This is a genomic window from Litoribacter ruber, assembly GCF_018449405.1.
Classification (GTDB): Bacteria; Bacteroidota; Bacteroidia; order Cytophagales; family Cyclobacteriaceae; genus Litoribacter; species Litoribacter ruber.
In genome coordinates this window covers 115344-230686 of sequence record NZ_JAHCMY010000002.1, presented here as the reverse complement: position 1 = coordinate 230686, position 115343 = coordinate 115344, and the positions used below count along the sequence as shown (strand labels likewise).

Annotated in this window: 102 protein-coding genes and 1 tRNA gene (2 of these 103 cut by a window edge); 41 read left to right on the top strand and 62 right to left on the bottom strand. The window is 44.0% G+C overall.

The window, feature by feature from the left end:
- The 3 genes from KI659_RS05735 to KI659_RS05725 all read left to right on the top strand — a co-directional run.
- On the top strand, positions 1-24 hold the 3' end of the coding sequence (locus tag KI659_RS05735; RefSeq protein WP_213944406.1) for a tetratricopeptide repeat protein. Its footprint begins 696 nt before the window's first position; 24 of the gene's 720 nt are visible here — the last part of the coding sequence; the start codon falls outside the window, past its left edge; the stop codon is at positions 22-24.
- 87 nt (positions 25-111) lie between these two features.
- Positions 112-588, top strand: a complete 477-nt coding sequence (ribH, locus tag KI659_RS05730) for a 6,7-dimethyl-8-ribityllumazine synthase (RefSeq protein ID WP_213944405.1) — start codon at positions 112-114, stop codon at positions 586-588.
- A gap of 56 nt (positions 589-644) precedes the next feature.
- Positions 645-1967 carry an aspartate kinase gene (locus KI659_RS05725; RefSeq protein ID WP_213944404.1) on the top strand — a complete coding sequence of 441 codons (1323 nt, stop codon included), beginning with the start codon at positions 645-647 and terminating at the stop codon, positions 1965-1967.
- 37 nt (positions 1968-2004) lie between these two features.
- On the opposite strand, the gene KI659_RS05720 is transcribed toward KI659_RS05725, so the two are convergent.
- On the bottom strand, positions 2005-3132 hold the full coding sequence (locus KI659_RS05720) for an AAA family ATPase (RefSeq protein WP_213944403.1): 1128 nt from the start codon (positions 3130-3132) through the stop codon (positions 2005-2007).
- 192 nt (positions 3133-3324) lie between these two features.
- On the opposite strand from KI659_RS05720, the gene KI659_RS05715 reads away from it, so the two are divergent.
- Together KI659_RS05715 and KI659_RS05710 are read left to right on the top strand one after the other, a co-directional pair.
- Positions 3325-5046 (top strand): M14 family metallopeptidase, encoded by a 1722-nt coding sequence (locus tag KI659_RS05715; protein WP_213944402.1) that lies wholly within the window; start codon positions 3325-3327, stop codon positions 5044-5046.
- Positions 5047-5050: 4 nt separating this feature from the next.
- Positions 5051-5389 (top strand): DUF6787 family protein, encoded by a 339-nt coding sequence (locus tag KI659_RS05710; RefSeq protein ID WP_213944401.1) that lies wholly within the window; start codon positions 5051-5053, stop codon positions 5387-5389.
- On the opposite strand, the gene KI659_RS05705 is transcribed toward KI659_RS05710, so the two are convergent.
- The 6 genes from KI659_RS05705 to KI659_RS05680 form a co-directional block, all read right to left on the bottom strand.
- Positions 5386-7158, bottom strand: coding sequence for a sodium:solute symporter family protein (locus KI659_RS05705; RefSeq protein ID WP_213944400.1), 1773 nt, complete (start codon positions 7156-7158; stop codon positions 5386-5388). The two genes, KI659_RS05710 and KI659_RS05705, sit on opposite strands and share 4 nt — an antisense overlap.
- A 95-nt stretch (positions 7159-7253) precedes the next feature.
- Positions 7254-8078: a TPM domain-containing protein gene (locus KI659_RS05700; RefSeq protein ID WP_213944399.1), complete on the bottom strand. Its 825-nt coding sequence runs from the start codon at positions 8076-8078 to the stop codon at positions 7254-7256.
- Positions 8079-8081: 3 nt separating this feature from the next.
- The gene (locus KI659_RS05695; protein ID WP_213944398.1) at positions 8082-8516 is read right to left on the bottom strand and encodes a TPM domain-containing protein; all 435 of its coding nucleotides are present in this window, start codon (positions 8514-8516) and stop codon (positions 8082-8084) included.
- A gap of 11 nt (positions 8517-8527) precedes the next feature.
- Positions 8528-9118: a LemA family protein gene (locus tag KI659_RS05690; protein ID WP_213944397.1), complete on the bottom strand. Its 591-nt coding sequence runs from the start codon at positions 9116-9118 to the stop codon at positions 8528-8530.
- 64 nt (positions 9119-9182) lie between these two features.
- Positions 9183-12890 carry a PAS domain-containing sensor histidine kinase gene (locus KI659_RS05685; RefSeq protein WP_213944396.1) on the bottom strand — a complete coding sequence of 1236 codons (3708 nt, stop codon included), beginning with the start codon at positions 12888-12890 and terminating at the stop codon, positions 9183-9185.
- 107 nt (positions 12891-12997) lie between these two features.
- Positions 12998-14242: an aspartyl protease family protein gene (locus KI659_RS05680; RefSeq protein ID WP_213944395.1), complete on the bottom strand. Its 1245-nt coding sequence runs from the start codon at positions 14240-14242 to the stop codon at positions 12998-13000.
- 179 nt (positions 14243-14421) lie between these two features.
- Between KI659_RS05680 and KI659_RS05675 the strand changes: the two genes are divergently transcribed.
- Positions 14422-14892, top strand: coding sequence for a Fur family transcriptional regulator (locus KI659_RS05675; protein ID WP_213944394.1), 471 nt, complete (start codon positions 14422-14424; stop codon positions 14890-14892).
- Here KI659_RS05675 and KI659_RS05670 read toward each other — a convergent pair.
- The 4 genes from KI659_RS05670 to KI659_RS05655 form a co-directional block, all read right to left on the bottom strand.
- Entirely contained in the window at positions 14889-15323 is a 435-nt protein-coding gene (locus tag KI659_RS05670; RefSeq protein WP_213944393.1) for an SRPBCC family protein, read from the bottom strand. The two genes, KI659_RS05675 and KI659_RS05670, sit on opposite strands and share 4 nt — an antisense overlap.
- A 107-nt stretch (positions 15324-15430) precedes the next feature.
- Positions 15431-16369, bottom strand: a complete 939-nt coding sequence (gene hflC / locus KI659_RS05665) for a protease modulator HflC (protein WP_213944392.1) — start codon at positions 16367-16369, stop codon at positions 15431-15433.
- Between the two features lies 1 nt (position 16370).
- Complete coding sequence (gene hflK, locus KI659_RS05660) at positions 16371-17336, bottom strand: FtsH protease activity modulator HflK (RefSeq protein ID WP_213944391.1); 966 nt, start codon at positions 17334-17336, stop codon at positions 16371-16373.
- Between the two features lie 57 nt (positions 17337-17393).
- The gene (locus KI659_RS05655) at positions 17394-18008 is read right to left on the bottom strand and encodes a cytochrome C oxidase subunit III (RefSeq protein WP_213944390.1); all 615 of its coding nucleotides are present in this window, start codon (positions 18006-18008) and stop codon (positions 17394-17396) included.
- A gap of 115 nt (positions 18009-18123) precedes the next feature.
- On the opposite strand from KI659_RS05655, the gene mfd reads away from it, so the two are divergent.
- The 5 genes from mfd (at position 18124) to KI659_RS05630 (ending at position 29836) form a co-directional block, all read left to right on the top strand.
- Positions 18124-21471: a transcription-repair coupling factor gene (gene mfd / locus KI659_RS05650; protein ID WP_213944389.1), complete on the top strand. Its 3348-nt coding sequence runs from the start codon at positions 18124-18126 to the stop codon at positions 21469-21471.
- 179 nt (positions 21472-21650) lie between these two features.
- Complete coding sequence (gene gldJ / locus KI659_RS05645) at positions 21651-22865, top strand: gliding motility lipoprotein GldJ (protein WP_213944388.1); 1215 nt, start codon at positions 21651-21653, stop codon at positions 22863-22865.
- Between the two features lie 148 nt (positions 22866-23013).
- A complete protein-coding gene (locus KI659_RS05640; RefSeq protein WP_213944387.1) occupies positions 23014-25446 on the top strand; it encodes an alpha/beta hydrolase family protein in 2433 nt (810 codons plus the stop codon).
- A gap of 123 nt (positions 25447-25569) precedes the next feature.
- Positions 25570-28371 carry a YCF48-related protein gene (locus KI659_RS05635; RefSeq protein ID WP_213944386.1) on the top strand — a complete coding sequence of 934 codons (2802 nt, stop codon included), beginning with the start codon at positions 25570-25572 and terminating at the stop codon, positions 28369-28371.
- 214 nt (positions 28372-28585) lie between these two features.
- Positions 28586-29836, top strand: a complete 1251-nt coding sequence (locus tag KI659_RS05630) for a cystathionine gamma-synthase family protein (protein WP_213944385.1) — start codon at positions 28586-28588, stop codon at positions 29834-29836.
- A gap of 42 nt (positions 29837-29878) precedes the next feature.
- Here KI659_RS05630 and KI659_RS05625 read toward each other — a convergent pair whose 3' ends face one another.
- On the bottom strand, positions 29879-30409 hold the full coding sequence (locus KI659_RS05625) for a GNAT family N-acetyltransferase (RefSeq protein WP_213944384.1): 531 nt from the start codon (positions 30407-30409) through the stop codon (positions 29879-29881).
- An 83-nt stretch (positions 30410-30492) separates the two neighbouring features.
- On the bottom strand, positions 30493-31569 hold the full coding sequence (gene prfA / locus KI659_RS05620) for a peptide chain release factor 1 (RefSeq protein ID WP_213944383.1): 1077 nt from the start codon (positions 31567-31569) through the stop codon (positions 30493-30495).
- A gap of 131 nt (positions 31570-31700) precedes the next feature.
- Here prfA and KI659_RS05615 point away from each other — a divergent pair, with 131 nt between their 5' ends.
- Positions 31701-32357: a Tll0287-like domain-containing protein gene (locus tag KI659_RS05615; RefSeq protein WP_213944382.1), complete on the top strand. Its 657-nt coding sequence runs from the start codon at positions 31701-31703 to the stop codon at positions 32355-32357.
- Positions 32358-32367: 10 nt separating this feature from the next.
- The gene (locus tag KI659_RS05610) at positions 32368-32577 is read left to right on the top strand and encodes a PspC domain-containing protein (RefSeq protein ID WP_213944381.1); all 210 of its coding nucleotides are present in this window, start codon (positions 32368-32370) and stop codon (positions 32575-32577) included.
- Here KI659_RS05610 and KI659_RS05605 read toward each other — a convergent pair.
- Together KI659_RS05605 and KI659_RS05600 are read right to left on the bottom strand one after the other, a co-directional pair.
- Complete coding sequence (locus KI659_RS05605) at positions 32574-33485, bottom strand: AEC family transporter (protein ID WP_213944380.1); 912 nt, start codon at positions 33483-33485, stop codon at positions 32574-32576. The two genes, KI659_RS05610 and KI659_RS05605, sit on opposite strands and share 4 nt — an antisense overlap.
- The gene (locus KI659_RS05600; RefSeq protein WP_213944379.1) at positions 33469-34980 is read right to left on the bottom strand and encodes an FAD/NAD(P)-binding protein; all 1512 of its coding nucleotides are present in this window, start codon (positions 34978-34980) and stop codon (positions 33469-33471) included. Before KI659_RS05600 ends, KI659_RS05605 begins: the two co-directional genes overlap by 17 nt.
- A gap of 160 nt (positions 34981-35140) precedes the next feature.
- Here KI659_RS05600 and KI659_RS05595 point away from each other — a divergent pair, with 160 nt between their 5' ends.
- From KI659_RS05595 to KI659_RS05575, 5 genes are all read left to right on the top strand, one after another.
- Positions 35141-37669 (top strand): M14 family metallopeptidase, encoded by a 2529-nt coding sequence (locus tag KI659_RS05595; protein WP_213944378.1) that lies wholly within the window; start codon positions 35141-35143, stop codon positions 37667-37669.
- A gap of 164 nt (positions 37670-37833) precedes the next feature.
- Positions 37834-37908 (top strand) — tRNA-Val (locus tag KI659_RS05590).
- A 79-nt stretch (positions 37909-37987) separates the two neighbouring features.
- Positions 37988-38515, top strand: a complete 528-nt coding sequence (locus tag KI659_RS05585; RefSeq protein ID WP_213944377.1) for a hypothetical protein — start codon at positions 37988-37990, stop codon at positions 38513-38515.
- A 154-nt stretch (positions 38516-38669) separates the two neighbouring features.
- Positions 38670-39815 (top strand): ATP-binding protein, encoded by a 1146-nt coding sequence (locus tag KI659_RS05580; RefSeq protein ID WP_213944376.1) that lies wholly within the window; start codon positions 38670-38672, stop codon positions 39813-39815.
- Positions 39812-40393: a DNA-3-methyladenine glycosylase I gene (locus KI659_RS05575; protein ID WP_213944375.1), complete on the top strand. Its 582-nt coding sequence runs from the start codon at positions 39812-39814 to the stop codon at positions 40391-40393. Before KI659_RS05580 ends, KI659_RS05575 begins: the two co-directional genes overlap by 4 nt.
- Before the next feature lie 20 nt (positions 40394-40413).
- Here the strand turns inward: KI659_RS05575 and KI659_RS05570 are convergent, their stop codons facing one another.
- Positions 40414-42075 carry an amidase gene (locus KI659_RS05570; RefSeq protein WP_213944374.1) on the bottom strand — a complete coding sequence of 554 codons (1662 nt, stop codon included), beginning with the start codon at positions 42073-42075 and terminating at the stop codon, positions 40414-40416.
- A gap of 157 nt (positions 42076-42232) precedes the next feature.
- Here KI659_RS05570 and KI659_RS05565 point away from each other — a divergent pair, with 157 nt between their 5' ends.
- Positions 42233-42670 carry a hypothetical protein gene (locus KI659_RS05565; RefSeq protein WP_213944373.1) on the top strand — a complete coding sequence of 146 codons (438 nt, stop codon included), beginning with the start codon at positions 42233-42235 and terminating at the stop codon, positions 42668-42670.
- Positions 42671-43002: 332 nt separating this feature from the next.
- Here the strand turns inward: KI659_RS05565 and KI659_RS05560 are convergent, their stop codons facing one another.
- The 3 genes from KI659_RS05560 to KI659_RS05550 form a co-directional block, all read right to left on the bottom strand.
- The gene (locus tag KI659_RS05560; RefSeq protein WP_213944372.1) at positions 43003-43428 is read right to left on the bottom strand and encodes a hypothetical protein; all 426 of its coding nucleotides are present in this window, start codon (positions 43426-43428) and stop codon (positions 43003-43005) included.
- A gap of 1384 nt (positions 43429-44812) precedes the next feature.
- Entirely contained in the window at positions 44813-45124 is a 312-nt protein-coding gene (locus tag KI659_RS05555; RefSeq protein WP_213944371.1) for a hypothetical protein, read from the bottom strand.
- A gap of 24 nt (positions 45125-45148) precedes the next feature.
- Positions 45149-45463 (bottom strand): hypothetical protein, encoded by a 315-nt coding sequence (locus KI659_RS05550; RefSeq protein ID WP_213944370.1) that lies wholly within the window; start codon positions 45461-45463, stop codon positions 45149-45151.
- 275 nt (positions 45464-45738) lie between these two features.
- On the opposite strand from KI659_RS05550, the gene polA reads away from it, so the two are divergent.
- The 4 genes from polA to KI659_RS05530 all read left to right on the top strand — a co-directional run bounded on the left by polA (position 45739) and on the right by KI659_RS05530 (position 51198).
- Positions 45739-48543 carry a DNA polymerase I gene (polA, locus tag KI659_RS05545; protein WP_213944369.1) on the top strand — a complete coding sequence of 935 codons (2805 nt, stop codon included), beginning with the start codon at positions 45739-45741 and terminating at the stop codon, positions 48541-48543.
- A 425-nt stretch (positions 48544-48968) separates the two neighbouring features.
- The gene (radA, locus tag KI659_RS05540) at positions 48969-50342 is read left to right on the top strand and encodes a DNA repair protein RadA (RefSeq protein WP_213944368.1); all 1374 of its coding nucleotides are present in this window, start codon (positions 48969-48971) and stop codon (positions 50340-50342) included.
- 195 nt (positions 50343-50537) lie between these two features.
- Positions 50538-50768, top strand: coding sequence for a hypothetical protein (locus KI659_RS05535; RefSeq protein WP_143959345.1), 231 nt, complete (start codon positions 50538-50540; stop codon positions 50766-50768).
- Between the two features lie 7 nt (positions 50769-50775).
- Positions 50776-51198: a secondary thiamine-phosphate synthase enzyme YjbQ gene (locus KI659_RS05530; RefSeq protein WP_213944367.1), complete on the top strand. Its 423-nt coding sequence runs from the start codon at positions 50776-50778 to the stop codon at positions 51196-51198.
- Positions 51199-51311: 113 nt separating this feature from the next.
- On the opposite strand, the gene KI659_RS05525 is transcribed toward KI659_RS05530, so the two are convergent.
- The 7 genes from KI659_RS05525 to KI659_RS05495 form a co-directional block, all read right to left on the bottom strand.
- Complete coding sequence (locus KI659_RS05525; protein ID WP_213944366.1) at positions 51312-51893, bottom strand: hypothetical protein; 582 nt, start codon at positions 51891-51893, stop codon at positions 51312-51314.
- 71 nt (positions 51894-51964) lie between these two features.
- Positions 51965-52312 carry a hypothetical protein gene (locus KI659_RS05520; protein WP_213944365.1) on the bottom strand — a complete coding sequence of 116 codons (348 nt, stop codon included), beginning with the start codon at positions 52310-52312 and terminating at the stop codon, positions 51965-51967.
- A gap of 66 nt (positions 52313-52378) precedes the next feature.
- On the bottom strand, positions 52379-53416 hold the full coding sequence (locus tag KI659_RS05515) for a DUF4249 family protein (RefSeq protein ID WP_213944364.1): 1038 nt from the start codon (positions 53414-53416) through the stop codon (positions 52379-52381).
- Between the two features lie 40 nt (positions 53417-53456).
- Positions 53457-54965: a RagB/SusD family nutrient uptake outer membrane protein gene (locus tag KI659_RS05510; protein ID WP_213944363.1), complete on the bottom strand. Its 1509-nt coding sequence runs from the start codon at positions 54963-54965 to the stop codon at positions 53457-53459.
- A 19-nt stretch (positions 54966-54984) separates the two neighbouring features.
- The gene (locus tag KI659_RS05505) at positions 54985-58077 is read right to left on the bottom strand and encodes a SusC/RagA family TonB-linked outer membrane protein (protein WP_213944362.1); all 3093 of its coding nucleotides are present in this window, start codon (positions 58075-58077) and stop codon (positions 54985-54987) included.
- Positions 58078-59107: 1030 nt separating this feature from the next.
- Positions 59108-60622 (bottom strand): RagB/SusD family nutrient uptake outer membrane protein, encoded by a 1515-nt coding sequence (locus tag KI659_RS05500; RefSeq protein WP_213944361.1) that lies wholly within the window; start codon positions 60620-60622, stop codon positions 59108-59110.
- 26 nt (positions 60623-60648) lie between these two features.
- Entirely contained in the window at positions 60649-63741 is a 3093-nt protein-coding gene (locus KI659_RS05495) for a SusC/RagA family TonB-linked outer membrane protein (protein ID WP_213944360.1), read from the bottom strand.
- Positions 63742-64186: 445 nt separating this feature from the next.
- On the opposite strand from KI659_RS05495, the gene KI659_RS05490 reads away from it, so the two are divergent.
- Both KI659_RS05490 and KI659_RS05485 read left to right on the top strand, forming a co-directional pair.
- Positions 64187-64684: a hypothetical protein gene (locus KI659_RS05490; RefSeq protein WP_213944359.1), complete on the top strand. Its 498-nt coding sequence runs from the start codon at positions 64187-64189 to the stop codon at positions 64682-64684.
- A gap of 165 nt (positions 64685-64849) precedes the next feature.
- A complete protein-coding gene (locus KI659_RS05485; protein WP_213944358.1) occupies positions 64850-65335 on the top strand; it encodes a membrane lipoprotein lipid attachment site-containing protein in 486 nt (161 codons plus the stop codon).
- A 125-nt stretch (positions 65336-65460) separates the two neighbouring features.
- Here the strand turns inward: KI659_RS05485 and KI659_RS05480 are convergent, their stop codons facing one another.
- The 3 genes from KI659_RS05480 to KI659_RS05470 form a co-directional block, all read right to left on the bottom strand.
- Complete coding sequence (locus KI659_RS05480) at positions 65461-66039, bottom strand: 2'-5' RNA ligase family protein (protein ID WP_213944357.1); 579 nt, start codon at positions 66037-66039, stop codon at positions 65461-65463.
- 3 nt (positions 66040-66042) lie between these two features.
- Positions 66043-66951, bottom strand: coding sequence for a universal stress protein (locus tag KI659_RS05475; protein ID WP_213944356.1), 909 nt, complete (start codon positions 66949-66951; stop codon positions 66043-66045).
- Between the two features lie 376 nt (positions 66952-67327).
- Entirely contained in the window at positions 67328-68698 is a 1371-nt protein-coding gene (locus tag KI659_RS05470) for an undecaprenyl-phosphate glucose phosphotransferase (protein ID WP_213944355.1), read from the bottom strand.
- Positions 68699-68995: 297 nt separating this feature from the next.
- Here KI659_RS05470 and KI659_RS05465 point away from each other — a divergent pair, with 297 nt between their 5' ends.
- Positions 68996-69664 (top strand): class I SAM-dependent methyltransferase, encoded by a 669-nt coding sequence (locus KI659_RS05465; protein WP_213944354.1) that lies wholly within the window; start codon positions 68996-68998, stop codon positions 69662-69664.
- A gap of 198 nt (positions 69665-69862) precedes the next feature.
- Here the strand turns inward: KI659_RS05465 and KI659_RS05460 are convergent, their stop codons facing one another.
- The 18 genes from KI659_RS05460 to KI659_RS05375 form a co-directional block, all read right to left on the bottom strand.
- Entirely contained in the window at positions 69863-70579 is a 717-nt protein-coding gene (locus KI659_RS05460) for a putative periplasmic lipoprotein (RefSeq protein ID WP_213944353.1), read from the bottom strand.
- 158 nt (positions 70580-70737) lie between these two features.
- Positions 70738-71190 carry a hypothetical protein gene (locus tag KI659_RS05455; RefSeq protein WP_213944352.1) on the bottom strand — a complete coding sequence of 151 codons (453 nt, stop codon included), beginning with the start codon at positions 71188-71190 and terminating at the stop codon, positions 70738-70740.
- Between the two features lie 141 nt (positions 71191-71331).
- On the bottom strand, positions 71332-71616 hold the full coding sequence (locus KI659_RS05450; RefSeq protein WP_213944351.1) for a hypothetical protein: 285 nt from the start codon (positions 71614-71616) through the stop codon (positions 71332-71334).
- Positions 71617-71682: 66 nt separating this feature from the next.
- On the bottom strand, positions 71683-71841 hold the full coding sequence (locus KI659_RS05445) for a DUF4249 family protein (protein WP_213944350.1): 159 nt from the start codon (positions 71839-71841) through the stop codon (positions 71683-71685).
- 245 nt (positions 71842-72086) lie between these two features.
- Entirely contained in the window at positions 72087-72509 is a 423-nt protein-coding gene (locus KI659_RS05440) for a hypothetical protein (RefSeq protein WP_213944349.1), read from the bottom strand.
- The gene (locus KI659_RS05435; protein WP_213944348.1) at positions 72510-72935 is read right to left on the bottom strand and encodes a lipocalin family protein; all 426 of its coding nucleotides are present in this window, start codon (positions 72933-72935) and stop codon (positions 72510-72512) included. It lies immediately after the preceding gene.
- Positions 72936-73176: 241 nt separating this feature from the next.
- A complete protein-coding gene (locus KI659_RS05430; RefSeq protein ID WP_213944347.1) occupies positions 73177-73518 on the bottom strand; it encodes a type II toxin-antitoxin system HicB family antitoxin in 342 nt (113 codons plus the stop codon).
- Positions 73515-73691 (bottom strand): type II toxin-antitoxin system HicA family toxin, encoded by a 177-nt coding sequence (locus KI659_RS05425; protein WP_213944346.1) that lies wholly within the window; start codon positions 73689-73691, stop codon positions 73515-73517. The genes KI659_RS05430 and KI659_RS05425 overlap by 4 nt, the downstream gene beginning before the upstream one ends.
- 208 nt (positions 73692-73899) lie before the next feature.
- Positions 73900-75078 (bottom strand): DUF1972 domain-containing protein, encoded by a 1179-nt coding sequence (locus KI659_RS05420; protein WP_213944345.1) that lies wholly within the window; start codon positions 75076-75078, stop codon positions 73900-73902.
- Positions 75079-75249: 171 nt separating this feature from the next.
- The gene (locus tag KI659_RS05415) at positions 75250-76170 is read right to left on the bottom strand and encodes a class I SAM-dependent methyltransferase (protein WP_213944344.1); all 921 of its coding nucleotides are present in this window, start codon (positions 76168-76170) and stop codon (positions 75250-75252) included.
- A 9-nt stretch (positions 76171-76179) separates the two neighbouring features.
- Complete coding sequence (locus KI659_RS05410; RefSeq protein WP_213944343.1) at positions 76180-76998, bottom strand: class I SAM-dependent methyltransferase; 819 nt, start codon at positions 76996-76998, stop codon at positions 76180-76182.
- A 27-nt stretch (positions 76999-77025) separates the two neighbouring features.
- Positions 77026-78207 carry a glycosyltransferase family 4 protein gene (locus tag KI659_RS05405; RefSeq protein WP_213944342.1) on the bottom strand — a complete coding sequence of 394 codons (1182 nt, stop codon included), beginning with the start codon at positions 78205-78207 and terminating at the stop codon, positions 77026-77028.
- A complete protein-coding gene (locus KI659_RS05400; RefSeq protein ID WP_213944341.1) occupies positions 78200-79321 on the bottom strand; it encodes a glycosyltransferase family 4 protein in 1122 nt (373 codons plus the stop codon). The genes KI659_RS05405 and KI659_RS05400 overlap by 8 nt, the downstream gene beginning before the upstream one ends.
- Complete coding sequence (locus tag KI659_RS05395) at positions 79318-80709, bottom strand: O-antigen ligase family protein (RefSeq protein ID WP_246535302.1); 1392 nt, start codon at positions 80707-80709, stop codon at positions 79318-79320. Before KI659_RS05395 ends, KI659_RS05400 begins: the two co-directional genes overlap by 4 nt.
- Positions 80706-81623 (bottom strand): glycosyltransferase family 2 protein, encoded by a 918-nt coding sequence (locus KI659_RS05390; RefSeq protein WP_213944340.1) that lies wholly within the window; start codon positions 81621-81623, stop codon positions 80706-80708. Before KI659_RS05390 ends, KI659_RS05395 begins: the two co-directional genes overlap by 4 nt.
- Before the next feature lie 5 nt (positions 81624-81628).
- Entirely contained in the window at positions 81629-82933 is a 1305-nt protein-coding gene (locus KI659_RS05385; RefSeq protein WP_213944339.1) for an oligosaccharide flippase family protein, read from the bottom strand.
- Between the two features lie 7 nt (positions 82934-82940).
- Positions 82941-84020: a GumC domain-containing protein gene (locus tag KI659_RS05380; RefSeq protein ID WP_213944338.1), complete on the bottom strand. Its 1080-nt coding sequence runs from the start codon at positions 84018-84020 to the stop codon at positions 82941-82943.
- Between the two features lie 3 nt (positions 84021-84023).
- Positions 84024-86633, bottom strand: a complete 2610-nt coding sequence (locus KI659_RS05375; RefSeq protein ID WP_317195925.1) for an SLBB domain-containing protein — start codon at positions 86631-86633, stop codon at positions 84024-84026.
- A gap of 35 nt (positions 86634-86668) precedes the next feature.
- Between KI659_RS05375 and KI659_RS05370 the strand changes: the two genes are divergently transcribed.
- Positions 86669-86839 (top strand): hypothetical protein, encoded by a 171-nt coding sequence (locus tag KI659_RS05370; protein WP_213944337.1) that lies wholly within the window; start codon positions 86669-86671, stop codon positions 86837-86839.
- On the opposite strand, the gene KI659_RS05365 is transcribed toward KI659_RS05370, so the two are convergent.
- From KI659_RS05365 to KI659_RS05350, 4 genes are all read right to left on the bottom strand, one after another.
- A complete protein-coding gene (locus KI659_RS05365) occupies positions 86821-87828 on the bottom strand; it encodes a radical SAM/SPASM domain-containing protein (protein WP_213944336.1) in 1008 nt (335 codons plus the stop codon). The genes KI659_RS05370 and KI659_RS05365 overlap by 19 nt on opposite strands.
- Positions 87829-88054: 226 nt before the next feature.
- Positions 88055-88660 (bottom strand): zeta toxin family protein, encoded by a 606-nt coding sequence (locus KI659_RS05360; protein ID WP_213944335.1) that lies wholly within the window; start codon positions 88658-88660, stop codon positions 88055-88057.
- Positions 88653-88820: a hypothetical protein gene (locus KI659_RS05355; RefSeq protein WP_213944334.1), complete on the bottom strand. Its 168-nt coding sequence runs from the start codon at positions 88818-88820 to the stop codon at positions 88653-88655. Before KI659_RS05355 ends, KI659_RS05360 begins: the two co-directional genes overlap by 8 nt.
- Positions 88821-88964: 144 nt before the next feature.
- Positions 88965-89489 carry a fasciclin domain-containing protein gene (locus KI659_RS05350; RefSeq protein ID WP_213944333.1) on the bottom strand — a complete coding sequence of 175 codons (525 nt, stop codon included), beginning with the start codon at positions 89487-89489 and terminating at the stop codon, positions 88965-88967.
- Between the two features lie 209 nt (positions 89490-89698).
- On the opposite strand from KI659_RS05350, the gene gldB reads away from it, so the two are divergent.
- A complete protein-coding gene (gene gldB, locus KI659_RS05345; protein ID WP_213944332.1) occupies positions 89699-90700 on the top strand; it encodes a gliding motility lipoprotein GldB in 1002 nt (333 codons plus the stop codon).
- Here the strand turns inward: gldB and KI659_RS05340 are convergent.
- The 5 genes from KI659_RS05340 to KI659_RS05320 form a co-directional block, all read right to left on the bottom strand.
- Positions 90669-91877 carry a glycosyltransferase family 4 protein gene (locus KI659_RS05340; RefSeq protein ID WP_213944331.1) on the bottom strand — a complete coding sequence of 403 codons (1209 nt, stop codon included), beginning with the start codon at positions 91875-91877 and terminating at the stop codon, positions 90669-90671. The two genes, gldB and KI659_RS05340, sit on opposite strands and share 32 nt — an antisense overlap.
- A complete protein-coding gene (asnB, locus tag KI659_RS05335) occupies positions 91874-93676 on the bottom strand; it encodes an asparagine synthase (glutamine-hydrolyzing) (RefSeq protein ID WP_213944330.1) in 1803 nt (600 codons plus the stop codon). Before asnB ends, KI659_RS05340 begins: the two co-directional genes overlap by 4 nt.
- Positions 93677-94363 carry an endonuclease III gene (nth, locus tag KI659_RS05330; protein ID WP_213944329.1) on the bottom strand — a complete coding sequence of 229 codons (687 nt, stop codon included), beginning with the start codon at positions 94361-94363 and terminating at the stop codon, positions 93677-93679.
- A gap of 339 nt (positions 94364-94702) precedes the next feature.
- Entirely contained in the window at positions 94703-94930 is a 228-nt protein-coding gene (locus KI659_RS05325) for an anti-sigma factor (RefSeq protein ID WP_213944328.1), read from the bottom strand.
- The gene (locus KI659_RS05320) at positions 94905-95507 is read right to left on the bottom strand and encodes an RNA polymerase sigma factor (protein ID WP_143959313.1); all 603 of its coding nucleotides are present in this window, start codon (positions 95505-95507) and stop codon (positions 94905-94907) included. The genes KI659_RS05325 and KI659_RS05320 overlap by 26 nt, the downstream gene beginning before the upstream one ends.
- Positions 95508-95983: 476 nt before the next feature.
- On the opposite strand from KI659_RS05320, the gene uvrA reads away from it, so the two are divergent.
- Positions 95984-98806: an excinuclease ABC subunit UvrA gene (uvrA, locus tag KI659_RS05315; protein WP_213944327.1), complete on the top strand. Its 2823-nt coding sequence runs from the start codon at positions 95984-95986 to the stop codon at positions 98804-98806.
- Between the two features lie 17 nt (positions 98807-98823).
- Positions 98824-99870, top strand: coding sequence for a WD40/YVTN/BNR-like repeat-containing protein (locus KI659_RS05310; protein ID WP_213944326.1), 1047 nt, complete (start codon positions 98824-98826; stop codon positions 99868-99870).
- 85 nt (positions 99871-99955) lie between these two features.
- Here the strand turns inward: KI659_RS05310 and KI659_RS05305 are convergent, their stop codons facing one another.
- On the bottom strand, positions 99956-100441 hold the full coding sequence (locus tag KI659_RS05305) for a YcxB family protein (protein ID WP_213944325.1): 486 nt from the start codon (positions 100439-100441) through the stop codon (positions 99956-99958).
- A gap of 162 nt (positions 100442-100603) precedes the next feature.
- Between KI659_RS05305 and KI659_RS05300 the strand changes: the two genes are divergently transcribed.
- Positions 100604-100828, top strand: a complete 225-nt coding sequence (locus KI659_RS05300; RefSeq protein WP_213944324.1) for a hypothetical protein — start codon at positions 100604-100606, stop codon at positions 100826-100828.
- 82 nt (positions 100829-100910) lie between these two features.
- On the opposite strand, the gene KI659_RS05295 is transcribed toward KI659_RS05300, so the two are convergent.
- Together KI659_RS05295 and KI659_RS05290 are read right to left on the bottom strand one after the other, a co-directional pair.
- Positions 100911-101339 (bottom strand): Fur family transcriptional regulator, encoded by a 429-nt coding sequence (locus KI659_RS05295; protein WP_213944323.1) that lies wholly within the window; start codon positions 101337-101339, stop codon positions 100911-100913.
- 203 nt (positions 101340-101542) lie between these two features.
- On the bottom strand, positions 101543-104059 hold the full coding sequence (locus KI659_RS05290; RefSeq protein WP_213944648.1) for a zinc-dependent metalloprotease: 2517 nt from the start codon (positions 104057-104059) through the stop codon (positions 101543-101545).
- Positions 104060-104180: 121 nt separating this feature from the next.
- Here KI659_RS05290 and KI659_RS05285 point away from each other — a divergent pair, with 121 nt between their 5' ends.
- A complete protein-coding gene (locus tag KI659_RS05285) occupies positions 104181-105299 on the top strand; it encodes an NAD(P)/FAD-dependent oxidoreductase (protein ID WP_213944322.1) in 1119 nt (372 codons plus the stop codon).
- A gap of 4 nt (positions 105300-105303) precedes the next feature.
- Here KI659_RS05285 and KI659_RS05280 read toward each other — a convergent pair whose 3' ends face one another.
- Positions 105304-106194, bottom strand: coding sequence for a UbiA family prenyltransferase (locus KI659_RS05280; RefSeq protein WP_213944321.1), 891 nt, complete (start codon positions 106192-106194; stop codon positions 105304-105306).
- A 77-nt stretch (positions 106195-106271) separates the two neighbouring features.
- Here KI659_RS05280 and KI659_RS05275 point away from each other — a divergent pair, with 77 nt between their 5' ends.
- The 3 genes from KI659_RS05275 to KI659_RS05265 all read left to right on the top strand — a co-directional run bounded on the left by KI659_RS05275 (position 106272) and on the right by KI659_RS05265 (position 108999).
- Entirely contained in the window at positions 106272-107351 is a 1080-nt protein-coding gene (locus KI659_RS05275) for a type III polyketide synthase (RefSeq protein WP_213944320.1), read from the top strand.
- Positions 107348-108052, top strand: a complete 705-nt coding sequence (locus tag KI659_RS05270) for a methyltransferase domain-containing protein (protein ID WP_213944319.1) — start codon at positions 107348-107350, stop codon at positions 108050-108052. Before KI659_RS05275 ends, KI659_RS05270 begins: the two co-directional genes overlap by 4 nt.
- A gap of 74 nt (positions 108053-108126) precedes the next feature.
- Entirely contained in the window at positions 108127-108999 is an 873-nt protein-coding gene (locus KI659_RS05265) for a mechanosensitive ion channel family protein (protein ID WP_213944318.1), read from the top strand.
- Between the two features lie 143 nt (positions 109000-109142).
- On the opposite strand, the gene KI659_RS05260 is transcribed toward KI659_RS05265, so the two are convergent.
- Positions 109143-109316 (bottom strand): hypothetical protein, encoded by a 174-nt coding sequence (locus tag KI659_RS05260; protein ID WP_213944317.1) that lies wholly within the window; start codon positions 109314-109316, stop codon positions 109143-109145.
- Positions 109317-109373: 57 nt separating this feature from the next.
- Between KI659_RS05260 and KI659_RS05255 the strand changes: the two genes are divergently transcribed.
- From KI659_RS05255 to purE, 6 genes are all read left to right on the top strand, one after another.
- A complete protein-coding gene (locus KI659_RS05255) occupies positions 109374-111128 on the top strand; it encodes a MutS-related protein (RefSeq protein ID WP_213944316.1) in 1755 nt (584 codons plus the stop codon).
- A gap of 67 nt (positions 111129-111195) precedes the next feature.
- Positions 111196-111348 carry a lmo0937 family membrane protein gene (locus KI659_RS05250; protein ID WP_213944315.1) on the top strand — a complete coding sequence of 51 codons (153 nt, stop codon included), beginning with the start codon at positions 111196-111198 and terminating at the stop codon, positions 111346-111348.
- A 144-nt stretch (positions 111349-111492) separates the two neighbouring features.
- Positions 111493-111645, top strand: coding sequence for a lmo0937 family membrane protein (locus KI659_RS05245; protein ID WP_143959299.1), 153 nt, complete (start codon positions 111493-111495; stop codon positions 111643-111645).
- A 178-nt stretch (positions 111646-111823) separates the two neighbouring features.
- The gene (locus KI659_RS05240; protein ID WP_143959298.1) at positions 111824-111976 is read left to right on the top strand and encodes a lmo0937 family membrane protein; all 153 of its coding nucleotides are present in this window, start codon (positions 111824-111826) and stop codon (positions 111974-111976) included.
- Positions 111977-112277: 301 nt separating this feature from the next.
- Complete coding sequence (locus tag KI659_RS05235; RefSeq protein WP_213944314.1) at positions 112278-113423, top strand: 5-(carboxyamino)imidazole ribonucleotide synthase; 1146 nt, start codon at positions 112278-112280, stop codon at positions 113421-113423.
- Positions 113420-113935: a 5-(carboxyamino)imidazole ribonucleotide mutase gene (gene purE / locus KI659_RS05230; protein ID WP_213944313.1), complete on the top strand. Its 516-nt coding sequence runs from the start codon at positions 113420-113422 to the stop codon at positions 113933-113935. Before KI659_RS05235 ends, purE begins: the two co-directional genes overlap by 4 nt.
- Before the next feature lie 319 nt (positions 113936-114254).
- Here the strand turns inward: purE and KI659_RS05225 are convergent, their stop codons facing one another.
- On the bottom strand, positions 114255-115343 hold the 3' portion of the coding sequence (locus tag KI659_RS05225; protein ID WP_213944312.1) for a ferredoxin reductase family protein. Its footprint extends 222 nt past the window's final position; only the last 1089 of its 1311 coding nucleotides appear in the window; the start codon falls outside the window, past its right edge — the gene reads right to left on this strand; it ends in the stop codon at positions 114255-114257.

Genomic DNA, 115343 nt, shown 5'->3' with positions numbered 1-115343 from the left:
TTAGAAGGCCTTGCCTCTAGGTAATGCTGCTGTGCAGAGCATTTTAGAGAGAGTAAGGCCCATTGGTCTTACTCTTTTTTGTTTTTACTACCCATCAAAACTCACCAACTTATGGCTACCCAACTTAAAAACCTCTGCGAATACTCATCAGGCAACATCCCGGACATCAGTGACAAGAAATTTGCCGTGGTGGTGTCAGAGTGGAATGAGGATGTCACCGAAGCCCTTTATGAAGGAGCTATCAGCACCCTGCTCAAGCATGGGGCAAAGAAGGAAAACATCTTCCGAAAAGACGTACCGGGCTCCTTTGAGCTATCGCTTGGCGCCCAGTGGACGGCCGAAATCGAGGAGATCGATGCGGTGATCTGTCTTGGCTGTGTGATCCAAGGCGAGACTAAGCACTTTGACTTCATCTGTGACGCCGTGGCCCACGGCATCACAAATGTGAGCCTTAAATACAACAAACCGGTCATCTTTGGTGTATTAACACCCAACACGCAGCAGCAGGCATTGGACCGCGCAGGTGGCAAACATGGCAACAAAGGCGACGAAGCTGCCATCACCGCCATCAAAATGCTGGGCTTTTAACCAACTATTTATTTAACCCTATCCCTTCCGTTTTCAAAAACGGAAGTCTTTCAGCTATGAAAATCATGAAATTTGGTGGCACTTCTGTCGGCAAACCCGAAAGAATGCACCAGGTCAAAGACCTCATTATTCAGGATGACTCCCCAAAAATAGTTGTCCTTTCTGCCCTTGCCGGCACCACCAACGCCCTGGTTCAGATCGGGGAGGCTTTGAGCCATGCCGACAAGAAAGGGGCAAAGCTCATAATTGACGAACTGCAAAGCCATTATGAAAGCTTCTACCTTGAGCTATTGGGAACCGATGCCGGAAGGGCCAAAGCGCTCAGCATCATCCAAGAGCATTTCGAGTTTCTGAACATTATCTTAAAAATTAACTTCAACGAGGCCATCAACCGTGACATCCTGGCACAGGGGGAACTGTTGTCCACGAAGTTGTTTTGCACCTTGCTGGATGAATTGTTCATAGATGCCGTTTTCCTGCCTGCCATCGACTTCATGAGTATAGATGAAAACCAGGAGCCGGAACTGCTCAAAATTGAGGAAAGGCTAAAGGCAATTCTGTCCGACTATCCTCACCAGAAGCTGTTTATAACCCAGGGGTTTGTCTGCAAAAACCACCGAAAGGAAATCGACAATCTAAAAAGAGGGGGAAGTGATTACACCGCCTCCCTTATAGGCGCGGCATTAAATGCCGAGGTGATCGAAATCTGGACGGACATTGATGGGATGCATAACAATGACCCCCGGATCGTAGACCAGACCAAACCGATTGCGCAGCTGTCTTTTGATGAAGCGGCTGAATTGGCCTATTTTGGAGCCAAAATTCTACACCCTGCTTCCATTTGGCCTGCCCAGATGTACAATGTGCCGGTAAAGCTGCTCAACACCATGCAACCCGAGGCTTTGGGAACCACCATTACCGCTGAGGAACAAGGGCAAGGGGTGAAAGCCATTGCGGCCAAGGACGGCATTACGGCCATTAAAATCAAATCCAGCCGAATGCTTCTAGCTTACGGATTCTTGAGAAAGGTTTTTGAAATCTTTGAGAAATTCAAAACACCGATTGACATGATTACCACTTCAGAGGTAGCCCTTTCGGTGACAATTGATGACGAAACCCATCTTGCGGAGCTGATTGCAGAATTGGAGCACTTTGGTGTGGTGGAAGTGGATCAGAACCAAAGTATCATTTGCATAGTCGGCAACATGGTCGCAGAAAGCAAAGGAACCTTGAAGGATATCATGGATGCCATGATCGAATACCCCATCCGGATGGTATCCTATGGCGGCAGCCGCCACAATGTGTCTCTGCTGGTAAATACGTCCATCAAAAATGATGCGCTCCGAACCCTCAACAAGAGCCTGTTCACCTTCAATTAAAAGAAAGCCAGCCCTCGGGTTGGCTTTTTAAGTAAAACTAGACTAACCTAGCCATCCATCTGGATAATAGTACCTCGTGGACGATATATCCACCCTCATCTTCTTCGACTACCAGCTCAAGTCTTTCCAGGGCTTTTAGGGCCGTGCCAACGGTACTGGCTGCCCCCAACCCGTATTTCAGCAGAAAATCCTTACTTTGGGGGGAATGGAGAGGCTCTTCCTTGGCTATGGCCTTAAAAAGCCTCCATTGCGTCTTGGTGAGCATTTTAGCCATGCTGCCAAACATCTCCTGGTGTTGGTTCAAAATCTCATCCAGCACCAATATTATATCCCCATCACTGACTTTCACACAGTGTGAAAACAAAAAATTGCAGATGAGCTGAATGGTGTAAGTCTGCCCTCTAGCCCATTGGTAGATTGTTTCGATTTGTTCCAGGGATATTTCTTTAGACCTTGCCTCAAAATGCCCTTGGATAAAAGGCGCATATTTTTCAAATGGTATTGGGTCCAAAGCCAACAATTGGGCGCTATGGTAAAATGGCCGGTTCTTTTCAGCAAACATACTGACCATCATTTTTCTGTGGCTGCCGCTAAATATGAACCTAATGTCTGGAAACTGCTGCACCCATGTCCTAAAAACCGCCTCTGCATGCCCGTTTTCATAGTTTGACACTTGCTGAAACTCATCTATGGCCACAACGACCCTTTTTTTTCTTTCGCTTAAAAACTGGCCTAATGCCGATAAGGAATGTTCGGAAACAGCGGTGGAATTCACCTTGAAATTGATTTCAGGAACCCCCGTAAGTGCGTTAAACCCAACAGTCACGCCCAAAATGGAAAACAGCCTCTGGATGGTAGCTGAAATTCCGGTTTTAGTCTTCCCGTATTTTTCATAAAGGGCTTGTGTAAGTGTATTTATGGCATCCTCTACACTCCTTGTGGCTAAGAAATCTACATATAAACACTCAAAATTACCCGACTCCAATTCATCAAAAAGGCGATAAATCAAGGCAGATTTACCCATTCTCCTCCATGAATAAAGCACAATATTACGGTCATTTTGGAGATGATCAAGCATTGTGGAAAGCTCCCCTTCCCGATCACAGAAGTATTTCTTGCCCCTGTAGGAGAGAAGAGGAAAAGGGTTAAATGGTTTTTTGCTCATTTCAAGCCTATTTTATATGATAATCCACATCTAAGCATCACGTAAAGTACGTCACGCAACTTACGTCACGTACTTTACGTCACGTACTTTACGTCACGCATTTTACGTCACGTAAGTTACGTTATAATCTTAGGTTTTCCAATAGGCGAAGAATGTTGGTTATTTAGTATCTTCATCCAAAATTTGGACAATATGCGTTTTTTATATTTTGCTATTTGCTCGCTAATAACTCATTCCGCAGCAGCACAAACCACACTGTACGAGGCAAGTTCAGGCAATCAAACGGCCCCGTATCCTGAGATTATTGGCTTTTACGAGGCTCTTGCCGAGACACATGAGCACGTAAAATTATTGGAAAAAGGATTAACCGACAGTGGTTTTCCCTTGCATCTGACAATTTACGACCAATCGGGGGCATTTGACTCAGCCACATGGAAATTGGAAGGCAAGAAGATTGTCTTTATAAATAACGGCATCCACCCTGGGGAGCCAGCTGGCATAGACGCCTCTATGATGTTGCTTCGGGATTTGGCCGAGAAAAAGTTTGCCCTCCGTGAGGACATTATTCTGGCCATTATTCCGGTATATAACATAGGGGGGCATCTCAACCGCAACTCCACTACCCGGGTAAACCAAAATGGACCAGAAGAGTACGGCTTTAGGGGAAACGCCAGAAATTATGACCTAAATAGGGATTTCATCAAAGCAGACACACGAAACGCGGCTTCTTTTCATGAGATTTTCCATTTTTTGAGTCCTTTAGTCTTCATCGACACCCATACCAGCAATGGGGCAGATTATCAGCATATCATGACGTTGATTCCTACCCAGCACGATCGCATGGCCGAGCCTTTGGGAAGCTATTTGAAAACCGAAATGATACCTTTCCTCTTTGAAAAAATGGAAGAGCGGGAATATCCATTGGTCCCCTATGTCAACGCCTGGGGTGGGCCACCGGAAAACGGCTGGGTCCAGTTTAAGGATGGCCCCAGGTATAGCAGCGGCTATGCATCGCTATTTCATACCTTGAGCTTTATGCCGGAAGCCCACATGCTGAAAAGTTACAAAGATAGAGTAGAAAGCATGTATGCCCTGCTTCAGGTTTTTCTTGAGAAGGTGGAAAAGGACGGAGACAAAATATTGGCTCTGCAGCGTGAGGCCAAGGAACAAACCCGGCAAAAACCAGATTTCGGCTTTAACCACATCCCAAATAGGGAAGAGTTTGAGTTGATCAAGTTTTTGGGATTTGAGTCTGGGACAAAGAAAAGCTTAATTTCCGGCCAGGACCGTCTATACTACGACCGAAGCAAACCCTTTGAAGCAGAAGTAAAGTACTACAATACTTACGAGCCCAGCTTGACTTTGAGCAAGCCACAGGCCTATATCATTCCCCAAGGTTGGCACAATGTGATCAGGCATCTAGAAAGAAACAAGGTGAGTTTAAAAGAAATAAAAGCCGACACTATGATGAAGGTGCAGGTTTACCACATAGAGGACTTTGAAACCTCCAAAAGGGCTTATGAGGGGCACTTCAATCACAGCAAAGTGAAGGTGTCCAAAGAGGAGGAAACAGTTTTGATAAAAAAAGGAGATATCTTACTTGAAATGAATCAAGAAAGCAATCGTTTTGTTATGGAGGTCCTTGAACCGCAAGCCGAGGACAGTTTCTTTTCTTGGAACTATTTCGACATGATCCTGCAGGCTAAGGAAGGATATTCGGCCTATGTTTTTGAAGACCTGGCCGCAACGTATTTGGACGACAACCCGGAGCTTAAAAATGAGCTGGAGGAGCTCAAGGCCAATGATCCGGAATTTGCCGATAATGGCGCCGCCCAGCTTAGATGGGTATTTGAGAATAGCCCTTGGAAGGAAAAAGCACACAACCGCTATCCTATATATAGAATAGAAAATTAAAGATATGAATAAACAGAAGACATCATCACCCTCTTTCCTTCAAAAACTTCAAGCCAAATGGGGTTTGGAAAGTATGTGGCAAGTGGTTTTGGTATTGTTGGTGTTTGCCGCTACTGGGACTACCATTATGGTGATCAAAAAGCCACTACTAGATTTGATGGGCATAGATATGAGCACCGGGGGCTTTTGGAAAAGCACCCTATATTTCCTGTTTGTGCTTCCCCTTTATCAGATTGTACTTCTATTTTACGGCTTCGTCTTCGGCCAGTTTTCATTCTTTTGGGAAAAGGAAAAAAAACTGGTAAGACTTTTCAGCAGGTCAAGAAAAAAGGTGGATAGTTAATCCACCTTCATTTTTTTCCAGCCCAGCAACATAAACAAGCCACCTGCAACGGCCACCCCAGTGGACACCATCCCTGCGGCTATATTCCCATAAATCCAAAAACCGGTGGCAAACAGGGTACAGTACACCGTAATGCATCCTGCCAGCATCAGGCTGATTTCAAATGGCAACTGCCCTTTTTCCGGTTGGATGTCTGGGTTTCTTTGCAGAAATTTTTTCCAACCATAAGCCGCAGGGTGTACCAATTTATAGAAACCTCTGAGCACCTGATCTTTTTCCGGCTTAGTCAATAGGGTAACCAAGATCCATGAAATACTTGTGATAGTTACACCCCAAAGCAGCTTTTCATGGCTCAACAGCGCTTCAAAGCCCAATTTTTCGTGATAAAGCTCAAAATAGATGGCCACCACGAATGAAACAACCATACCCGTGATCTCCGTGAAAGCATTGATCCTCCACCAAAACCATCTCAAAATAAAGATCAGTCCCGTCCCTGCTCCAATTTGAAGCAAGATCTCAAATGCCTGCAATGCGTTCTGAAGTTCAAGAGCCAAGAAAGCGGCGAATACCATCAAAAGCACGGTACTCAGTCGGCCCACCATCACCTGTTCCTTGTCAGATGCATCAGGTTTGATGAAGCGCACATAAAAATCATTTACCACATAGGAACTCCCCCAGTTGAGGTGGGTAGAAATGGTGGACATGAAGGCGGCGATCAGAGAAGCGAGCACTATGCCCAACAGGCCTACAGGCAAAAAGGTAAGCATGGCGGGATAGGCCAGGTCATCATTCAGCTTGTCATCCGGAAGGTGCGGGAAAGCCACCTTTAAATCACTTATTTCAGGAAATACTATTATCGAAGAAAGGGCGATAATTATCCACGGCCAAGGCCGGAGTGCATAATGGGCGATATTGAAAAACAAGGTGGCTCCAATTGCATTCTTTTCATCTTTGGCAGAAAGCATCCTTTGGGCAATGTAGCCCCCACCTCCCGGCTCAGCACCAGGATACCAAGTGGCCCACCACTGCACCGCAATGGGCACAATCAAAAGCGGGATCAGCGTAGTGGAATCGGAAAAATCCGGAAGCAGGTTAAGCTTATCCGAAACCTGTGGGTTGGAAAACAAGGCATCCAGGGAGCCTATTTCAGGTTGTTGCAAAATATACCAAGCCGCTCCAAATGATCCGGCGATGGATATAAAGAACTGAAAGAAATCTGTCAACAATACTCCCCTCAAACCACCCAAAGAGCTATAAAATACGGTTACAATGGAGGCAATCAACATGGTTTGGATAGGGGTGAGCCCCAGCATCACACCGCCTATCTTGATAGCCGCCAGAGATACGGTAGCCATAATAACAATGTTGAAAAACACTCCCAGGTAAAGCGCCCTGAAAGCCCTCAGAAAAGCAGCAGGCTTCCCGCCATAGCGAATTTCATAAAACTCCAAGTCAGTGGTTATTTTGGACCGTCTCCACAATTTGGCATAAACAAAGACTGTCAACATGCCGGTAAGCAGAAATGCCCACCAAACCCAGTTTCCTGACACCCCGTTTTTTCTTACAATATCGGTTACCAAGTTTGGAGTATCGGCAGAAAAGGTAGTGGCCACCATGGAAACCCCCAAAAGCCACCAGGGCATGTTTCTACCCGAAAGGAAAAACTCTTTGGCGTTTTTACCCGCCTGTCGGGAGGTAATCACGCCTATCAGCATGGACACAACAAAAAATGCGGCTATGATAGCCCAATCGATATTACTAATTAGCATAACAGCAGGTTAAATTAATCGGCTATATTATCATTTAAGCGCCAAACCTCAAAAGTTTACCTGCTTATATTATCAATTATATGACAAGTGGAAAATTACCAACTTCCTCCGGCACCGCCCCCTCCGAAGCTGCCGCCGCCAAAACCACCGAAGCCGCCACCCCCGCCAAAGGAGCCGCCTCCGAATGAGCCCCGACCGGATGAGAAATCCCCGTACTTGCCACGGCTTCTGCCTCCACCGAGCATATTCATCAACATCAAGGTGGTAAAGACATCCACCCCGCCTCCACGGCCACCCATGTGGTTGTTGTTGTCGCTTTTGTTTCTAATCATCGGAAGGATGACAAACAGAAATAGGAAGAACAAAAAGAAAAAGATTGCCCCTCCGGAATTACCTTGGCGCTGGGCACGGTCAGCTTGGTACTCTCCAGCTGCCAGCTTGATGATCATATCGGTGGCTTTGTCCAGTCCCTGATAGTAACCCTCCATTCTGAAATTTGGCACAATTACCTGGTCAACGATTCTGCGTGCCATCACATCGGGAATGGCACCCTCCAGCCCATAACCGGTAGCGATAAACACCTTTCGGTCTTCCATAGCTGCCAGAATCAAAACCCCGTTTTCCTTTTCCTTCGTACCTATGCCCCATCGGTCGCCCAACTGAAATGTATAATCGCTGATATCATAAGGCCCGATGGATTTGATGAGCACGATACTTACCTGGTTGCTGGTGCTGTCAGCATAGGCCACCAGCTTTTGTTCCAATCGATTGCGCTCAGAACTGGATAAAACCTCGGCAAAGTCATTTACCAGCCTGGGGGGAGATGGCACCGGAGGAAAATCACCCTCAGATTGGGCGAAGACATTTCCGAAAACCAAGAATAAGGAAAGCAATAGGAAGTATTTGGGAAATAAAGACATGTTTTATCCGAAAGAGATTTCATCAGGGAGCTCGTTGTCGTCCCCTTTTTGGTCATAAGGAAAATGCACCTGTAGTTGCTGGCCTGTCATTTCTATGCCTATACGCAAACCTTCAGTGTATTCCTTGTTTTTGAATTGGGCTAGCATGGCCTCCTTAATATCCTCCCAGAAATGTGGGGGAACCACCCGGTTGATCCCTGCATCACCAAGGATGGCAAATTTGTGATCCTCTACGGCCAGGTAAAATAGCACTGCGTTTCTGTATTGGGTTTTGTGCATCTTCAGCAATTCAAAAACCTCCGCAGCCCGATCCATCACATCTGCGGAGCAATGGTTCTCCAGATGGACCTGTATCTCACCGGAAGTGGTTCTTTCGGCCTGCTTGATCGCATCTATGATTATCTGTCTGTCCTGGGGGGAAAAGAGTTTTTCAGGCATAGTAAGTGAATTTAAAACTGTACCGTTGGAGCCTGCTCTGCACCTGCAGTGGCCTCAAAGTAGCCTTTGCGGTCAAATCCATACCATCCAGCAAATATGTTGTTGGGGAAAGTTCTCAATTCAGCATTGTAGCTTTGCACCGACTGGTTAAAGTTTCTTCGGGCTACGGCAATCCGGTTTTCAGTTCCCTCCAGTTGGGCCTGTAGGTCACGGAAGTTTTCATTGGCTTTGAGTTCCGGATATCTTTCCACACTTACCAAAAGACGGCTCAGCGCACCGCTCAATTGATCTTGGGCGCCTTGGAATTCGGCAATCTGTTCAGGAGTGAGGTTATCTGCATTCACATTTACAGAAGTGGCTCTGGCTCTAGCGTTGATTACCCCTTCGAGCGTCTCACGCTCAAAGTCAGCATATCCTCTCACCGTATTTACTAAATTGGGGATAAGATCCGCCCGGCGCTGATACTGGGTTTCCACTTCAGCCCATTGCCCGTTGATGGTTTCTTCTTTTTGTACAAACTGGTTGTAAACCCCAACGGCTTTGGTGTACATAAAAAGGCCAACTAAGGCCACCACAATAATCGGAATTAATGCTTTTTTCATATCAATGCTAAATTATACTCAAATTTAGCAATAAACACGGAAGAAAGCCGATAGGGTTGCCTTTTTATGAGTTAATTGAGGGTTCGGTTACGGGGTCTTTGAGCGCCATGCTCTTCAGGAAAACCTTGAAAGTCGTGCCTTTTCCTAGCTCACTTTCCACGGTCAAATCACCGTCAAAAGCCCTGATTTGTTCTCTTACCAAATAAAGCCCCAGGCCCTTCCCATCGACATGGGAATGGAACCTTTGATAAAGTCCGAACAACCTGTCTCCATACCGCTCTAGGTCAAGCCCAATACCATTGTCAGAGAAAGCTATCACATGGAATTCACCCATTTTATATGACTCCACATGCAGAGCAGGCGGACGCTCCGGGTGCTTGTACTTGATGGCATTGGTCAGGAAATTCAAGAAGAAATTTTCCAGATGCGAATAAACATAATTAATGTCAGGCGCTTCCTTGAAATCTGTGGTGATTTTCACCCCAGACTCAACAATTTGCTGATAAAGGCTTCTTTCCACATTGTTGATAACATGCTGGAAGCTGAGATGCTCCACTTTTGGAACCTTCTGCTTCTTAATGGAAACCACCTCGATGAGATCCATGAGGGTGGCGCTGAGCAGTTCGGTGGAGATCTTCAGGTTCTCGATCACCTCTTTATTTTCAGGGTCAGCAGGATCTTCTTCATCGTAAAGATTCAGCAACGCCGAAATGTTGACAATCGGAGCCCTCAGATTATGGGAAACGATATATGCAAACCGTTGCAACTCTTCATTATGGGACTTTAAGTCTTTAATGAGCTTTTCCCTTTCCTTTTCGGATTTCTTGGATTCGGTGATGTTCTGGGTTACCAATAGTATCCGGTCAATTTCGCCGTCCGCATTGGTCAAGGGAACCCCACTTTTCAGATAATATTGGCCGCCATACGTGATTTCATACATCACCGTTTCACCATGGAGCACCGCATCCAAATGAGTTTTTGCCTCCACGGCTACCTCTGCTTCGTATTTGAGAAGATGAAAAGAACCGATCAGCTCCTTAGGGTTCATGCCTAGGTGCTGATATTCCTTTCCTTCGGTATAAATATACCTCAAGTCTTTATCCAGCACATCTACCGTTCCTTTCGGGAAGTTTTCGGCAATGCTTCGGTAAAGTTGCTCTGATTCTATAAGTTTTTTCTCCGCAGAGGTTCTTTCAGTGATGTCGTCAGCAAAAATCACATAATTGCTATCCCGATCATCCCCAAGGGTGACTACAGAAATTTTCAGCTCTCTATGTTCACCTTCCGGTATCGGCAGGTGGAAATAAGAGGAATAATTCTTTGACCTAGACGCCTTTGCGATCAGGCTCTTCAGCCTGATCAACTTATTTTTATCAATCAGCCTGATATCCAACAGTTGATCCTTGTTATCAATGTTGAAAATCTCCAGGGTTTTGGCATTGATCAGATTAATATTGAAATGGTTATCCACAGAGAAAATGGCATAATCGGCGCCATTCAGAATAGCCTGCTGCAGGTGGTTGGTGGTGACAAGCTCTTGCTCATACTTTACGCGCTGCATCTCCACTCCAATACGGTCACCAAGGATTTTGAGGATCTTGGAAATGTTCTCCTCATTCTCCATTGGCTTATCGTCCATAAAAGTCAATATCCCGATCTTGTTATCTTCTGCATCCAGAATCGAAATGGCCCCATAAGACACGATCTTAAGATCAGCCAGCATTTTATCCTTATAATATTCGTCAGCCACTCCATCCCTGATGATGACCGGATGGTGTTCTGCATGGTAAATCGCCGTGGAACAAGGCGTGTGTTCCAGTGGATAGTTGAAATTGGGCAATAATTGCCCAGCCTTGGCCACCGCCAGCGTGCGGATGTCACCTGACTTGGGCAAAAATTCCCCTATCATACAGTATCTGATACCCAGCCTTTGGGTGAGCAATTCGCAGAGCTTATTGAAAAACTCCGTCCCTTTGAGCTGGGCCGAAATGTCCGCTACCTTGTTTAATATATTCTGGATGAATTCCTGCTCAGTCAAATCTTCAATAGTGGCCAAAAGGATCTCACTGTTTTCAATGGATTTGACCGTGATTCTTACATAGTAGCCTATCTTATGGTAATAGGTCAAGTATGGGCCCTCATAAAAGCCTTCCCCGGTACGAAGGGCATCCTGAAACGCTTTATAGGCAGGTTTCCCATCCAAAATTTCACGCAGATCTTTTCCCACTAAAACATCCTCATTATCCAGTTTCAGCTTTTGAAGCAACCTTTTGTTCAGGCCCTGAATCTTCCCACCGGAATCAAACTGTATAATGGCCAATGGACTCTCCTCATATAGGGAGCGGTATTTTAAATAATTAAATTGAGCTTCCGTTTCTTTCTCCTTGGTATAGGTAATGTCAATGAAAAATCCCGCCCAAATGTATTCGTTTTCATACTGCTCTAGTTTGTTGGAAGCTCCATAAATCCACTTAGTCTGTCCGCTTGGAGTAATAATTCTGAAATGCGATTCGAATTTGGTCCCCGCCAAGAAAGATTCCTCATCAATTCTCAAAACTTCCTCCACATCCTCCGGGTGGATGAGTTCGATAAGGCTTTGTACAGAATCTGTGAAAACCGAAGCATCCACTTCAAAAAGCTGCTTGGACCCCTCACTCACAAACATAAACTGTCGGAATCCCCCCACGCCTCTTTTCAACATGTACACCATGCCTGGCACTACTCCGGTGAGCTCTTTGAGCTTGGACTTGTTGTCCAAAAGGTCCATCTCGGCCTGCTTAAGCTCAGAAATATCACGTATGGCTCCAAGGACAAACATTTTGCCCGTGGCAGATTGAAAAAACGGCTTGGCCAAATCATGAACATAAATATACTCCCCAGCCTTGTTTCTCATTCTGTAGACCACATCGAGGGTCTGCTCTAGGTCAAGTTTTTCATCAAAACCTGTTATCAATGAACCACGATCATCGGGATGGATCAAATCAGACCAATCCAAAACTGAAAAATCCTTAAATTCGGCCTGAGTGTACCCTAATACTTTTTCAATAGCACCTGACCATCTGACTACCTTATTCCCGATTTCGTGCTCGTAATATATGGCCCCAGATTGCTGCTTGATCACCTGATCGTAAACCTCCTCATCCACGATATCCAGCTCATTGTCTGCCGAACCATAGCAAATGGAGATCATCCTGTGCCCATTTTGGAGCATTTCGGACTTTATAAACAATTGCTTGCTGAATATTTCAAACTTGGAATTGGCTTCAGATTGAAGGAAGCGCTCTAGATCATTGCTGTTCAAAAAATTGAACCTTTCCAAAAGGAAGTATTGAATCTCGCGGAGGGTGTTCAGCTTTTTCTTCAGCTGATTTTTCTCATAGCATATCACCTCCCCAGTAGGGGTAAGCAACCAGCTGAGGTGGATTTCCTTCGGTGCGGGTTGCTGAAATATCAGGATGTTGCACAGATAAGACTTGTCTTCCTGAGCAATCACGCAGCCTTCCAGCTGCGCAAAAGTAAACATGTATGGATTGAGGACAAATGGGGTGCAGATCTGAACCCCACTTCCTACTGTCGCAAACATTTTGGCAAAGAAGGGCCGGTCCAAAGTAGGCATGAGCCTCTCGAAAAAGGAATCCTGCATCTCTTTCTCCCCCTCATTCAGAAATTTCTTAAGGGCTGTAGAAAGATATAGTAACTCAAAACGCTGATTTGGATGTTTTTTGAGAGTTAAAAGTATATTCTCAATATTTAAGTCGGCTTCTACCACCATTTTATCTAATCAATTACACAAGTAGTTTCCCAAAAATAGCCTATTTATCTTGACTTCAACAATTTATATTGAATATATTATTTTGTGGGAAATAGGCCATTTACTCTTTAAATCTGGCGCTCAAGCCTCAGGTCCTTTACCAAATTGACCTTGGCATCTTTAATGATCCGGTGCACCTCCACCTTGACCCTTCTGCCATCCCGGCTTCTCAACAATTCTGTGACATCGGGCAGGTTCCAAAACTCTACCGGAATGCCATTGACGGCCACTATTTCATCCCCCACCTTGAAGCCGCTCCTCTCCGCTGGGGAGTCGCTTCTGATCTGCTCAATAAAAAAGCGCTTTTCGGCTATCATCGGCATGCGGATCGTAAGCCCACTCATGTCAAACTCAAAAGGTTGCCGGTACGCCCTGCCCCGTTTATAATAAAGCCTTTCCTGCGGATAATCATAGATGATGAGTGCCCGGCTGAGCACATCCGAGCCCAAGCTGCCAAGCCTTCCCGTTTCAATAATGATATCCGAAAATTGCGTTTCATCAGGATAGGAAGTAATTATATCGTTGAACCTCAAGCGACCCACGGTCAGTTTTCTCACCCTCCCAACTTCGCCGGTCAGGTCCCCCCCTAAGCTTGTTCCGAGATCACTTTCCAAAGTCCTTTCCGGTAATACTATTTCCTCGGAGGTTTCTTGGTTCAAAAGCAGCCCATGATTTGCCCCAGTATCTATGAGCAGCTTGGCCTGCAGGGTAGGCCCAGGAGACTGCCTAATAATGCTGGTGACATAGGGCTTGCCATTCTCCAGGGTCATCTTCATTCTTTTGTAACCAAAGGGCTTCCTCCTGAATCTGTTTTCCCTGAAAAAAGTGAGGATATTGTTGTCGTAATCCACCCTTACCGGGTTAAGCTTGAAAAACTCATGCCCGATCACCCCATGAATGGGAATCCCCACCACTCTTTCCAGTTCCACAAAATCCTCATCCAAGACCAATAACGCTTGAACCCTGCCTACCACACCGTCCATTTGGATTTCATTATTGGGACTGATGGAGGCCGAGAGCACGGTTTTGCCATCGGCTCCCATGAGGTTGATCTTTCGGGAATAAAAAAGGTCAAGCTGATCGCCGATGGTTTTGCTGAAAAGCAGGTTGGACTTTACCCCGGTATCAATTAGGAAGTTTAATTTGGGTCCTCCATTGATAGAGGCAGGCAGGATGATCAGGTTGTTGTTGGAAATAAACTGCATTTCCACCCGGTTTTGCTCTTCTTCCATGAAAAACCCCGGCACCTGGCCAAAGCTTTCGAAGGCAAAAAACAATAGAAAAATGATGTATAAGAGTCTGGGTTTGATCATAATGGGTTTAATCCTGCCCATTAATATATAAATATTTTTTGTCTTCCCATTCCTAAAGCCTAATTCCCATGCAAGTTTTAGTCGATTATTTAGAATGATAGCAAATAACAGCATATTAAAACCTCCTGGTTTGAAAAAATTGAAAAATCCTGCATCTTTATTGATTATTACAATTTCTTATGGCAGAAAAGTCGGTTTTAGAAAAGGCAAAGAAGATTTTTGAAAATTTCCTCAGCAGGCAGGGGAGCCGCAAAACACCGGAAAGGTTTTCGGTGATCGATGAGCTATACGCCCTACCGCAGGATGAACACATAGACGTCGAAGGGCTGTTCCTTTTGATGAGAAACAAGGGCTACTCCATCAGTAGAGCCACTATATACAATACCCTCGACCTGCTGGTGGAATGTGGACTGGCGGTTAAGCATCAGTTCAAAGACAAAGTGGCCCTCTACGAGCAGGCCCTTACTTACAAGCACCATGACCACCATGTCTGCAATCAATGCCGGAAGATCCGTGAGTTTTCTGACGAAAGGATCAACCTGATCAAGGAAGCCATGGGAAAAGAATTCCAATCGGCCATTTCCAGCCATTCCCTGGTTCTCTATGGGGACTGCCAGATTCCGGATTGTGAAAACCTAAAGCTCGGCTAACGGAAAAGCCGCCTATAGATAGGCTTACGGTACAAAAACTGCAAATACATGGCTGGATAAAGCAACAGGGTAAGGGGAAAAACCTTACCCTCAAAAGTGATGTTATCCACAATTTCCGTTTTCCCGTTTTTGCTCAAAAGCAGGTGCTGATGTTTCCAGGATTTTAGAAAAAACGGAAGCTTATTGCCCTCATCGATAAAGAAAAAGGTTTCCTTTCCTTCATAAGAGCGGGTAACTTTTCCTTTCCACTGCTGTTTGAAAAACCCAAAGTTCAACTCCATCTCAAACTGGTCCTCCAAATCGATCCCGTCAAAGCGCTTGATGGACACTTTTGGAAACGGGGGGCTTAATTTTTCCAGAAGGCTACTGTTAAACTGGGACTTTACCTTGCCCAAGTCCTGATTTACCAAAGTTTTGATGCTGATTCTCATGGGATATAAAGTCAAAAATTTAATCTTTTGTTTTCCACAAAAAAAGGTCCCCTCAAGCATATTTTTACTTAAGGGGACTAATCAACATTTTATTTTACACAACCTTTTTAAGGCAGCTTGTTCAGATACTTGAAAAACTCGCTATCAGAGGAAATGATCAAGCTTGTCTTATCATCCATGGACTTCTCAAAGCTCTCCATAGTTCGCAAAAACTTGTACAAATCCACCGATTGCCTGTTCTTGTTGTAAGCTGAGGCATAAATCCTGGTAGCCTCAGCATCTGCTCTACCTTTGATCTCCTCCGCCTCTCGGAAGGCCTCCGACTGGATTTGTGCCAAATCACGCTCTTTATTACCTTCGATTTTTCTAGCTTCTCCCTGTCCTTCGGATCTGAATTGGTCTGCGATCCGGTTTCGTTCACTGATCATTCTATCATACACCCTATCTCTCACCTCATCCACATAGTTCATTCTTTTAAACCTGAAGTCCAAGATCCGAACTCCGAGATCGGTGGTACGCTGGTTGGCCTTTTCCAGAATGATCCGCTCGATCTGGGCACGCCCCACGTTGATATCCTCCAAAATCTCTATTTCCTCCATAAAATCCTCCGTCACCTCTGGATCTCTGTTCGTTGATCTCACCAGATCCAATAATTCATGACTAGCAATGGCATTTCTGGTTTCTCCGTCCAAAATATCGTCCAGCCTGGATTGCGCTGATCGCTCATCCCGCAGCCTGATGAAGAACTGCAGGGGGTCGGTGATCTCCCAGCGGGCATAAGTATCCACAAAGATAAACTTCTTGTCTTTGGTGGGTACTTGGTTTTTATCTCCGTCCCACTCCAAGTAGCGCCTGTCAAAAAACTGCACTTTATGGATAAATGGCGTCTTGAAGTGAAGGCCTGGGCTCGTCCTTGGCTGGCCCACGGGCTTACCAAATTGCGTCACGATAGCCTGTTGGGTTTCATCCAAAATATAAATACTGCTCGTCAGTAGAATAATAGCTACCGCGCCCAAAACTATCCAGCCAATATTATTCTTTCTCATATCAATTCTTTTTATCCAGGTTCAAGAGTGGCAATACATTGTTGCCCTTCTCATCAGTAATGACTTTGTTGCCGATTTTGGGAAGGATTTTCTCCATGGTTTCCAGATAAATCCGCTGCTTGGTCACTTCGGGTGCTTGTTGGTAAGCTTCAAAAAGCGAATTGAAACGCTCAGCCTCACCCCTTGCGCGGTTTACCCGGTTCAGGGCAAAGGCCTCTGCCAGTTGGATGGTCTCATCTGCCTCACCTCGGGCCCTGGGGATCACCCGGTTGTATTCAGCCTCCGCTTGGTTGATCAGGGTTTCCCTTTCCTGCTGAGCCTGGTTCACTGCGTTAAATGAGGGTTTTACCGGATCTGGCGGGTTCACATCCTGCAACACCACCTGGTCGATACGGATGCCGTTTTCATATTCGTCACAAAGCTCCTGTAGCAGGACTTCCACACTTGTGGCGATCTGCTGCCTACCCACAGTCAGCACCTCATTTACGGTGTGATCGCCGACGATTTTCCGCATTGCCGCTTCGGACATGTCACGAAGGGTCTTTTCGGCATTTCTCACCCTGAATAAAAATTTGTAAGAATCTATGATCCTGTATTGCACCACCCATTCTACATCGGTGAGGTTGAGGTCGCCGGTGAGCATCATGGATTCATCCCCATAGGCTGTTTTGGAATATTCCGAACGCTGATTGGCCGATTCAGTTCTGAAACCAAATTCCTGCTTCAACTGACGCTGAACAGGGATTTTATGCATGGTTTCTATTCCATAGGGGAAAATGAAATTAAGCCCTGGCTCCACCACCCGGTCAAATTCCCCAAGCCGGACCACCACTCCCTCTTCCTCGGGCCCTACAGTCTTGACGGCCGTGAAGATCCCCACCAGGATTAACAGCCCTAGCACAATTTTGCCGAGATACATCTTTATCCAGTCTGGATTGATGTTGATCTCATACTCTCTTTCTGACATTTTCTAACTTATTGTTTTCGGTGAAGGTAACGATAAATTGCTTAACGCAGGTAAAAGTTAGCTAAATGAGGCAAAAATCAAAAGGAAAAGTACCACCCAAATCACATCCATAAAGTACCAGTAAATCACGAAGAGCCGGATTTTCATTTTTTCAAATGGGTTGATCATAAAAAGCATGCTTTTGAATGCATCTTTGGAAGAAAGCTTCAATTGTGCGTACAGCATGCCCGCAAAAACCAGCGCCCCTAAAAGGTGAATCGCATGAATTCCTGTGAGCAAAAACAAATAACTCTCTGAGGCTACTCCTTTGAACCTCACTCCCATATTTTGCAGCTCTAGCCAACCCAAAAGCTGTAATAGTGTAAAAATCAGCCCCAACAACAGCATGCTCAGCACCATCTCCTTGAGCTTCACAAATTCATCCCGAATATATAGATCCAGCAATTTAGAAGCCGCCACCCCGCTGACAACCATCACCCCGAGACTAGCCAAAAAAGAGATGGGCACCCTAAATGCCTGCAATACGAATTGCTGCTGGAAGGAAAACACAAATGCAATGCTGAGATACAAAAATATCAGCCCGCTGCCGAACATCCCCAAATAAACCAATGTTTGGTACGGATGCATATCTTCCACTTTCTTAAACCATGTAGCCACGCCTATATCATACAATTCATATATAAAACATTTAAAAATAACATAGGTTCTGAAGTGGAAAGATAATCCATTGTAAAAAATGAATTCCTAACTTTGCACCTGCAGAATTAACCCTCAAAAACCATATACCTTGGAAAAACAGGCTTTTCTTTCCCTCTATCAACACGACCCAGTTGTCAAAACAATTGCCGCGGATCTCAAAAAGCATACTGGCGATACTTTTCACCTCAAAGGGGTTTATGGAAGTCTGGACATGGTGCTTGCTTCCACACTCTTTGAGCAGCTATCCAGCCACCAGCTTATCGTGGCCCACGACAAGGAAGAAGCGGCGTATTTGGCCAGTGACCTTTCCTCCCTGATTGACCAAGAAATCTATATTTTCCCCACTTCCTATAAAAAACCTTATCAGCATGATGAAATGGAAAATGCGAATGTGTTGATGAGGGCCGAAATTTTGAACCTCATTTCGGACAAAGACAAGGGAAAACTTTTGATCGTAACCTATCCTGAGGCGCTATTTGAAAAAGTTATCAACAAAAAATCCCTCAAGGAAAACACCTTTACAGCCCAAAAAGGGGAAAAGGTGGATGTGGAGTTTATTTCGGAGCTTTTGACTACCTATGATTTCGAGAAAACCGATTTTGTGTATGAGCCGGGCCAATTTGCCATTAGAGGTGGGATTATTGACATCTTTTCATTTGCCCACGATGAGCCTTATAGACTTGACCTTTTTGGAAGAGAAATAGAAAGCATCCGGACTTTTGATCCGGAAACGCAACTTTCCATTGCCGAAATCGACAAGATTAACATTATTCCCAATGTACAGACCAAATTGCTTCAGGAAGTAAGGCAATCCTTTATAGAATTTCTACCAAAGGACACCATCATTTGGTTTAAAGACTTTCAGCAAAACCTGGACATGCTTGACACGGCCTATCAAAAAACTGTGGACAAGTATGAAAGTCTAACCCAGGACGGCCAACCTAAAAAGCTGCTGAATACACCTGCTGAGCTTTTTGAAAATGCAGCCTCATTCAAAAAGCAGCTTGAGCCATTCAATAAAATAGAATTTGGAAACAAGTTCTATCTGTCGGCCAAAAAAACCTACGAATTTGATGTTTCCCCGCAGCCTTCGTTCAATAAGAATTTTGACCTGCTTGTGGATAACTTGGGCGAAAACGCTGAGAAACGCTATATAAACATCATTTGCTCTGAAAGTGAAAAGCAGATCGAAAGACTGCTCAATATCTTTGAGGAGCTGGACCCAACCTTGAAAGTACAGACCCTTTCCATGAACCTCCGGCAGGGTTTTGTGGATAAGTCTCAAAAAATAGCCTGCTATACCGATCACCAGATCTTTGACCGGTACCACCGTTATAAAACCAAGGCCAAAGCCAGCAAGACAAAAGCCTTGACCCTAAAGGAACTGAAATCACTCAACCCAGGAGACTATGTAGTACACGTCGATTATGGGGTGGGCAGGTTTGCAGGATTGGAAAAGGTGGATGTCAACGGTAATTTCCAGGAGGCGGTAAGGCTGATTTTTCGGGATGACGATCTTCTCTATGTCAACATCCACTCCCTGCATAAAATATCCAAATATTCCGGTCAGGAAGGCACCGCCCCCAGTATGTCCAAACTTGGGAGCCCGGAATGGGAAAACAAAAAAAGCAAGGTCAAGAAAAAGGTCAAGGATATCGCCAAAGACCTCATCTCCCTTTATGCAAAAAGAAGAAACGCCCCTGGGCACCAATACAAGCCGGACAGTGTACTGCAAGTGGAACTGGAAAGTTCTTTCCTATATGATGACACCCCCGACCAGGCCGTGGCTACTACTGATGTGAAGGCCGACATGGAAAAGCAGTATCCGATGGACAGGCTCGTGTGCGGTGACGTGGGTTTTGGGAAAACCGAAATCGCCATCCGGGCCGCTTTCAAGGCGGTAAACGACCGCAAGCAAGTTGCCATACTGGTTCCCACCACGATTTTGGCCATGCAGCATTATCAGACTTTCAAGGAAAGGCTGCAGGACTTCCCAGTAAAGGTGGATTACATCAACCGCTTCAGGACCACCAAAGAAATCAAGGAAATCACCAAACAGGTCACTTCCGGGGAAATCGACATCTTGGTCGGCACGCATAGAATTGTCAACAAAGACATAAAATTCAGGGATCTGGGCCTTTTGGTAATTGATGAGGAGCAAAAATTCGGAGTTAAGGTCAAAGACCAGCTAAAAGAATTGAGGGTGAATGTTGATGTGTTGACATTGACAGCCACGCCGATACCAAGGACATTGCATTTCTCACTTATGGGAGCCAGGGATCTTTCTGTGATTGCCACCCCTCCCCCAAATAGACAGCCGGTAACTACCGAGATCCACACTTTTCAGGAAGAAGTGATTCGGGATGCAGTCGCATATGAAATTAGAAGAGGTGGGCAAGTGTTTTTTGTCCACAATCGGGTGGGAGAAATTGACAGTATAGCCAACCTCATTATGCGCTTGGTACCCGACGCAAAAGTGGTCGGTGCGCACGGGCAGATGGATGGCAAGAAGCTGGAGAAGATTATGGTGGACTTTATCGAGGGTGAATTTGACGTGCTGGTCTCCACCAATATTATTGAATCGGGGCTGGATATCCCGAATGCGAACACCATTATCATCAATAGAGCCCATATGTTTGGGCTCAGCGATCTACATCAAATGCGCGGAAGGGTGGGAAGAAGCAACAAGAAAGCATTCTGTTATCTTTTGACACCTCCAACCTCCGGACTTACCCCGGAAGCCAGAAAAAGGTTGCAAACCCTAGAGGAGTTTTCAGATCTTGGCGATGGCTTCAAGGTGGCCATGCGCGACCTTGACATACGTGGCGCAGGAAATCTGTTGGGTGCCGAACAAAGCGGCTTTATCACAGATCTGGGTTTTGAGATGTACCACAAAATCCTTGATGAGGCAGTTCAGGAATTGAAGGAGAATGAATTTGCTGCTTTATTTGAAGATGATTTGAAAGAAAAAGTGGAAGTTCTGGTTCAGGATTGCGTAATCGAAACCGATATGGAACTGTTAATTCCTGAATCTTATGTATCAAATATCTCAGAAAGGTTGAGTTTGTACTCAAAATTAGATAATATTAAGACTGAAGAGGAGCTGGAGAAATTTAGCGCCAGTCTTCAGGATAGATTTGGCCAAATTCCCGAAGTGGTCAAGTCTTTGCTTGAAACGGTTAGGTTAAGATGGCTGGCTGAAAAGCTGGGCTTTGAGAAATTGGTTTTGAAGAACGGGGTGATGAAATGCTATTTTGTGCCCTCCTCGAGAGAATCTTATTTCAAATCTGATATTTTTGGCAAAGTTTTGGGTTATATACAAACACAGCCTAAATTTTGTAAAATAAAGGAACACAAAAATCGTTTGTTACTTACAATCAGCGGAGTAACTTCAGTCGGCAAAGCCAAGCAATGGCTACAGGACATGAAAAGCTGAAATTTTTAAAATTTTTTCACAAGTAAAATTTTGTCATTTCAGCATATATTTATGTTAAATTTCCAAAGAATAGGAAATATTCAGGTTTTTGGGCGTTTCACAAAAAATTCTTTTAGTTGTAATACGGTTTTATAGATTATATATTAGCACTTTAATAGGCAGCAAAAATTGATTGTCAAATGATATTTGGAAACAGAAACTTAGGATTATTCTTAACTGTGCTGACCCTAGTGGCAGTGACAGCTTTGTCTTCATGCAGCAGGGATGGCAGAAGAACGGCCGGTAAGCCAGGCAAGCAAAGTGCCTCCACGGGCGCCGAGTTCAGTTTTAACGACAGAGATACCACTCAATTTAGAGTAGTACGTGTCAATAAAGAAGTAGTCGGGCCAAGACTTAAGCTTATCCAAGGCGGTCGTGCGGTGATCGGTTCACAGGAGCAAGACGTGATGGCCTTCCGAGACAATGCGGAAAGAACTGTTACCATCGCTTCATTCTACATGGATGAAACCGAGGTAACCAACCTTGACTACAAGGAATTTCTTTTTGACATGGGCAAAAGGGTCAGCCAAGACTCCATCCTTCGCCTAGAGCCAAATGAGAGAGTTTGGGCGGGAGCCATGTCCTACAATGACGTTTATTCCACCTACTATTTCCGTCACCCAGGGTTCAACTACTACCCTGTAGCAGGTGTGAGCTGGGTTCAGGCAAACGCTTACTCGGAGTGGAGAACGATAAGAGTAAACGAATTGATGAGGGAAAGAGAGAAGTTGGATACCACTTTGACTAGAAACCAACTTATCGAAAGAGGCGTGGTACTTCCTCAATATAGACTTCCAAATGAAGCGGAGTGGGAATACGCTGCAAAAGCCATGATCGGTACGCAGTATTTAGATGAAAACCAGGAAAATGGCAGAATCTATCCTTGGGATGGTAGAGGCATGAGAAACCCTTACAATGTCAAAAGAAAAAGAAGACAAGGTGATTTCTTGGCCAACTTTAAAAGAGGTCGAGGTGACTACGCTGGTATCGCAGGTGGTATGACCAACGATGGTGAAATCATCCCGACCAACGTTTATGACTTCCCTCCAAATGATTTCGGTCTTTACAACATGGCTGGAAACATGAACGAATGGGTACAGGATGTTTACCGTCCACTTTCCTTCCAAGATTTTGATGATCTTAACCCTCTGAGAAGAGATGGTATTTATGATGAAGAAGAAACTTACGGTACTTCATTGATCGATGATAACTTCAGAGTTTACAAAGGCGGTTCCTGGAAAGATGTTGCTTACTGGTTATCCCCTGGAACAAGAAGATTTATGCACCAAGATTCAGCAACCAACCACATCGGTTTCCGTTGCGCCATGATCAGAGTAGGTGCCGAAAACAAATAAGAAAAACACAAGTAGCTTCAAGCCGGATCTTTAAGGATCCGGCTTTTTTTTTGACCATTCAGCCCGCATACCCGCCTTAGGATTAATTTTCAGCTTCCCCTTGCCAGTTTTTTATTATCTTAAAACCTTGAATTAAACCTCAGGATATATGCTTATAAAAACTACTTTCATCAGAAAAGTCAGCCTGCTCCTATGTGTGGCCTTGGGAATTACCTCCCAGATCCATGCCCAGGAAACCAGCTACCAAACTCCTCCAATTGAAATTGAGGAATTAGTAAAAGCCCCAATTACCCCAGCGGTAACGTTTAGCAGAAGTGGGGACTTCATGTTGTTACTTGAAAGAGCCGGATATGGCTCAATTGAAGATTTGGCCCAGCCAGAGCTAAGAATCGGCGGCATCCGGATCAACCCTGCCACCAACGGACAGAGCAGGACATCATCTTTCAACAACATCAAGTTTAAAAAGATAAAAGACTCTGAGGCCCAATCCCTCTCAGGGCTTCCGGAAAACCCAAAACTGGGGAACATCACGGTTTCCCAGGATGAAAAGCACCTTGCTTTTACCCATAATACAGGGGAAGGAATTAGTCTTTGGGTAGCAGATCTATCCACCCTGGAGGCAAAGGAATTGGCAAGCAATATCGTAAACCAAGTTTACGGTCGCTCGATCCAATGGCTTCCTGACAACAAAATCCTGGTAAAAGCAGTCAATCCAAACAGAGGCGATGAGCCAAAAGCACCTTTGGCTCCAAAAGGACCGACCATCCAGGAGTCAACTGGAGATGCGGCACCTTCCAGGACATACCAGGATTTGCTCACAAACCCGCATGACGAAGACCTTTTGGCTTATTACATGGATAGCCAGCTGATGATTTTTGATCTTGACGGAGGAAAAACAGAAATCGGCGAAGCTGGAATGATCAAATCCATGAGCCCATCTCCCGATGGCGAATACATTATGGTTGAAACCATCCAAAAGCCATTTTCTTATTTGGTGCCAGCCTCAAGATTCCCATACAAGGTGGATATCTTGGACAGAGACGGAAACAAAGTAAAAACCTTAGCCGAAATTCCATTGGATGAGGTAAGACCCACTGGTTTCGATGCTACAGTTACTGGTCCTCGTTCCATCAATTGGAGAGCCGACAAACCAGCCACACTGTACTGGGCGGAGGCACAGGACGGCGGAGATCCCAGAAAAGACCTTGAGGAAAGAGATATCATCTTCATGCAGGATGCTCCATTCGATGGGGAAAAAACCAAGTTGGGTTCTACTTCCTTTCGTTTTGCAGGCATCAACTGGTCTGATGACAAGTTTGCGATCCTCAATGAAAGATGGTTTGCTTCCAGAAAAGAAAAGCGCTCACTTATCAACCCATCTAAGCCTGGCGAAAAAGGCAAGGTGATCATAGAGCGCTCTTATGATGACATTTACAACGACCCGGGAAGCCCACTTTTTGTGGACAACCAATACGGTAGATCAGTTATCCACAGAAAAGGTGACAAGATCTTCATGACCAGTGAAGGAGGCTCGCCGGAAGGAAGCATGCCTTACTTATCCACATTCAATGTCAAAGACGGCAAAGAAGATATCATATGGAGAAGCGAAGCCCCATATTACGAAAGAGTTACAAAAGTCCTCAACACGGATGGAACAGAGTTTATTACCATCAGAGAAAGTACGGATGAGCAGCCAAACTACTGGGTGAGAAACACCAGAAAGCGAATCGCGCCAATTCAGATCACAGATTTTGAGCATCCATATGAGTCTTTAAAAGGTATAAACAGGGAGCTTGTCAACTATGAAAGAAATGACGGTTTGAATCTTTCAGCTACCATTTACACGCCAGAAGGTTATGATGCAGAAAGAGACGGCCCGCTTCCAGTTTTGATGTGGGCTTATCCACGAGAATACAAATCAGCCGCCACCGCTGCGCAGGTCAGAGGCTCCAAGCATGAATTTACCCGCCTAAACTGGGGCTCGCCTTTGTACTGGGTGACCCAAGGATATGCAGTAATGGACCGCACCGAAATGCCGATTGTAGGCGAGGGTGATGAGGAGCCTAACGATTTCTTTGTAGACCAGCTGGTGGCCAATGCCGAAGCAGCTATTGATTACATTGTGGAAAGAGGTATCGGTGACCGTGATAGAATCGCTGTAGGAGGACACTCTTATGGAGCCTTCATGACAGCTAATTTGCTTTCCCATTCTGATCTATTTGCCGCAGGAATTGCCAGAAGTGGCGCCTACAACAGGACTTTGACACCATTTGGCTTCCAATACGAGCAGAGAACCTACTGGGAAGCTCCGGATGTGTATAACACCATGTCCCCTTTCATGAATGCCCACAAGGTAAAAACCCCGATCCTTTTGATCCACGGAGAGGCGGATAACAACTCAGGAACATTCCCTATCCAAAGTGAGCGCTATTATAATGCCCTTAAGGGACACGGCGCCACTACGCGATTAGTGTTCCTTCCGCATGAGAGCCACGGGTATGCCTCCATGGAATCTATCCTCCACACCCTTCACGAACAACATGAATGGCTGGAAAAATGGGTGAAAAACAAGAATAAATAATAATTTGAAAAGGGGCTTTAACAGCCCCTTTTTTTATGCAAATTATTTTTGGCCAAACCGCTAATTAATAAAGCATTATTTCTAAATTTATTTTTTAATTCATTTTTCCTGTTGTTTTTCTGCATGAAAAAACTTTACCTCCTCCTAGTCTTCTGCTTTTGCATCAACCTGGCCTTTTCCCAAACTTGGAGAAGAGTGTCCCATTGGGGCAATGATTACAACGCCATACACTGGGTGAATGAAGAGGTCGGTTTTATTGCGGGAAAAAATATCATCCTCAAAAGTATTGACGGCGGACTGAGCTGGGTGGAGCAGGAACCGCCTCATAGAACCTCCATGCTTGGGGTCTCCTTTTTCAATTCCAACATTGGGATGATGGTGGGTCTGGAGGGGAAAATCTTCCGTACCACCGATGGTGGGGATAATTGGACATTAAGCGACCTGCCTTCTCAAGAAACTTTTACCAACCTCCATTATTTTTCCGAAAATGAAGTGTTGGTGGCGGGGAAAAATGGAAGAATGTTTCATTCACCCGATGGAGGAAACAGCTGGAATCAAGTCTCAGTGGCCACCAATGCAGACTTGAACTCCCTCCACTTTGTCGATAATTCCCTTGGCTTTTCATCCACCTCAAATGCTGAGATTTTAAAAACCATCGATGGTGGCCAAAATTGGAAGGTCATAAACACAGGCTTTGATTCCAATCTTAAGGACATTTATTTCGTCAATGACACCTTGGGATATACAGCGGGCACTTCTGCGACAATTCTCAAATCTATAGATGGTGGAGAAAATTGGACCTTTATCAACAGTGGAGTCGATACCGATTACACCAAGGTAGCGTTTAGCAGGGTCAACCCAAACATTGGGCTCTTTGCGGGAAATGATGGGTACCTTATGCGCACTACCAATGCAGGCCTCACGCTCGCTGCAGTGAATAGCCGAACTCCTCAAACCATTAACGATCTTAAATTCAGGTTCAATACCAACACAGTATTTGCAGTTTCCAATAGCGGCACCCTGACTTCCTCCACCAACAGCGGAGGCGGCTGGGCAATTCGGCTATCCGGCAATCGCAACGATTACAATGCCACCCACTTCAAGTCTGAAAACCACGGCTACATAATAGGTGAAAATGGGTTGGTTTTATCCACAAACAATGGAGGAACCAGCCTGGCCAACCGCTCAAGGCCCATTTCTGTTTCATTTTTGAGCCTTTACTTTACGACTAATACACTGGGATACATAGGGGGGCAAAATGGGATTATCCTTAAAACCACCAATTCCGGCGGAGGATGGACTGCTCTCAATGCCGGGACCAACAGGGATATTTTTGGTCTTTATTTCTTCAACAATAATGAAGGCTACGCCATTGGAAGCCGGGGTTTTATCAGCAAAACCGAAAATGGAGGCGTAAATTGGACCACCATAGATCCAGGAAACAAGGATATCAAATACAATGACATCAAGTTTTTCAATGACAAAGTAGGTTTGATTATCGGAGAAAACGGTTTTCTTTCCAAAACTGTGAATAACGAAAAGTGGGAGCAAATCAGCTTTCCCGCTATTGAATACCTCACCTCCATAGAAATTCTCGACGAAAATGCCGCCATCATCACAGGGCATAATGGCGGATTGTGGAAAACTTCCGACCAAGGCGACACTTGGTCCAAAATTTCAACCCCATATTCCATCCATTTTAACGATGCCTCCTTCTTGGACGAACAGGTCGGATTTATTGCTGGGGATAAAGGGCATATCATAAAGACTGCCGATGGGGGTCAGAACTGGGAGAAAATCCATACTGGGACCTATCAGAACTTTACGGGAATAAGTTTTGGTGACCTCAGTACAGGTTATGCTGTTGGGGAAGCGGGTACATTCTATAAATACAGCTGTCTGGTACCTGAAAGTCCCGTCGTAATTTTTGGAGAAAACAACATCTGTGTCAGCCAGCAGGCCTATTCAATTCAAGGAACATCCGAACCTGGGGTTACTTATGAATGGCGTGTGGACGGTGGTACCATACTAGAAGGCCAGGGCGGCACCCGAATCGTAGTGAGATGGGATAGCCCAGGCCGCCATGCCGTAATGGTGCGTGGACAAAACAATTGCGGCAACAGTGCCACCAGGGCCATGGAAATAGCCGTTTCAAGTGAGCCAGGCCAGGTCAGTGAGATTATCGGGAATGGCTCAGTATGCATCAATTCATTTGAAACCTATGAAGTGGATTCGCTGATAGGAACGGAATATTACTGGGAGACCAATGGCGGAATCATACGGGAAGGCCAAGGAACTGGAAAAATTACTGTGGAATGGACCAATCTCAATGATTACAACCTAAAAGTATCCCCCGTAAATCCATGCGGAGCGGGTTCCACCGTATCAAAGGCCATTAAAATCAACCGTGAACCGGATATGCCAGGTGAAATAAAAGGTGCCGCCATGACCGGGTTGGGAATGGAAGAGGAATATGAAATAGCCGCCATTGCTGACATGAGCTATCAGTGGCAGGTGGATGGGCCGGGACAAATTCTCTCGGGGCAGGGGACTCCCAAAATAAAAGTAAAATGGTCGGAAGAAGGTGATTTCACCCTTAGCGTAATCCCTACAAACTCCTGCGGAACCGGGGAGGCGAGGGAAAAATCGGTAAATGTGGATTTCATTACCTCCACCGAAAGGACACAGGATCTACACTGGAAAATGTACCCCAACCCATCGAATGGATCAGTTAATCTTGACCTCAATGGAATCTCAGATCCCAGGAAAATCGAAGTGATCAGCTCAACGGGAAAAATTGTTAGAGAAATCTACCTCACCAGTCCGCAGCAGCTGATTGAGCTGCAAAATTTACCGAAGGGCTTATTCACAATTCGTGTAATAGGCAGAACCCAAGATTATATTAAGAAGTTGGTAGTAAATTAACCTAAGGAGGATTCGATATTAAATGTGTTTCGCCTCAAATAAGTAATAGCCTAGCCAAATTTTATTTGGCGTGCTTAAAATAATGTATTTTTTATTTCAATTTAATAAAATTATAGATAAGCATATCTTTATTTTACAGGACATTATTTTATGACACGGGTTGCAAAATATCCCGAAAATCATGTCCTTTGCGTCAAATTAAACCCAAATAACGATGCATAATAGAGATTTCCATCCGGAGAGCTTAATGATGACCCATGGCTACAAGCCAGAACTATCAGAAGGCGCCATCAAGTGTCCTATTTTCCAGACTTCAACCTTTGTATTCAAAAATGCCGAAGAAGGTAAAGCTTTTTTTGAAGTGGCTTATGGAAAAAGGGAAAAGGACCCACACGAAGAGCTTGGCTTGATCTACAGCCGCTTGAACAATCCGGATCTGCAGATTTTGGAGGAAAGACTTTCCCTTTGGGACAAAGCCGACGAATGTTGCGTTTTTGAAAGCGGAATGTCTGCCATTTCTACGGTTATGCTAGAATTTTTGCGTCCCGGGGATGTCATTCTTTATTCCAAACCAGTTTACGGCGGTACCGATCATTTTGTCAACAAAGTATTGCCTGAGTACGGCATAAATGGATTAGGCTTCACCAGCGAGCAGTCCAAAGACGAGGTTCTGGAAATGATTAAATCCAAAGATCTCCGTTCAAAAGTAAAAGTTATCTACATAGAAACCCCCGCCAACCCTACCAATGCCCTTTTCGATATAGAGATGTGCAAGGAGATCGCTGATGAGTTATCCACACCTGATCAAGAGGTAGTGATCGTGGTGGACAACACCTACATGGGTCCTTTGTGGCAACAGCCCTTGAAGCATGGTGCCGACTTGGTGGTGTATTCTGCCACTAAATATATTGGCGGTCATAGTGACCTTATCGCCGGTGCGGTATTGGGTAAAAGTGCCCATATGCAAAGGGTGCGTAGACTGAGAACATTCCTTGGAAACATGGCAGGACCTTGGACAGGCTGGTTGCTGATGAGAAGTTTGGAAACGCTGAAGATCAGAATGACCCAACAGGCAGAAAATGCCAAGCATGTGGCTGACTTCCTACTCAACCATCCAAAAGTGGAAAAGGTATATTATTTAGGTCACCTTACAGAGGGCGACCCTTCTTATAAAACCTACAAAAACCAGCTTTCCTGTGCCGGAGCGATGGTTTCATTTGATGTAAAAGGCGGAGAAAAAGAGGCATTTAAGTTCTTAAACTCCCTCAAGCTTATGAAATTGGCAGTATCACTGGGTAGCACGGAATCCTTGGCGGAGCATCCTGCCACCATGACCCACTCTGATGTGTCGGATGAGGATAGAGACCTTCTGCATATTTCCGATAAACTCGTGAGGCTTTCCATTGGTGTAGAACATTATTCCGACATCATTTGGGATATTGAGCAAGCGTTAGAGCAAATCTAAATACGCTATAAAAAGAAAGGCCTGCAGTTAGCAGGCCTTTTCTTAAATCTTTTCCGTCTCCCTCAATCGCACATACTGAAAAAGGTCTCCCATTTTACCGTTTTTGATAAAGGCATTCTTAAGAATCGCCTCAGCCTGAAATCCCGCTTTTTCCAATACCCGCATAGAGGCTACATTGAAATCGTAGGTTTGGGAAAAAACTCTGTGGACATCGAATTTGCTGAATAAATAGTCCGTGAAAATCTTCACCGCCTCCGAAGCAATCCCTTTTCCCCAAAAAGGCTCCCCAATCCAAAAACCGACCTCCATATTGGGCCTGAGTTCATCCTTTCCCCTTTCAGATCCCACCGACCCCACCAATTGACCATCTAGCTCTATGGCAAAATTCTGAGGAGGGTTGAATTTTTGGTTGTACTCTATCCAGTATCTTGCGTCGTGGATGGTGTATGGCTGAGGATAACTGTCCCTTAGATTTTGTGCAATTTTGGGGTTGTTGGCCAAAGGATATAGTTTATGAAAATGTGTATCTTTCCAAGTGGTCAAGCTGACTCCATTTTCTCCGGTGATTCTCATATAGTAAGTGTAAGGTTGGTTTACAAAGTTCTACAGAAATAACGGCAAGCTGCTTTAATCCTTATTTAATTTGGCAACAAAACTTAATCTTCCATGCCGCCACCCTTCATCTTCTCAGCATTTTCAGCAAAACGGAGAGCTGAGATAAACTCCTCAATATTACCGTCCATGATATCAGGAAGGTTGTAGACCGTTTTATTGATCCTATGATCCGTTACCCGACTTTGGCTGTAATTATATGTCCTGATCTTATCCGAACGGTCACCGCTTCCCACCATAGAGCGTCTTTGCGCCCCTACAGCCTCATTGTGTTTGGCAAGCTCAATTTCATAAATCCTGGACCGAAGTACTTTCAGCGCTTTCTCGAAGTTTTTGATCTGCGACTTCTGATCTTGACAGGTCACTACCAACCCAGTCGGAATATGGGTAAGCCTGACCGCCGAATAGGTGGTGTTTACAGACTGCCCCCCCGGACCGGATGAACAGAAGGTATCTTTTCGCACATCATTCAAGTCGATGTTGACGTCCACTTCTTCCATTTCAGGGAGCACGGCCACCGTAGCGGCGGAAGTGTGCACCCTACCCTGGGTTTCCGTGGCCGGCACACGCTGTACCCGGTGCACACCGGATTCATATTTCAACATACCGTACACGTCAGCCCCTGTCACGGTACTGATTATTTCTTTATAACCACCCGAAGAGCCAAATGTTAAATCCAATACGGTAAGATTCCAACCCTGCTTTTCGCAAAAGCGCTCGTACATCCTAAAAAGATCACCGGCAAAAATAGCCGCCTCATCCCCTCCTGTACCACTTCTAATCTCCAAGATACAGTCTTTGGAGTCGTTGGGATCTTTTGGAATCAGCATCTGCTTGAGGTCTTTTTCCAGCTCGGTCTCACGCTCCCGAAGCTCATCCAGTTCGGCTTTGGCCATTTCCCTGAAGTCCGGGTCCTTTTCCTTGTCCAATATTTCCTTGGAGCTCTTGATGTTGTCCATGACCAGCTTATACTCATCATACACGGCCACCACCTTCTCCAGGTCTTTATATTCTTTGCTCAGCTTGGTATATTTGCTCATATCCGACATGGCGTCCGGCTGAATGATCAACTGGCCCACTTCTTCAAATCGCTCCTTAATCGCTGCTAACTTATCAAGCATGTTTTCTGTAGTTTGAACTTGCAAAATTAAGAAAATAAGTCGTATACCGAAGGCTATCAAAAGAATCTGGAAACCCAATTCTGACCTTTGAAGATTATCTGCTATCTTTATTTGCTCATAGAGACCAAAACATGAACAAGAAAATTCAAATCATACTATTGGCTATAGCCCTGCTCACCGCTTGTGATGACAATAGGCGAATCAATAGAGAAGATTATGAAAGCGGAAGAAGGGACCGTGAGGTAAGGAAAGTCAATGAGGCTGAGGTGACCCAAAAAGCCTTCGAAATGGGAGATGAGATCAGCACGGCAGCCCAGCAAGAATTGATGGCCACGCTCACCAAGGTTATTGAGGAAAGTGGGGTAGCGGGAGCGGTTGAATTTTGTAACCTGGAAGCCTTGCCACTTTTGGAAAGTGTCGGACAGAAATACAATGCCAAGATTAGGAGGGTTTCCAATAGATACAGGAACCCCAATGACAGACCGGACCAAGATGAGGAAATGCTCCTTTCGGCCTACGAGTACAATGTGGATAACGACATAAAAAGTGAGCCCAATATCCAAAAAATCGAGAACGACCAGGTGTTGTTGTATACTAAAGCGATTACCATCCCAAGTCAGCTTTGCCTTAACTGCCATGGCGACCCGGAAAGCGATATAGCCCCGGATGTTTTGGCAAAAATCAACCAACTTTACCCCCAAGATAAAGCCACAGGCCACACAGAAGGGGATCTAAGAGGAATGTGGAGCATCCGCCTGCCCAAAAAAGAGGTTATCAAAAATCTATAATTATTGAAGTATGAGAAAAAGACTCACCAGATCCTTAAATGAGAGAATGCTTGCTGGAGTATGCGGCGGCATTGCCGAATATTTTGGCTGGGACCCCACCGCGGTCCGCATTGGCTACATTCTGATTTCCATTATAAGCGCGGCTTTCCCGGGCATCTTGGTTTATGTCATTCTGTGGATTGTGATGCCAGAGGATGAATTTCCTTGGAGGCAACATTAGAAAAACTGTATAGCTATACAGATCAACACCAGACTGACTGCCATGGAATAAAGAACCAGCAACCCTGATTCTTTCTCTTTACTTCCCAAAAAGGAGGCAAAAACGGTTATGTTAGCTGCAATTGGAAAAAGGGGAATAAGGGCCAGCAATTGCCTTTCCTCCTCATCCAATTTATCCACAAAAGCATACTCTAAAGCCAATATAGCTGCTGTGATGATTATTCCTCCCACAGTTCTCAAAGCCATAAATTTGTTGAGGTATTTCCAGTCAATACCCTTGATTTTTAAGTTGCTGACATTCATTCCGATGATGAGCATACCAGCAGCCGACACAATATAGCTAAAAACATCAGTCACCGGCTCAGCCTCCTCGGGCGGCCCCACATCTAATACTTTCAAAATCACGGCAATAATAAAAGCATAAAGAAACGGAACCTTCAAGGTTTTGATGATCGACTCCTTCGTGCCATTTTTGGATTTGGACACCTGATAGTAGCCAATTAAATCACCATATAGCGCGGTACCCACATAAATGGTAATCAGGCTTGTGACGGCTTGCTCGCCAAAAAGGGCCATCACGGTAGGAATCCCAAAAAACGCTACATTAAAGAATGAGAACGAGCTTTTGACCAGGTATGGATTTTCCTCTGAGGCAAAAGTTTTATTTGCAAGTAAAGCGGGTACATTCATCAGCAAAGCCAGAAAAAAGGACATCACGGGCAATACCATGATGGTATCCTCCTCGGCCTCCAATACATGATTGACGACCAAGACTGGCATCAAGACATAGATTAGCGGGCTTGTAATGTATTTCTTGGGTACCCATTCCTTTTTACTAAGCCAAAAACCAAGAGGTAAAAACAATAAGTAGGGACCAATTCCGCCCAAAAACTCAGCAATTTTCTCCATACCGAGCTTTAAATAAAATATCTTGGCATAGCGCGGCAATGGATCTCACATTATACCAGACCGCATTTACATCCAGCATCATTCCATTAAGCAAATGCCCCGTACCATAGATACCGCAGACTTTGGATTTATTGATTGCCTCCAAAGTGAGCTCATTGACCAATATGCCTCCTGAGGGATAGGGGTGGATAAGTTGCTTTTTCAGGAGGTTTTCAGTCAATGTGCAGTCCATATCTTCCACTTGGGAAGGGCTACCGGTGGCATTGATTAAGTTATCCACAGTCTTTTTGCCTTTTTCTCCAAATTCAACTTCAAATGAATTTTCATGTGGGTTAATATCCCCGATTTCGGCATGGACGGTCAAAACACCTTTGTCCATCAATGCCTTAAGTCTTTTGGCATTGCTCAAAGGCATCCCATGCCGATTGACAGCCCAGTGCGGCCCGAGCCATTTCTTAAAACGGTTTTTTTCTTCCTCAGAAAGCCAGCTCCAAAGTTTCGCCGCGTCATACCTCAAGGAATAAGCTACGTTCAAAATAGCATCTCCACCGTTTTCGGCAAGCTCAATATCTTTGGCCAGATAATCATCGGCTTTTTTGCCCAGCCTATCCTGCTCTTTCCAATCAATGGGTCCTTTTTTGACATTTTCGGCATCCCTCATGAAAAGCCTAAACAGCTCCTTTACCTTTGGTGCCCGAAAATGCTTTCTTTTGATCATATGCACATTTTTAAGTGTCAAGTATGATCTCACAATCTCATTGTTTTCTATTGGCTGCACCCTTGGCAACATTCCCTCGGGACTGAACAGGGAGATTTTTCCCTCATGACCATGATCCATCAGGGCTACCACCGCATCTATGGAGCTCAGGCTTGTCCCCAGGATACCCACATGGGCCTTTTTATCAATCTTCTCCAACATCTTATGCGCTGGCCAAGGTGAATTAATGAAATGTGGATAACGTTGAAAATCCTTGAAATTTGTAGCCTCTGGATTGCCCAGTGCCAATATCACATAATCGCTTTGGATGGGGTTACCCTTTTCCAAAATCACCTTAAACCTTTCCCCGTCCACTTCAATATCATCAGCCCTGTCACAGACCAATTCCACATTCAGGTTGATGGATTTGGCTTTTTTAAGGTGGGAAGCAAACTGCTCGTGAAGGTAATCCCCGTACAAAATCCTGGAGGTGTAAGCATGGTCTATATCCCCGTTTTCCTCCTCCACGCGTCCCCGCGCCCTATAGGCATTGTCATGCAGCCATTCACTGAAGTGCTCCACCTCATCGGCAAAAATCCCCATCAGTTCGGCTTGGGTGTTGAGCAAATGGCTTTTTTCCGTGGTGCCAAAAGCCAGCCCGTAACCGACTTTCTTTGATTTTTCAATTATGGTAATGCTAAGTTGATCCTCTAACTTCTGAGTGCTAATCTGGACAAAAAGTTCAATAAAGGCCGCCACGCCGCAGGCTCCCCCGCCGATGATGCAAATATTCTTCATGCTTGGATGGTTTATGGTAATCATCTTAACCCTTTATTACCTTGCATGTTTATTTTCTCCCATTTTATTGTAGCATTTTATGATTGCTGGTTTGATTGCCTTATGGAAAGCCATTATCTTGTGCTGATTTTCTGGCCAATCCCAGCTTTACCCGTTCCTTATGAAAAAAACTTTACTGTTACTCACATTCTCCATTTTGCAAGCGAGCCTTTTTGCACAGACAAAGTCCCCCGCAGAATTTTTGGGTTATGAATTGGGTGAAAGATTTACCCCTCACCATAAAATTGTCGCCTACTTTGAACATGTGGCAGAACAAAACGAAAATGTGGAAGTGTATCATTATGGAGAAACCTATGAGCTAAGACCACTTATCGTTGCTTTTATCTCTTCGGCTGAAAATATCCGTAACAAAGAGCAGATCAGGGAAGATAATCTCCGCCGGACAGGCATGATGGAAGGGAACCCCGACACCAACATCGCCATCAACTGGCTGAGCTACAACGTGCACGGAAATGAGGCTGTATCTTCAGAGGCCACCATGAAAACCCTGTTTGAACTGGTAAATCCTGAAAATAAAACCACCAAAGCATGGCTGGAAAATACCATGGTAATCATGGATCCCTGCATCAACCCCGACGGGCGCGACCGCTATGCCCAGTGGTACAACCAAAAGATGAACAAACGCCTGCAGCCCGACCAACAATCCATGGAGCACAACGAGCCCTGGCCGGGCGGCCGACCCAACCATTACCTTTTTGACCTCAACCGGGATTGGGCTTGGCAAACACAAAAGGAATCTCAAGCCAGAATTGCCCTTTACAACCAGTGGATGCCGCATGTGCACACCGATTTTCACGAGCAGAACATCGACTCTCCCTACTATTTCCCCCCGGCGGCAGAGCCTCTGCACAAGCAGCTTTCGCCCTTTCAGCATGAATTCCAAAACATGGTGGGAAGAAACATAGCCAAATATTTTGATCAGGAAAACTGGTTTTATTTTACGAAAGAGCGCTTTGACATCCTCTACCCAAGCTATGGAGACAGCTATCCCATGTATAATGGGGCAATCGGAATGACCATAGAGCAGGGCGGTTCAGGCAGAGCCGGAGTAGGGGTTTTGACCGCAGAAGGTGATACGCTAACCCTCAAAGATAGAATAGAGCACCACCACACCACAGGCTTGGCGATTTTGGAGGTCACGTCCGAAAATGTGGATAAAGTACTTTCCTCCTTCCAGGATTATTTCACGGAAAGCAAAACCGCCCCAGCAGGAAAATATAAAAGCTTTGTCATCAAAAATGTGGATAACCCAAGCAATCTGACAAAACTGCTGGATTTACTTGATAAAAACGGGATCCAGTATGGGAAAGGCAGCAGCCGTGGAAGCCTGAGGGGTTACCATTTCCAAAGTGGCGAAAACCGGTCCTTTAATCTTGAGGAAAATGACATCCTGATCAGTGCCGACCAGCCCAAGTCCATTTTGGCACAAATACTCTTTGAACCCAATCCCGTATTGGCCGACAGCATTACTTATGACATCACCAGCTGGGCACTTCCTTACGCCTATGGATTGGATGCATATGCCTTGGAGACCAATTTAAAGGTATCAGGAACTTTCGAAAAGCCAGCTTTTGAGCAGAATTCGTTAGATGGGGAGCCATTGGCGTATATCGCACCTTGGGATAATACTGCCCACGCAGCCTTCCTTGCCGCCCTGCTAAACGAAAAAATCAGGGTGAGAAATACGGGTTATGAATTTGAGATTGGAGAAAATAAATATCCTGCTGGCTCATTGTTGATAACTAGAAGAGGCAATGAAACCAAGAGGGATTTTGATGAGAAGGTACTCGAATTGGCCAACAAGCACGAGGTCAAACTCTCCACCACCCAAACCGGTTTTGTGGATAAGGGTAAGGATTTCGGTTCTCCCCACGTCCACTATATCAAACCTCCAACAGTGGCCCTAGTAGGTGGAAAAGGCACCTCTTCACTTAATTATGGAGAAATATGGCACTTCTTTGAGCAGGAACTTGATTATCCACTCGTTACGTTGGAAAAAGAACAACTAGAAAATGTAGACCTTTCTTCATATACGGTGTTGATACTCCCTGCAGGAAACTACAATACCAAGGAGGAAAAGTTGACCAAAAAACTTCAGGAATGGATGAAGAATGGCGGCAAGTTGATAGCCATGGAAAGCGCCTTAAAGCTTTTTGCTGATCAAGAGGGTTTTGGCTTGAAAAGTTATGCCACTGAGGAAGAGAAGAAAAAATGGGAGGAGAAATCTAAGAAGTGGGAAAAGGAAGCCCAGACCTCTCCATTCCAAGAGGCAGAACGCATGGCCATTTCCGACAACATTACTGGAGCTGTATATGAAGTGAAGATGGACAAAACTCATCCCCTTTCTTACGGTCTAGGTGACACCTATTATACGTTGAAAAACAATAACAATAGATACTCCTATCTTCAGAAAGGGCACAATGTTGGGGTGATTATTGGCACGGAAAGCCATCGTACGGGATTTGTGGGGTATAAAGCCAAGGAAAAAGTTGCCGAATCCCTTGTAATCGGGACTGAAAAAATCGGCAAAGGTCAAATAGTATACTTTGTGGATAATCCAAGTTTCCGTAACTTCTGGCAAAACGGAAAATTGATATTGGCCAACGCTATATTTTCACCAATACAATAAATACCTTCGAACTTCGGTCTCCCGTGTTACCAGCTAATTTTACTTGATACGTTTTGCAAGCCATTCAATTTTTGTGGAACTTCTTTTAAACCCTGACTGCCGTCAGACAGGTTTGTGTCCCCGCCGTGGCGGGTGCCCCATTTGCCACCGTATTCCATCTTCCAGGGTCCTTAGCTCAGTTGGTTTAGAGCGCTGCTTTGACAGAGCAGAGGTCATCGGTTCGAATCCGTTAGGACCCACACTTTTACTTTTTAGGCTAAGGTCTTGAATAGCTGGAATTTTATACTAATTTTATAGTATGTATCTGCAACACATATTATGAAATCTTGCATAAAAATACTCTTCATTATCCTCTTGATGAGTCTGGCCTACGGTAGCCATGCCCAAAAATTCCGAAATAGCATTTATGGTGAAGTCTTAGGCAATGGACTTTTCTATTCCATCAATTATGAACGCAATATATTAGCCACGGAAAAGGTGTTTTTGAGCCCATCAGTTGGCCTTTCCAGTGTGGGTAGAAATGCAACCGGCATACCTGTCATGATCTTGGCCTATTTTGGAGGAGGCAATAGTTCATTAGAGACTGGGTTGGGGTACACGGGCTTTTATAGGGAAGAGGATTTTTTAAATTTTATGGTTCCAGACAAACGAACTTATTTTGAGCATTATTCCACGGCTCGGTTGGGCTACCGCTATGAAAGCCCCAAAGGTTTTTTATTTAAAGTAGCTTTCACGCCACTATATCGATTTAATACAACTTACCCCTTTCACGAAGTATACGCCCCCGACGGCCCAGCACCAAGATTTATACCTTCAGGAGGTATAGGTTTTGGTAAAAGCTTTTGACAAACGCAGGAAATATCCATGAAAATAGAAACTTTGGCTTACGATTTTCATGGATAAAAAATAATTTTACCATGAAAATCGAAAGTTGGACTTACGATTTTCATGGATAATTTTGTATCTTTACCATGAAAATCGAAAGTCAAACAGCTTTGTCATGGTTAAAGATCGTGCTATTTTTCCGCTCCTCGAGGAGTTTTTGAGTATTTTCCCTGCCGTTGGCATTTTAGGACCGAGGCAAGTGGGGAAAACTACGCTCGTCAAAAACCTTAACCTTGATCGAGAAGCTTTTTATATCGACTTGGAAAAAGCGAGCGACAGGCTTAAGCTATCGGATCCGGAATTGTTTTTGAAAACTCACCAGGATAAAACTGTGATCCTCGATGAAATCCAGTTTATGCCCGAACTCTTTGCCGAATTGAGGAGCTTAATTGACGAAAACCGGGTGCCGGCAAGGTTTATCCTGTTGGGGTCTGCCTCCCCCGATCTTATCAGAAACAGTGGAGATTCTCTGGCTGGTAGGATTGGGTACCTTGAGTTGCCGCCATTTACCGTACAGGAAGTGGACCAAATGGATACCTTGTGGCTGAGGGGAGGTTTTCCACTTTCGTTCTTGGCAAGCTCGGAAAGGGTCAGTTTGATTTGGAGAGAAAACTTCATTAAAACTTACATCGAAAGAGACCTGGGGATGCTCGGCTTGAACACTGATCCTCGGCAGGTGGAGAAATTCTGGATGATTTTGGCCCATGCCCAGGGAAGTATATGGAATGGAGACGGGATATCAAGAGCGCTCGGTCTAACGCGGCCGACCGTAAATAGATACTTGGAGTTTCTGGAAGGCTCGTTTATGATTCGGGTACTGCAGCCTTACCACGATAATATTAAAAAGCGTTTAGTAAAAAGCCCAAAGGTTTATATCCGGGATTCCGGTATCTTGCATGCCCTTGCCGGCATCAAAGCCTTGGAGGAATTGCAGACCAAAATGCTGGTCGGGGCTTCATGGGAAGGTTTTGTGATTGAACAAATCATCAACTGCCTCGGTGATGCCTACCAATACTTCTATTACAGAACCCACCAAGGTTCTGAGTGCGATTTGATACTGGTAAAATCCGGGAAAGTAATGGTTGCAGTGGAAATCAAAAACTCCCTGGCTCCCAAAATCACGAAAGGATTCCGAATCAGCATGGAGGATATGCAGGCTGCAGAAGGCGTGGTAATCTACAGGGGAGGGGATGATTTCCCCATCGACCAAAACATCAACGTGATGGGACTGAAAAGCTTTATCCAAAAATATACGCCATGAGCAAAAACAGATGTCCTTGGTGTTTGGGGTTTGAAGAATATATCCGCTACCATGATGAAGAGTGGGGCGTGCCGGTATATGAGGACCGGGTTCACTTTGAGTTTCTGGTCCTCGAATCGGCCCAAGCCGGACTGAGCTGGTCCACCATCCTCAAAAAACGTGAAGGCTACAGGAAAGCCTTTGCGGATTTTGACTATCAAAAAGTGGCGGAATTCTCTGATGAGCATGTGGATAACTTGATAAAAAATCCAGAAATCATCCGAAACAGCCTGAAAATCAAGGCAGCCGTAAACAACGCCAAGCGTTTTATGGAAGTCCAGGATGAGCACGGTTCCTTTTCCAATTACATTTGGGGCTTTGTCGACAACCAAGTTATCCACAATTCCTGGCCATCATTGGCGGAGGTGCCTGCCACTAGCAAGGAGTCCGACGCCTTGGCAAAAGACATGAAAAAGCGGGGATTCAAATTTCTGGGCTCCACCATTCTCTATGCCCACATGCAGGCCACGGGCTTAATCAATGATCATTTGGTGGATTGCTTTAGGTTTGAGCAATTAAAAAAGCCTGGAAGAAAATAATCCTTGCAGGCTTTTTCGATTTAATTTTCAATGAAAAGTGGCGGTCTTTTTTCTTCCCACTCCGTCTTTTCCTGATAAGCCTTCCCCAGCATTATCAGCTTTTCCTCATCAAAAAGATTCGCTAAAAATGTGATGGAAGTAGGGCTTCCGTTTTCCCCGAAACCATTTGGCATACATAAAGCCGGATGCCCAGTTAGGTTAGTTATCAGCAGCTGATTGCCTCCGTAGGTGGGCGTCACAATAACATCATACTCGCTAAAAAGATCATGGATTTCATCGATTAATATGGCCCGTTGCCTACTGGCCTGGATATATTCCACAGCAGGAATAAATCGCGCTGCCCTAAATAGGTTAGGCCAGGCATTCTTGTGTTGGGCCACCAGTAAATCATCTTTACCACTCCTTGTAAGCTCATCAAATGCTGCAGCCCCCTCCGCCATAAGCATTATACTCATCCCTGATGGATCAACGCTTGTCTGCAGTTCAACAGGATGAAGCTCCAAACCCAGCTCTCTCAGATCTTCCAAAACCCGCTTGTCATTTTCATGGGCCTTTTCAAAAAACTTCTCGAAATAACCAATCTTCAGATCCTTGACAGATTTGGCAGCATCATAATTAAATGCAGCTTGAATAGTACTCCGGTCTTTTTCATCCTTTCCATTAATTGCTGCCAATACGATAGCATTATCCTCAGCCGTTCTTCCAATTGGCCCGACTTTGTCCATAGTCCAGGACAAAGCCATGGCGCCATGCCTGCTCACCCTGCCGAAAGTGGGACGAAGGCCTGTAACTCCGTTCCGAGTAGAGGGCGAAACGATTGACCCAAGCGTCTCTGTTCCGATGGCGTAAGGAATCAAGCCCGCACTTACCGCAGATGCTGAGCCAGCTGATGAACCACTCGCACCTTGCTCTAAATTCCACGGGTTTTTGGTAACCCCACCATACCAGACATCACCCATTGCCAAAGCCCCCAAGGTGAATTTTGCAAGAAGCACCCCTCCTGCCTCGTCCAACTTTTCCACTACGGTGGCCGTCTCATCGATTTCCTGATCCTTGAAAGGTGTGGCGCCCCAGGTTGTTTTAGTCCCTTTGACTGCAAACAAATCCTTGATCCCGTAAGGAATCCCGTGTAAGGGACCTCTATAATTTCCCGCTTGAATTTCCCTATCCATCTCCCTTGCCCGCTCCAGAGCCTCGTCTTCCATCAAAGTTATCAACAATTGAAGCGTATCCCCATGTGTTTTAAGCCTTTCCAAAAAGATTGAAGTCAATTTTTCGGAAGTAATATCCCCATTTTTGACCCATGTGGATAAAGTGCTGACCGGAGTAAAAGCTATGTCTATTTCATTGATTTCCAATACACTTTTGCGTCCAAAATTCCAATCTAAGGCTTGCTGGTCAATAGACGGGGAAAAATCCTTGGGCAAGGGGTTGAATGCCATTACAGGTGCCACCTCATTAGGCAGGGTGTATTTTCTTAAGGCCTCATAGCTTTGGAGTTGCCGCTCGAGATTGCCTATCATGCTGTCTTTTTCGGCAGGGCTGAAAGACATCCCTAAAATATGTTCGGCGTGGGAAATGGTCTCAGTGGAAATTTTCTCGTAATTTTTCCCCAGCATAAAACCCAATCCCAAGAAACCAACACCTCCGACACATACCATGGTAATCACTTTATTCTTCATCGTTTAATTTTTAGATTTACACATAATCCACAGCCCAAGGACACAACTTTTCTAGATACTTTGTAATTTGCGCTTTCTCGGAATTACCGGAATAAATATAGTATAAATAACCTAAAAAAGATCCCGCTAATTTTCGGGATCGATACCTTAAACCTTTATGAATCAAGCCCCTTTTCCCCAATATAGCATGACCATGCGTGGTATAGTATTAATTACAGGAATGTATACGGTCGCTTGGGGTGCATTTTTTAAATGGTTTGGAGAGGCACTCACTGGCTGGCTTGCCATGAATCCAGGTCAGGATGTGGGGCTGGGCACCAATTTATATGGAAGTGTGGGCCTGATTGTAGGTACGCTGATCTTCCTTTCCGGCTTCTACCCTATCAACTGGAAATGGCTGACATTAATCGGCATCGCTGGAAAGGCCATCATGGCCATCTGGTTCGCCGTAGTCTTCATGGACACCCTAGGCTGGAACAAACGCACCGGTTTTCACCTATTTTTTAATGAACTGATCTGGATTGTGCCATTGACGTTATCTTTTCTAAAGGCTAGGAGGGTTGAGAGCTATATGAGGAAAAGTGATTTGTACTAGGTACTATGTACTATGTACTAAGTAATTTCACAGCATCAGAGGTTTTTGGGGCATTTTGGACGGAGAAATGTAATAATCCACAGCACTATTTCTCGCCGCCCTCCTTCAGAGCTGCGCTCTTCAGATGGGGCATCAGTGAAACGTGAACATACTTCATTATTCATATTTCATTATTCATAATTCATAATTCATAATTATAAAAGCGTGGCTGAATTATAAACTACCTCGTGCAATTCCCTTGTGCCCTTTGTGGCAAATTTTTTACAGTATAAAAAAATTCCCTGAACCAAAATGGCTCAGGGAATTCCTCTTCATTTCACTAGCAACGCGAATTATCTTCCACCTCTACCGGATCTTACTGTACCGCCACCAGTACTTCTTGTACTCCTGGCTGGCGCTGCAGTCCTGGTTTGGGTTCTAGGAGCGGCTTGTCTAACATTACTGTTAGTCCTGGTATTTACTCTGGCATTACCCTGTCTTTGGTTTTGGGTAGCCTGAACTCTTCTGGCTTCTCTCCTAGCGTTATTTTTTGGGGCAACTTGTCGATTACTCTGACGGTTGTTACGGTTATTAATAATTACAGGTCTTCTATCGACAATCACAGTATTTCTATAAACTCCCGGGTGGCCGTAAAAATACATATCATCATAATATCCATATCCTACTCCACCACCGCCCGCAATTCGGGCTGAACCTGTACATGAGGTCATCAAAACTGCTCCAAATACTGCGACTAATATATATATCAACTTCTTCATGGCTTCCTCCTTTTTAGTTGGTTTGTACCCATAGTAACGAGAATATTAGGCCAGAGATGTCGGATTGTCAAGCTTTTAACACCCTTTAAGACCAATCCTTTCTCGTTAACAGAATTAAACAAATATAATTTTGAATTTTCATTCTAAAACCAATCATTAACATAAAATCATCCAATATTCAAAACCATCAAAATCAGCTTTATTTGCCGATTAAATAACATAAAAGGGAGATAAATTCCACAAATTGGGGAATATCTAGAACCATTTAGATAAAATATAAGATTTTTTTAACTTGTTGGAATTTCAGTATTTCGTATTTTTAAATGGGTACAAAGTACCAGGTACCAAGTATTTCTAGGACAGTGCTTATTTTACACCATTTTGGGGTGGAAATGCATTTCCGTTTTATGGTCCCCGTCTCTGCCCCCCAGCCCCCTAAAGGGGGAATTTTACTCACGTTAGGAATGTATGTTAGTCCCCCCTTTAGAGTGATCTCTACGATACTATGTTGTCGCTTTGTTTCCGCGAAGTGGCCCTTGTGCAACTTCTTTTAAACTTCGTGTACTTTGTGGCCCCTTATTTCTGCGAAGAAGCCGTGGTAGTCCCTTTTTTAACCCGTTGGGATAATTGCATGTGTTATGCAACTTATCCGCAACACAGATGCAACACATTTGGGACGCCTTTTAACCGTCGCAGGTCAGTTGCATGAGCGTAGCGGGTGCGTTGCATGGGCGAAGCAAATATCCCGGAAGGTAAAGAAAATGTATCTATTGGTTATCAAATGATATTCCGCCCCATACTCCATTCCTAATTCCTAATTTCCCATTTGAATTAAGAATTAATAATTAGGAATTATTAATGAACCGCAGCAAACTCATACTCCATTCCTAATTTCCCATTAGAATTAAGAATTAATAATTAGGAATTATTAATGAACCGCAGCAAACTCATACTCCATTCCTAATTTCCCATTAGAATTAAGAATTAATAATTAGGAATTATTAATGAACCGCAGCAAACTCATTCTCCATTCCTAATTCCTCATTTCCAATTTGAATTAAGAATTAATAATTAGGAATTATTAATGAACCGCAGCAAACTCATACTCCATTCCTAATTTCCCATTAGAATTAAGAATTAATAATTAGGTATTATTAATGAACCGCAGCAAACTCATACTCCATTCCTAATTTCCCATTAGAATTAAGAATTAATAATTAGGAATTATTAATGAACCGCAGCAATCTCATTCTCCATTCCTAATTTCTCATTTCTTATTTCTCATTAATATCCCGTGCCCTTTCTGGCCAATTAACCGTGTATAACCAAAAAAACCGCCCAATTCCTTGGGCGGCTTCATTCCTATCATAACTTTCAGAAAATATTAGGCAAATATCAAGATCAAAATCAAGATCAGGATGATCGCACCGACAGAGATATATACCCCTCCGGCAAGTTGCTTAGCTTCTTTGTTAAGCTCTTTTAATTCCTTTTTGACCTCCTTTTTCTCAGCCTTGGACATATCCGAAAAATCCATTGCCTTGATCTCATCCACGCGGTTTTCGATTTCCGTCATCCTTTCTTTCTCCTCAGCAGTCAATTCGAGTTTTTCCTTCTCTTTCTTGTCTGCTGCCATAGCTGGAGCAAAGGCAGTGAACAACATCATCAGCGATAATAAATATGCTATTTTTTTCATAAGTATATTGGTTATAAGTGGTTATTAGGTCAATAGAATCAATAACAATAAGATAATGATAATGGCACCCACAGAAATGTAAACACCGCCAGAAAGCTGCTTGGCCTCTTTGTTCATTTCCTTCAACTCTTTCCTCACATCCTTACGCTCTTCTTTGGACATATCAGCGAAATCCATCGCTTTGATTTCCTCTACTCTGTTTTCAATTTCAACAAGCCTTTCTTTCTCTGCCGCAGTCATTTCCTTCTTCTCTTTATCCTTAGTAGGAGCACCCACAGCAGCTGGCACAAATGCCGTCATCAAAAACAATACTGATAAAAAATATGCTATCTTTTTCATGGTGATTAGGTTTTTTATAATTATAAAATGCAGAAAATACATTGTTTATTTATATTTAGGGATAGTTTCAATAATCAGACCATTTCCATAATCGGCTAAAATATTTTTGATGAAATTCTAAAATTATTTCACAACCCGTTCATTTTCAATAAATCAATCAGGTAAATTTATTTCCCCACTCCCCACCGGCGATAATTATCATATCCCCCTGCAATACAATTCCCCTTTCCTTTTCGTAAATTAGCCCACCTATCACCAATCCGAAAAAAACCAATATGTCTCAAAAAGGCGGTAAGAAATTATTTCTGCTGGATGCCATGGCCCTTATCTATAGAGCCCATTTTGCCTTCAGCAAAAACCCCAGAATCAATTCAAAAGGACTCAATACCGGCATCATGCTTGGATTCACCAACACCTTGCTGGAAGTGATCGAAAAGGAAAAGCCAACTCATATCGCGGTAGCCTTTGACACCAAGGCCCCTACCTTCCGCCATGAGCAGTTTGAGGCATATAAAGCCAATCGGCTCGAGCAGCCGGAGGATATTGAGGTAGGCATCCCTTGGGTGAAGGAAATCGTGCAGGGTTTTAATATCCCTGTGTTGGAGCTGGATGGCTATGAGGCGGATGATATCATCGGCACAATTGCCAAAAAAGCCGAATACAAAAGTTTTGAGGTGTATATGATGACTCCTGACAAGGATTACGGCCAGCTTGTCGAGGACCATATATTTCTATATAAGCCTTCCTTTATGGGCAATTCGGTGGAAATACTGGGCCCCAAAGAGGTGTGCGAAAAATGGGATATCGAAAACCCCGACCAGGTGCGGGATATCTTGGGCCTTATGGGCGACAGTGTGGATAACATCCCGGGAATCCCCGGAATAGGTGCAAAAACAGCCACCAAGCTCCTTAAACTCTACGGAACCCTTGAGGAATTGCTCAATAATACGGACCAACTCAAGGGCAAGCAAAAGGAAAACGTAATCAATTTTGGCAAGCAAGGCCTGCTTTCCAAGGAACTGGCAACCATTAATCAGGAAGTACCCATTGAATTTAATCCGAAAGATTATACTTATGATGGGCCGAATGAGGAAAAGCTAAAAGCTCTCTTTGCGGAACTGGAATTCAGAACACTTAGCAAAAGGGTGTTTGGGGAGGGCCTGAAGAAACCTCAGATCAACGTAAATGAACAATTGGGCCTTTTCACTGGCCAGGATGAGCCCAAAGAAGAGGAAAAAGAAAGTGCACCGGTAACGCCAAAGCTCATCCAAACCCTCGAAACTACCGCACACAGCTACCATTTGATCCAAACGGAAGAAGAAATCAAGGAGCTTCTGCCTTATCTGGAGGCGCAGGAAGAGCTGTGTTTTGACACAGAGACCACCTCACTGAATCCAAATGCTGCGGAACTGGTAGGGATATCTTTTGCCTATGTGAGCCTTGAGGCTTTTTTCATAGCCTTGCCGGCAGATCAGGAGAAAGCGAAGGCCTTATTGGAGCTGCTAAGACCAATATTTGAGAATGAAAAAATCACCAAGATCGGTCAGAACGTCAAATATGACCTTCTTGTGCTTAAAAATTACGGCCTGGAGCTTAGAGGGCCTATCTATGATACCATGTTGGCCCATTACCTCATCGACCCGGAAGGCAGGCATTCCATGGATTGGCTGGCCGAACTGTATTTAAATTATAAGCCTGTTTCGATCACCACACTTATCGGAAAGAAGGGCAAAAACCAGGGGAACATGCGCGATGTGGATGCTAATCTAATCGCGGATTATGCGGCAGAGGATGCGGATATTACTTTGCAGCTAAAGCATGTCCTAGATCCCAAGATCAAGGAAAACCAACTCGAAAAGCTCCTCTATGACGTGGAAGTCCCTTTGATCAAGGTGTTGGCGGCAATGGAATTTGAGGGCATCCGAATAGATACCGAGAGCTTGGCCGAGCTATCCAAAGAACTCGAGCAGGAGAGCAAAACAATTGAGCAAAAGGTGTACGAAATAGCCGGAGAGCAATTCAACCTTTCTTCTCCCAAGCAGCTTGGTGAAATACTGTTCAACAAAATGAACCTTGATCCTAAAGCCAAAAAAACCAAGACGGGCCAGTATGCCACCGGAGAGGAGGTTTTAAGCAAACTTGCCAACGAACACGAAATAGCACAGGCAATCTTGGATTACAGACAGCTGGTGAAGCTTAAGTCCACCTATGTGGATGCCTTGCCTGCTCTAATCAACGAGAAAACCGGCAGAATACATACTTCCTATAACCAGACCGTAACGGCCACAGGACGTCTTTCATCCACGAACCCCAATTTGCAAAACATCCCTATCCGTACGGAAAGGGGGCGTGAAATCCGTAAGGCTTTTGTACCAAGAGATGAAAACTATGTGATTTTGGCGGCTGATTATTCCCAAATTGAATTGAGAATCATGGCTTCCTTTGCCAAGGACGAATCGATGATAGAGGCCTTCAGATTGGGCAGGGATATCCACGCCACCACGGCTGCCAAGATCTTCAAGGTGCCCTTGGAGGAGGTGACTTCAGATATGCGGAGAAAAGCCAAAACAGCCAACTTTGGAATTATCTATGGGATCTCAGCATTTGGCCTGAGCCAGCGCCTCAATATTCCGCGCGGAGAGGCGAGTGATATTATTAAGGCATACTTTGAAGAGTTTCCGGCCGTCAAAAAATACATGGATGCCAGTATTGAAAAAGCCCACAAGCATGAATATGTGGAAACAATCCTGGGCAGAAGGCGCTACTTGAGAGATATCAACAGTAGAAACGCCACCATGAGAAGCTTTGCCGAGAGAAATGCCATCAATGCCCCCATACAGGGAAGCGCCGCGGATATGATCAAAGTGGCCATGGTTCAGGTGCACAACTGGATGCAGGAAAACAACCTCAAATCCAAAATGCTCCTGCAGGTACACGATGAACTTGTATTTGATGCCCATAAAGACGAAGTGGATTTGCTCAAAAAACACATTCCCGAACTCATGGCCAACGCCATCACCATCGAAGTCCCGCTGGTAGTAGAAACTGGGACTGGGAAGGATTGGCTGGAAGCGCATTGATTGATGTACTAGGTACTAGGTACTAAGTACATCGGAGGACCACCGCTTCTATATGCCACTTGAAAGGTTCACCCAGCGAAATCGCTGAAACGAGACCTCTCCACTCCGCAAAAGCTACAGTCGAGGTAACGAAAAAGAGCGTCAAAGCTCTGTGAAACTCAGTGACCAATCTAACTGGCTATTCTATTAAAAATAAAAACTTTGTGCGACTTCGTGACTAACTTTGTGCCCTTTGTGACCATTTATATTTTCGTTTCACATCCCCCCTGCCCCCTTTAAAGGGGGAGTTGATCCCGATGTGACCATTTAAAACATTGTCCGACTTCGTGCCTAACTTTGTGCGACTTCATGACCACTTTAATTCATAAAAAACTTTGTGCGACTTCGTGCCAAACTTTGTGTGACTTTGTGACCATTTATAAATTATGGCTAAAACTAAAACAACCTTTTTCTGTCAAAATTGCGGTGCTCAGTCCCCTAAGTGGGTGGGGAAATGCCCGGCCTGCGGGGAGTGGAACACCTATGTGGAAGAAGTTATCCACAAAGACGACAACCCTCGTGGCAACTGGAAACAGGAACCCACCAAGCTGAAAAGGGCCACTACCCCCAAAAAGCTCCACGAAGTCAATTTTGAGGCACAACCCAGGCTCATCACCGATGACAATGAACTCAATCGGGTACTTGGCGGCGGCATTGTGCCGGGTAGCTTGATACTCATAGGCGGTGAACCGGGAATAGGGAAGTCAACCCTCATGCTCCAAATAGCCCTTACCCTCACCCAACAGAAAATCCTTTACGTTTCCGGTGAGGAAAGTGAATCGCAGATAAAGATGAGAGCCGACAGGATGCCATTCAAGTCAGAAAACTGCTTTGTGCTCTCAGAAACAAACACCCAACAGATTTTCCAGCAAGTGGAAGCGCTAAAACCCGAATTGCTGGTGATTGATTCTATACAGACCTTATACAGTAGTCATGTGGAGTCGGCTGCAGGTTCGGTGAGCCAGGTAAGGGAGTGTACGGGGGAATTGATGAAATTTGCTAAGGAAACAGGCACTCCGGTCTTTCTGGTGGGGCATATCACTAAAGATGGCAGCATTGCGGGGCCAAAGGTGTTGGAGCATATGGTGGATACCGTGCTTCAGTTTGAGGGCGACAGGCACATGTCTTACCGGATTTTGCGCACCTCCAAAAACCGCTTTGGCTCCACCCATGAGCTGGGGATTTATGAAATGCGCGCAGAAGGCCTCAGAGAAATTTCCAACCCCTCAGAGATCCTGATATCCCAACGTGAAGAACAACTCAATGGGGTAGCCATTGGCGCCATGCTGGAGGGAAACAGGCCATTGCTGATAGAAATACAGTCCCTGGTCAGCCCTGCTACCTACGGCACTCCCCAAAGGAGCAGCACGGGTCACGATTCCAAAAGGCTGAACATGTTATTGGCTGTACTGGAAAAACGTGGGGGAATGCGCCTTGGCCAGCAGGATGTCTTCCTCAACGTGGCAGGCGGCCTCAAAGTCGACGACCCGGCCTTAGACCTTGCCGTGTGCGCCTCCCTCATCTCAAGCTATGAGGACAACCCCATTAGCCACGAAATCTGCTTTGCCGGTGAAGTTGGCCTCGGAGGCGAGATCCGCGCGGTAAACCGCATGGAAAGCCGCATTTCAGAAGCCGCCAAACTTGGGTTTAAAAAGATCGTGGTATCAAAATATGCAATCAAGGGGGTGGATTTGAGCAAGTTTGACATCAAGGTAGTGGCAGTGAGTAAACTAGAGGAGATGTATCAGGAGATAGTTTAAGGCTTATCATCCCTGCGGGATTGTTTATGGGTTATGGTTTAAGGTTTATGGTTTAAAGCTTAAGGATTATGGTTCATTAACTTTAAACTTTAAACCTTAAACTATACTTAGTACATAGTACAATTTTCAAAAACATTCCCTCTGAATTACAGGTTATTATCTTATCCATTTATTAACCCAAGTAACACAATAGCCATGGATATAGCCGCAAGAAAACTAACCATAGTACAGAGATTACTCGAAATCGATGATGAAGAAATTATCCACAACCTCGAGGACCTGCTTAACAACCTGCTGAGTCCATTGGATCCGTATAGCCCCAAAGAGATCAAGCGGGTGGCAGAAGAGGTGGAGAGATTATGCAAGAAGGGGGAATGGTTTACCACTCAGGAAATCTTAAACTATCTGACCCTTAAGAACAAGTAACCTACTGATGAAATTTTATCAAGAAACCTTAACCCTACCCTCTTATTCAAGAGGGTTTCATCTTATTACGGAGCAAATTGTTAATAACTTCAAGGAAATCAGGAATATTGAACAGGGAATGCTCCAAATCTTCCTTAAACACACCTCTGCGGGGTTAACCATAAATGAAAATGCGGACCCGGATGTGCGAAAAGATTTCGAAACCTTCATCCGGGACCTCATCCCCGATACTTACCCACACTTTATCCACACCGCAGAAGGGCCGGACGACATGCCCGCCCATATCAAAACCGCCTTCTTCGGCAACACCCTCACCATCCCCATCACCCAGGGCAAACTCAACCTCGGCACTTGGCAGGGAATCTACCTCTGTGAGTTCCGTAACCGGGGAGGTAATAGGAAGCTGGTGATGAGTGCGTATGGTAAATAAATTAAGAATTGAAAATTATGAATTAGGAATGCAATTTACCTCTCATTCCTAATTCTTAATTCCTAATTCCTAATTCCTAATTCTTAATTCCTAATTCTTAATTCTTAATTCATTCACTCATGTCCCCAAGGAGCATCCGGCGTTTCCACCTCAGTAGTCAAATCAAATTTAACAGAGAAATGGCTGTCGCGTTCTACTCTTCTGAGGTTGTAGCTGAAGTTTTCCTCGTCAAGAGTCACCCACCATACATTTGAAGAAGCGTAAGGGATCAGATCCGTGGTTTCCTGATCAGCAGGAAAGAACTGCATCTTACCGTTTCCGGTGCTTGTGCTGGTACCGCCGTACATGGTTACCCTGTCAGGACTGCCATCTTCATGACGGTGATCATGCTTCAATTCGATCGTTCCATCCTCCATTTTGGTGAAAACCCAGGTTCTGGACCTATCATCACCAACAAAGAAAGGAACCTTGATCACATTGTCCCCGCACTCCCTTACGTGCATCACCAGTTTCTTACCCGCAAAGGTATCATTGGTAGCCTCAGAGGCCAATTCCCCTTCATAAGCCTTCCCACAATGGGCCTTCAGGTTCTCCCAAAAGATCTCCGATCCAGGAGTTCTAGGCTCCTGCTGATTATCCTGTGCAAACACCTGCACCGTAGCCATCATCAGAATGGCAAGAATTAATTTTTTCATAAATAAATAAATAAACAAGTAGAGCAACAAAATTTGTTACTCTACTTGTTTTTATAAAACGTTCTCTAAATCTATCTAGAGGGTTGTATTCCAAATGAATATGTACCTTGAAAAATTGAGACACTTCCTCCTAATAAAAAATTCCCACCAGGAAATTCACTATGAATTGTATAACTATTAATTGCACGAGCTTCACCTTCATAATAAGCTATAATGCTCGTCACATTAACAGTTTCGGTAGCTACATTATAGGTTCCTTCTACCCATATCTCAACCTCTCCCGTCTCCCAATCAAAAAATCTTTGATTAAAGGAAGTATTTAAAACTTCAGTTTCAGTAGAATCAATCGATTTTCCTACCTTTGCTTCAGAAATAAATCCTGAAGCCATAATCGCAAAAATAATTAGTAAGTGTTTCATGATATATTAGTTAAAATGATTAATAATAAATTCAATACAACTATAATTTAATTAATATCAAAAATTTTAATGAAAAACTGCCGGCATTTCTAGTGAGGCCTCAGGATAATAATCAGTACAAGATTCACGTACATCTGGAAATTCCTCAAAATAATAGTCTAATAGGGGGTTTTCGCTAAATATTTCATTTCTATCGATTACAAATGAATAACTAGAATGATTAGCAATTATGAAATTTCCTAGAATATCTTCTCCAGATTCTGAAAAACTCTCCCATTCACCATTAATTTTAAAAGGCATTGGGTCAAAAATTGTACCTGACATAGTCTGTTGTTTATATATTTGTGCAAGATAATCACCATCAGTCTCATTCAAACCTATAACATCAAAATGAACGTAGTGTCTTGCAAGACGACCCATAGTAATTTCTGCAACTGAAAATAGATTATTATTAGGAGAATTTTTCAATATATTTAGCTTACCGGTTATATCAGAAACTGGATTATAACATGTACACGTGCAAAACTCGTTGATAGATACGGTAAAAACTTCCTCGATCCCAGAACTTTTAGAGTAAATATAAGGGATATCGGAAAGACTGTTATTAATTTGAAGATCAACCTGCAGAAAAATTTGATCAAAATTTGTGAATTGACCATTCCCGGAAGGTCTAAACAAATTTTTTGTTGTAAAATCTATTTCATATCCTTCTATTATAGGTTTCCCAGCCGCTTTTTTCCATTTCGAACTTATTTCATCTCCATTACTAAGCCTAATATAATATCTATATGTTTCAGAGGAATTGAATTGAAAGTCATCATTCAACAAAAAAGAATGTTTAGCAGAATCATAGGCTAAGTAATAGTTAGAGTTTTCAGTTAACCCTTGCAATGTGACAAAGTCTACTTCAGCAAGATTTGATGAAACATTAAAGTCACCTGACTGAAATGGTACTGAATAAAAAACCTTAACATAACTATAATCCTCACTATTTGAAAGCCAGGCATCTATTACAAGTTTTGGCTCAGATTGAGGGTTTGTCAAAGAAACCTCATCTATACAACCTGTAAGTAAAAAAAATACAATTAAAATATAATATCTCATAAAAAAAAGGCGGTATTACCCGCCTTTTTAAATTTATAAATTAATAACCTGGATTTTGCTGTCCAGCTAATACAGGATTATTTACTACTTCTTGCAATGGAATTGGCCAGATAAACAAGTTGCTGCTATATGGAAGTGAATGGTCCAAAGAAATATCAGCATCAGGTGCATAGAAATCAATTGAAGTAATTGATCTTGAAGGAGCTTTGGCTGGAATTCCATCCATGTCCCCTCTTCCTGATAGTCTGTGGATATCATACCAGTATGCACCCTCAGCTAGAAGCTCTACTCTTTTTTCATTCCAAATGGCCTGCAAAATTCCATCAGACAAATCTCCAGCAGTTAATGATGCTGCTCCCTCTGGAATAGCTCTATCTCTTACAGAGTTTAACAATTCTAAAGCTTGTCCTTCATCACCCAGTCTAGCATGAGCTTCGGCTGCTATAAGAACAATCTCAGCATATCTAATCAATGGTGTTGGATTGCCCCTATTGATGTAATCATCATATTTTGAGGTAAAAATCCCAATATCAGAGCTAGAAGTTAATTCTGTTCTTCTTGCGTCTCCCTCCAACCAGAATGGAGCATTCCAAATCACAGGACTGATTTTAACGAGTCCTCTACCACCTTCAGCCGGATTACCATACATTGCTGGCAATGCACCATTTACCCCCGGATTGGACTCAGCAGTATTATTTAAAGAGAAAATACTTTCAGTATTACCATCCGGTGATCTAAATGGTACTTCAGGTGAAGGAGCCAAAGCATAACCTAACTTTCCATATTCCTCCAATACTCCTGCCCAGTCATCCTGATGTAGTTTAACTTTAGCTTTAAAAGCAATTGCAGCACCTCTTGAAGCTCTAAATGGACCTATATCTCCACCTAATTCTTCAGCTTCATCCAAATCGGCTAATACTCGTGCATAAACACCAGCAACTGTACCTCTATCAATTTGCTCCGCCTCAGATACTAAATCTGTATTATTCACTGCGAAATCTCTATACGGAATACCTAATGAGCTAGGATCATCTGAATAAGGTCTACTGAAGTTTATAACCAAATCCCAATGAGAGAAAGCTCTCAAAAATAGCATTTCAGCTCTATAGCTATCATATGCACCTTGATCGATCACACCATTTGCCAATGCTTCTTGTAAGCCTTCCAAGACAACATTAATCCTATTAATCAATCTGTATGTACCAATCCATTGGCCTTCATTGTTTGCGGTAGTTGGTGACCAGCCATTGATATATGTAACTTCATAAAACAATTGATCATTATACATGTCTCCGCCACGCATATCACCTTGCTGAATTGATGCCGCACCAAATGGGTAACCTCTATCAATAGCACCTAAATACCAACCACGTTGAGCTGCATCATATACGCCAAGGATATTACCCTGTACTTTCCCAGCATCGGAGAATGCCTCCTCCTCAGGAACTAGCGTAACCGGGGACTGATCTGTTACATCACAAGCAGAAAATGCAAGTAATGAAGCACAAAAGGCGGTTATTTTTAAACTATTTTTTATGTTCATTTTCATTGTTTTTCAAAATTATGGGTTAAAAACCTACATTAACACCAAAGGAATATGTTCTGATAATTGGAGCAGAATTCCAATCAATTCCAAACTGCGTTTGAGTTCCAGGGAATGTATTCAATTCTGGATCAATACCTGTATAGCTAGTAAAAATTAGAGGATTCTGTACTTGAGCAAAGAATCTTGCAGTTCTAATGTTTCCATTGAATGCTGTACTCAACCAGTCAGCTGGAACTCTATAGCCCAATACAATATTTTGAACTCTAAGGAAATCACCTTTCTCTACAAATCTACTACTTGCCGCACCAGTCGCCCACATATTGGCATCCTGTCCAGAGTAAAGCTTTGGAACATCCGTAACTTGGCCACTTTCAGTCCATCTATTCATGATTTCCGCATGATTATTTGAGAAACCTTGACCTAATTGCCCTCTACGTGTCTCATTCAGAATATAGTTTCCTCCTGAGAATCTGAAGAATATTTCGGCATCAAAATTACCCATCACAAACTGATTAGACCATCCGCCTGTCCATCTTGGTAAGGTATTTCCCAATAATTGAAGATCTCCACCACCTAGGGCAGAAGCTCCCTGACTTACATCACTTGGATTATTCTCATCGAATTGTCTCCATCCCGTATCACCTTGTTGAAGGTTGAATTGAGCTAAAGATCCATCTCCTTTAACATAAATTGGGTTACCATTGGCAGAATTCACTCCATACCACTCATATCCATATAATTGGCCAATTGGACCACCTACTTCTGTTCTATTATAAGTAGAAGTAATTGGATTAATTAGGTTTGTAACCTCATTATGCAACCAAGTGATGTTGAAATCAGTATTCCAGGAGAAATTATTTCTCTCAATAATTCCAGCCATAACTCTCAATTCTACACCTTGGTTTACCATAGAACCAACATTCTCAAAAATCGCATTACCTGGAACCCCTAATGATGATGCAGTAATTCTTTGTAATACTAGATCCTGAATGTCATTTCTGAAATAATCTGCTGCAATCGTTACATTACCTACAGTCATATCCAAACCAAGATTCAATTTTCTTGAGGTTTCCCACTGAAGATTATTATTTGCTAATTGTGCAAAACCAATACCTGCTCCAAGGCCAGATAATGCTGCAGAATAACCTCCTACATATGGGAAGAATCCGATTTCAGTATTTCCAACTTCAGCATAAGAAGCTCTCAATTTTAAATCAGAAATCAAAGCACTATTGAAGAAGTTTTCATCTGATAATCTCCATCCCACAGAACCACCTACGAAAGTACCTCTTCTGTTATCGATTGGGAGTGCTGAAATACCATCATTTCTTACTGAAGCTGAAAGCAAATATTTTCCTGCATAGCTATAGTTAACTCTACCGAAATAAGAATCAAATCCTTGCTCAAACATATCTCCACCTATCTGCTGAACTCCGGCAGAACCCGATACAATATTACGTTGCTGAAAGAATACATCTGCGATTTGAGTAGCAGTAGCTGAGAAAAAGCTTTGATTAGTATACTGGTATTCTGTACCAACTGTAACATTTAATGAATGATCATCAGCCAAAATGGCCTGATAATTCAACGTATTTTGTTGATTCCATCTATAAACAGGTCTAAAAGCTTGTAACATCAAACCAGCATTTCCTCTACCATCACCATGTCTTGAATCCCATGATAGAAATTCATCAGGTAATGTTAAATCCGCACCAAATTGAGTTCTAAAGGTCAGGTTATCTACAATATCCCACTCACCATATACATTTCCAAGTACCCTAGCAGTTCTACCTCTATATTGATTATTGGCTAAAACAAAAGCAATGTTTGGAATATTATTATCAATAACACCTAGGTTATTTCCACTTCCCAATGCTGCACCATTTGGCGTAGTATTAAATCCATCGTATCCCACGTTTTCAGCATCGAAAATTGGAACGTTTGGAAATGCTCTTGTTGCATTATAAGTAGCTCCAGACAATGAGTTTTGCCCATTGTTCAATGAATGAATCTCTGTCATAGAGAAACTCATGTTAGTACCCATTCTCAATCTATCAGAAATACTATGATCAACATTACCTCTGAATGAATACCTTTTCAAATCATTTGCTCTGATATACCCTTCTTGATCTGTGTAACCCACAGAGAAAAAGTATTTAGTAGCATCTGAACCACCTCTAATAGACAAATTGTGTTGCTGTACAAATCCTTTTCTGAAAATATAATCTTGCCAATCAGTGTTTACTCCTGGTTGTGCCAAATCAGATAAACCAGCATTTCTTCTTTTTTCATTTGCAATTTCTACAAACTGATCTCCATTAAGCAAGTCAAATCTACTTACTTCCTCATTGAAACCAATACTCGAATTGTAATCAACTTGAGCTTGACCAGAAATACCTTTCTTGGTGGTAATCAATATTACACCGTTTGCAGCTCTTGAACCAAAAATGGCGGTAGCAGATCCATCTTTAAGTACTTCAAATGACTCGATATCTGCAGGATTGATTTGAGCTAGAGGGTTACTTGGAAAGTTTGCCGCTCTATCTGCATTAACTACAGGAACTCCATCAATCACAATTAATGGACTTGCATCAGATGTAATTGAGTTTACACCTCTGATTCTGATTACTGGAGCCTGACCTAGTACCCCACCAGGTGTTGTAACATTTACACCTGGAGCTCTACCAGCAAGCTGCTGATCAAAGGAAGGCGTTACCAAGTTTTCAATCGCTCTATTATCGATTGAAGAAACTGAACCTGTCAACTCTCGTCTCTCTTGGGTACCATACCCTACGACTACTACCTCACCCAATGTTTTAACATCCGGCTCTAACAATACATCTACAGTTGATTGATTCCCAACTGCAACTTCTCTAGTTAAAAAGCCTACAAAACTAAAAACTAGTGTGTTTGCATCGGCAGGTACTTCAATGGTATAAGAACCATCTAAGTCAGTGATAGCACCGACAGTAGTACCTTTCACCCTTACATTCACGCCCGGCACACCCTCCGGTTCTTCCGCGGACGTGACAGTACCTGTCACGGTCCTGCTTTGTGCCATTACAGATACCACTGTAATAAAGGCAAGCACAAAGCTGAGTAAAATTTTCTTCATGTGTCTTTGATTAAGGTTTATTAACAATTCATTTGGTACAATGATAAACGCATTTAAACAAAAAACCAAAACAAGATATAATACCCTTAATTTAGCCACCTAATTAAATTCCGATTTAAGGACGTTTAACGGGTTTTTAACAGATATTAAGAGATCTTTAGAGTTAAGAAATACATGAAAAAACATTAAATGGTATTATTATAATTTTTTTTTACCTTATAAAACGACAACAAATTAAAAATATAAGGATTCCTTTACCCTTGTTAATCCTATTAGGTAAATTATTATTACGGAAATAAACCGCTAAAGCTTATATTATTTTATTATTAAGAAACTATCTCCCAGATATCAGGAGATTATTCTAAAAAACTCATCATGCCGACTTCTTAAAAATGGGAAAAAATACCGAGATGGATGGCATTGAAAAAACTTTCTATTAATTCACACTTTTTTTAAAAAATCAGCCTGTGCCGTTAATACTCTCAAAAATGGGAGTTTCCATGGCAATAGATCCTTTTATCAAATACTTCCACTATTAAAGATGATTTCATCCAAATTCCCTGATTTGGCAAATGGAAACTCCACCATATTTCCTTCCCCTCAATTCCCCATTCCCCACACCAAAAACGTTCCCTATCTACCTGTCACCCGACATTTAACTTTTTAATTATTAACAATCTAAAAAATCAAGTACAACTGATTTACAGTACTTTAACAAAAAAACCTGCTAGGTGTCATGCTTAGCAGGTTGATGGTCCACAGCCCACAGACGATAATCCATAGATCATAGGAATTTAGGGTAATATATGGGTACTATGTACTAAGTATTTTTAGGTCTGGGGCTAACCTTTAGCTCTTTTACCCAATCGATAGTTATACCCTGACTGCCGTCAGACGAGTTTTGTTCCCTTAGTGACCCATTTGAATTAATAATTAGGAATTAGGAATTAGGAATTAAATGAGCCGTGGCAGTCCATTTTTCATACCTAATTCCTAATTTCCCATTCCTTCATCCTTCGTACTCCACACTTTAATATCCCGGGTTTTGCTGTCCGGCTAACAGAGGGTTATTTACAATCTCCTGTAACGGAATAGGCCATACAAACAGGTGACTGCTATAAGGTACGCTATGGTCCAAGGTGATACTGGCTCCCGGCTCATACTGTTCAATCGAGCTTATCGACCTTGAGGCAGCCTTGGGAGGTATGCCTGGCAGTTCGCCCATACCGGATAGGCGATGAATATCATACCACCAGAGCCCCTCGGCCAAAAACTCCACACGCTTTTCGTTCCAGATTCCCTGGATAACGCCATCAGGCAAAGCACCCGCATCATAGGAGGGAGTCCCTTCCGGAGTGGAGCGGTCTCTCACAGAGTTTAACAGGGTAAGCGCAGTAGCCTCATCTCCCAGTCGGGCATGGGCTTCAGCGGTATTCAGTACCACTTCAGCATACCGGATCAAAGGGGCAGGATCATCCCTGTTGATATAGCCCGTGTATTTTCCAGTATAATAACCATCCGGACTGCTGGTTGTCAGTTCAGTTCTCCTTAAATCTTCCTCCAGCCAAAATGGCTCATTCCATATCAGCGGGCTGATTTTCACCAATCCTCTTCCGCCCAAGGCCGGGTTACCGTACATGGCAGGCAAGGCCCCATTCACACCCGGGTTGGATTCAGCCGTATTGTTCAATGAAAATATGCTTTCCGGATTGCCGTCAGGGCTATCAAAGGGAGCCATAGGCGTAGCCGCCAATTCAAAATTGGTCAACTTGGCTGCCTCTTCCAGCACGCCGGCCCAATCAAGCTGATGCAATTTTACCCGGGTTTTAAACGCAATGGCAGCAGAACGGGATGCCCTGAAAGGTATTCCAGCTTCAGTGCCTAGCTGCTCCGCTTCATCCAGGTCCTGTAAGATACGGGTATATACCTCTTCCACGGTGCCCCGACCCACATCGGCAGCTTGATCCAGCCTTTCTGTATTACTTATAGGAATATCCCGATAGGGCACTCCCAAATTTCCACTCGGATTGTCCGCATAGGGCCTGGCAAAATCCGTCACCAATTGCCAATGGGAAAAGGCACGCAGAAACAGCATTTCAGCACGGTAGCTGTCATGCTCCTCCTGATCTATCACACCGTTGGCTAAGGCGGTTTGAAGTCCTTCCAACACTACGTTGATCCGGTTGATTAACCTATAAGTGCCTATCCACATGCCTTCTTGATTGGCTGTGGAGGGCGTCCAACCCCCTATATAAGTAATCTCATAGAAAAGTTGGTCATTGTACATATCACCACTTCGCATATCTCCTTGCTGAATGGAAGCAGCTCCAAACGGATATCCTCGATCTGGAGCCCCCAGGTAAAAACCCCTTTGGGCAGCATCATAAACACCGAGGATATTCCCCAGCACTTTTCCCGCATCCGCAAACGCTTCCTCTTCCGGCACCAAGGTTACAGGCGATTGATCCGTCACATCACAGGACCCAAACAGCAATAGGGCGGATATGGCGGCAGTTAATATATTTCTTTGCTTTATGATTTTCATAACATTAAATTTTTTAAGTCCACCAATTAGAATCCCACATTAAGCCCAAATGACCATGTCCTGATAATAGGAGCAGAGTTCCAGTCTACACCAAACTGCAGCTGGCTGCCAGGGAAGGTATTCAACTCAGGATCCACACCGGTATAATTGGTGAAGATGAGTGGGTTTTGCACCTGACCGAAAATCCGCACGCTACGAATGCCGCCGTTAAAGGTCTGGTCCAGCCAGTCAGCAGGAATCCGGTAACCCAACACGATGTTTTGGATCCTAAGGAAGTCTCCTTTTTCCACAAAGCGGCTATTGGCAGCTCCAGCGGCCCAAATGTTGGCATCCTGACCGGTATAGAGCTTGGGCACGTCGGTCACCTGACCGCTTTCAGTCCAACGGCTAAGGATTTCCGCATTGTTGTTGGAGAAGCCCATACCCAATTGACCCCTTCTGGTCTCATTCATAATGTAGTTACCACCCGAGTAGCGGAAAAAAATCTCCGCATCGAAATTGCCTATCACAAATTGATTGGTCCAACCCCCTTGCCATCTGGGGAGGGTATTGCCAAGTATTCGCAAGTCGCCTCCCCCCAGACCAGTCGCCGTTTGGGAGATATCGCCGGGGTTATTTTCATTGTAGGCCCTCCATCCGGTATTATCCTGCTCAAGGTTATATTGAACCAGCGAACCATCACCCTTCACATAGATGGGATTCCCATTGGCCGAGTTCACGCCAAACCACTCATAGCCATACAACTGGGCAATAGGTCCGCCTACTTCCGTCCGGTTAAAGGTAGTAGTGATCGGGCTTATAAGGTTGGTCACCTCATTGTGCAACCAGGTAAAGTTAAAATCGGTGTTCCAGCTGAAATTATCCCGTTCGATAATACCGGCCATCACACGCAATTCCACCCCCTGGTTGACCATGGCGCCTACGTTTTCAAAAATCCTGTTTTGGGGTACACCAAAAGAGGAAGCGGTGATACGCTCCAATACCAGATCCCGGATATCATTTCTGAAGTAGTCGGCAGCCACTGTTACATTTCCTACAGTGAAGTCCAAACCGGCATTCAGTTTACGGGAGGTTTCCCATTGCAGGTTCGGGTTGGCAATCTGGTCAAAGCCGATACCAGGACCCAAACCGGAAAGTGCGGCTGAATAACCACCTACATAGGGGAAGAATCCAATCTCCGTGTTACCCACTTCCGCATAGGAGGCTCTTACCTTAAAGTCAGAAATCAAGGCGCTGTTGAAGAATCCCTCATCGGAAATCCTCCAACCGACGGAACCACCCACAAAGGTACCTCTTCGGTTATCAACCGGTAAGGCAGAAATCCCGTCATTTCTTACCGATGCAGATAGAAGGTAGCGTCCGTCAAAGCTATAGTTTACCCTGGCAAAGTAAGAATCGAAACCCTGTTCATCCATACCACCACCAATTTGCTGCACACCAGCCGAACCGGTCACGATATTGGACTGCTGGAAGAATACGTCGGCAATCTGGGTACCGGTGGCTGAGTAGAAATGCTGGTTGGTATATTGGAACTCCGCACCCACGGTCACATTCAGGTTGTGGCTTTCACCCAAGATGGCCTGATAGTTCAGCGTGTTCTGCTGGTTCCAGCGATATACCGGCCTGTACGCCTGTAACATCAAACCCGCATTACCCCGGCCGTCCCCATGACGGGCATCCCAGGATAGGAATTCATCCGCGAATGTCATATCCCCACCAAACTGGGTCCTGAAGGTCAAGTCTGGGAAAATATCCCATTCACCAAACACATTTCCCAATAGCCTGGCAGTTCGGCCCCTGAACACGTTGTTGGCCAATACAAATCCGATGTTGGGAATGTTGTTGTCAATGTTACCCAAGTTTGGACCCCTACCAAGGGCGGCACCATCAGGTGTGGTGTTGAATCCGTCATAGAAGGTATTGCTTGGATCCTTGATTTCGATATTGGGAAAGGCCCTCGTCACGTTATAAGTGGCCCCGGACAGGGAGTTTTCACCGTTGTTCAAGGATTCGATTTCGGTGAAGGAGAAACTCATGTTGGTACCGATCCTCACCCTATTGGACACATTATGATCCACATTGGCCCTTAAGGAATACCTGGTCAGCTCATTGGCACGGATATAACCCTCTTGGTCGGTGTAGCCCAAAGAGAAGAAATACTTGGTATCGGCCGAACCACCACGGATGGAAAGGTTGTGCTGGGTCACCAAGCCTTTGCGGAAGATATAGTCCTGCCAGTCGGTATTTACTCCAGGCTGGGCAAGGTCACCAAGACCGGCGTTGCTCCTTTTCTCGTTGGCTATGGTCACAAACTGGTCGCCATTGAGCAGGTCAAATCGGTCCACTTCCTCATTCCAGCCCACACTGACATTATAATCAACCTGGGCACGCCCTTCAATACCTTTTTTGGTAGTGATAAGTATTACCCCATTTGCCGCTCTGGAACCAAAAATGGCCGTAGCTGAACCGTCTTTCAACACCTCAAAGGATTCGATATCGGCTGGGTTGATCTGGGCTAGGGGGTTGCTCGGGAAGTTGGCCGCCCTATCCGCATTCACCACCGGCACCCCATCGATTACGATCAGCGGATTGGCGTCGGAAGTAATGGAATTGACACCCCTAATCCTGATCACGGGGGCCTGGCCCAGCACACCGCCCGGGGTGGTTACGTTTACCCCCGGAGCGCGGCCGGCAAGCTGCTGGTCAAAGGAGGGGGTCACCAGGTTTTCAATCGCCCGGTTGTCGATGGATGACACAGATCCGGTGAGTTCGCGTCGTTCTTGGGTACCGTAACCAACCACGACCACCTCACCGAGTGTTTTCACATCCGGTTCGAGCAGCACATCGATGGTAGACTGGTTGCCGATGCCTATTTCTTGGGTTAAGAAACCCACAAAGCTAAATACCAAGGTATTACCGTCTTCTGGCACTTCTATGGAGTACGACCCGTCGATATCGGTGATCGTCCCCACAGTAGTGCCCTTCACCCGCACGTTAACGCCGGGCACCCCTTCAGGTTCTTCGGCGGAGGTCACCGTACCGGAAACCGTCCTGCTTTGCGCCGCCACAGAGCACACTGTAAATACGGCGAGCACAAAGCCTAGTAAACTTTTTTTCATGCAGTTTTATTTATGGTGAAACACAATAATTTGAACCATTAAAATTAACCACATTAACAAATCTTAACAACTTGATTTATACCATTTTATAATGTTAAAATACCAAAAAATTATTTTTTGTACCTAGGTTGAATAGATTTTAATAAAATTGTACATCTCTGGGGTTTAGGGGGTTAGGAGTTTATTGTACCATATTAAAACGTACCCATATCGGCCGTCCCTATGGGACTATGCGACCGCTCCGACTTCCAGATCCCTGGGGTAAACCCCAGGGCCAGTAGATCGGCCGCTCCTAACGGAGCTTTGGAAAGCACTCTATAATTTGGTGAGTTCATTATCCCCAAACTTATCAATTACGGAAACCTTAGGTAATAAAAGATAATATCCCTACTTTTATTGTAGCGGATTTGGGCAATAAACCGTATGGTCTTTACAACTAAATTTTATGATGATGAAATACTCCGTATTTGCAGGTTTGATAGCAGTAATTCTTTTTAGCGCATGCCAGGAAGACAACAGCATCACCACTGAAACATCCGTTGAAGGCCAATGGGAGCTTCAGGGATTTAGAAGCAACTGGATTGATGATATGATTTCTGTGGATGAAATGGATTATTCAGATAGCTACACCTTCAGAGCTGATGGTACTTTCACCAAGTTTAATACAGTATTGGGATCGGAATTATCCGGAACCTTTGAGGAAATCATCCCTGACATTGGCGACAACGTCAATCATGTAAAAAATTTAAGGCTTTCCTTTAACCCTGATGAATTAGAGAATTTGCTTAATGCGGAAGATGTCAGTGGCTGGAATCAAGAACATCAGTTTCATGTGTTTTATGGCAGCAACGAAACTGAAGAGCTTTCCCTCCACCCCGATGGCACCCTTTCAAATGCTGGGTTCGCCTGGAGAGATGGACCGATATATATTTATAAAAAATAACCCTCCTTTCTTTGCGTTTTCCCACCTTTATGGTTAACCTTTTCGCAGGTATTTATATTCTCTAGATCTTGTAAAAAGTGAAAGGTTAAAAGTAAGAAAAGGAAAAAACTTCGCGCCTTAACGCCTTAGTGGCTAACCTAATACTTAGACTAAACTTTACCATAAATGAAAAAACTTCTATTATTGGCCTTTGCCGTATTAATCTTGGCCGCTTGCCAAAACGATGATAACCCAACCGTATTGACTGAGATTGGGGAGTGGAAACTTGAGCAGTTGACTCCTGTGCGTTCCACAGAAGTGATCACAGCAGCCGAACTTGATTTTACCGAAACCTACCATTTCAGGGAAAATGGGACTTTTTCAAAATTCAGCACACGTGCAGAAATGGAACTTTCAGGAACTTATGAAACAGTTCCAGTTGATCCTGATGACAGGTTTGACCCAATGCTGGTCAGACAGCTTATTCTAACTTTTGATAGTGATCAATACGAAGCTATATTGGATCGTGAGGAAGGTTCGAATCGGGCATATGTAGACTTGTATATTTACGGTGTTGACAATTTTGAAGTATTAGGCTTGCGGAATGACAACAGCCTTTCAAACGGTGGCCATCGTTCTCATGGAGACTTTTTGGTATACACCAGGAAGTAACTTTGAAAGGACGAAATTAGGGGTGCGAGGTACGAAGGAAAAAAAAACCTGCCAGTCTAGCAAAAATCACGAGACCTGGCAGGTTTCATAGATAAATAAGAAACGTCTGAGGATTGATTACTACGTCAATCGCTAGAAATACTTGGTACATGGTACTTGGTACCTAGTACAATTTGAACCACCACCTCCCAGTTCCTGTCTCCCTTTTTCAACAGCGCCACTTTATCCACATTTAGGCGCTCAAAAAAACCTGTCTCCTTCAAATACGCCAGGCATTCATCAAATCGTGCATCTTTCACATCTTTGGAAGCTACAGTCATATGGGGATTATAAGCTTTGTCGGCCAGTTCTTCTATGGTCTTCAGTTCCCGCTTGCAAAACTGCCCCAGCTCCTGCTGCAACTTCAATAATTCAGGGGGCTGATTGACGCGGATGTAGAGGACACGCCGCCCAAAACGGCCAATCCCCTTAAGCTCTAGCTCAAAAGCCGGCTGCTCGGCTAAAAATGTGGATAACTTCCCTATCAGTTGTTGCTCCTTTGCCTCATTGTACCGAAATGGCATTTTTAGCGTCACGTGCGCAGGAGATTTTAAGGCATATTTGAAGTTAAACTTATTCCTGACGGCCAATTTCAGCCCTGTAGCTTTCTCCTGGATTTCACCCTCCGGTACAATTGCTATATAGTATTTGGCGTAATCGGGCATGGATCACACTTTAAACAATGCCTCCAAAAAGCCCATGTTTTCCCCTTTTGTCTTGTAGATCAGCATCGGAATCTCATAATTGAGATGCACCAACCTCTCGGCTACACTCCCAATCAGCAATGCCGCGGAATCTGTTCTTCCTCGGCTACCCATCAGAATCATGTCGGTTTCCAGACCTTTGGCAATTTCCAGAATATACTTGGAGGCATGTTTATCCTCCTTGAGCACATATTTACAGTCGTATTCAGGCAACTTGTTTTTTCTGATAAACTCCCCGTATTCCTTTTGGGCATTTTTCAGCATGATCTGGGCAAATTCCTCATAGGATTTGCCGGTTTTATAGTACCCCTTTGGCACCTCGTAAATGTGCAGACAAGTGATTTTGGCCTTAAACTTCTGCGCCAATTCCTCCATCAGGCTAAGAGTAAGGTGGGAATATTCGGAAAAGTCCACCGGCACCAAGAAATTATCTATTTCTTTGACCTTCAGGTTTTCGGTCAAAAACAACACCGAGCAGGGAGCCTTCTGGGCAAGGTTTTTTGATAGCGTACCGCTTCCTTCCAGCACAATTTTGCGCCCCATAATCAGCAGATCGATGTTTTTGATCTTTGACCACCTCAAGATGGTAGCCATGGGATCTCCTTCCTTCACGCTGATATCAATCTCCACCTTTGCGGGGATAAACTTCTGGGCTTTCTCTCGGATGCTCCTCTCTATGGCCTCATCCACGGGCGCCAGCAGGTCTGGATAGGTTTTGGTCACCTCTGTTGGCAAAGCCAAATCTTTTTCCACATGGACAAAATAAATCTTCTCAATGCCCAACAGGTCCACCAATTTGCCTGTCTTCTCTATCAGGATCTGGTCCATCTCCGTAAGGTCAAGACCTACTAGTACTTTTTGGAATTGTTTCATGGGGGGTAGTACAATTAAGCGCTAAAATAAGATTTTTAACGTGTTTGGTATTTTTAAAGGGTACAAAGTACCAGGTACCAAGTACTAAGTATTTCTAGGACAAGTCCTGTTCGGGGCAATGCGGAGGTTGTTCTGCCATTGACCGTTTTTTACTTTCGGGAGCCTTCCAATTCGCTGCGTTCATTGGGGCCGGCAGGTAAGTCAAAGAGCTACTTAAAATAAACTTTGTGCAACTTATTTTTTTACTTGGTGCCCTTGCCTGCCCGCCGTGGCGGGTGACCCATTTGTCTCCGCGAAGAAGGAAACTTTGTGAAACTCCTTTAAAACTCAGTGGAACTCTGTGTCCCTTTTCCCTCTGTCTTCCGTCTCCGGTCTCCTAATACGCATTCTCCCTATTAAACATCAACTCATGCACCGTTTTCACTACGATGGAGAGATCCAGCCAGATAGACCAGTTTTGGATGTAGAAATAGTCCAACCTCACCCTGGACCGGATTTGGTAGGGCATCTCGATTTCCCCACGATAGCCCTTCACCTGCGCCAAGCCGGTAATACCCGGTTTGATCTTGTGACGCGTGTTATACTTCTCAATGCTCTGCTTGAAAGTCTGGTTCATCGGCACCGTGTGCGGTCTAGGCCCCACGATGGACATTTCACCGAAAAGCACGTTGATAAACTGCGGCATTTCATCCAGCGAAGTGCTTCTCAAAAACGCCCCAATGGTGGTCACCCGCGGGTCATCCTTTATCGCCTGCTGCGTATCGGCATAGTCGTTTGGTGTCATGGAGCGAAACTTCAGGCACCTAAATACCCGGTTGTTTTCCCCATTCCTCTCCTGGATAAAAAATATAGGCCCCTTGGATTCCAACTTTATCAACAAACCCACCAAAGGAATCAGCCAGCTCAGAATAAACACGATCACCAGAGAAGAAAAAATAATATCAAAAGCCCTTTTGGCAAAACGGTTGACTACATTGTCCAGTGGAATGTCGTTGACATTAATGACCAAAAAGTCACCGTATTTCGAAAAGGAAAGGTTTTTTTCAAGTTGAAGGCTCTTATCAGGAATAATTTTCACCTTGATGCACTTATCGTCGGCGTAATTGATAATCTGCTTGATTTTATCCGCTTCCAGATTTTCATTGATGTAGATGAGGTCAAGCTCCATCTGTTCGGCCTGATCAAAGAAATCAGATACCTTGCCTTTCGTTTCCATACAGGTAAAGGCATCATCAAAATAACCCAGAAAGTTGATCCCAAAATCCCTGCGGTACGAAAGCATTTGGGCCAATCGGTTGCTGGCCCCACCTTTACCAATGATCACCGCATTTCTGTAATTTCCGCCTTTGATGCGGTATTGCTTCAGGGCAATATGCACAGCCACGCGGTACACACTCAACAAGATAAGCATCATGTGCACATTGATCAAAAGATACAGCCTGCTCAGGTGATAGGTTTGGAACAACACCCACAATACCGAGATGATGGCCACAAACCAGAGCACGGAGCCAAAAAGCTGCTTCAGGGTTTGGCTGTAGTCTGTCGTCCTGCCGAGTTTGTAATCCTTCCTAAACAGGGTCACGCCCAGCCATACCATCAGAAACCCGAGGTAAAATACATCCGAAGAAAGCTCAGTATTAAAAATAGAGCCTAGGATCACTTTCGAAAGCAAAAGTGACAGTACAATTATGAAAGCATCTCCCAGGCTAAAAAGCCATGGGAAATTTTTATAGAAGCGTTTAGCCATAAAAATCCAGACCGACTTGTTCCCGCACAAGCAGGGTAATTCAATGTTGTTCTTTCAAGGTTTTATGAAAACCTAGTTAGATTTCAATGCAAAAATAATCAAATATTGATGACTCACTACCATTATCTTTGATTAATCCGCACAGATTTGTCAACCCATTCCTGCAATTTGACCGCCAATTATTGCGATATTTGGAAATTGATAAGACGGAAGACCGGAGACCGTAGACCGAAAGTATTCCCGTCTTCGGTCTTCCGTCTTCGGTCCTCTGGCCGCAAGGCTCCAAACCAACAAAAAATGCTACCAATAAAATCTCTATTAGCCTCATCAGAAACAGACGGCTCGCTGGGTAAGAAATTCAGGGAGGAGCGGTTTAGGTTCTTTGAGAAGCTGGTGGAAGAAAAATTTCCTGAAAATCAAAAAATCAGGGTTCTAGATGTGGGGGGCACCCAGGCCTATTGGGAGGGAAAAAGCATCCTCAAGAAAAGAAACCTTGAAATTACGGTATTGAACCTGATCGAATTTCCCGTTAACCTGCCCAACTTCAGGGCTCTGGCCGGTGATGCCACCCATATGCCTGAATTTGGCGACAACAGCTTTGATTTGGTTTTTTCCAACTCCGTGATTGAGCACCTCTACTCCTGGGAAAATCAGGTCAAAATGGCCAAGGAAATCAGTAGGGTAGGGAAGAGTTATTTTGTGCAGACGCCAAACCGCAACTTTGTCATCGAGCCCCACTATGCCCTTCCACTTTTTCAGTTTGTGCCAAAAGGCCTGGCCTTCAACATCCTTACCAAAACAAAACTCAGCCGCTTCAATCGCTGGGAGCCCTCCATGGCTCGCCAATACCTCGACGAAATCCGCCTCCTGAGCATCCAGGAAATGAAAACCCTATTCCCTGACGGGGAGGTTTACCTGGAAAAATTCCTTGGGATGAATAAGTCGGTGACGATGTTTAGGTTTTAATGTAGAAGAAAAAATGGGTACTAAGTACGATGTACTAAGTACTAAGTATTCACGGCGAGATTACGATCTATCCACCTCGTGGATAATGGGTAAATTATTGATGGAGCAACTAAAATTAAAATAAATAACGTTAATATTACTTTAAACTACTTTGTACATAGTACTTAGTACCTAGTACAAAGTAGTAAAAGCATCATTTCAATAATCCATATAACTTATAGGCATTCTGACAAAGCCATTGGTAACTTCTCTCTGAATGCTGGTTTTAACACCATTGCCTTCAAAACCAAAAACGGTAGCCTCAAATTTTGCTTCTATATAGGTATTTCCATTTGGAGTAGTGCCCACTTTGAGAATCTCAAAACTTGAATCAGCTTGTGCATCATCATTTACCAGAGTTTCAAAGCCATAGGGGGCGGTAGAATGTGTAGTGAGGATATGGCGATGCTCGTTTTCATCTAGCATAGCCAATTCTAGAGCTACCCCATCTTGGGAATTGTGTCTGTCATAGTCAAAGGAAAAAGGATACATACCCTCTTGAATAAAATCCCTTCTATCTTCCTCATATAGCGTATAATGATTCCCGGTTCTGATTTTTAATTGCTCTTTTAGATACTTTTTACCTAATATAACTTTCAAACTTCCATCACCTGATCTTTCTCTCATAGTTGTTGAAACCATGAAGAACAGTGAATCATACTCCTCAAAGGTGGGTTTGTGAGAAACGTAATAAGCTTGTAGAACCCCTGTTCCATTTCCATTTACGGAATTGCCGGTATATTCCACCCCATCAATGGTATAGGAAAACTCCCACACAAGCTCCTCAGTTGCCTCCTCCTGGATCACTGGTTCTCCATTTTCTTGACAGGAAACCAATAGAAGTACGGCAAAAATCAATGGTAATAATCTTTTCATATTTTTTTCTTTGAACGAAGATAGGTATAAAACTTTTAATTTTCCTAAACTTATAGGTAAAAAATTTCAGAGGTTATCACCACGCTAAAAGAAGGATATCCTACCAAGAATCCATTTAAACCTGCCAAATACATCGTACTTAGTACCTAGTACATTTTTCAATGGTCATATATAATCTGCTGGAAAGGCTTGGGCACTTCCATGGTTCCTTCGGTGTAGTAGGCTACGCAATAATTGCTGATAGGCAATGTTTCCACCCTATATGCCAAATCGCGGTTAGCTGAATAATAATTGGTTCGGTTCACCATTCTGTAATCGTATTTATGATGGGCAGTTGAAAATGTGCCTAGCACTTTATCGGACTCATCCGAAAGATTAACAATGTTGCCTACCAGGTTATAGGGCATCGCATCGAAAATATTGCCCGTATTGACTTGCTGCTCTTCAATTAAAGCCAAGAAGGTGGTTTGGAATGGATTTAGGGCATAAATATCAATCTCTACGAAAAATCTTCCCAGCCTATTCATGGGTAAGGCTACCACGTTAAATCTTCCACTTTCCCCCAAAGCAATGTTTGTAGGATAGGGTTCAATATTGATCTTCGCATCCAAATAAGTAAAAAACAAATAGCAGGTACATCTACATTCTATTGGGGGGAGCTTCAGGATCAAATTGCGTATGTACCTCCTCCATCCCAGATGTTTTCATATAATACCCATACGAATCCTCTGATTTTCTTATCAAATCCACATCTACATTCTAGAAATTTGATTTTGGCCAAAAGCCTCTCCAAAAACAGGGTTGATAAACACCAACTTTTCCTCTCCTTGATAATGGTAATCCTTTATCTCAGGCGCCGGCGCCACTTCCTGCCAGGTGGACTGGTAGTGCGTTCTGTCCTGAAGGATAAAATTCAACCGATACCTTTCATTTTCATCCAATTCAAAATCACCCACCGGCAGATAACTCCCTACAAGGGAATCCAGGGCCAGGGAAAATTCAAACTCGATATTTCGCCCCGCAGTTTCGGTTTCCACATACATCCGCCTGATCTCGGGCCTGTCGGTATAGCGGTTGAAAGAGCCGGACTGAAAAGCGGCAGGCTAGTAGACCTTCACATAGGTCATGTTGGGGTCATTGGACACCCAGCCATCCACGGCTATTTTCCTTTCCTGCTCAGGCACATTGATGCGGATCTCATCAATGCAGGAAACCTGAAACAAAAAAATAACAAAAACACAAACCTTACCGAGCCTATCCATCAACTATTAACCATCCATTTATCTTAAAATTTTTTGAAAGCCGGCGAGCTTCCAAGCCCCTGTAAAAAACCGTATGTCCCTTTCGATGTCAAGTCCTAATTTTACTAGACACTTTAACTCTGCGAAACTCCATTAAAACTCAAAGTAACTCTCCCGATCCACGAAAAGCTCCTCGGGACAAGTTATGTCCCTTATGATCCGGACTTCCTATTTCGGTCTTCCGTCTTCGGTCTTCAGTCCTTTATTCAATTTTCATTTGCTCTCTTAAATGTCCTAGGAGTTTTTGCTACAATTCCATTCTCTAGAATCCCCTTGAGCAACAATTCTTCATTATCCAGCTTCACAATCAAATACCTATAAGTAGCAATCTTTTTATAATCATTGATAACCAAAGTATCCTTATCCAAATGCCATTTCCCTATCTTAGGAACTATTGATCCTTCCTTCATATCTGTAAAATACAGGGTGTCTTTGGTAAACAGGTAATAGGTAGAGTCCATATAAAGATTATAAATATCAAGGCTCTTTAGGTAATCATCAGGATCCAAGTCCCCAGTTCTGGGAGAACTGATCAGCTTTTCATAGGCCGGATAAGAAACTATCTTCCACTCACCCAGAATCAATGTAGGGTCAATGATCAGTAATAAGAGCAAAGTAAAAGCTTTCATTTAATGTTCTTTATTTTTTACAAAAACCATATCATTCTTACTCACATCCCCATTCCTATGAATAAGATTCATAACCAAACTATCAGAGTTCACTTTTTTAATGAAAAATTTATAAGTCTTGATCTTCGAAAGGTCATTGATGTACAGTGTATCTGACTTTACATGCCACCGCCCCATTTTCTCAAATATTTGATTTTCCTTGTAATCCGAAAATATCACCGTGTCCTTGTCAAAATGATAGTAGGTATTATCCAATACCATTTGAAAAGTATTTTCAACCCTAATTCTTTCTTCATCACTGGCTTCAAAGTATCGAGGGGAAGAAATTATGCTAGAAAAGGCTTCAAAAGAGACCAATTGCCACTTCCCCAGTAATTCTGTCTGAAGCAGGCTGATAGGAAGAAGAACAAGAAAAATTGCTTTCATAGAGGAAATGGTTAATACACGCTGAACAATTTAGGGATAAAGTTTTTAACTCCCAAAGAAATAGGTGATTTTATACACTCACCTGGTCTATCACTACCTCTACATAAGCAAGGTGTTGGGCAAGGATAAGGCCCACGTACATCCTTAGCAATACAAGTAAACAAAAAAAGCTCTCAGAGATACGGAGAGCCTTTAAATTTTAGATATAAGATCTTAGGTCTACTAATAAAAAATGAAAAATTTAAACCGATTCTTTACCCACTCGAGATCTAATTGCTTCGGCTACAAAATTATTTAATGAAACCTTGGTTTCCATAGCCAGAAGAGCTGCTTGTTGATGCAAAGCCGGTGATATTCTTACATTAAAACTTCCTTTGAATGGTTTCTCAGGGGATTTTCCTGAGGCTTTGCATTCATTTAAATATGTGTCAATAGCATCTCTGAAATCCTGTTCCAAATGCTTTCCTGTTTCGCCCTCATATGAAATCAGTCCCCTTAGACCTAGTACTTGTCCAAAGAGTAAATTGTCTTCAGGGCTGTATTCTATACTTCCCGTATAACCTTTATAATCCAGATATTTCATAACTCCAAAATTTCTTTCATCTGACGCATTTGGTAATTCTTCATAATTCGGCTAGGATGTGGCTTATGAAGCATTATTGTTACATCATCCCCATTCTCGAATTTAACTCTTGATCCTGAGGTCTTACCCTTCTTAACTTCCTTAAAACCGAAATAACTAAGAAGCCTAACCATTTCATTATAATGAAAATCGGAAGGAATATGTAACTGTAATTAGTTGCATTTTATAAAATGATTTAGAATAATCCAAACCACCTCAATACTAAATTAACTCAAATATCGAAAGCCAAAAAAAGTGCAAAAACTGAAAAAGGCCCCTAGTATTACTAAGAGCCTTTTTCAATTTATAAAATATTATATCCTATGCTTCAATACCTCATGATCATTTTTCCACCTGATCCACTTGGCTTACCTTTCGTGGGACAGTAACCCTTTTTCCTGATAGTCGCTGGAATACCTCCAAATACTTATCCGTCACGATTTCCCAATCATACTTTTCGGTAAGCCCATTGCGGGAGGTTTTTCTCAGCTGCTCCATAGCGGCAGGGGCTGATTCGGAGTTGGCTATGCATTCGGCCACGGCCAGTGTGTTTTTCTTAATAAACCAGCCATGCTCTCCATCCTGCAGCATCTCTCTATTAAACGGTGTATCTAGGGCCAAAATAGCACAACCAAAACCCAGCGCTTTAAGCATCGCAGGATTGGTGCCTCCATATTCATGGCCGTGTATATAGGCATAACTGTTTTGGTACAGGGCAGCCAGATCCTCAGCATCCCTTACGTATCCGGTAAACAGCAGGCGCTTGTCATCAATGCTTTTTAACTTATCCACATAGTCATCCTGAAAGGGAACATCTCCCACAATGACCAGTTTGCGCTTGGAATTTGATTTAACAAAGCCCTCTATCAGCAGATCGGCATTATTATCAGGCACCAACCTGCCCACAATTAGAAAATACCCTTCCGGATATAAATTCCACTTTTCAATTCTATTGGGGTCCGCCATCAGCGAGGGATTTGCTCCATAGGCAATCACTTCCGATTGGGCGTTGAACATTTCCTTGTACACGCGCTGCATCTCATCGGAATCGTTGATTATTTGGTCATAAAGCTTGGTGGCCAGACGGCTGGCAAATTTGAAATACCTGGAGCCCAAGCCCTTCCATTTGGGTCTGAGCCACTCCAGACCGTCCACATTGATAGCAGTGGGTTTTCTAAAAATCCGTGAAATCATCCCAAAGGGGCCATTTCCACTATTCACTACAAAAATCACATCCACATCGGTAAAGCAGGCGTGCACCATGGAGAGAAAAGAATGGGTAAGCTGTGTGAGGCTCTTGGTCTCAATGGCCGGAAGATACTTAAGCTTGATGCCGTTCACCTCTTCAGGTTGTTCATCAAATAAAGCACTATGGCAATATACGGTCACTTCCACCCCACGCTCCTGCAGCCTTTCCCCCAGCTCCTTCACCATGGTATCATAGCCCCCATACACATAAGGATACCCCTTGGCTCCCAATATGGCTACTTTCAACTTTTCTTCTCCTGAAGTATTTGGCATATTTCGTGATTTTCTTCCGTCTTCGGTCTTCGGTCTCCTGTCTTCCACACTACAAAGTAAAGGCCTCAAATTCAATAATTAACCACCTCACCGATTATTTTCTATAATTCAACCTAGAAAAACCCAATTTCAACGAAAAGTGTTCCAGGGGCGAACCTTTCAAAGGTGGGCTTAAAGCTTCCTAAAATAAAAGGCGGCTTGATCCCCTTTCTTGGCTTTATTCAGTTTCATCGCCTCTTTTTCCCAAGCTTTGAGGGTTTCTTTATCAAAATGCTCCAAAGGATCAGCTTGGTAATGGGCTATATTTCTTTTGCACAATTCGCTGGCCCAAAACTGAAAGGATGTGCTGTCGTAAATTACACTTCCCAAGGTGAGCCCGGCTGATTCACCGAGCATTTTCATGCCTTGCTCACTGTGGATAAAAAGATGCCTGGGCGCATCCAATTGGACCCACTCCGCACCGTATCTTTTCCACACCTCTGCATCTGCGACCGGGATTCTGATTATCAACTGCCCCTTGGGTTTTAATATCCTGTGAGCCTGCCGAAGCACCTCCAAAGGACGATCCATGTGCTCAAAGGCATGGTGCATCATCACACAGTCATACTTTTCATCGATCTCAAAAACGGATTTCCTTTCAAGCTTTACACTTTCATTGATTTGGGCTGGGCTTTTCATGAAGGGATCAAACCCCGTCAAATCCCTATAACCCCCACAATAGAGTTCATAAATCAACTGACCAGACCCACATCCTATATCGGCGATTTTATCGTCATAGTTCAGGTTAAGCTTTCTAAACCATGCCCCATAAACCGGCTCCAGTGCTTTAATGGGAAAAAGCTGGTAGGCACTTAACCTAATCTTCTTTAGCACCCTTTTTAGGCTGTTTGACTGATTTAGGCAGACAAATGAATAATATTTATCAGAATAATAGGGAGAAAGGTCTTGCGGGGGATCAATTTGCTGTATGGTCCCACACTGTGAGCACCGGAGATAAGGAAAAGCCTCCAGCGTACCAAACATGTGCTCTTTAACCGTAAATTCCTGGTTACCGGTTTGATTTTGACAAACTTGACAAGTTGCTGTTGACATGAATTTAGATTAATAGGAAGGAACATCCTTTTTCCAGGCATGGCCTTTATTCACGTGCACTATGGCCTCCAATTCCTCGGCAAATACATTTGTGGAGTTCCCAATTTTAGCCAAAAAACTATACAATGGATAACCTTTTATTACTTGCTTGTAATTTTTGTAGTTATAATGGTTTATGGTGACTTTAAAGTCATCAGAAAGACTCGGGAAATAATGCTTGAGTTCCTTGGCCGAATACTCTTTCCAATGGTGGCCATAAGTGATTTGATTCAAGATATCATCCACATTTGTCCCTATTCCTCTCAAAGAGATAATGTTTTTTACACTTCTGACCAGGCTGGGAAGGCTAAGTGAATTGGGAGTAGATATGTATATATCACCGCCTGATTTCACCACTTTATGCAATTTCTTCCAAAAGGAAACCGGATTAAAGGTAATGTGCTCCAGGATTTCCGTGAAAAGAATAAGATCATACTTCTCCTCAGTTGCAGAAAGTGCTTGCAAGGAGGGAAGGTCATTTTCCACAATCTTGTTGATACCAAATTCCTCCCGGCGTTTTTCCACAAAATCCATGGACCAAAACTCGGTCACATCCATACAGTCTACTTCAAAACCAAGTTTTCTCAGAATGATAGAAGTGTGCAAATAGTGGCTACCTATATCAAGAATGACTGTTTTAGCAGAATCGTAATGTTTTTCCACATAATTGGCCATACGCCTAAAACGGTCTTTGTGGAAATAAAAATAATCCACATCCTTGGTCTCACCGGTTGCTAAAACCAACTCCTCCAATTCCTGGATTATATCATCAACAGACTTTTTATTCATAATTATTTTGGGGGAATTACCCATATTTCAACTTTCAGGTTTACGTTGCTGAAGCACCTGACCCAAATACGATTTTATTTCTTGATCAAACCTCTCTAAACCAAATAATGCTTTGGCCCTGTTTTGTGATTTCCGGCCCATTTCCTTTCTAAGCTCCTTGTCCTCAATCAGCCCAAATAAACATTTGGTTCCGGCTTTGGCATCGGAAACTGGAATCAAATAACCATTAATGCCATCCTCTATCATTTCCGCAGCGCCACCCGAGCGTGTTGCCACAACAGGTAGACCGGCTCCCATGGCCTCTAAAATGACCGTGGGGAAGGAATCCGGCATGATGGATGGCAGCACAAAGATATCGCTTATGGCTAGAATATCATCAATATCGGAGCGGAAACCCAAATCGATCACATTTTCCTCCATTTCGTGTTTCCGGATAAACTCTTTCATTTCATCCAAAATAAATTCATATCCTGGATAGGGGTCTCCGGCCATTAGAAAAACCACATCCTGCCTAGTTTTGAGAATCTCTTTGGCCATGTCCAAATAAAAAAATTGCCCTTTGCCAGGATTTACCCTGCCCACCATGGTCACCACAATCTGGGAGGCTTTTATACCCAATCCAGCCTTTAAGTCCCATTCTGGTTTGTGAGTATCACGGATGGGAATCCCATTGTGGATAACTTTCACATTTCCCTGTACTCCTAAACTTTTCCAGTGATCAGAAACAGCTTTTGAAACCGCTAAAACATGATCAGAACTTTTCATCTGCCCAGCTAGGAACTTTACTAAAAAGGATGGAGATGGGATAATTTCATGCACATGCCATACATGTGCAATACCTTTATTTCTTGCAAAAAATGCCCCCACCAACACCGCTAAAGTGTTGGTGTAAATCAAGCTAAAGCGGTTTTCCCTATGAAGTTTGTTCAAAAATCTATAGGCTGCAAAAAGCTTTAGTATGCGGTTGGCCAGGCCTAATGGGTTGAAATATTTTCTTCTTAAAACCCCAAGGTTCTGAATCTTCACCTTGACGCCTCGCTTTTCAAGTTCTACAGACAATTGGCCACGGTAGGGAAGCACCACTACTGGGTCTACGCCAATTTTCATGGCTGATTCTATCACAAACAGTAGAATCAATGATGATCCGTAGAGGTCTGCCGAGCCGTGAAGAAAAAGCACAGTTTTACCTTCAGTTGTTTTTTTAACCATTAGAGATCAATTGGTGGAAGGATTCATAAAAATTCTGGCGGGAGAAAACCTTGGTTCTTATTAAGCCTTTTTGTATCAGGTTTTCTCTTAATTGGGGCTCCAAATGCAGTTTTTCCATCTGTTTGGCAAAGTTATCCACATCTCCGATAGGGGAAACCAAGGCAGCTCCCCCGGCCACTTCGGCCAGCGCCGCCTGGTCTGAAATAAGCACAGGAATCTGATTGTGCATGGCTTCAATGACGGGAATCCCAAAACCTTCATTGGAGGATGGAAAAATATAGGCGAAAGCATTTCTGTAAAGGGACTTCACCTTTTTGTCGGGCAGAAAACCGGGTAGGACAACTTTTTCTTCAAGTCTATATTCCCTGATGGCACCCACCACAGCAGGATAATCATCTAGTGCAACACTTAAGCCCCTTTCACCTACCAAAACCAATTTCTTTTCGCCCGGATACTTTTGGTCAAACTTTGCAAAGGCTTTGATCAAAACAGTTAGATCCTTCCTTTTGTCAAAGCTTCCAATATGGAGAAAATACCCCTGAGCCCACAACTCTAATTCTTCCAAAATGCGGTCATCCGCTTGGTCTGGCAGTAATCTAGGGCACTGGTAAATCACCTCAATGGGGTGCTTGATTGGAGTAGCCTGCTCGATGGATGCTTTCGCATATCGGCTGGTAGTCACCACAGTGGTATTTTCCTTCAAACCCCAATAAATAGCCTTAAGGAAGTATTTACGCCAATGTGCATTGTAATTTTGGGGCATCTGCCAAAAAAAGGCATCATGAACGACCACAATATTTGGCTTTGAATTGAGCGCTGGAGCTACAAAATCAAAGCAGATCAAGTGATCTGCTTTATGGAATTTCAATCTGAGAGGTAGGACTAACTGCTTGTAATAAAAGTAATAAATATGATAAAGCAGCTTTCTCCAATAAGGCACATCGCCTCGGAAAAAGGTTTGAGTTGCTTGTTTCTCTGGATCATGGGAAAAAATATACTCGAGATCATCTTGGGAATGCTCATTTACCGCCTCCACAAACTCCAGCATATAGGTTTTGATCCCCGTCAGTGCTGTATTAAGGTAAAATAAATCTACATAAACCCGCTTTTTCATGAAAGAGCAAGTTTTGGGTAAGCAATTTTCTGATAGGCCATCACACTGTGGCCGACCATCCACCAGCTGGTCCAGGCTACATAGGCATAAACTTCCGCATTTGCCGTGAATAGGGGAAGCAACATCCCGACTTTGACAGCTGCTGCCACAAAACCGATCCGCGCTACCATCACATTTTCGCTTTGCCTGAATACTCGCAGCGACACCCTCACGGCATAATAAAGCATCAAAATATAGAGTATCATTCCCAGCCATCCCAACTGCACGCCATATATGAGGAACTGGTTTTCTCCCCCGACCCGCAGTTCATCCTCCACGGAGCCCACATTCCCGCTCATACCTAATCCTATCCCCAGAGGGTTGGCTACCATGGAGTCAAGGGCCAGCACCCATTCGATCACGTGTCCTACACTGGATGTGCTTTGAAAGGTAAGGGTGTCTACAACGAAATAGTAGAAATCCTCAGAGGCAAAAAACAGCACATACAATACAAAGGCCACTAAGCCGGCAGCCCCTGTTAAAATCAATTTGTAAAGTTTGAAGACCAGGGCGATGAAAAATATCATTACAAAGAAAGCTAGGAACGCTGCCCTCGAAGCTGCAAATAGCAGGCTTGCGAAAGAGGTAAACATCACGATGGTTGGCAGAAGCCAATCTTTTCGGTCGGAAGTAAGGAAAAAGATCAATCCAGCAGAGAAACCCAGCAAAATCGAGCTCGCCAATTCTAGAGGGTCGGAGAAAAAGGAGGCCAAGCGTTTAGTAACCGCGGAAGTTTCAAAGGTCCAGGTCAGGCCAAAATGCCCCGAAGCCTCAATATCCTGTATATCCAGCATGTAGCGGGCATATCCGGTGAGGGATTGCAAATGGGTATCAATGGCCGTTTCAAATACATTGACAAAAAAGGCCGAAATGGCTATGAAGAAAACTATGGTAAAAAACCTTTTGTAATCCTCTTGGGAGAAATTGCTGTTTCGGCCTATGAAATACACAATCCCAGGAATCAGCAAGTTTTTAAAATACAGGGCCCTATTGACAAAAGAGGCCTCGCCGAGGGGCAGGAGCATAAAAAGGAAGGAAAGCCCCACAAATGCCAAAAACAACTTATCCACAATATGCAACCGCCAGGGGTAATCGTTCAGGTTTTTTTGGTAGGCCACAAAGCCAACAAGCCCAAGCAAAACAATCAGTTCCTTTTGAAACTGAAAGAAATTGACCGCTAGGGGTGAACCCGTCACCTGATAGGTCAAACTTAAAATGGTGGTGTAAAAAGGAAGAAACAGCATCAAGAAGAAAATAGCGTATTCGTATTTTCCTTTGAAGATCATCTGCTTCAAGGTAAACTGCATCAAAACAGCCCAGGCAATGATTATGATAAATAATGCAATCAAGGTTTTAAGGGAACGGGGCTATTAGGGTCCAACTTGTAACCGTCGAGCAATCCTCTCCACACCGACTTAAATTTCTCCTTCCGGTTTCTCAACAGGAAATAGCCCATGTAGGCAAACATCTTGGCAGTTTGAAACGGAAAGGCAGTATATCGGCTAAACAAGTCTTGATGCTGCCGCATGAGGAAGATTTGATTTCGCACGTTCAGATAATGGGCTGAAGGGGAGAGGAAGCCCTCCTTTTGCTTGGTTTTGGACTTGGTAGACCCACTGGCTATATGGTAAATTTTGCTTTCAGTCACCACACCTAGATCATATCCGGCTTTCCTAATCCGAAAAGAATAATCCACATCCTCAAAGTAAGCGAAGTAGGAGGGAGTGAGCGGCCCGATTTTCTCCAACACCTCGCCCCGGATCATCAAGGCACAGCCAGTGAGCCATTGGGTATTGAAGACTCCCGATCCAATTGAGGAGGATGAAATGGTAGAGGCTATAGTGGTAATAAAATCCCCTCCAGATTTCCATACTTTTTCCCTCTCGGGATGGTTAAATATTAAAGGCTGAACAGCTCCCAACCTGCTGTCTGCTTCCATGGCCAAAACTAGTTTTTCCAAAAAGTCCGGCTCCAAAAAAGTATCGTTATTCAAAAGAAGCACATAATCATAGCCTTGGGTTTTGGCATATTCCATGGCTACATTATTGCCCCCGGTAAAGCCCAAGTTATCCACATTTTGAAAATAAACAGCCTTAGGATACGCCTTTCGCAGCTTTTCTCCCGACCCATCGGTGGAACCGTTATCAACCAATAAGATATCCACATTGGAATAATACTGCTGTTGCAGCTGCTCGATGCATTGTCTGGAATAATCATAGGTATTCCAATTGACAAGAATAATTACAACTTTCCCCTTTTCCATTTTTACTAAACCGGAAGTAAGGAGTTATAAAATTTGCTGACCATCGCCTTGCTAGTTTTTCTCAACAGAATCAGATTTACCACAAAACTTACCAGCTCGGTACTTAACAAGGCTATGCATAACCCAATGGGACCAAAATGCTGTGTCAATATAATAGACGCAATGATCATGTAGACGCAGACCAGCCAGCTTGATTTAAAAAACAGTGTTTTCTGATCTGTGATAAGTAGGAACAATACATTCACAATATTTAGACAGGCAAAAAGGGGCACAAATGCCAGAAGCTGAAGATAGGAAACGGCTTCAGGCAGGTGGCTTTTGGATAATAAGGTTATGATGTAGGGCGAGGCTAAAGAGAACACGATGGCCAGTATTAACCCGCCCAAAAGTGCAAGCCCATAGATTTTTCGCACAAAAAGCACTACCTCGTCGATTCCCTGCTGCATTAATCTGGATGCGTTGGGATAGATAGCCTGGATCACTAGAGCTGGAAAAATTCTCAACACCATGGTAATTCTTTCGGCCAAGCTGAAATTCCCCAGTATTTCGGCAGTAGCATAAAAGGAAAGAATGATCAATCCGCCATTTACGGCAATATGAGAAGCAAAATTTGAAAGAAAAAGCAAAAGATTGTTTCTCAGGGACTCATATATCTGACGAAAATCCGGCTTGTAAAACCTGATCTGCATCTGAAAGTGGATGTACAGAAGTAAAAGAATGTTTATCGAGAAGGCCGAGATACCCAGCAGAAAATTTACCCATTTGGCTTGGACCGGATTGTGGATAAACAATACGATGCCCATCAAATAAAGGAGCTTGCTGAAGACGTTGGAGATGGAAATCAGCTTCATTTTCTCCATTCCCTGGAAAAACCATAGAGGCAGGGTCGCCTCGGAGAAAAGCAGCATCACCGAAAAGGCCAAAATCACCTGGTACTCCTTGAAGAGCCCAAAACCGAAAATGCTGATCAACAGCACCACGGTGGCAAGGGTGGCTAAGAAAACTTTGCTGAAAATGATGTTGCTGACAGAGTGGGAGAGGGCCAGCTTGTTTTTTTGGTTGATCGCCACTTCCCTAGGGCCGCTGAGGTTATAGCCAAACCCCACCCAAATATTCGCTAAAATAATTACCGAAAGGGCCAGGTTGACCAAACCAAATTGATCCACGCCAATGGAGGTGATCAATAGGGGCATGGAAATGAGGGAAATCAGAACATTGGAGGACTGTATGACAGCCAGAAAAATAAAGTTCTGAAAAGATTTGTGCTTTATCCAATGGATAAAGGGCAATGAGGAAAGCTTTTCTATCATCGGACCTTTACGCTGCCTGCCTTATATTAGCCCTGTAAAGGGTAGAAAGGTAAACATAGAAAATGCCTAGCACCAGCATGATCATACCGCCAAATACTATCCCCTTGGATAACTTGATCCGGTTTTCCTCCAATGGAAACCTAGGAGAATCGATGATCTGGATTAAGGGAGAATTGTTGCGATGATTGACTTTGGCAATCTCCAGGTTTTTGACAATCTCACCATATACCGTGGTAGAAGCCTGCACATCTACTTGGCGCTTTTTGGTTTCCACCATGGCCCGCTGCACGAGCGGGTTCGGATTGGGCACATTATCAGTAGCAGAGGCAAAATCCGTAAGGCTTTTGTCCAAAATCCTTCTCACCGAATCCGCCTGGGACTGCAAAATAGCCAGGTTCTCGGCCGTTTTCTTGGTCTTGGTCTCGTGGTAGAAGTTATTCACATTATCCACCAGCTGCTCATTGAAATACTTCGCAAACACCTGGTCTTTAGAATTGATGGTCACATTGATAATGCTAAGCTTTCTGTCAGGCTTTTGCACCGATAGGTTGTCCCTGCGGATATCCTTCATGATTTCCTTGACCACACTATCCTGTTTAACCGTAAATTGATCTCTTGGAAGGCTGAAGTTCATGGTGGATAAGTCTACTTTTCTTTTCCACTTCTTCTCCAGCTTATTGAAAGCAATATACCTGTCAATAAGCCTCGTGGTACTATCGCCGGCCATGGGGCTAAGCAGGGTTTTGCTGAGCATATTGTCAGAGCGGTACAGCTCCATGATGTTGTCACCGGAAAACAGCCCGTTTCCCCCACCCAGTGAACCCAGGTTGATTCCCACGAGGGAAGCAATGCCAGACATGCCTCCACCCATTCCCGACATATCGGCCTCCTCCAGTACAAAAGAGGTTTCTGCTGTATAAACCGGCTTTTTCAGAAAGGATGCCGCCGCACCCAATAGCATTCCGACCACCAGAAATATGGCCAGTATTTTCCACTTGGAGCGGAAGGTTTTCCCCCATCCGCGCATTCTCAGCACGAGTTCGCGGAAAGTGATTTTATCGTCTTTTATATGTTGGTACTCTGCCATCGCTTATTCTCCTCCTCCAAAGTTGATTTGGCTCAGCAACAAGGCTAATGTTGCCAAACCTGTCGTAACACTGATAATCTCTCCCGGTCGGAAAGGAATTCTTGGCCCTTTGGTGGGCACAATTACCTCGGCGCCCGGTTCCACACTTGGATAGAACCTCAAGCCAAGAAAACTCTTGGTCCTGGCCACCTCTCCATTTGCATACACTACATAAGTGCTTCTTCTCTTGGCCCTGTTGTCAAAGCCGCCCGCCCTGTTGATAAAGTAACTCATGGATCGGTTATCTTCATACTTCACCGTGGTCGGATAGATCACATCTCCCCGCAGGCGAACCGTCTGCAAGCGCTTGGGTATGCTGATGATGTCTCCCTCTTCCAAAATCAGATCATGTCTGGAACCCGGGTTTGCCAATATTTTCTCCAAATCAATGGCAATGGCCTCGGTCTCCCTGATCTTCAGCGGGGCAATTTCTGCCTTACGCTCCGTGATCCCACTCAATACATCTACTTTCGACTTCACCACCAGATCCTCCTCAAGTTCTGTGGTGAATTCCTGGTAATTCTTGATGTCTTCCCCGATACGGGTCAATAATCTTCTCTGGGACTCGGTCAAATCATCGCTTTCGGATGAAATTCTCGCCAATAGGTTTTCGTAATTCTTTTGCTTCCTGACCCTTTCCGACTCCGTTTCGTAAAACTCTGTCCTACGTATCAAGGTTGCCCCTTTGGGATAGGCAAAATCCGTCAGCCCGCCGGCCCTGCGGATCACGTCTGAGATTTTTTCCTCCGCATTCTTCACTGCAAATTCACCTGGAGCCGCTACCTGTCCTTCGATTCTGATCACTTTCTCCAGCACGAAGTTGGGCTTTCTTCTGATGATCACATGATCAAATGGTTGAAGCACTACCGGCGAGGCAGATGGGCTGAGGTCTCTATTGACACTGGTAGCGATGATGTCGGAAATATCTCGTGCATTGTCCTGGGCGGCCCGTCTGGCAATTTCCACCTCTGATAAGGAGGCGGCTTCTTTTACCCCTCCGGCAAATATCAGCAAATCCTCCACGGTCATGTTTTTGGAGAAAGGAAAAATACCCGGATTTCTCACCTCCCCGGTAATCTTCACATAAAATTCTTCTGTAAGGTCATAGATGGAGGCCACCCTCACTATGTCTTCCCGCTGAAGTGTCAAATCATTTTGACCAGCCATTACCTCCGAGAGATTGACCTGCAGCACTTCTGTGGATAAATCTTCATGCGTCCGCAAAACTGTAGCCCTTTCCAAAAAAGCCTCTCCACGCAGACCTTCGGCCCTTTTGATCAAGTCCGAAAGCTTCATGCCATCCGAGATGGCATAATTGCCCTCACGGAATACCGCCCCTTTGATCTGAACCCTGTTGGTGAATCTATCCAGCAGTTGGCCTGCATAATACCTGTCTCCACCTTTGACGGTAAACATTTCGAATTGCTCTCTATAAATGTCGGAAACGGTTTTTTCTTTCGGTGTATTTCTGACCACACTCACCCTATCGGTAAAGGCATCATCCGTAAATCCACCTGCGTAACGCATGACTGATTGAAGATTTTCACCCTCCTTCACTTCAAAAATACCGGGTCTTTTGACCTCTCCAGCTACCTGCACCCGAGCTTCAAAGGGCTCCACCATGATGACATCCTGATCCTGCAGTTGGGAATTAAGGTCTGCCGTTCCCCTCATCAAAAAGTCGTAAATATCAATTCGGGCAATCTCCCTGTTATTTCTTATCAATTTTACGTTTCTCATAGAGCCCCTCTCATTTGGGCCTCCAGCAGCATACAGGGCATTGAAAACCGTACTGAATGCGCTCAAAGTAAAGGTGCCAGGTAATCTCAATTCCCCCACCATATGTACTTTGATGGTGCGCACATCCCCTAGAGATACTTGCACAAAAGTAGTTGGATTGTTGCCTCCCATGCCAGGGTAATAAGTCTGAAGTCTGCCTTTTATCCTACGGGTAGCCTCCTCTATAGATAGGCCGGAAACGCTTACAGGCCCAACATTATCCAGCATAAGGTTACCTTCAGGGGTCACATTGGCTTCGTAGTTTTGCTCTGATTCCCCATAAATATCAATGAAAAGTTTATCCCCAGGGCCTAGAATATAGTTTTTTGGCGTAGCCAAGTTGAGGTTCGGCTCAAAAGTCAGGTTTCTTTCCTGATTGTAAAAAAGATCCATTCCAAAGATGGGTAGGTCGGCTTGGTCCCGCACTACCTGCCCTTGCTGGTTGAGTAGGCCTTGGCTGATCTTTTCAAGGTCCACCTGCTTGCGGGGCTCTCTTCTCGCCGTCCTGGTGGTGGTGCGGGTGGAGCTGTCACCGATCAGGTCCAGTTGCTCCATTCTCAAGCGGAGCTTTTCCACCTCAGCTTTCGGAAGGCCCCTGGATTCTGCCATCTGGAGAAGCTCTTGGTCGGATAATCCGGCCGCTTTTCCTCTTGCTATCAGTTCCCTTACTTCATTATCGGAAAGGTCATCAACCCGCACCGTCGCTATATCAGGCATGGCTTGGGCAAAAGACTCTGGAATTTGAATAATCAGGCTAGCCACTAGAGCCAGCAAAAAGATAAAACGTATTTTCACTTTATGATTTGAACAGATGTTGGACTGAGTAAAATTTGATATTTGATACAGCTTCGCCACCTCAATCCCAACAAGGCATTGAGCAGCGAAATCCCGGCTTTGGGCAGGGTATGCCAAAAATCACCGTAAAGATAATTATTCCATTCTATTGGGAGAGGTTCTTTGGGATTTATTCCACATTTGCAGGCTATTCCGTGCAGTTTTGACAGATGTCGATTTGGCTCCTGTCCCGCAAAAGCTGTTTTCTAAACGAATTATATAGGGGTTTATTCCAAATGGAGGACATTTTTTCGGTCTTTAGACTGCCCATCACATACTTAGCATCCTTATCAAAGCAGCAGGGCACAATATTTCCGTCCCAAGTCATAACCGCCCCCTGCCACATCCGCCAGCATTTGTTTTCCATTTTGTTTTTGAGCTGCCAGGTACCGCCACCTGTGGGTACATATCGGGAATAGTTGAGGTTGTTGACCGGAATCAAGGGAGAACCGTTTTCATAATCGTAGATCTGGGTGGTCTTCAGTTGGAGCTCATCAACCTGGAGCTGTGCCGCAAGTTTTTTGATATCCGGTAGCTGGTGTTCATTCACTCCTGTGACCAAAAACTGAAGGATAACCTGCGGAAAAGCGCTTCCTGCTTTGTTTCGGTATGCGATAAGGTTTTGAATTCCCTCCGTGACTTTGGCGAGTTTTCCCCCTATCCTATAATTCTGATAAATTTCCTGCGAGGTCCCGTCTACGGATACAATGAGTTGCTTCAACCCAGACTCTACGGTGTATTGGATATTTTTGGCCGTAAGGTAATGTGCGTTGGTGGAAGTGGCGGTAAAGATTTTATGGCTGTCGGCATACTTTACCAAATCAAGAAAATTAGGATGCAGGTAGGGTTCCCCTTGAAAGTAAAGGTGTAAATAGGAGAGGTGCCCTTTCATTTGGTAAATGGCCGATTTGAAAAGCTCCTCATCCAACATCCCCGTAGCCCTGGAAAAGCTCCTCAAGCCACTCGGACATTCCGGACAGCGGAGGTTGCAGGAGGTAGTGGGTTCAATGGAAAGGCTGGTGGGCAGACCCATGATTTTGGGTTTGCCTAGTCTCCTGGATAATTGAAACGAACTAACAAGCAACAGGTAATTGTAGACCTTACCCCAAGTGAGGTAGCCCAAAAATGCCCGTCCAATCCAAATTTTGGAATTCATCTGCTAAAGATAGGAAGTTAGGATGAGCAGGAGTAAGATTCAGGGGAAATTTATGGGTACTAAGTACGAAGAACCAGGTACAAATTACACCGCAGTACAAAAGGGTTTTCTTAAGCCCTTTTGACGCTGGCCTGTCTTTTGGCGTTTTCACTCGCGTTCCTGCTTCTAATGCTCTCGGTAAGCGTACAGATTTAGATGGGTATAGATCTAGAAAAAATATACTTGACTACCTAAGGCCTAATTCTTTCAGTTTAGGAATATATTTGATAATGTGATCAGGACAGGTTTCAAACTTAGCAAGCTTACCATTTGCCAGTGAAAGGCAATACTGGGGCTCTTTTTTATATCTTGAGGAATCAAATAGGTGTAAATTATCAAAAAAACTAAGGTTAATATTCAGGTTACTATAACCATCATAAAACCTTTGTTCTATTTCCTTCTCTGGAACAAAATGGCCCCCATTTTCTACTCTTATAGCGACTCTTCTTTTCGCCTCCGCAATTGAATTTAGGAAAAAGTAAACCATATTAATTTCATAACCCTTCTGCTTAAACCTAGCTGGCCAGTATAATGGGGTGGAGTTAAAGTTGGTTTCGTAGCAGAATGGACTTTTATCTGACCAAGCATTCTGTATTTGGCGCTCCAGCTCAGCAAAAGCCTTATTGTGGGCCATGGTATCTTGAAACTCAGTAGGAACTAATGAATTGTATATGCCTAAAAAATGCTGATCGTAATCGAATGGAACAACTCCCTCTGGAGTAAATGCATTAGAATATGATGACTTTCCAGATCCATTACATCCTGCAACAATTAAAAGTTGGGGTTTATCCATTATTGAACTGAGGGGAAGGAGGCGGGCTTTTTGTAGTCAATCCCTTGGCAACTTTTTCTTCGTATATCTGGATTTCTTTTTTAATTCTTGGCATTTCAGCTTTAAGCTTTGATTTATAAATCTGAATCTGTCTATGAATATTTTTTACTTTCGCTTCCATAACCTAAAGATAGTAAAATTTCTTCAAACGTAATACCATTCTAATTGACTATTAATTAGACCTTTAGTCCCAAACCTAGTAAAACCCCAATCTACAACCTTTAGGAAAGAAACTGCTATCTTTGCATAGCACAGGGCTAAGTGCTCAGCGCTCAAAATTCACCCCCACACTATCCACCGGCGGGATCAATATTTGATCGATTCCGTGGATTACCCCATTGCTTGCTTCCACATCCGGGGTCAGTATAGAGGCGGAGTCGTTGATGGTGATATTTGTGCCGCTGGACTGGAATGTCAGCGCTTTGTTTGGGAGTAGGGATTCCATCGCCGCATTGGGGATTTGAGCTGAAAGCAGCTCGCCACTCAATAGGTGGTACAACAACAGGTCCCTTACACCCGGCCGGGCGAGAAACATTTCCATATCCTCCCCATGAGCACTAAGGTAACTGTTAAAGGCATCATTGCTAGGGGCAAAAAGAGTAAACGGCCCATCAGACATCAGGTCATCGGCCAGATCTGCGGCAATCAAGGCCTCCTCTAGCAAGCTGAAATTGGCGTTTTCCTGTAGGATCTGAATAATAGTGCGTTCTTCCAGCACCTCATCTATATCCTGATGACAGGACATCAGGCCTAGTATTGCCAGGCACATTAATAAAGCTATTGATCTCATAGTTGGTTTATTTTATAGTATTATAAATGGAATTCTGAATTCTGAATTAATAATTAGAAATTAAAAAAGAATGAAATTTGTGGCCTTTGTGGCCAATTTAAGCCTCAATGAAAACCCCCATTTCTATCCAAGTGTTTGGACTTTTTAACGCTCTCGCAAAAGGTTGTTTGTGAGAAAACCTTATTTTTGCACGCAAACATTGATTTGCCATGAGATACTTCCGCTTATTAATACCTTTTTTGATGATTTCAATTTTTGCTTCATGCGGGAAAACAGCGGATGAATGCACCCTTTCGGATAAAATTCTGAATGTGCCGCTTGATTTTCAGGTAGAAAGGCTGGAAAAACAGTTTTTCAACATCCAAAACAGGCAAGAGTTATCCACATTTCTGGACCAGCATCCCGACTTCACATATGAATTTCTGCAGGAGGAGGCCTATTCAAATAGGGAAGAGCTGGAAGAAGAATTGATGTTTATCATTGAGGACACCCTCATGCAGGAGCTAAATAGCGAGGTGTTAAAACATTTTGAGGACTTTGACCAAATCGAGCAGGATCTGGAAAATGCCTTTAAATACATAAAGTATTATTACCCCGATTTTCAGGCCCCCAAGGTCTACACATTTGTCAGCGGGTTCAGTGCGGATTTTTACTTAGGCGATGACATCATCGTTATTGGTCTGGATTATTTTCTGCCGGCCGACCACCAGTTTCAGCCAGATGAGCTTCCCCAATACATCAGCAATAGATACCAAAAGGATTACTTGGTTCCTACCTTGATTACCGCGATGTCTGCCAGATACAATAAGACCAATATGCGTGATAACACCTTGCTGGCGGAGATGATTTTTTATGGCAAAAGCTACCATTTCACCAAAGCCATTATGCCCTGCACGCCTGACTCCCTTATCCTGGGTTATTCACAGGACCAGATTGTAGCCAGCTATGCCAATGAAGGGTTGATTTGGAGCCATTTTATTGAAAACGAGTTGTTGTTTGAAACCAACCCTTTCGAAATCCGAAAGTATACAGGTGAAGCCCCTGCTACAGATGAAATCAGCCCGGATGCTCCTGGAAGGATTGGCCGATGGGTGGGCTGGAACATCGTCGATGATTATGTGGATAAGAATAACGTGAGCCTACCTGAATTGATGGAGGAAAGCCGGTCGGAGCACATTTTTAGGCAGTCTGGATATAAACCCCGTCGTTAACCTTCAGCGGGTGCTTGGCGGGATTGATGATATTCAACACTCGTTTTACCGCAATTGTCGAGGAAAAATTATTCTCGGCCAACGCCCTGGCATTTCTTCTGGCATTAGCCATGGCTTGCTTATCCTCAATAAAGCTTTCCAAAAGGCTCCAGGACTTTTCAGGCTCCAAGGCATCAAAAAGCACCCCTAGTTTATGGTTGTGGATAAGTTCCTCCACCCAACCCTCATGGTTGACTATAATCGGCTTACCCATAGCCAGCGCATCGAAAAACTTGTTGGGACTGTTCGTTTTCAACACTGGGTGGTGGGCAAAACTTATAAACATCACATCGCTTCTTTCCATCAAATCCCTTACCGCCTCTTTGTTGCCAAATGGTAAAAAGGTCAGGTTCCTCAATCCCTTTTCTTCGGCCAAGCGGTGAATTCTAGGCAGGTCGGCGCCTGCACCCATGATTTTGAAATGCCAGTTTTTCTGATGATACTGGGCCTGCACGGCCAAGTTTACCAATTCATGAAGCGCATTCACTCGCCCAATAGCCCCCGCATAACTAATTGTCAAAGGCCTAAGAGATTTGATGTTGCTCTGTTCATAGGGTTCAAAAAATTCAGTATCGGCAAAATTGGGTACTAAAAATACTCTGGTATCGGGTGAGCTTTTTTCTATGTGATGCTTTATGCCCGGCGAAAGGGCGACCACTTTCAGCGCATGTCTATAAATCCCCTTTTCCAGCTTGTACAAAAACTTTATCAACAGGGGATTTCTGACCACCCCCATCTGTATGGGTGCCTCCGGCCATAGATCCCTCACTTCAAATATATAAGGAAGTGCATATTTCATTTTGGCCCACACACCGATCAGTCCCGTGGTAAGTGGGGTAGAGGTGATGTACATTAGGTCCGGCCGCGGCAATTTCTTGATAAGTGCTTTGGCTTTCCGCATAAATCGGACAAATGCCCGCACCCTTCTTCCAAAGCCATAATAGTTATAGTAAAACACGGGAAGATAATGAACCCTTATCCCATCGATAATTTTGAGGTCATAATAATCCTTATTGTGGGCCGTAATCATATCCACCTCTATACCATCCTCCACCATGCCCTTGGCTAGGTAATAAGACCGCACAGCACCCCCTTCTTGGGGGGTGACAAAATATTGATGGATGTAAATGACTCTCATAATCCCCGATGCTTAACCCAACTGGCCAATATATATAGATTGAATAATTGTAGAAATCCTGCTTTCACAAAAAGGGCTGGATTTTCAGCTATTTTTCTCATTTCCGTAGGCATAAGACTGCCGTGGGTCCTGTGAAAATCCTCAATGTCTTGAAAAACAGTTGCCTTGAAAACCCCCTCTTCCGACAACCATTCCTTCAGTGGCAAGCCAAAACCATGTTTTTTACGGCCGGCCACCCTTTGAAGACCATATTTTATCAACAATTGTTTTATCCACAATTTCGGTTCCAGTCCCAGGTGAAGCTCCCCGCTCAAGGATCTGCTCAGGTTCAAAATGCCCTTATCAAGGTAGGGGGCCCTGCCTTCAATGCCGTGGGCCATGGTGGCGTTGTCATGAACTTTTAGAATATCATTAACCAAATAATAGCCTCTATCCCATTCTAAAGCATTTTTGTAAGGCTCTTTGTAGTCATTGGGATAGTACTTTCTAAACTGATTTTGGTGTTCAGGTGGAATGCTTTGAAGGGAAGAAAAATTCATGTAGGTAGCCACCGGATCAGAATCAATGGATGCGGCAAACTTTTTCATATACCGTGATCCAAGTCCCAGTTTATTGACAATAGAGGCCAAGTTATAGTAAAGACCTGGTTGCTTTAAATATTTACGGAAGGCCTGATGTCGGTTGTATCCGCTAAAAAGTTCATCCGCACCAGCACCACTTATCAACACCTTGACCTGCTTTTTGGCCTCCCTTCCAATCATCCAGGTCAAAAAACTGGCACTATCCCCAATGGGCTGATCCAGACTCGCTATATATGCTGGCCAATTATTCAAGAGGGATTGCTGGGTTATCAACACCTCATGATGCCCGCAATGCATGGAAATGGCTACTTCTCTAGCAAACTGGGCATCTGGATAGAGCTTTTGGTATTTCTTTTCAAAAATCGCCGTGTACGTATGCAGGGGTGTACCGGTCTCCCGATGCCAGGTTTTGAGCAGCAAACTGCTATCCGCCCCACCACTTAGGATCACACCCACGGGAACTTCGGCATGAAAATGCTTCAAGACAGCATCAAGTAGCAGGTTTTCAAATTCCTCCAGATTGGGCAATTTTTCGGTCTGCGCGATACCTTGCTCCAGTCTGATATCTGAAACAATTTCTCCTTCAAAATTCAACTCAAGAAGTTTCCCAGGACGCATCTGCTTGACATCTTTATATAGACTATTCTCCGGAAATGGATGTCTTGAATAAAAATAGGGCAACAATTGCTCGGTATCCAATTGGGCATTTATTAACTCTGATGCCATTATACCCACGGTTTCCGATGAAAATGCCCATTGGTTTTGTTTATGAAAATAATAGAGCGGCTTTTTCCCCGTGACATCCCGGGCTACTAGGATGGATTTTTTGGACTTATCCACAAAAACAAAAGAAAACATACCTTCCAGCTTAAGGGCTCCTTCGGCACCAAAAAGTTTCAGCCATTGGATCAGCATCTCAGAATCAGACTGGGTAGCAAAGCTAACACCATGATCCAGCAGCTCATTTCTCAAATCCTGGTAATTATATAGGGCGCCATTCCACACCAGAATGCCATTCCCGTCGGAAGTGATGATGGGCTGATTGGCCAAATCACCCAAGTCCAAAATCTTGAGCCGGTTCCCGGCCACAAAAAGGTGATTATCCACCCCCTCCCAGTCGGAATGATCAGGTCCCCGATGCTGGGTTGCTTCCATCATGGCTCGAATTTTCTGTTGGCCATCATTGCCCGGATTGACCAAGAAGTTGATGCCGCACATTTACTTCTTCGATTTAGGGATAAGATCGGCTTCCAGCTGCATGTTTTTTTGGTTTTTTTCGAAATACCTACAGAAATGGGTGATGGTGCATTCTTGACATTTGGGCTTTCGGGCCAAGCAAATATATCGACCATGCAGGATCAGCCAGTGATGGGCCACATGTATATGCTCTTTGGGAATGTGCTTGATCAGATGTTTTTCAACTTCCAAGGGTGTTTTCGCATTCTGAGGTACCAATCCCAATCGCTTTGAAACCCGGAAAACGTGCGTATCCACAGCCATATTGGGCTGATTCCATACTACGCTGGTGATCACATTGGCGGTTTTCCGGCCTACTCCGGGCAATTTGACCAATTCGTTGACCGTGGAAGGAATCTCGCTGTTGAAATCCTCCACGAGCATTTTGCCCAAACCCAGGAGGTGCTTGGTTTTGTTGTTGGGGTAGGATACCGATTTGATATAGGGGAATAGCTCATCAAAATTGGAGGCAGCCAGGTGCTCGGGGGTAGGAAAGTCCCTGAAAATGGCCGGAGTCACCATGTTGATCCGCTTGTCGGTGCACTGTGCACTCAGCACCACGGCAATCAGCAACTGAAAGGGTGTCTCAAACTCCAGTTCCGTCTCTGCCTCGGGCATATGCTGGGAAAAATGATCGATGAAAGCTTGGTAGCGTTGTTTTTTAAGCATTTTATTTACGGGGGTTTGTGAGTACAAAGTACTAGGTACCAAGTACAAGGTACCTCTAGGACGACTGTTTTGTTCTGCCCTTGAGACCATGTTTTGTCAGTTGGCCTTTTGAGGGACTGAGTATGCCCCTCCCGGCCTTTCATCTCGCTTCGCTCCACATAAGGCTGGGGTCTAAGTATACTACATGTCACGTCCTAATTTTACTTCACACTTTTTCTCTGTGTTCTTTAAGGCTCTGTGGTTTTTTTTTTACTTCGTATTTCGTACTTCCTTTCTACTTCACAAAAAAACCACTCCAGCATTACGCTAGAGTGGCTAATATAATATCTTATTTTAAAATCAGACGTTTTCTTTGGTCAGACACTTTCTTTTGATGGCGTCCACTACTTTTTCTGAGGGCTCCATAAAAACTTGGTCGAGCTGATCAATGGCGCTTCTGAGTTCAATGTACTGTTCCATTAGGGCTTCATTGGCATGAAGTGCCTGGGTCAGTTGATCACTCTCGGTTTCACTCAACTCTTGGTAAATGTAACTTACCAGATCATTTGGGGTAAAAGATTTTGTCATAGGCAAAATTTATCTGTTTCATCTTCTTCCGCATGTTGATCAATGCATAGCGCATGCGGCCAAGAGCAGTATTAATGCTTACCCCTGTCTGCTCAGCTATCTCCTGGAAGCTCAGATCCATGTAATGCCTCATAATCAGCACCTGTTTCTGCGTTTCCGGCAGTTCGTCAACAAGTTGCCTTACCAATTTGTGGGTTTCATCCTTTACCTGGAGGTCTTCCACAGACTCATCAGCAAACTTCAGCGTATTAAATAGATTGGAACCGTCCTCCATGACTATGGATGGGTACCTTTTCATCTTTCTAAAATAATCAATAGCCAAGTTGTGAGCTATCCTCATCAACCATGGTTGGAATTTCCCTTCCTCGTTATAACGATCGGAATTTAATGTCTGTACTACCTTGACAAATACGTCCTGTAGTAAATCCTCTGCCACACCCTGATCCTTTACGATCATGTAAATAGTCGTAAATACCCTGGATTTATACTTATCTACCAACAACTCAAAAGCAACTTCGCTACCATTTCTATACTGTGCGATAAGTTCACTGTCCTTAGGCCCTAACCTTTTACTCATAAATTCTAACTTTTAAAATAACGTAGAGGTTTATCCCATATTGTGATTTTATGTTTGAAACAAATATCTAAGAATCCAAATGTATATATTAGAAAAATACAACGCAATCAAATATCCAATTTTTTTCTATCCAAATAAATGATAAAATAATTTATCACAAAATTATCGTCGGAATATCCTAAACCTACAAAATTATCTAAATCGCCAGATTTTTGACAAAACCTTTTAAAGTCACAAACCCAGTGCCACCAAACTCAAAAAAATGCAATTCAAAAGAGCTTTCTTTTAGTTGATAGATAAATTTACCAATTAACTAGTTGAAAATCAATAGTGAGGAACTATTTGTACTATAAAATTATATTTTGCATTTAACGAATTTTAACATTATGAATATACTAAGAAAAATTGCCTTTCTTCAAGAATAGGCTTTTCAACAAAATTACCATTTGCCGTGTTTGGTAGGTATATTTGTAATTATGGACAAAAGCATGCAACACCACCACGGAGCTTTGGAAGAGCTTGACCCCCGATCCTACATTATCATCAAAAACGCCAAAGTCAATAACCTGAAGAGTTTGAGTGTCGCCATCCCCCGCAACAAGCTGGTAGTGGTGACCGGTCTATCTGGCTCAGGCAAGTCCTCTTTGGCTTTCGATACGCTTTTTGCCGAAGGTCAAAGGATGTATGTGGAAAGCTTGAGCTCCTACGCCCGGCAGTTCCTAGGCCGCATGGAAAAACCCGAGGTGGAATATATTAAAGGTGTATCTCCCGCCATTGCCATCCAGCAAAAAGTAAATACCCGAAACCCCAGATCCACTGTAGGAACCACCACGGAGATATACGATTACCTCAAACTCCTCTACAGCCGAATTGGGCGGACCATTTCACCCATTTCCGGGGAAGAGGTAAAGCATAACACGGTCACCGATGTGGTGGATTATATCCACAGCTTCGATGAGGGCGATAAAGTGATGATCAGCTGTCCTCTTCAGATCGCAGCGGACCGGACAGTTAAAAAAGAATTGGAAATCCTGCTCCAAAAAGGCTTCAGCCGGATCCTTATCAACGGTGAGGCTTTCTATGTCGAAGACCTTCTTGAAAACAATGATTTTCCCAAAGGGGATTACGAAATCCTTATCGACCGGGTGACCGTTCAGCATGATGATGAGGATAACCAATTTAGGATTTCCGACAGTGTGCAGACGGCATTTTATGAGGGCCATGGAGAATGTAATGTGGTGATTCCCGGAAAAGACCAAAAATCCTTTAACGACAGGTTTGAGCTTGACGGGATGACGTTTGAGCATCCATCCGTCAACTTTTTCAGCTTCAACAACCCTTACGGCGCCTGTAAAACCTGTGAAGGATTTGGTTCAGTTTTGGGCATCAATGAGGACTTGGTGATTCCGGATAAAAGCCTTTCGGTGTACGAAGGTGCCATAGCACCCTGGCGAGGGGAAAGCTCCAAGAAATGGGCGGAACCCTTGATTAAAAATGGGATCAACTTTGATTTCCCCATTCACAGGGCCTATGAAGACCTGGATGAGGAACACAAACAGCTCCTCTGGACTGGAAATAAATATTTTCAGGGGTTGAATGACTTCTTTGACCACCTGCAAAGCAAGACCCATAAGATCCAATACAGGGTGATGCTTTCCCGATTTAGGGGAAGAACCACCTGCCCGGATTGTAAGGGCACGAGATTGAGAAAGGATGCTTCCTATGTAAAAATCGACAACCACAGCATCATAGACGTGGTACTCATGCCAACCGAAAAGGCCTATGAGCACTTTCTCAACCTAAAATTGACCCCACAGGAAGAAAAGGTGGCCAACCGTCTGCTGAAGGAAATCATCAACAGGCTCGAATATATAAACAAGGTAGGATTGGTGTACCTTACACTTAATAGGCTTACCTCCACGCTTTCCGGTGGAGAATATCAGCGTATCAAATTGGCTACCTCTCTGGGTAGTGCCTTGGTGGGTTCCATGTACATCTTGGATGAGCCAAGCATAGGACTTCACCCCAGGGATACGGACCGCCTCATTACGGTTCTGGAAAGTTTGCGAGATATGGGTAATACGGTGATCGTGGTAGAGCATGAGGAAAAGATCATGAAAGCCGCTGATGAAATCATCGATATAGGCCCAGATGCCGGTACTCACGGCGGGGAACTTGTTTTCCAGGGTGACCTGCAATCTCTCTTGACCAAAGGGAACACCTACACGGCCAAATACCTGAAAGGTGAGGAAACGATTGCCTTTAATAAGTCAACCCGCCCTTGGAAAAACAAATTTACCATCAAGGGAGCAAGGGAAAACAACCTGAAAAACCTGACGGTAAGCTTTCCCTTGGGAGTACTTACGGTAGTTACCGGGGTCAGCGGATCAGGAAAATCCACCTTGATCAAAAAAGTGCTTTACCCTGCTATTGGCAAAATTCTGGGTACGGTAAATGAGGAAACGGGAAAATTTGACAAACTGGAAGGGGAATACAAAAAAATCACACAGATTGAATTTGTGGATCAAAATCCCATAGGAAAATCTTCACGTTCAAATCCTGTGACTTACGTGAAGGCCTATGATGCCATCCGTAACCTCTATGCAGACCAGCCTACCGCCAAGCAGCGTGGGTACAAACCGGCATTTTTCAGCTTCAATGTGGATGGTGGGCGCTGTGAAGCCTGCCAGGGGGAAGGAACCCAAAAGATAGAGATGCAGTTTATGGCCGACATCTACCTGACTTGCGAATCCTGTAAAGGCAAAAGATTCAAGAATGAAATCCTCGATGTCAAGTTCAAGGATAAGGATATTTCCGAAGTGCTGGATTTGACCATAGAGGAGGCAATGGATTTCTTCAAAGACAAGCAGGCCATTATTGGAAAGCTTGAGCCACTATGGGAAGTGGGACTCGGGTACATCGGCTTGGGCCAGTCCTCCAACACGTTGAGTGGAGGAGAGGCACAACGGGTAAAATTGGCTTCCTATTTGGGGAAGAATACTTCCAAGATGGATGAGCATATTTTGTTCATTTTTGATGAGCCCACCACTGGACTACATTTTCACGACATCAAAAAACTGCTCCATTCCATCAATGCCCTCATTGACCAGGGGCATTCGGTAATCATAATTGAGCATAATACGGAAGTGATCAAATCAGCAGACTGGGTGATTGACCTTGGCCCTGAGGGGGGTGAAAAAGGAGGCTTTGTCACATTTGAAGGTACTCCTGAGGAACTTTTGCAAGAAAAAGAAAACTATACAGGTAAATACCTGAGTGAATCATCCATGAACCAATAGGAATTTTTTAAAAATATATGAGACGATTATTATTCACTTTGGCCATCATATGGGGGGCTCTCCATTTCCAATCCTGTCATACCCGAGTGGCTGTGGAGAATCCAGAGCCGGGAAATTGGCTGATGATAGACACACCTGTGGAGGCCTCTTTACGAGGGCTTTCCCCCGTGACCGAGCATATCGTGTGGGCCAGCGGGGCCAATGGAACTTGGCTGCGAACTACAGATGGGGGCAAAAGCTGGAAACACGGAGTGATTGACGGTATGGATACGGTTGATTTTCGGGATATTGAAGCCTTTAGCGCCAGCACGGCTATTGCCGTATCAGCCGGGCAGCCAGCGGTGATTTACCGAACCACCGACGGGGGGGATAATTGGCAGAAAGTCTATCAGGGAAGGGAAGAGGATTTCTTGAACGGCATGGCCTTCAAAGATGATAAAATAGGCTATGCTTATGGCGATCCCATAAATGGCAAGTGGACCATCATCAAAACTATAGATGGAGGAGAAACATGGATACGTTCAGAAAATCCTCCCAAGGCCGTGGATGGGGAAGCCGGTTTTGCGGCAAGTGGGTCAATTATGGTGGTAGACCAGGATAATCTTTATTTAGCCAGCGGAGGAAAAGAGAGCAACATCTATTATTCCCACAATAGGGGCGATAAATGGGCTGTTACTAGCACGCCTATGGTGCAGGGTGAGGCCTCACAAGGAATTTTCAGCTTAACTATTATTGACAACAGCAATATTATAGCAGTGGGTGGTGATTTTCAGGATCCATCCAACCATTCAGCCAACGTAGTGCTATCTCACGACAACGGGTTGACTTGGGAACCGAATAAAGGAAATACCCCTTCTGGCTACCGATCAGGAGTGGCCTACTATCCCCGTTTGCATTGGGTGATAGCAGTAGGTCCTACGGGTACGGATTTCAGCGCCAACGGGGGCGAAAGCTGGGAAAATCTGGGAACAGAGGGTTTTCACACCGTAAAAAGGTCCAAATCCAACGGCTCCATCTGGGCCTCCGGAGCGGATGGCAAGATAGCGACGTTGGAAATATTGTAAGATGTAGGATGTTGGATGACCGATGTCGGATGTTGGATGTCGGATGTAAAAATTTCCGTCTCCTGTCTTCGGTCTCCCGACTTCTTTACTTTTCGCTTGCCTTAATCAATCCTTTTCTCCTCAAAATAGTCTCCATAAACTTCTTCTCGTTTTCGGTGTTGAAAATGCGGAAGGGGAGGTGAAGGAATTGGGCTTTGGACATGATGAGCACATAAGCATCTTTATCCACATAGGCCTGTTTGATCATGTCCCAGTTGATGGGCATACCCTGCTTGGGATTGACTTTCATCAACACCTGGCGGCTGTCAATCTCATAGGCCAGCTTTTCGAACATAACTTTATTTTGCTCCATTTGCGTCACACCCGCAAACTGGATAACCCAAAACAATAAATATAGCACATAGGCTAATATCGCCATACTTATCCACCACCATGAAGCTATCCAAAAATACCCCGAAGCAATAGCCAAAGCGATCAGGATCACCCACCACTGTTCCTTGAAGACATTTCTAAGCCCCAATTTGATATAAGTACCAGTTTCTAATTTATATTTTTTGGTTTTGATAATCATGGCGATAAAATTTGACGCAAATATCTAACGATATCGGCTATAAACCAAATTATCTCCCAATTGCTGGGATATTTTAGTCAAATCGCAACAAAGGCAAAGTGCTTATGGTTAGGTTTTTGAGGATTAAAACTTATTCGCGTAGAAATAAAATAACTTTTAACCATGAGCAGCTTATTTATCGATTTGGTTTTGTGTGCGCTTGCCTATGTGGTGTTGATCTATTTTGTAGCAACCATGACAAAAGCTCGCTTCAATAACCGCAACAACGACGCAGATGATGGAGATGGAGGCGTAGAAGATATGACCCCGCCAAAAATTGATTTACCTCCAGGGGTAATCTGGCCCAAAGACGCCCCAAAACGGAAAAAAACCACCCCTATGGTTTGATATTCATGTATGTCCTGCCTCTACCGAGTCAGGCTAGTTTCGGTGTCACGTCTTCGGTCTTCGGTCTTCCGTCTTCCGTCTCTTAACTACATTTATCACATACTCCCTGCACAAGCAAGTTCATCTCTTTGCCAATATAGCCTTTGGGTAAGCTAATGGCCGGAAGGGTGAGCTCTTCTATACAATTGGTTTTTCCACATTTTTCGCATTTGAAATGCACGTGGTCGTGACTATGATTATGGTGAACGCTGCTGTCATGATGCTCGTGCATACATAAAGCGTATTTGGTAGCACCACTGTCATCGAGGACTTTATGGACCATGTCATTTTCCAGGAAAGTCTTCAGAGTCCTATAGATGGTCACCCGGTCAAAGTTTTCCTTCAGCTCTTCCTCAAGATCGGCATGGGAAAGGGCTTCCTGACGCTTAAGAAATGTTTTCAACACATCTCTTCTGCAACTGGTAACTCTCAGTTTGTTTTCTTTTAGAATATCTGAAGTTTTCAAAGTCATGTCCTGTGATTTGCTGTCCTACCTGATCAACGGTAATGCAGTAAAAATAATTCTAATGTATGACTTTAAAAAGAAAGGTGGAAAAATATGAGATAACTCCTCAATTGCAACTTTCTCTAAAAACTCTTTGCATCCTTTCCGATTTTCTCCGCCCCTTTGCGAGAAATATAAAAAAATTGGGGAGCCAAGGACTCCCCAATTAATTAGGCTTTCGGGTTTAAAATATCATTTATCCTTTCCAAGGTATCCTCCAAGTGGAGCTTAGACACCCTGTCGGAAGTTCTTGGAATGGCCGCTTTTACCTGTCTTTGCAGCGTTTTCAGCTCTCCTCTTACTATCGGACGAATATCAGACTGCGAAGCGTTGATCTGCGGGCCTACAAACCTTCTGAAGTTAGCAGGAACATTCGGCTCATCTTTGGTCATCAACTCCTGCAACCTTTCCAGGTGAGCTCTCTGAAGCGCTCTTTTATAAACGTCGATCTGGGCGCCATTGCTAAGCTCTGTCCAGATTCCGCCTCTCAAATCATCAAACAGTTCCACCATGTTATAGGCATTGCTACCGTTGATGGCTTCATTTTCAATTACACGTCCTAACCTGCCATGATCCAAAATGCTGTTTAGGGTACCTACCTGAATACTTCTGATCTTTTCCAAAGCACCAAAATCGGCGGTCCTGGCAGTGATCTCATTATCGATCAACCAAGAAGGAGTATTGAACAATTCCTTATTCAGGAATTTCACAGCTTCTTTTTGGGTAGCTTTATCAGTGTGGGTATAAACGCCTTCACCGTCACCGGTAGACCTGTAGCGCTCATATACACCGCCTACATTTGTTTTAACATGGCCCATGTAGCGGTTAAACTGACCGATTACCTGACCGTACATTTCATTTAGATCTGAATAATCTTTGAAAGGCTTATCTTCTTCGAAAGTCCATTCGATCAAATTAGGCATAATCCGCTTAAGGTTTTTGATCCCATAATCGGAGGCCAACATGGCATTATCACCCAAATCCTCACTTTGGGCACTTGGATCATATGAATTGCCTTGACGGCCATATCTGTATAGTGGGTCACCGTTTTTAGAAGTTATCCACTCGTTCAGGATCGGCTGCTCGTCCTCAGGAGTTTCAGCTTCCAAAATTGGTCTGTAACCCCAAGAGATGGCATATTTATCATAAACCCCCACATCAGGGAAAAGGCTCACGCCCTTGTCTTCTGGCTGTGCTACGTAATTGAATCTGGCGTAATCCATGATGGATGGGGCCGTTCCATACTTTTGGGTAAACTCAGCAGAACGCAAAGAATCCACAGGTATTGCATTGGAAGAGGCAAAGTTGTGTGGAAGACCTAATGTATGCCCAACTTCGTGAGCGGACACAAATCGGATCAATCTACCCATCACATCATCCTTGAATTTCACATTTCTGGCATCAGGATTTACCGCAGCGGTTTGGATAAAATACCAGTTTCTCAACAAATTCATCACATTGTGATACCATCCGATATCAGATTCCAGAATCTCTCCAGAACGGGGATCGGATACGTGGGGACCATAAGCATTCTGAATATCAGAAGCAAAATAGCGGATCACGGAATAACGCGCATCCTCTGGGCTCCATCCTGGATCTTCTTCTGGGGTAGGGGCATCTTTGGCCTGTATGGCATTTTTAAAACCTGCAGCCTCAAAAGCCCTGTTCCAATCCTCCACACCTTGTTTTAGATAAGGTCTCCATTTATCCGGTGTAGCTGGATCAATGTAGTAAACAATAGGCTTCTTTGGCTCTACCAATTCGCCTGCCTTGAACTTCTCGATGTCCTCATCCTTCACCTCAAGTCTCCAACGATCCAAATAGGTTCTTCTCGTTGCCTTTTGCTCATCCAAACCATAATCAGTCACAGATGTATTAAACCAACCTACTCTGCGGTCGGCCAGACGCTGCTTCATAGGCTCTTTAGGAAGCAAAAGCATGGAGCTGTTCATTTCCACCGTGATAGAACCAGTGCTTGCATTGGATGGCGGGTTGTTCGCCAAATAGGTCATGATATACCTACTTTCGATGTTGATCGGGTAAGTGTGGATATGCTCGATGTAAGAGCGGTCATTATCCAGACGGGTTACTTTATAGCTTTCTCTTCTGTTTTTTGGCAAACCAAGAGCCTGTACATCCTTGCTGAAAAGATCTGTGGCCTCGATCACCACGCCATCACCGTCTTCAGATTTGGCTTTGATGTCAAAAGAATGGATGATTGGCTCCAAGTTGGAGTTCTTTACAGCTTGGTAAATTGGCAATGAGTCTGCGGCTGTGTTGCGGTAGCTGACCATTTTCAGGTTGATGCGGTTGCCGTTTCCACGGTCCCATCTGACCATTTGGGTGTTGGTGCGCTCCCCGCCATAGCCTATACCTTCGGCTGTTTTGGCGATGGTGGTCACGATCAGCATTTCTCTGCCGATCAGGGAGTCGGCAATTTCATAGAAATACTTGCCGTCAATTTCATGTACTTTGAAAAGGCCATCTTTTGTATTGGCCTTGGCAGTGATGACTTCGCTATAAGGTTTGATGCCGTTTTTGCTTGCGGCTGGCTTGGCCTGCTGGGCTGCTGGGGCCTCTGCCTCTTTTTTCTTCTTGCGCTGCGCTTGCACATCTTCGGTAGCGAAGACTGCACCCACCAGCAAGGAGCCGAGGATTACATGTTTTAAGTTTTGGGATGAAAACATCTTATTATTTATTGGGTTGATAATTTCGTTGTAGGGCACAAAATATGATTTTAATTAAAAACCCTATCCATACAGTTTGTCATTTTTGATAAACGGTTTGTCAAACTCTTAAAAGGTCTGCATGGCTCAAAAACAGAAGATTGTAATCATCGGGGGTGGGCTGGCAGGCCTAACGGCAGCTCATATGCTGGCCCGCCAAGGCCATAAAACCACCCTGGTTGAAAAGCAATCCTATCCTTTCCACCGAGTATGCGGCGAGTATATCTCCAATGAAGTCAGGCCTTTCCTCCAAAAACACGACCTGTTTCCCAGCCATCTTGAGCCAAAAGAAATCACCCGCTTTATGCTCACCTCCCCAAGCGGCGGCAAAATAGAAATGCCCTTGGACCTGGGCGGGTTTGGCCTGAGTAGGTATGCCTTTGACCAGTTTCTCTTTGAGAAATGTACCCAGGCAGGCGTAGAATTCCTCCTGAATACCGAGGTTTTGGAAACCGCTTATGTGCCAAATGAAAACTCTTTTTCCATATTCCTAAAGAATGGACAGGAACTACAGGCGGATCAGGTCATAGGGGCCTTCGGCAAAAGATCCCGCATGGACAAGTCGCTCAAGCGGCCCTTTATGGAAAACCGCAGCCCCTTCATCGGCATCAAATACCATATGAAAACCGACTTCCCCCACGATACTGTTGCCCTCCACAATTACAACGGCGGATATCTTGGGATCAACAAAATTGAAAATGGCGCTTATAACGTATGCTATCTGGGCAATAAAGAACAGCTGAGGGAGATAGGCTCGATAGCAGAAATGGAGAAAACGTACCTGTATGAAAATCCTTTTATAAAGGAGCTTTTCAACAACAGCGAACAGCTTTTGGAGAGGCCCGTAGTGATCAATGAAGTTGATTTTTCCCAAAAGGCACCAGTGGTGGACCATATCCTGATGGCTGGGGATGCGGCAGGCCTTATTACCCCGCTTTGTGGAAATGGGATGGCCATCGCCATTCACTCCGGCAAATTAGCCGCCGAGGCAATTATCCACAATAAGGAGAGGTCTGCTATTGAAAACTGGTACAGCCACCACTGGTCTCTGCGGTTTAAGCGGAGATTGTGGATAGGCCGCAAGGTGCAAAAATTGTTTGGTTCTGCTTTTTCAGCAAGCCTTGCTGTCGGGATATTGAAAACCTTTCCCTCTGTGGGCCACTCCATCATGAAAAGGACCCACGGAGCCCCCTTTCATTAGGGGATCAAATTACCTGCAAAACTTGCGTCCTTTCCAGAAAGTAATAGGCAAAAAAGACATTCAGTCCCAAAGCCGAAAGCCGGATCATCCACATGGCCCAGGGGTAAGTGGCATATTTCTCCGCATTTTGCCTCACAAAATAGAACCAGGTGTAGAAAAACAATATGGCGGGAGCCACGCCGGCAAGAAAGGCCCAAACTGCCCATATTTGCGATTGGCCCAGAAAATAATAAATAAACCCGGCCCCGGCTATCAAAAACCAGATGGAGGAAAATACGAATGTGCCCGTGTAACCGAGGTATAAACTCATGGTGCGGTCACCCCTCCGCCCATCTTCCTCATGTTGATAAACCTGAGTTAGGGGATAATTTCCCAAAATCATCAAGCTGGTCAGCAGCCCCGGAATCAGTACATGGGGCTTTTCGAAGACATTCCACCCAAAACCGTTGAGCCCAGCATAGGCCATGGCAAATGTGAACAATCCCTGAAAAAACCCAGCCGTAATCCAGCCGATAAAGGGGTATTTTTTTAACCGGATGGCAGGATGGCTGTAGGCCATTGAAACTAAGGCGTACAAAAGCACCATGCCGGCAAAGGCAAAGTTTATCCACACGCCCAAAACAAGTGCAGTAAACAAAAAGATAAATGAAAGGTAAAGCAGCCCAGGGGTCACTTTTGGTGGATGCTTGATACCGGCAATACTCAGCTCATCCTTATCAAAAAAGCTGTTGTAGGCATTGCTGGACGGGTAAAGAAAAAGATGCAAGGCTAAAAAGACTATTAATAACCTAAAGCCATCCAAATTGGGGGAATGGGCTAAGGCAAACAGAAAAACAGGCAACAGATAAAAGGAAAATGATATTCTTAAAAGCTTCCAGTTGGATAGTTTAAACATATAAGCTTATGCCAAAGTTAAGTGGGGGCTGTTAGTAGTATTTTTCTGTAATCAATATAGGCATTTAAATCAAATTAATGAATAACTCCATTATTTCTATCGGTACGGCAAACCCCGGGGCGGCCATCCAACAAAAATCCATTGGCGAATTTATGAAGATGGCCCACTCCTTGGGACCTTTGGACGCCCGAAAGCTGCAGTTTGTCTATAGCCAGTCCGGCATTGATAACAGATACAGTGTGCTGAAGGACTTTGAAAAAAACGACTTTAAAGATTTTCGTTTTTTCCCCCAATCTGAAAACCTAGAACCCTTTCCCTCCACCCGTGACCGGATGCGAGTATTTCAGCAAGAGGCTCCTTCCCTTGCCATTAAGGCTATCAGCAATTGCCTTTCCAATTCAGAGGTAAAAGCTGAAGAGGTCACCCACCTTATCCTGGTGAGCTGCACGGGCATGTATGCACCGGGACTGGAATTGGAAATTATGGGAAAAATGGGGTTCAAGGACACCGTCGAGCGATATTGCATCCATTTTATGGGTTGCTATGCTGCATTTACCGCTATCAAGATGGCCGATAGAATCTGCACCAGCGATCCGGAAGCCAAAGTGGTGCTGGCTTGCGTGGAACTCTGCACCATACATTTTCAAAAAGATTACAACGAGGATAACTTATTGGCCAATGCCCTTTTTGGTGACGGGGCAGCAGCGGCCTTGGTGGCCAATTCCAAACAGGGCATAGGCATCAAGGATTACCAAAGCAACTTGGTAAGAGAAGGTGAAGGGGATATGGCTTGGCATATCGGGGATTTCGGCTTTGAAATGAAGCTGAGTAAATATATCCCTGGCCTTTTGGAGAAGGGAATAGAGGCTTTGGGGAAAAAATTGGAGGAAAAATTTAAGTTATCCACAATTAAGAACTTTGCTATACACCCAGGAGGCAAGATGATCCTCAAAAAAGTCGAGGAGAGCTTTGGAATCGATTCAGAGCAGAATTGCTTTGCCCATCAGGTGCTTAGGGATTTTGGAAACATGTCTTCGGCTACCATTCTATTTGTTTTGGAAAAGATATTGAAGCAAGATGGCAATCCCGGAGAAATCCTGGCCATGGGATTTGGACCAGGCTTGACGCTAGAAACACTTTTATTGGATAAGCAATGAGCAAGTTTAAGAAGCGGAGTTTTGAAAGGGAGCAGATGGATGACCTCAATTGTGGTGGTCAGGAACTTGTCCAGACGCTTAAAGAGCTTAAAACCATCAATCACCTTCTAGGTGGAAACCAGGTCTCTACCGATGGTCTGGAGCAGCTTATCGGAAGTTATCCACAGCCTCATTACCAGATCGCCGACATTGGTTGCGGACAAGGGGACATGATCAAAGTGATGGCGCGCTGGGCGGAGAAAAACCGGATCCATGTCACTTTTCATGCCATTGATGCCAATCCCAACATAATTGCGTTGGCAAAAAAAAACCTGGAGGAGTATCCCAATGTGGAGTTTCACGTGGCCGATGTATTTGATACCAACCTTCTCGACCGACCGCTGGATATCATTACATGCACACTATTCACCCACCATTTTACAGACACTGAATTGATCACCATGCTCAAGAATTTCAAGGCAAATACCCAACTGGGTTTTGTGATCAACGACCTCCACAGACACCCCTTGGCATACTATAGTATAAAACTGCTCACAAAACTGTTTTCCAAATCCCCCATGGTCAAAAATGACGGGCCCATATCGGTATTGAGGAGCTTCAAAGAAAAAGAGCTGGAGGAAATCTTAAACCTTTCAGGATGGGAAAGATACAGTATTAAATGGAACTGGGCATTTCGCTGGCAGGTTCTGGGTCTGCATTAAGCAAAACCTTCCGATTCCTTTAATTATCTGCCTAATCTTTTTAATTTTGGGCTTCCTTCATCAACAATAAACTTATGGACTTAGATATTGCAACGATTGAACATTTCACCAGAAGGGCTATAGATGCCGCCTGGATTGTCGTTCCGAGCATCATTTTAGCTTTAATATATTATTTTATTGGTATGTATATCATCCGGTTTTTGGTCAAAACCGTCAATAATATCTTTACCAAATATGAAATAGAGGTTTCTCTGGCCATATTCTTAAGCAGCTTCATTCGTGTCATTCTTTATGTGGTGCTGATATTGGCCGTTGCATCGACCCTGGGCTTCCCGATTACTTCCTTTATCGCCATTTTGGGTGCCGCGGGTTTGGCAGTCGGTCTGGCCTTGCAGGGCTCCCTGTCCAATTTTGCCGGAGGGGTGTTGATCTTGATCTTCAAGCCTTTCAAAGTTGGCCACACCATTGAAGCGCAAGGGACTTTGGGCAGTGTGGAAAGAATCGATATCCTTTACACAACGGTCCGCAATTTTGATAACCGAGTAGTCATCATCCCTAATGGGGGATTGGCCAATTCCAGCATCATTAACCTCTCCATGAAGCCTACCCGTAGGGTGGAGTTAAGTTTGGGAGTGGCTTATGGCACAGACCTCAAAAAGACCAGGGAGATAATCCTCGACGTGCTCAAAAAGGATGAAAGGGTATTGGAAGACCCCGCCCCGGTGGTTTACTTCACCAATTTCGGCGACAGCTCTCTGGATCTTTCCGTCAGATGCTGGGCCAATGCCGCAGACCTTTGGCCGGTATATTGGGACAATATGGAAGCCATCAAGGAAGCTTTTGAAGCCAATGATATAGAAGTACCGTTCCCACAGCGAGATGTCAACCACTATTTCCCCGAAGGAAAACCGGAACTTACGCTCTCTCCCGAGAAGAATTCCAATTAAACTATCAAAGGCCTGCTTATTAAGCGGGCCTTTGATAGTTTAAAAGTTTATATTCGGTAGGAACTGAGCGCCTTCGGATGATTAATGATTAAACGTGAGATCCCCTGTATTTACTCTAATCCATTAATCAGTCCCTTCAACCTTTAAACCTTATCCTCGGAATCTTTTTCTGCCTTCCCCTTCCGTCTCCCAGAAGCACATCCAATATTTCCAGTCAAATCCGCATCATCAGGCAGGCCACCGAAACCTTCGGAGAAATCCCATTCCTCGGCAAGATCCTCCTTGGGCATATCCTGCTTTACATTTTTCTTATCCATATTGCGCTTGTTTTTACTTTCAAACATAAAATTTGACAGATTAGTTATATTTGGCCTATGATCTTAGATTTTAACTACAAAGAGCCGGAAGTTACGCTCAAAAAAACAAGCAAAAGAATCGCTGGCTTATCCATATCAAGACTGGTCTTATTTTTTTCCATGCTTGCCATCATCATCGTGGGGCTAAGCGAAATCCGCTGGGTACTCTTTCTGTTTTTCCCCGTCAGCATCCTATTCGTCCTTTCGATCAAAAGGTTTAACAAGCTTAAAGACAGACAGGCCTTTTTGAAAGGCATCTTGGCCGTAAACGATGAAAACCATTTCCGCAAGGTCAGGGACCTTTCCAGATTTGATCAGGGGACGGAATTCATAGATAAGAAGCACCCATTTTCCAACGACCTGGATCTTTTTGGTGAGCATTCCCTTTTTCAATTGCTCAACCATACCGTGAGTGGGGAGGGAAGATACCTGCTGGCACAGGAGATGAAAGCCTATCATGCTGTGGAAAAATCACAGTTGAGGCATTCGGCCATCCAAGAGTTATCCACAAAAAAGGATTTTTTGCTTCATTTTGAGGCCTTTGGAAAAGCATTTCTGAAGGAGGAAAAAGCCAAGACAGGCTTTTATGAGTGGATCAACACCGGCAACAAATGGAAGGATATCTTTTTTCTTCCCATAATAATTGGCCCTATCGTAGGTCTGGCCGTCCTATTGGCTACCATAGTGGGTTACATTACACCAGGGTGGTTTTCACTTTGGGTTCTAATCGGGGCGATAGTATTAAGCTGGGTTCTCCGACCTCTAATGGCGGCCAGCAAGGTAATGCCCGATGAAGGGGACCTTAAAACTTACACGGCTTGGGCCAGACTCCTGGAAGGCATCAGTTTTCAGGATGAGATGCTCCAAACCCTGCAAAAGCCTATTTATGACGATCAGTTTAAGGCCTCCAATTCCCTGAAAAGCCTGGAGCAGCAAAGTTTCATGGTCCAAAACAGGGCTAACCTGGTGTATATGATTTTTAATTTCCTTTTCTGGACGGATTACGTGGTGCTTTGGAGATTGGAAAGGTGGAAAAAAAGAAATAAAAGCCATGTGCATTTTTGGGAAACATGTTTTAACGAATGGCAGGTACTCGTGTCCTTGGCAGCATTTACCGAGCAGGAAGGCACCCACACACCGGTGGAATGGACTTCCCAATTCAACTTAAAAGCCCAAGAAGTCAAGCACCCCCTCATTCATCCAGATAAATGTGTGGCCAATGATTTTGAACTCAAGGATGGAGAAAAAATCGTGCTGCTCACCGGGAGCAACATGTCAGGCAAAACCACCTTCATGCGTACGATTGGTATCAACTTGGTTCTTGCCGGGATGGGGCTGAGCCCATTTGCAAAGAGCTTTGCCACAGGGCCATTCCAGTTGTTTACAAGCATGCGCAATACGGATAGTTTGGGAGAAAGCGTAAGTTCATTTTATGCAGAGCTGGCAAGGATCAAAAAGCTGCTCGACCAGGCCGAAAGCGGTTTACCGATCTTTTTCCTTTTGGATGAAATCCTGAAAGGTACCAATACCACCGATCGGGTGATGGGAAGTGAAGCCCTAATCAACCAGCTTCGAAGCACCCAAAGCAAAGGTATAATCTCTACCCATGACATTGAGCTGGCGGACTTGGAAATAGCAGGTGTTCTGAATTTCAGCTTCCATTCTACCATACAGCAGGACGAAATAATATTTGATTATAAAATTAAAAAAGGGCCTTGTCCAAGCTTCAATGCCCATAAATTGATGGAATTGATGGGAATAAAATTCAATTAATCATTTTGGCACTGAACTTGTCATTTTTATAAATAAATTATCATTTAACCACATAATATTTAAAAAGATGAGTTCATTACTTTATATAATCGCATTGATTCTAGTTATCGGATGGATCTTTGGCGCCTTCGTTTACAGTGTGGGTGGCCTGATTCACATACTCTTAGTGTTGGCAGTAATTGCAGTCCTGTTCCGGATCATAGGGGGAAGCAGGGTATAGTTATAGATTGGAAAGCCGCTTCACAGCGGTTTTTTTATTACCAGTTATATAAATATTTTAATTATTTTTTGATTTATTTATGCAATTGGCGCAAATTTTGTTCAATATCAATAACTTATTTTAACCACTAAAACCATTAAACTTATGGGATCTATTCTTTATATCATCGCAGTAATCCTTGTAATAGGATGGATTTTCGGGGCATTTGTTTATAGTGCCGGCGGGCTGATACACATTCTATTAGTCTTAGCAGTAATCGCAGTACTATTTAATATCATAGGAGGTCGTAGGGTATAGCCACTCGATGGATTCCAACAAAAAGCACCGTTCATTAAAGCGGTGCTTTTTTTATGGTATTATCTGTAAAATCTGCCCAAAATATTGAAAATCAATAAAATAAAAAACAGAATTTTCTTATTTGGCGTAAAATTTGAGAATATAAAGTAAATTATTCATTCACCTAAACATTTTTATTATGGGATCTATACTTTATATCATCGCCGTAATCCTAGTGATTGGATGGATCTTCGGCGCCTTTGTTTATAGCGTTGGCGGATTGATTCACATCTTGCTAGTATTGGCCGTAATTGCTGTTTTGTTCCGAGTAATAAGTGGTGGAAGGGTGTAGCCCTTCTGGTACGAGTGCATAATTCAAGGAAGCTTCGGCTTCCTTTTTTTTGCTTCAAACCGAGCCCCAAGGGCTTAATTTCCATTTTAAATGGCAAAATTTCCCCATTGCTAATAATTGTCTTAATTTTATATCTATTTCCGCATAGCTTTTAAACCATTGAAACTGCCAGAATCTAGGTTTGATGCTAGGTTGGAGCTTTCTTCGGTCTTCGGTCTTCCGTCCTCCCAATTATAGGAAAATAGGCCACAGGCATCATTTATTATTATTTTATTCTTCAAAGAACAAAACAACAACCATCGTGCAGACCAACTATCAAAAGCAGACACTAGGTGTATTGGGTGGCGGCCAGCTGGGCAGAATGCTTATCCAATCAGCCATCAATTATAACATCGATATCCATATCCTAGATCCTGATGCAAATGCGCCCTGCAAAACCATTTGCCAGAAGTTTACCCAGGGAAAGCTTACCGACTTTGATACGGTATATAATTTCGGTAAAGAATGCGATGTGATCACCATCGAAATTGAAAGCGTCAACACGGAGGCACTGGAAAAGCTGCAGGAAGAGGGTAAAAAAGTGTTTCCCCAACCCCACATCATTAGACTAATTCAGGACAAACGTACCCAGAAGCAATTCTATCAGGAACATGATATTCCCACGGCGGAATTTGTGCTGGTAGAGGATAAAGAGGATGTGGTATCCTTCAAGGATTTTCTTCCGGCGGTAAACAAACTGGGCAAAGATGGCTACGATGGCCGTGGTGTACAGATTTTGAGAGATGAGTCTGACTTTGATAAAGCTTTTGATTCCCAAGGGCTCTTGGAAAAGCTGGTTGACTTTGAAACTGAAATCGCCGTAATCGTGTCGCGCAATGAAAGAGGGGAGCTTTTTGCCTATCCGCCGGTGGCCTGCGCGTTTCATCCCACGGCTAATCTGGTTGAGTTTCTATTTGCCCCAGCTAATATCCCGGTGGCCATTAGCGAGAGAGCAGTGGCTATCGCGCAAAATGTAATTGAAAAGCTGGATATGGTGGGCCTTTTGGCTGTGGAAATGTTTGTGACCAAAACTGGGGAGGTTTTGGTAAACGAAATCGCCCCACGACCTCACAACAGTGGGCACCATACCATTGAGGCTAATTTCACTTCCCAATTTGAGCAGCATCTGCGCTCGGTGCTAAATATGCCGCTTGGCGACACCACCTTGAGAATGCCGGCGGCAATGGTCAACCTGCTCGGTGAGGACGGGCACGAGGGTGATGCCATTATTGAGGGCCTGGATGAAGTGCTTACCCAAAAGGGCGTGTATGTCCACCTATACGGCAAGAAAATCACAAAACCTTTCCGAAAGATGGGTCACGTGACTATTTTGGAGGAAAATATTGAGGAGCTGAAAATTAAAGCTTTGAGAATTAAGAATTTGATTAAAATAAAAGCAGAAGCATGAGCAAACAAGTAGGCATCATCATGGGGAGCAAATCCGATTTGCCCATAATGTCAGAGGCCGCAAAGGCATTGGATGAATTAGGGGTAAGTTATGAATTGACCATTGTGTCAGCCCACCGCACACCCATGAGGATGGTCAATTATGCGGAAAACGCACGTAAAAGAGGTATCAAGGTGATTATCGCCGGGGCAGGCGGGGCAGCTCACCTTCCGGGAATGGTCGCTTCCCTGACTTCACTTCCCGTAATCGGCGTTCCCGTAAAATCATCCAATTCCATAGATGGTTGGGACAGCATTCTTTCCATTTTGCAAATGCCAGGCGGAATACCCGTGGCCACAGTTGCCCTTGACGGAGCCAAAAACGCAGGAATCCTTGCCGCCTCCATGATTGGGGCTTTTGATGCAAGAATCGCCGAAAACCTGGACAAGTATAAGAAAGATCTTAAGGAGAAAGTCGAGGAAAGCGCACGTGAAGTAGAAATGAAAGGCTGGAGAGACCGACTCGAAGATTAAACTAGGTTTCTTACCCGTAGAGACTCAGAGGTAACAGAGAGAGTCATATTTTCTCAGCGCACTCCGGGCCTCTGCGGTTATTTTTTCACCCCATTGCAAACCACACACAAAAACCCACGAGTATGGCTCCGACCAAATAGGCTATCGCCCTGATATTTTTATAGAGAATTTTATACATGCTATTATACGTTAATTATTATTTTTGACCTTTTGGACAGACCACCGCGTCATTAAATTTCTATTTTAATATAGTGCTCCGCGAAGAGGGAACTCTGTGAAACTCCGTTTAAAACTCAGCGAAACTCCGTGTCCTTTTTCATTAAACAATCTCAAATCGCTCAGAATAGATTCTCCTCCAGTCTACGCCTAACTTTTTCAGGCTCTTTTCGCTCACATCCATGAGCGGCTCAGGCCCACAGATGTAATAGACAAAATCGTTTTTATCCTTCGGCAGGTGCTTTTTGAAGAAATCTTCATCCACAAAACCCGTCTCACCTACATATCCTTCAGGCGGACTTTCCACCACATTGATCACTTCAATATTGGGCAATTTGTCAAGCTCCTCCAGTTCCTCCCTGAAGGGGGTTTCTTCCCAATGTTCGTTGGCATACACCAAAATGATTTCCCGGTTGTCATCTCTGTCCACCATGCTTCTGATCATACTCACCCCCGGCGTTACACCGATTCCCCCCATGATCATAAATAGCGGATCATTGCCCTTAGGTGTAAAAGAGCCAAACGGACCTTCCAAAACTACCTTTGTTCCAGGTTTCATGTCTTTCCAAGTGGCGGTAAAATCCCCCAGGACCTTGGCAGTAAAGCAGATATTATCACTTTCATCACTGGAAACAATTGAAAAAGGATGCTGCTGAAGGGTGAAAACCTTGTCCCCAACGGTCATCCAAAAAAACTGCCCAGAAATAAAGTCTTCTCTTTTGAACCCATCCGCCTCCAGAGTCATCGTATAGCTATCGCCTCGCTCAGCTTTGATATCCACGATTCTATAGGGTTTCTTGCCGTTGAGATAAAGCCTTACCAGTCTGGTATGGATCACTGCGTAAACACATCCCCCCATAAGGACCACAATCGCTATTTGTTTCCAAAGTTCATCCAGATAATGGGCCACCTGTACAGAATGGGTGATGCCCACAAAAACCAACAAAGCACCCACCCCGCTATGTATCAGCCTCCACCATTCATAATTTAACTTAAACGCCTGCCTCCACAAACTCGTCACGGTGATGCCTACTATGCCAACAGTGGCAAAACTTAGCGCCATGGCCCGGGGAAAGTTTACGGTTGGGTCATAATATTTGATAAATTCGGGATCGGCTAGGATCAGAATAATGGGGTGGGCCAATACAAAGAAAAAAGATATGATTCCAATTTCGCGGTGAAACTGCAATAT

Bases quoted from the DNA above. Each gene is read 5' to 3' on its own strand.
- ribH (WP_213944405.1), top strand. From the start codon at position 112: ATGGCTACCCAACTTAAAAACCTCTGCGAATACTCATCAGGCAACATC.
- KI659_RS05725 (WP_213944404.1), top strand. From the start codon at position 645: ATGAAAATCATGAAATTTGGTGGCACTTCTGTCGGCAAACCCGAAAGA.
- KI659_RS05720 (WP_213944403.1), bottom strand. From the start codon at position 3,132: ATGAGCAAAAAACCATTTAACCCTTTTCCTCTTCTCTCCTACAGGGGC.
- KI659_RS05715 (WP_213944402.1), top strand. From the start codon at position 3,325: ATGCGTTTTTTATATTTTGCTATTTGCTCGCTAATAACTCATTCCGCA.
- KI659_RS05710 (WP_213944401.1), top strand. From the start codon at position 5,051: ATGAATAAACAGAAGACATCATCACCCTCTTTCCTTCAAAAACTTCAA.
- KI659_RS05705 (WP_213944400.1), bottom strand. From the start codon at position 7,158: ATGCTAATTAGTAATATCGATTGGGCTATCATAGCCGCATTTTTTGTT.
- KI659_RS05700 (WP_213944399.1), bottom strand. From the start codon at position 8,078: ATGTCTTTATTTCCCAAATACTTCCTATTGCTTTCCTTATTCTTGGTT.
- KI659_RS05695 (WP_213944398.1), bottom strand. From the start codon at position 8,516: ATGCCTGAAAAACTCTTTTCCCCCCAGGACAGACAGATAATCATAGAT.
- KI659_RS05690 (WP_213944397.1), bottom strand. From the start codon at position 9,118: ATGAAAAAAGCATTAATTCCGATTATTGTGGTGGCCTTAGTTGGCCTT.
- KI659_RS05685 (WP_213944396.1), bottom strand. From the start codon at position 12,890: ATGGTGGTAGAAGCCGACTTAAATATTGAGAATATACTTTTAACTCTC.
- KI659_RS05680 (WP_213944395.1), bottom strand. From the start codon at position 14,242: ATGATCAAACCCAGACTCTTATACATCATTTTTCTATTGTTTTTTGCC.
- KI659_RS05675 (WP_213944394.1), top strand. From the start codon at position 14,422: ATGGCAGAAAAGTCGGTTTTAGAAAAGGCAAAGAAGATTTTTGAAAAT.
- KI659_RS05670 (WP_213944393.1), bottom strand. From the start codon at position 15,323: ATGAGAATCAGCATCAAAACTTTGGTAAATCAGGACTTGGGCAAGGTA.
- hflC (WP_213944392.1), bottom strand. From the start codon at position 16,369: ATGAGAAAGAATAATATTGGCTGGATAGTTTTGGGCGCGGTAGCTATT.
- hflK (WP_213944391.1), bottom strand. From the start codon at position 17,336: ATGTCAGAAAGAGAGTATGAGATCAACATCAATCCAGACTGGATAAAG.
- gldJ (WP_213944388.1), top strand. From the start codon at position 21,651: ATGATATTTGGAAACAGAAACTTAGGATTATTCTTAACTGTGCTGACC.
- KI659_RS05640 (WP_213944387.1), top strand. From the start codon at position 23,014: ATGCTTATAAAAACTACTTTCATCAGAAAAGTCAGCCTGCTCCTATGT.
- KI659_RS05635 (WP_213944386.1), top strand. From the start codon at position 25,570: ATGAAAAAACTTTACCTCCTCCTAGTCTTCTGCTTTTGCATCAACCTG.
- KI659_RS05630 (WP_213944385.1), top strand. From the start codon at position 28,586: ATGCATAATAGAGATTTCCATCCGGAGAGCTTAATGATGACCCATGGC.
- KI659_RS05625 (WP_213944384.1), bottom strand. From the start codon at position 30,409: ATGAGAATCACCGGAGAAAATGGAGTCAGCTTGACCACTTGGAAAGAT.
- prfA (WP_213944383.1), bottom strand. From the start codon at position 31,569: ATGCTTGATAAGTTAGCAGCGATTAAGGAGCGATTTGAAGAAGTGGGC.
- KI659_RS05615 (WP_213944382.1), top strand. From the start codon at position 31,701: ATGAACAAGAAAATTCAAATCATACTATTGGCTATAGCCCTGCTCACC.
- KI659_RS05610 (WP_213944381.1), top strand. From the start codon at position 32,368: ATGAGAAAAAGACTCACCAGATCCTTAAATGAGAGAATGCTTGCTGGA.
- KI659_RS05605 (WP_213944380.1), bottom strand. From the start codon at position 33,485: ATGGAGAAAATTGCTGAGTTTTTGGGCGGAATTGGTCCCTACTTATTG.
- KI659_RS05600 (WP_213944379.1), bottom strand. From the start codon at position 34,980: ATGAAGAATATTTGCATCATCGGCGGGGGAGCCTGCGGCGTGGCGGCC.
- KI659_RS05595 (WP_213944378.1), top strand. From the start codon at position 35,141: ATGAAAAAAACTTTACTGTTACTCACATTCTCCATTTTGCAAGCGAGC.
- KI659_RS05585 (WP_213944377.1), top strand. From the start codon at position 37,988: ATGAAATCTTGCATAAAAATACTCTTCATTATCCTCTTGATGAGTCTG.
- KI659_RS05580 (WP_213944376.1), top strand. From the start codon at position 38,670: ATGGTTAAAGATCGTGCTATTTTTCCGCTCCTCGAGGAGTTTTTGAGT.
- KI659_RS05575 (WP_213944375.1), top strand. From the start codon at position 39,812: ATGAGCAAAAACAGATGTCCTTGGTGTTTGGGGTTTGAAGAATATATC.
- KI659_RS05570 (WP_213944374.1), bottom strand. From the start codon at position 42,075: ATGAAGAATAAAGTGATTACCATGGTATGTGTCGGAGGTGTTGGTTTC.
- KI659_RS05565 (WP_213944373.1), top strand. From the start codon at position 42,233: ATGAATCAAGCCCCTTTTCCCCAATATAGCATGACCATGCGTGGTATA.
- KI659_RS05560 (WP_213944372.1), bottom strand. From the start codon at position 43,428: ATGAAGAAGTTGATATATATATTAGTCGCAGTATTTGGAGCAGTTTTG.
- KI659_RS05555 (WP_213944371.1), bottom strand. From the start codon at position 45,124: ATGAAAAAAATAGCATATTTATTATCGCTGATGATGTTGTTCACTGCC.
- KI659_RS05550 (WP_213944370.1), bottom strand. From the start codon at position 45,463: ATGAAAAAGATAGCATATTTTTTATCAGTATTGTTTTTGATGACGGCA.
- polA (WP_213944369.1), top strand. From the start codon at position 45,739: ATGTCTCAAAAAGGCGGTAAGAAATTATTTCTGCTGGATGCCATGGCC.
- radA (WP_213944368.1), top strand. From the start codon at position 48,969: ATGGCTAAAACTAAAACAACCTTTTTCTGTCAAAATTGCGGTGCTCAG.
- KI659_RS05535 (WP_143959345.1), top strand. From the start codon at position 50,538: ATGGATATAGCCGCAAGAAAACTAACCATAGTACAGAGATTACTCGAA.
- KI659_RS05530 (WP_213944367.1), top strand. From the start codon at position 50,776: ATGAAATTTTATCAAGAAACCTTAACCCTACCCTCTTATTCAAGAGGG.
- KI659_RS05525 (WP_213944366.1), bottom strand. From the start codon at position 51,893: ATGAAAAAATTAATTCTTGCCATTCTGATGATGGCTACGGTGCAGGTG.
- KI659_RS05520 (WP_213944365.1), bottom strand. From the start codon at position 52,312: ATGAAACACTTACTAATTATTTTTGCGATTATGGCTTCAGGATTTATT.
- KI659_RS05515 (WP_213944364.1), bottom strand. From the start codon at position 53,416: ATGAGATATTATATTTTAATTGTATTTTTTTTACTTACAGGTTGTATA.
- KI659_RS05510 (WP_213944363.1), bottom strand. From the start codon at position 54,965: ATGAAAATGAACATAAAAAATAGTTTAAAAATAACCGCCTTTTGTGCT.
- KI659_RS05505 (WP_213944362.1), bottom strand. From the start codon at position 58,077: ATGAAGAAAATTTTACTCAGCTTTGTGCTTGCCTTTATTACAGTGGTA.
- KI659_RS05500 (WP_213944361.1), bottom strand. From the start codon at position 60,622: ATGAAAATCATAAAGCAAAGAAATATATTAACTGCCGCCATATCCGCC.
- KI659_RS05495 (WP_213944360.1), bottom strand. From the start codon at position 63,741: ATGAAAAAAAGTTTACTAGGCTTTGTGCTCGCCGTATTTACAGTGTGC.
- KI659_RS05490 (WP_213944359.1), top strand. From the start codon at position 64,187: ATGATGATGAAATACTCCGTATTTGCAGGTTTGATAGCAGTAATTCTT.
- KI659_RS05485 (WP_213944358.1), top strand. From the start codon at position 64,850: ATGAAAAAACTTCTATTATTGGCCTTTGCCGTATTAATCTTGGCCGCT.
- KI659_RS05480 (WP_213944357.1), bottom strand. From the start codon at position 66,039: ATGCCCGATTACGCCAAATACTATATAGCAATTGTACCGGAGGGTGAA.
- KI659_RS05475 (WP_213944356.1), bottom strand. From the start codon at position 66,951: ATGAAACAATTCCAAAAAGTACTAGTAGGTCTTGACCTTACGGAGATG.
- KI659_RS05470 (WP_213944355.1), bottom strand. From the start codon at position 68,698: ATGGCTAAACGCTTCTATAAAAATTTCCCATGGCTTTTTAGCCTGGGA.
- KI659_RS05465 (WP_213944354.1), top strand. From the start codon at position 68,996: ATGCTACCAATAAAATCTCTATTAGCCTCATCAGAAACAGACGGCTCG.
- KI659_RS05460 (WP_213944353.1), bottom strand. From the start codon at position 70,579: ATGAAAAGATTATTACCATTGATTTTTGCCGTACTTCTATTGGTTTCC.
- KI659_RS05445 (WP_213944350.1), bottom strand. From the start codon at position 71,841: ATGGATAGGCTCGGTAAGGTTTGTGTTTTTGTTATTTTTTTGTTTCAG.
- KI659_RS05440 (WP_213944349.1), bottom strand. From the start codon at position 72,509: ATGAAAGCTTTTACTTTGCTCTTATTACTGATCATTGACCCTACATTG.
- KI659_RS05435 (WP_213944348.1), bottom strand. From the start codon at position 72,935: ATGAAAGCAATTTTTCTTGTTCTTCTTCCTATCAGCCTGCTTCAGACA.
- KI659_RS05430 (WP_213944347.1), bottom strand. From the start codon at position 73,518: ATGAAATATCTGGATTATAAAGGTTATACGGGAAGTATAGAATACAGC.
- KI659_RS05425 (WP_213944346.1), bottom strand. From the start codon at position 73,691: ATGGTTAGGCTTCTTAGTTATTTCGGTTTTAAGGAAGTTAAGAAGGGT.
- KI659_RS05420 (WP_213944345.1), bottom strand. From the start codon at position 75,078: ATGCCAAATACTTCAGGAGAAGAAAAGTTGAAAGTAGCCATATTGGGA.
- KI659_RS05415 (WP_213944344.1), bottom strand. From the start codon at position 76,170: ATGTCAACAGCAACTTGTCAAGTTTGTCAAAATCAAACCGGTAACCAG.
- KI659_RS05410 (WP_213944343.1), bottom strand. From the start codon at position 76,998: ATGAATAAAAAGTCTGTTGATGATATAATCCAGGAATTGGAGGAGTTG.
- KI659_RS05405 (WP_213944342.1), bottom strand. From the start codon at position 78,207: ATGGTTAAAAAAACAACTGAAGGTAAAACTGTGCTTTTTCTTCACGGC.
- KI659_RS05400 (WP_213944341.1), bottom strand. From the start codon at position 79,321: ATGAAAAAGCGGGTTTATGTAGATTTATTTTACCTTAATACAGCACTG.
- KI659_RS05390 (WP_213944340.1), bottom strand. From the start codon at position 81,623: ATGGAAAAGGGGAAAGTTGTAATTATTCTTGTCAATTGGAATACCTAT.
- KI659_RS05385 (WP_213944339.1), bottom strand. From the start codon at position 82,933: ATGATAGAAAAGCTTTCCTCATTGCCCTTTATCCATTGGATAAAGCAC.
- KI659_RS05380 (WP_213944338.1), bottom strand. From the start codon at position 84,020: ATGGCAGAGTACCAACATATAAAAGACGATAAAATCACTTTCCGCGAA.
- KI659_RS05365 (WP_213944336.1), bottom strand. From the start codon at position 87,828: ATGAATTCCAAAATTTGGATTGGACGGGCATTTTTGGGCTACCTCACT.
- KI659_RS05360 (WP_213944335.1), bottom strand. From the start codon at position 88,660: ATGGATAAACCCCAACTTTTAATTGTTGCAGGATGTAATGGATCTGGA.
- KI659_RS05355 (WP_213944334.1), bottom strand. From the start codon at position 88,820: ATGGAAGCGAAAGTAAAAAATATTCATAGACAGATTCAGATTTATAAA.
- KI659_RS05350 (WP_213944333.1), bottom strand. From the start codon at position 89,489: ATGAGATCAATAGCTTTATTAATGTGCCTGGCAATACTAGGCCTGATG.
- gldB (WP_213944332.1), top strand. From the start codon at position 89,699: ATGAGATACTTCCGCTTATTAATACCTTTTTTGATGATTTCAATTTTT.
- KI659_RS05340 (WP_213944331.1), bottom strand. From the start codon at position 91,877: ATGAGAGTCATTTACATCCATCAATATTTTGTCACCCCCCAAGAAGGG.
- asnB (WP_213944330.1), bottom strand. From the start codon at position 93,676: ATGTGCGGCATCAACTTCTTGGTCAATCCGGGCAATGATGGCCAACAG.
- nth (WP_213944329.1), bottom strand. From the start codon at position 94,363: ATGCTTAAAAAACAACGCTACCAAGCTTTCATCGATCATTTTTCCCAG.
- KI659_RS05325 (WP_213944328.1), bottom strand. From the start codon at position 94,930: ATGACAAAATCTTTTACCCCAAATGATCTGGTAAGTTACATTTACCAA.
- KI659_RS05320 (WP_143959313.1), bottom strand. From the start codon at position 95,507: ATGAGTAAAAGGTTAGGGCCTAAGGACAGTGAACTTATCGCACAGTAT.
- uvrA (WP_213944327.1), top strand. From the start codon at position 95,984: ATGGACAAAAGCATGCAACACCACCACGGAGCTTTGGAAGAGCTTGAC.
- KI659_RS05310 (WP_213944326.1), top strand. From the start codon at position 98,824: ATGAGACGATTATTATTCACTTTGGCCATCATATGGGGGGCTCTCCAT.
- KI659_RS05305 (WP_213944325.1), bottom strand. From the start codon at position 100,441: ATGATTATCAAAACCAAAAAATATAAATTAGAAACTGGTACTTATATC.
- KI659_RS05300 (WP_213944324.1), top strand. From the start codon at position 100,604: ATGAGCAGCTTATTTATCGATTTGGTTTTGTGTGCGCTTGCCTATGTG.
- KI659_RS05295 (WP_213944323.1), bottom strand. From the start codon at position 101,339: ATGACTTTGAAAACTTCAGATATTCTAAAAGAAAACAAACTGAGAGTT.
- KI659_RS05290 (WP_213944648.1), bottom strand. From the start codon at position 104,059: ATGTTTTCATCCCAAAACTTAAAACATGTAATCCTCGGCTCCTTGCTG.
- KI659_RS05285 (WP_213944322.1), top strand. From the start codon at position 104,181: ATGGCTCAAAAACAGAAGATTGTAATCATCGGGGGTGGGCTGGCAGGC.
- KI659_RS05280 (WP_213944321.1), bottom strand. From the start codon at position 106,194: ATGTTTAAACTATCCAACTGGAAGCTTTTAAGAATATCATTTTCCTTT.
- KI659_RS05275 (WP_213944320.1), top strand. From the start codon at position 106,272: ATGAATAACTCCATTATTTCTATCGGTACGGCAAACCCCGGGGCGGCC.
- KI659_RS05270 (WP_213944319.1), top strand. From the start codon at position 107,348: ATGAGCAAGTTTAAGAAGCGGAGTTTTGAAAGGGAGCAGATGGATGAC.
- KI659_RS05265 (WP_213944318.1), top strand. From the start codon at position 108,127: ATGGACTTAGATATTGCAACGATTGAACATTTCACCAGAAGGGCTATA.
- KI659_RS05260 (WP_213944317.1), bottom strand. From the start codon at position 109,316: ATGGATAAGAAAAATGTAAAGCAGGATATGCCCAAGGAGGATCTTGCC.
- KI659_RS05255 (WP_213944316.1), top strand. From the start codon at position 109,374: ATGATCTTAGATTTTAACTACAAAGAGCCGGAAGTTACGCTCAAAAAA.
- KI659_RS05250 (WP_213944315.1), top strand. From the start codon at position 111,196: ATGAGTTCATTACTTTATATAATCGCATTGATTCTAGTTATCGGATGG.
- KI659_RS05245 (WP_143959299.1), top strand. From the start codon at position 111,493: ATGGGATCTATTCTTTATATCATCGCAGTAATCCTTGTAATAGGATGG.
- KI659_RS05240 (WP_143959298.1), top strand. From the start codon at position 111,824: ATGGGATCTATACTTTATATCATCGCCGTAATCCTAGTGATTGGATGG.
- purE (WP_213944313.1), top strand. From the start codon at position 113,420: ATGAGCAAACAAGTAGGCATCATCATGGGGAGCAAATCCGATTTGCCC.